This is a genomic window from Pseudomonas putida (assembly GCF_028682635.1).
Lineage (GTDB): Bacteria > Pseudomonadota > Gammaproteobacteria > Pseudomonadales > Pseudomonadaceae > Aquipseudomonas > Aquipseudomonas putida_AE.
Map to the genome: position 1 here is coordinate 169,962 of NZ_JANHLK010000006.1, position 113,049 is coordinate 283,010.

The window sequence follows — 113,049 nt, forward strand, 5'->3', positions numbered from 1 at the left end:
GGATTACAACAGCCGGGTGCGCTCGCCGCCACCACCGCCGCAACTGCCGGCCAATGACCTGCCCATCCAGCCTCGACCGGACACGGTACAACAGACTCAGCCGCCGCGGCGTGGTTACTATCAGGACGAGCCGCGGCGCAACGATACCAACCAGCACTGGAATGGCTACATAGGCGCACCGTCCAATGACAGTAACCATTGGCAGGGTCGCCCCAGTGGCCACGGCAATGGATGGGGCCCCGGCCCGCAATATCGTCCGGGGCACGTGATCGACCGCTTCCCCGACCGCGACTACCGAGTGCCCTATGGGGGCCGGGATTACTACTACTCCGGCGGCTACTGGTATCGCCCGCAAGGTCCGCGTTATGTGGTGGTGCAGCCGCCGCGCGGGATTCGCATCCAGTATCTGCCCGATTACGCCCGTGAAGTCTGGATCGGTGGATCGTTGCTGTTCCTGGCGGCGGGGTCCTATTACGCCTATCAGGAAAGCACTCAGGATTACGTGGTGGTCGAGCCGCCCGGCCAACCGTTGGCGAGTGGCAATGGCTACGATGTGGAGGCCTATCCGGCCAGCGGCCAGTCACCGGAGCAGGTCAACCAGGATGGCTACGATTGCTACCGCTGGGCGGTCGAGCAGAGTGGTTTTGACCCGCGGGTCGATACTTATCAACCGGACCCGACGGTGGTGCAGACCTACCGCCAGGCCCAGGGCGGATGCCTGAGCAGTCGCGGTTATGGGGTTCAGTAGCAGCTACAAGCTACAAGCTACAAGCTACAAGCTTCAAGCAACAAGCTACAAGTCAGCGCTAAGCCTTCATCTTGTAGCTTCAAGCTTGGAGCTTGAAACTGCCTTTATCGGATCCGCGTGCACCAGCACTTCGGCCCGCGGGTAGGCGGCATGAATTGCATCGGCGGCCTGATCGCTGATGCCGTGGGCAACTGACAGGGTCAGCTCCCCCGGCAACTCCAGGTGCAACTGCACAAACCATTGGTTGCCGGAAATCCTTGTCCGCAAATCATGGGCACCCAACACCCCCGGCACGCTGCAGGCCAGTTCCAGCATGTGCTGGCTGACATCCGGCGGCAGCTCTTCGTCCATCAACACGGCAAAACTTTCCCTGGCAATCGTGATCGCGCTCCAGAGGATGTACGCGGCAATCCCCAGGCCGAACCAGGGGTCGACCCGATGCCAGCCAAACCCGGCGAGCACCAGCGCCACCAGGATGCTGCCATTGAGCAGCATGTCCGAACGGTAATGCAGGGAGTCGGCGCGCACGGCGTTGGAACCGGTGGCCTTGACTACTCGATGCTGCAACATCAGCAGCGCCAGGGTCAGGCCCAGCGAAAACACGATCACGCCGATGCTGATCCACGGTGCACCCACCGGTTCCGGATGCTTGAGCCGGTCCACTGCCTGTAGCGCAATCAACACCGCACTGCCGCCAATGAACAGCGCCTGGGCCATGCCTGCCAGCGACTCGGCCTTGCCATGTCCGTAACGATGGTCGTCATCGGCCGGGCGCAAGGCGTAGTGCACCGCCAGCAAGTTGAGCAGCGAGGTTACGCCGTCGAGTGCCGAGTCGGTCAACCCGGCGAGCATGCTCACCGACCCGCTCAGCCACCAGGCGATGGCTTTGGCGACGATCAGCGTGCAGGCCACCGCCACCGAGGCGCGGGTCGCCAGCCGCAGCAGGCGGGCATGTTCGTCGCTGGAGATCATGGGTGCGGATGTTCCTTGTCGTGCCCCGATTACGCGGCGGGTTGCAGGCCGAACATGGCCAGTTGCTGGGCGCTGCCCTTGGACTGGATCAGGCGTGGATCGTCCAGCGGCAAGCTGCGGCCCAGTTCACGCTGCAGAATAGACTGCAACTTGAGGTTATCGACCTTGCCGTCCGCGCCAATGGCGTCCTTGAGTTTTTCCGGATCGACCTGGGCCGTCTTGCCCGGTTCGAAGTAGATCGCACCCGTGGCGAAGTCCACGGCAAACGCGATCAGGCCGGGGATGATGTAGAACAGCAGGCCCACGGCATCGAGCACGGCAATGGCCGGGTCGATCTTGCCATCGATCTGGCCACGACGATCCGGATAGAAGATCGAACCGCAGGCAGTCAGTTGGGTCAGCAGGGTCGCGACCAGAACGCCGCCGATCAGGCGAAAGGGAACACGCATATGAAATCTCCTGGGTAATCTCAAAACGAAGCGTCGTCGATATGAATTAGGACCGCAACGAACACTGGGCAGTTCGCCGTTATACTCGCGCCTCTGTTTGGGAGCCAGCATGATTTCTTTGCCGATTGATGAAGTTTTACCTGCCCTGCGTGAAGCCCTGGCGACACGCCACGAAGCCGTGCTCGAAGCACCGCCCGGCGCCGGTAAGACCACCCGTGTGCCCCTGGCCTTGCTCAACGAGCCTTGGCTGGCCGGGCAGACCGTCCTGATGCTTGAACCGCGCCGTCTGGCCGCGCGGGCAGCGGCGGAGCGCCTGGCCAGTGAACTGGGCGAGAAGGTCGGCGAAACCGTGGGTTATCGCATTCGGCTCGACAGCAAGGTCGGCCCCAACACCCGTATCGAAGTGGTCACCGAAGGCATTCTCACCCGGCGTCTGCAGGACGATCCGGCGCTGGAGGGCGTGGGCCTGTTGATCTTCGACGAGTTCCACGAGCGCAGCCTCGACGCCGATCTGGCGCTGGCCCTGAGCCTCAATGGCCGAGAACTGTTCCGCGACGATCAGCCGCTCAAAATCCTCTTGATGTCGGCCACCCTGGAAGGCGAGCGGCTGGCCGGTTTGCTGGACGACGCGCCGATCCTGCGCAGCGAAGGCCGCATGTACCCGGTGGCGATGCGCTGGGGCCGGCCGTTCCAGGCCGGTGAATTCATTGAACCACGGCTGGTGCAGACCATCCTCGAAGCCTTGAACGATGAAAGCGGCAGCGTGCTGGTGTTCCTGCCGGGGCAGGCCGAGATCCGTCGCGTGCATCAACAACTGGCCGATGCGCTGGGCGATAGTCCTCAGGTCTTGCTCTGCCCGTTGCACGGCGAACTGGACCTCGCCGCGCAACGGGCGGCGATCGATCCGGCGCCGCCGGGCCAACGCAAAGTGGTGCTGGCCACCAACATCGCCGAGACCAGCCTGACCATCGACGGCGTGCGCGTGGTGATCGATGCAGGGTTGGCGCGGGTGCCGCGTTTCGACCCCGGCAGCGGCATGACCCGCCTCGACACCCAGCGCATTTCCAAGGCCAGCGCGACCCAGCGTGCGGGCCGGGCAGGGCGACTGGAACCGGGGGTGTGCTATCGCTTGTGGTCCCAGGATCAGCACGAACAATTGGCGGCTTATGGCAGTGCGGAAATACTCTCGGCGGATCTCGCCGGGCTGGCGCTGCAGCTGGCGCGTTGGGGCGTGACGCCGGGGCAGCTTGTTTGGCTTGATGTGCCGCCGACCGCCGCTTATGCACAGGCTCAGGACTTGCTGGTTCGTCTGGGCGCGTTGGATGGCGAAGCGCTGACCCGTCACGGTCAGGCCATGGCCGAACTGCCGGCGCACCCGCGCATCGCGCACTTGTTATTGCGAGGACAGGCGCTCGGCCTGGCCGACATGGCGTGCGATGTCGCGGCATTGCTTGGCGAGCGCGACATCTTGCGTGGCGCTGGCGCCGATTTGCACAGCCGCTTGGCCTTGCTGTCCGGCGAGCAGCGCGCCTCCCGGGGTACCCAGGGTGGCGTACAACGCGCCCGGCAACTGGCGCGGCAGTATCGCGGTTATCTGCGCGGCAAGGCATCGGAGCCGGTCAGCGACCTCGACCATCCGCGCTGGCTCGGGGCGTTACTGGCCTTGGCCTATCCCGACCGCGTCGCCCAGCAACGCCGTGCCGGCGGTGCCGAGTATCGCCTGGCCAACGGTCGTGCGGCGCTGTTTGCCGAAGCCGACAGCCTGATGAAGCAGCCGTGGCTGGTAATCGCCGACCTCGGCAGCCGCCAGGGCCAACGTGAAGAGCGGATCTATCTGGCGGCGGATTTCGATCCGGCGTTGTTCGACTCGGTACTGGCCGAACAGGTGCGTTGCGTCGATCAACTGGACTGGGATGAGCGCGAAGGCGTGCTGCGGGCCGAGCGCCAACGCAAGGTCGGTGAGCTCATTCTCAGCCGCGAACCGCTCACCGGCCTCGATGAAAGCGCCCGCAGCCAGGCATTGGTGAATCTGGTGCGGCGCAAAGGCCTGGAGCTGTTGCCGTGGACCCCGGAGTTGCGCCAGTGGCAGGCTCGAGTGGCGTTGTTGCGCCAGCTTGACCTGGGCGGCAAGGGCGAAAGCGATTGGCCGGATGTCAGCGACGCTGCGCTGCTGAACAACCTTGAGCACTGGCTGATGCCGTATCTGGGCAAAGTCTCGCGGCTCAGTCATTTCGCCAATCTCGACCTCTCGAGCATCGTTCACAACCTGTTGCCATGGCCAATGCCGCAACGGCTGGACGAGCTGGCGCCCCACCACTTGAGCGTACCATCGGGTTCATCGATTCGTCTGGACTACAGCGAACAGCCGCCGATCCTGGCGGTGCGCTTGCAGGAATTGTTCGGCCTGGCCGAAACCCCGCGCATCGCCGGTGGCCGGCAAGTGGTCAAGCTGCATTTGCTGTCCCCGGCGCGGCGGCCGGTGCAGGTGACCCAGGACCTCGCGAACTTCTGGCGCAGCACCTACGCCGAGGTGAAAAAAGACTTGAAGGGACGCTACCCGAAACATTACTGGCCGGACGACCCGCTGGTGGCCGAAGCCACGGCACGGATCAAGCCGCGCAAGCAATGACGCGGCACGCTACGGCGCGGCGGGCAGCAGGAACCGCGCAATCACCGGCAGGTGATCGGAGATGCGCAGGGTGTCGTCCTGCCGGACCATCGCCTCGACCCGTTTGATCCGCGGGCTGTAGAACAGATAGTCGACGGTCCGGTCCGGGCCGTTCAACCCGGCATCGTTCGGGTAATGGGTCAGCCAGCGCGCGCGGTCGATCCCGCCGGACTCGTTATTGGTGGGGATCATCGGGTACTTGTCCCACAACAGATGCAGGGCGCTGTCGGCGGAGTAGGGGGTGCGCTGTTCGTTGGGCAGGCGCTGGTATTGCCCCAGCGGCAGCAGGTTGAAGTCGCCACCGATCAGCCAGGGCGTGCCGCGGCTTTCGAACTTGTCGAGGACCTTGGCCACGGCCGCGACCTGTGCCTGCAGCGTCTCGTCAGGTTGGCTCGCACGGTCCAGATGGGTGTTGAGGACCGCGAGCTGGCCACCGTCGCTCAAGGGCAGGTACGTCACCAGCAAGGCGTTTTTCGGTTGGAACTGGCGGCTGATCGGATTGGCCGAAGTGATCGGCAATTGCAGGCGCTCGGCGTGCTCGATCTGATAGCGGCTCAGGGTCGCCAACTGCCGGCCGACGCTACCGAAAATATGCGGGTTGGGCACGAAGTCAGCCTTCCAGTCGAAGGCCTGGGCACTGCATGGGTAAAGGTCGGCGAGCCGCTCCTGCAACAGTTTGAGCTGGTTCTGGTAGTCGCTGGCCTTGGCGCCGTCATCGAGTTCCTGCAGCAGCACGACGTCCGGTTGCTCGTCACGAATCACGCGCGCCACTTCATCGAGGCTGAAGGCCATGTCTTCCGGCGTGGGGGAATCGTCGGTGCCGGCGGCCAGGTCATTCCAGAACACGTAACGCTTGCCCGCCAGGTACTGGACGTTCCAGGTCATGACCTTCAGTGCCTGACCCGGTGCCAGGGTTGGTGCGAGGGTGGGCGCCTGGGTGCAGCTGACTGGCGCTGTTTCCCGGGCCTCGGGGCGCCAGGTCAGGCTGTAGACCGCCACGCCGGTCAAGCCGATGACGATCAACAATCCCAGCAAGGTGTAGCGCAGCAGTCGGGTCATGGCTCGGCTTATCGCGTTACGGAAGTTGACCCCGAGCATACCCGACTGACGGGCGGTCGCCCACGGTCAACGTGGCCCATCGATTTTTTCCGGCACCTCGCTGATCAGCATGAACAGGCGGAACAGCACCACGCTGGTGAACAGCTGCAGGAAGCTGTGGGCGCTGTCGATCAGCAGCGAGATCACCGGGTTCTGCGGCTCGGGGTACGCTGCCAATGTGGCGCCCTTGAGCAGCCACAAGGGCCCCATCACACACAGGATGCACACCAGGATGCGCATGAAATGGCCGCGGGTCAGGCGCAGGCTTTCCTTCATGGCCTGCAAGGGCGCCAGACCGCGCAGCACCAGCAGGTACTCGCCGAAGGCCAGGGTCACCATCAGCCAGATGCCCGGCAGGAAGTACAGCGACAGGCCGAGCAGGATCAGCAGGGTGTTCAGGGCGGTCAGCAGGGCGAAACGCGGCCACAGATAAGCGGACCTCGACAGCAGCTCGCGATTGCTTGGCGATTCGCCACGGCTGCGGGCGTCGAGGAACAGGATCAGGGCGGCGGTGTACAGCGGATAGACCAGCAAGCCGACGATCACACTGATGCCCGGAAAACTGTCCGGCTCGGTGGAGCGGTCGACCACTTGTTGCAACAGGGCCTCGATGATCACCAACGGCAGGCACAGCTGCACGATCTGGCGCAGATTGCGTTTGAAGAAATACAAGGAGTCACGCAGTACATCGAACGGATTCATCAGTTGGTATCGCTGGTTGAAAGCAGTGGCCCACTTTAACCGATGAAACGCGGGAGGGCGCAAACGTAAACGTTCGGTAAAGGTCATTGAAACAACTTGTTTCAGCCTCCATTAAGGTCGGGCACCTTATCCTTTGAGGGTAAAGGCAACGATTTTCCCGGCAATCTACGAGGTCGCCATGAACAGCGAAGAACAAACCCTGATCGATGGACTGTTTTCCCGGCTGCTACAGGCCGAGGCGGACTCAGCCCCGCGCGACGCCCAGGCCGAGGCGCGGATCAAGGAACACCTGGTGCGCCAACCGGCGGCAGGTTATTTCATGACCCAGGCGATCCTGGTGCAAGAGGCGGCGATCAAGAGCCTCGACGGACAGAACAAACAACTGACGGCGCAAATCCAGCAATTGCAGGCCGAACTGCAACAGGCCAAGGCGCAAACATCCGCTCCGGCGCCGAGCAGCGGTGGCTTTTTGTCGAGCATCTTTGGTGGCGGCAGCCGTGATCCGCAGCCTGCGCCTGCGCAACCGGCGGCAACCAGTGGCGGCGGCTGGCGTGAGCCGGCGCGTCCGTCGTTCAACGCACAGCCGCCGCAGAACTTCGGTGCTGCTCCACAGCAGGGCTATGCACCCCAGCAACAGGCCCCAGCAGCGGCGGGCAGCGGCTTTCTCGGCGGTGCGCTGAAAACAGCGGCTGGTGTGGCGGGTGGCGTGATGCTGGCACAAGGTATCAGCAGCCTGTTCCACCACAACCAGCCAGCGCAGGAAGTCGTCGAAGTCATCAAGGAAGAACCGGCCCAGGTCAACGACCAGGGCAACACTGGCTGGGGCGATGACCAGCGCATGGCCGGCAATGATACCTACGGCAACGACCAGGGCGGTTTTGCCGACGCCGACTACAGCGATGACAGCTCATCGTTCTTCGGCGGTGACGACGACTCCTTCGTCTGATTCGCCATTCGTCCGGGGCGCTGCGGCGCTCCGGGCCGATTATTCGCGAAACTCACCTCTTGGCTGGCATACTGGGCGACTTTTCGGGCCTGGTGCCTGATCCTGCCTGCGCGTTAATGAGGTGTCCGGTGAAAAAAATCGCAGTGTTCGCCGATGTCCAGAACCTCTACTACACCGTGCGCCAGGCTTATGGTTGCCACTTCAACTATGCCGCGTTGTGGGCTGACATCAGCAAGCAGGGCGAGATCGTCGAGGCCTACGCCTACGCGATCGATCGTGGCGACAGCAAGCAGCAGCAGTTCCAGCAGATCCTGCGCAACCTCGGTTTCACCGTGAAGCTCAAGCCCTATATCCAGCGCAGCGACGGCTCGGCCAAGGGCGACTGGGACGTGGGCATCACCCTCGACATCATGGACGCGGCCGACCATGTCGATGAAGTGGTGCTGGCCTCTGGCGACGGTGATTTCGACATGCTGCTGGAGCGCATCATCAGCAAACACGGGGTGCAAGCGGTGGCCTACGGGGTGCCGGGCCTCACGGCCAACTCGCTGATCCGCGCCGCCAGCCGCTATGTGCCGATCGAAGGCGCGTTGCTGCTCAAGAATTGATTTTTACGGAGTTGAAACAGGTTTGGAACGCATAGCAGTCATCGACTTTGAAACCACCGGGATCTCTCCGAGCAGCAGCTGCCGGGCCACGGAAATTGCCGTGGTGATCCTCGAGCAAGGGCGCATCGTCGAGCGTTACCAGAGCCTGATGAACGCCGGCGTGCGCGTCCCGGGCTTCATCGAACAACTGACCGGTATCAGCAACGCCATGTTGCGCACTGCGCCTCCGGCGGAGCAGGTGATGAACGAGGTCAACGAGTTTGTCGGCACCACGCCACTGCTGGCGCACAACGCGGCATTCGACCAGAAGTTCTGGGACTTCGAGCTGGGGCGAATCAAACGCACGCGCTTGCAGAACTTTGCCTGCTCGCTCCTGCTGGCGCGTCGCCTGATGCCTGCGGCACCGAACCACAAACTCGGCACCCTCACCACCTTCGCCAACCTGCCCCACACCGGCAAGGCTCACCGGGCCATGGCCGATGCCGAGATGGCGGCCAACCTGCTGACGCACCTGGCCGGGGAGTTGCGGCAAAAGCACGGGTTGAGTGAGCTGTCCCATGATCTGCTGTGCAAGTTGCAGAAAGTGCCGGCAGCGAAAGTGGGTGAGCATCTCAAGCGCTATCGCTGATCCCGAGTCCTGCAAGTAACCCTTGTGGGAGCCAGCCTGCTGGCGATTACGGGGTGTCATTCAACCTCTTGGTTGGCTGATCCACCGCAATCGCCAGCAGGCTGGCTCCCACATTGAAATGGGTTGATGTCAGCCTTGTTTACCGTTGCCCTCGATATGCCCCAACGGCACACGCTTTTCGATGGCACTCGACAGCACAATCGACGTCTTGCTGAAACCAAACGTGGCAATCCGGTTGATCAACTCCTCCAGCTCCGGCATCGAACCCACCGCCGCCTGCATGATCACGCACGGATCGCCGGTCACCCGGTGGCATTCAGTCAGCTGCGGGATCTTGATCAGGTCGTCGTAGGCCTTCTGGTTGCCATGCTGGTTCAGGCGCAATTCGATCACGCACTGGATCGGCAGCCCGAGCTTGGCCATGTCGACTTTCGCCTGGTAACCGGTGATCACGCCGCTGGATTCGAGCTTGGCCACGCGTTCGGCCACGGCCGGGGCGGAGAGGTTGACCTTGCGCGCCAGGTCGGCATATGACGCGCGACCATTTTCCAGCAGGGCGCTGAGCAGCATGCGGTCATATTTGTCCACGGTCGAACTCCTGAAAATAACGGACTTTCGAAAACACGGTTTATAGCGCTGAACTCCGTGTTTTGAAAAGTGTACTGATGCTTTAAACAGGTTTTGTAACTTATTTTCCTGTGTAGGCCTTTCTAAAATAGCTGTTCACTTGTCCTGCCTGTGAGCTGCCCCCCATGCCTGGTCTACGTCGTTTTCCCTTGCCGTTAATCGCTGCCTTTTTCGCGTTGTACGTGATTTGGGGCTCGACCTACCTGGTGATCCGCATCGGTGTGGAGTACTGGCCGCCGTTGCTGTTGGCGGGGATTCGCTTCGTGATCGCCGGGACGCTGATGTATGCCTTCCTGCGCTGGCGCGGAGCGCCGGCCCCGACCTGGGCGCAATGGAAAGCCGCCGGGATCATCGGTGTGTTGCTGCTGGCTTGCGGTAACGGCGGTGTTAGCCTGGCTGAACACACGGGCGTGGCGTCCGGTGTCGCCGCGCTGGCCGTGGCGACGGTGCCGCTGTTCACCTTGCTCTGTGGATATTTCTGGGGCGCGCGTAATACCCGTCTCGAATGGGCCGGGATTGCGCTCGGCATGATCGGCATTGCCATGCTCAACCTGGGCTCCAACCTGCAATCGAGTCCGCTGGGTGCGGCGTTGCTGATCTTTGCCGCGGCCACCTGGGCGTTCGGCTCGGTGTGGAGCAAACACTTGCCGTTGCCTCAAGGCGCCATGGCCAGCGCCGTGGAAATGCTGGTGGGCGGCGTGGTGTTGCTGATCGGTAGTGCCGTGAGCGGTGAACGCCTGGAGCAGATGCCGCCCATCGAGGGCTGGGCGGCGCTGGCGTACCTGACCGTGTTCGGTTCGATCATTGCCTTCAATGCCTACATGTATCTGCTCAAGCATGTGCGTCCGGCGGCGGCCACCAGTTATGCCTACGTCAACCCGGCGGTGGCCGTGTTGCTGGGGATCGTGTTTGTCGGCGAAACCATCGGCATCGAGGAAGCGCTGGCCATGTTGGTGATCATCAGTGCCGTGGTGCTGATTGGCCTGCCGCAATGGCGCCGCACACCGGAACGGCCAGTGGTCAAGGCAGTGCCGACAGAATCCCGTGTGAATTAGGGTAAACTGCGCGGCATTGCACACTCCTTCTGCACAATCGCGCTGAATTTTCCTACGGTACTCCCATGACTTTCGCCACCCTTGGCCTGATCGAACCCTTGCTGCGCTCCCTTGAGACGCTCGGCTACCAGACTCCGACGCCGGTTCAGGCGCAAGCCATACCGGCGGTGCTGGCCGGTCGCGACCTGATGGCCGCCGCCCAGACCGGCACCGGCAAGACCGCCGGTTTCGCCTTGCCGCTTCTGCAGTTGCTGGCGATGGAAGGGCCGAAAGTCGCCGCCAACTCGGTGCGTGCGCTGATTCTGGTGCCGACCCGGGAGCTGGCCGAGCAGGTTCACGAAGCGGTGCGCCAATATGCCGAGAACCTGCCGCTGCGCACCTACGCGGTGTATGGCGGCGTCAGCATCAACCCGCAAATGATGAAGCTGCGTAGCGGTGTCGACCTGCTGGTGGCGACCCCGGGCCGTCTGCTCGACCTGTTCCGCCAGAACGCACTGAAGTTCAATCAGCTGCAAACCCTGGTGCTGGACGAAGCCGATCGCATGCTCGACCTGGGTTTCTCCGAGGAACTGGCGAATATCTACAAGGCGTTGCCGAAGAAGCGCCAGACCCTGCTGTTCTCCGCCACCTTCTCCGACGACATCCGCCTGCTGGCCGGGCAAATGCTCAATGATCCGCTGAGCATCGAAGTCAGCCCGCGCAACGTCGCCGCCAATACGGTCAAGCAGTGGATCGTGACGGTGGACAAGAAGCGCAAGCCGGAGCTGTTCGTGCACCTGATGCGCAAGGGCAAGTGGAAGCAGGTACTGGTGTTCGCCAAGACCCGCAACGGCGTGGACGCGCTGGTGGAAAAACTCCAGGGCCTGGGCATCAACGCCGACGGCATTCACGGTGACAAACCCCAGGCGACCCGTCAGCGCGCGCTGGACCGCTTCAAGCTCAGCGAAGTGCAGATCCTCGTTGCCACCGACGTCGCGGCCCGAGGCCTGGATATTGAAGACTTGCCACTGGTGGTCAACTTCGACTTGCCGATCGTGGCCGAGGATTACATCCACCGCATCGGTCGTACCGGGCGCGCGGGGGCGACCGGCGAGGCGATTTCCCTGGTGTGCGCCGATGAAGTGAATCTGCTGTCGGCCATCGAGATGTTGACCCGCCAGACGCTCAAGCGTCAGAACGAGCCGGACTTCGAGCCTGAGCATCGCGTGCCGGACACCGATGCCAGTGGCCAGGTGGTCAAGAAGCCGAAGAAACCGAAGAAGCCCAAGGCTTCGGGTGGTGGCGGCAAGCGCAATCTGGGCAAGTGGGTGGACAGCGGAGAGGTTGCGCCGGCGGAGCCTTCGATAAAACCTGTGCGCAAAGTTCCGGTGTTCAATACTGGGCCGCGTAAGCGCAAACCTTGATTAGCGGCGGCGTCTGTTAGGCCGTCATCGCCAGCAGGCTGGCTCCCACAGTGGACCTGTGTCGTACACAAATATTGTGTTCACAGAAGATCAATGTGGGAGCTAGCCTGCTGGCGATGGCGGCGCCGCGGTCTTCAGCCCTTGCGCCGCAACCACTCCACCATCCCCAACCCCGCTGCACGCCCACTGGCGAAACACGCGGTCAGCAGATAGCCACCCGTTGGCGCTTCCCAATCGAGCATTTCCCCAGCGCAAAACACCCCAGGCATTTGCTTGAGCATCAACCGCTCATCCATCGCCTCGAACAACACACCGCCGGCACTGCTGATGGCCTCATCCAGCGGTCGGGTTTTCACCAGTGTCATCGGCAACGCCTTGATCGCCTTGGCCAGCAATGCCATGTCGATAAAGGTGTCGGCAGATGTCAGCTCTCGCAACAGTGCCGCTTTCACCCCATCGATACCCAACTGGCTATGCAGATGCTTGGCCATCGAGCGTGATCCCCGTGGCTTGCTCAAGGCAGCCTGGACTTTATCCACAGGTCGTCCGGGCAGAAGATCGAGATGAACGGTCGCCGAACCGTACTGGTTGATGGCTTCACGGATCGGTGCCGACAAGGCGTAGATCAAGCTGCCTTCAATCCCCGTGGCGGTAATCACACATTCACCGAGCCGCGGCACGTCGTCGTTGAGGCCGATGGCGATGTTTTTCAGCGGTGCGCCGGCGAATTTGCTGATCATCAAATCGCTCCAGGCCTGCACCTCGAAACCGCAATTACTCGGTTGCAGCGGCGCGAGTCCTACACCCTTTTGCTCCAGTGGCAGCATCCACGCGCCGTCCGAACCCAGGCGTGACCAACTGCCGCCGCCGAGGGCCAGCAACGTTGCATCAGGCGTTAAGGTTTTTTCACCTTCGGGGCTCGACACTTTCAGGCTGCCATCGGCATTCCAGCCGAGCCATCGATGGCGGGTGTGGATAACCACGCCACTGTCGCGCAGGCGCTTGAGCCAGGCGCGCAGCAGGGGCGCGGCCTTCATGTCGGTGGGAAAGACCCGCCCGGAACTGCCGACAAAGGTGTCGATGCCCAGGCCATGTATCCACTGGCATAACGCATCGGCACCGAAGGCGCGCAACAGCGGAGCAATCTGCGGTGCCCGTTCGGCGTAACGCGAAAGGAACGCCGGGTAGGCCTCGGAGTGGGTGATGTTCATGCCGCCAACGCCGGCCAGGAGGAATTTTCGCCCCACTGAAGGCATGCCGTCGTACAGGTCGACCTTGATCCCGGCCTGGCTCAAGACTTCAGCCGCCATCAGGCCGGCGGGGCCGCCGCCGATGATGGCAACAGATGAAGGGGAGGAGGCGGAGTGCTGGGTCATGGCGTGCGCTGCGGTTCTGCGGAAGAGGGCGTGCATTCTATCAGCCCCATCCCCTGTAGGAGCGAGCTTGCTCGCGATGGACGTTAACGATGACGCGCTCATCCTGAATTTATGCGGTGCCCTTGAGTCCATCGCGAGCAAGCTCGCTCCTACAGGGTTCAGAGGTCTATTCAGTGGCTGGTTAAAAAATAATCACTTCTCTGTAGCCTGCAGGTGACATGGGCTGCAGTCCCTTTCACTCAGGTTATCCACAGGCAGTTCCACAGGCATTGTGGGTAAAGCATCCACAACTCAGTGACAGCCTGATGACTGCCAGACCCGTTGGGCGCTGTGATGGAGGATGCCGTGACGGCGGGCGAGGGCCCGGCGGTCCTTGCTGTAGCCGCCGCCAATCACGCCGACAACGGGAATGTCCCGACCCAGGCAATGGCGCATGACGGCTTCATCGCGGGCGGCGACGCCTTCGTCTGTCAGCTTCAGGTAACCGAGCGCGTCGTCCTTGTGCACATCGACACCCGCGTCGTACAGCACCAGGTCCGGCTGATAGAGGGGCAAGAGGTAGTTGAGCGCATCGTCCACCACCTTCAGGTAATCGGCATCGCCCATGCCGTTGGGGAGCGGGATGTCCCAGTCACTTTCGGCTTTGCGTGCAGGAAAGTTCTTCTCGCAGTGCAGGGAAACGGTCACGGCTTCCGGCGTGTTGTGCAGGATACGTGCAGTCCCGTCGCCCTGATGCACATCGCAGTCGAAGATCAGCACCCTGTTCACCCGACCACTCTCCAGCAGGAAATGGCTGATCACCGCCAGGTCGTTGAAGATGCAGAAACCGGCGGGGAAATCGTAATGCGCATGGTGCGTGCCGCCCGCCAGGTGGCAGGCAAGGCCATGCTCCAGCGCCTGCTCCGCCGCCAGCAGCGAACCGCCGACTGCCCGCACCGTGCGCCGGGCCAGGGCTTCGCTCCAGGGCAGGCCGAGGCGGCGCTGGTCCTCGCGGGACAAATCGCCACTCATGTAGCGCTCGATATACGAAGGGTCATGGGCGAGGGCGAGAATCTGCGGCGGGCACAACTGTGGGCGCAGCAGGTCGGCGTCGCGAGTCAGGCCGCTGTCCACCAGGTGATCGCGCAGCAGACGAAACTTGTCCATGGGGAAGCGGTGATCCGCCGGGAACTCGGGACTGTAGTCTTCGTGGTAGATCAGCGGCAGCGGCATGATGATTTCGTTTCGGAATGAGTGAAGGATCCTACCAGCGTTGTAGACTGGCAGCATGGAATTGGGGGAGGGGGACGATGGAGCCGATACTGGAACTGGCGAGCGCGCGATTGCTGTTGCGGCAGTGGCATGATGGCGACTTGGCGGAATTTGCCGCGATGTGCGCCAATCCACAGGTCATGCGTTATTTTCCGACGCCCTTGAGCCGATCTGAAAGTGCATCGATGATTGACAGGGTTCGCGAGCACTTTGTCGAGCATGGCTTTGGCCTCTGGGCGCTGGAGCGCAAGGACACCGGACAGTTCATCGGTTTTACCGGTCTGGGCGTGGTCGGTTTCGACGCGCCTTTCACTCCCGCCATTGAAATCGGCTGGCGCCTGGCGCGCGAGCACTGGGGCCTGGGGTATGCCAACGAAGCGGCATGGACCGCTCTGCGCTGCGGCTTTGATCGCCTGGTGTTGAACGAGGTCGTGTCCTTTACCGCGGTCAGCAACCTGCCGTCGCAGAAAGTCATGCAGGCGATCGGCATGCATCACGATCCGGCCGATGACTTCGATCATCCCAGGCTGGCCCTCGATCATCCCCTGCGTCGCCACGTGCTGTACCGCATCAGCCGTGAACAATGGCTGCAAACCTTGCATGGATAACCTGCCACGGACGTTTACAATGGCCCCCATGTTGGCACCGGCCAGAAATTGAATCGACCGACGCAGCCAGGACTGCGCGGCATTGCGTTGTGTGAGGAGAGTCTGAATGAGCCAAGTGTTGGATGATCTGGTCGACCTGCTGAGCCTGGAACCGATCGAAGAAAACCTGTTCCGTGGCCGCAGCCAGGACCTGGGCTTTCGTCAGCTGTTCGGCGGCCAGGTGCTCGGCCAGTCGCTGTCGGCGGCCAGTCAGACCGTTGAGGAGGCGCGTCATGTGCATTCGATGCATGGCTATTTCCTGCGTCCGGGCGATGCCAAGTTGCCGGTGGTGTATTCCGTTGACCGGGTGCGCGACGGTGGCAGTTTCAGCACGCGGCGGGTGACGGCGATCCAGAAGGGCCAGCCGATCTTCACCTGCAGCGCCTCGTTCCAGTACGACGAAGCAGGTTTCCAGCACCAGAGCGAAATGCCGCAAGTGGTCGGACCGGAAAACCTGCCATCGGAACTGGAACTGACCCAGCAGCGCGCTCACCTGATTCCCGAGCACATGCGTGAAAAATTGCTGTGCCCGAAACCGATCGAATTCCGGCCCGTCACCGAGGAAGATCCCTACAACCCGAAAGCCAGCGATCCGGTCAAATACGTCTGGTTTCGCGCCGACGGCGCCATGGCCGACGCCCCGGCCTTGCACAAGTATCTGCTGGCCTACGCTTCGGACTTCGGTCTGCTGACCACCTCGATGCTGCCCCACGGCAAATCGGTCTGGCACAAGGACATGCAGGTTGCCAGCCTCGATCACGCGTTGTGGTTCCACGCCGACCTGCGCGCCGATGACTGGTTGCTGTATGCGATGGACAGCCCGTGGGCCGGCAATTCCCGCGGCTTCACCCGTGGCAGCGTGTTCAACCGCGCCGGGCAACTGGTGGCTTCGGTCACTCAGGAAGGCCTGATTCGCCATCGCAAGGATTGGGCATGAGCCTGGCCGAGGTGCGCCATTGGGTGTTCGACATGGACGGCACCCTGACGGTGGCGGTGCATGATTTCGCGGCGATTCGCGTAGCGTTGGCGATCCCGCCTGAAGACGACATCCTCACGCATCTGGCGGCACTGCCCGCCGAAGAAGCCAGTGCCAAACACGCCTGGCTGCTCGAGCACGAACGCGATCTGGCGCTGGGCTCGAAACCGGCACCGGGGGCGGTGGAGCTGGTGCGTGAATTGGCTGGCCGCGGGTATCGCCTGGGGATCCTCACGCGCAATGCTCGCGAACTCGCGCATGTCACGCTGGAGGCTATCGGCCTGGCTGACTGCTTCGCCGTGGAGGATGTGCTGGGCCGCGATGAAGCGCCACCCAAGCCCCATCCTGGTGGATTGCTGAAGCTGGCCGAAGCCTGGAAGGTGTCGGCCAGCGAGATGGTGATGGTCGGTGATTACCGGTTTGACCTTGATTGCGGTCGCGCGGCAGGAGCGCGGACGGTGTTGGTCAACCTGCCGGATAATCCGTGGCCTGAGCTGACCGATTGGCATGCGGCGGATTGTGTCGCCTTGCGGCAGATGCTCTTGGCTTGATTTGTTGAGAGCAAAAGATCGCAGCCTGCGGCAGCCCTACAGGGGAATTTCGGTTACGGGAACAACGCCTGTTGTCCTTGCGGTGATGTAAACATTCCGTCCCCGTTATGCCCGACCCCGGGCACTTCAATCAGTTGCTGCTGCAACCCCTGGGGTTGCAGGCGCTTCAGATAATTGAAGTAGTAGCGCCCGCGGGCCAATCGATTCGGACCCTGGGCCTTTGCCTCACAGCTTTTGTCCAAGGCTGGATGATTGGGATCGACGTCCTGCTGCCCCAGCAGATAAACGATGTTGCGCTTGAGGTACTTTTCCTGCAGCAGGGCGGCAGTTTGTCCTTCTGCGTAGGCAGGCATATCCGTCAGCCCGTACTTCCAGCGGTTGAATTGCGGACAGCCTGCATGATTGAAGGCCACTGGCCGACGCTCATCGAAATAGGTGTAGGAAGAGGGGTTGGCGACGACATAGCGCAGCTGCACACCGGCGGCTTCCAGGGCCGACTTGTCGTGACCCAGCAGGGCGTAGCGCTGAACCACCTGAGCGCCTCCCGAGTGACCGGCAATGACGATGTGCTTCAAATCCGGAAACTGCTGACGATCACCCAGGCGAGCGATGATTTCGTCCAGCGCGTCGTAGGAACTCAGGCGAAAGGGTGCGGTGGATTCACCGCCAGCCATCCACTCATTGCCCTGCCAGCGCAGGACGGTGTCCGCCACTGGATGCTGCGCAACGTCGGTTTCATTGAGAAACTGCGGGGCGATCACCAGGGTCGTAGCGCTTTGCCCGGCCAGTTCGGCCGCGCGCGTACCACTCTGCAGATACGTTTGCGCATTGCGCAAGCGACCATGGACGATGATCAATACCCGCTCGATTTTTGCCGGGGCACGGCTGATGCCCACCGCGATTTCACCGGATTTCAACAGCAGGCGCCCGGGGCTGAGTTCCTTGACCGCGTGCTCGGCGGCCTGGGACGTTGCGCATGTGAACAGTACGACTAACCACCACTTCTTCATCTACAGATTTTTCGCCGCAAAGGTATCGCACTGGCCAACCTGGCCCTGGGCGAATCCGGTTTTGAACCAGCGCACCCGTTGCGCTGACGTACCATGGGTAAACGAGTCCGGCACCACGCGGCCCTGACCCTGTTGCTGCAAGCGATCGTCGCCAATGGCGTTCGCCGCGTTCAATGCTTCTTCAATGTCGCCCGGCTCCAGCCAGTTCAGGCGCTTCTGCGCGTTGTTGGCCCAGACCCCGGCCAGGCAGTCCGCTTGCAGCTCCTGGCGCACCAGCAAGCCGCCATCGCCTTCCATCTGCCGGCCTTGCTGGCGGGCGACCTGCATCTTCGCCGAAACGCCGAGCAAGGTTTGAACATGGTGTCCGACTTCGTGAGCGATCACGTAGGCCTGGGCGAAATCGCCCGCGGCCGCAAAGCGTTGGGACATCTCCTGGAAGAAGCCCATGTCCAGATAGACCTTCTGGTCTGCGGGGCAATAGAAGGGGCCGGTCGCCGAGGTTGCCAGCCCGCAGGCCGAATTGACCCGGTTGCTGAACAGCACCAGGGTCGGATCCTTGTACTGCCGGTCCGCCTGCTGGAAAATCTGCCGCCAGGTGTCCTCGGTATCACCGAGGATCGAGCGGACGAACTCGGCCCCTTCGTCATTGGCCGGTGGCGCCTTGCGCGTCTGTGACGTGGTCGGCGCCGATTGTTCACTCATCTGCCCGGTCAATTGTCCGAGGATCTGCAGCGGGTCCTGGCCGGTGATCCAGCCGATGCCGACGATCAGCAGGATCGCCGTCAGGCTCAGGCCCTTGCCGCCACCAAAACGCATCCCGCCGCCACCGCCGCCGACATCATCGCCACGGGCATCGACCACGTTGTCGCTGCGTCGGCCTTTTTTCCATAGCATGTGGGAATCCTCTGATGTTGCGGGTAAAGAACCGTGGGATGAGTGTTGCTGCAGAGTAGGAGCGGCGCCAGTCCGGTCGTCAGACAGCCGGGAGCGGCAGCGGTTCTATCAGGCGGCGACATTAGGGGCTTCATTGACGGGCGGGTATCACAGGACATCGGCAGTGAAGGTGTCACAGGTCTCTGGCAGGCCCGAGGCAAATCCTGTCTTGAACCAGTTCACGCGCTGGCGGGAAGTACCGTGGCTGAATGTCTCCGGTCGAACCTTGGCATTTCGCGAAGCTTGCAGTTGGTCGTCACCGAACATTGCCGCGGCATGCAGGGCGGCTTCGATATCACCCGGCTCCATCCAGTCCAGGCGCTGTTGCGCATGGTGCGCCCAGACTCCGGCCAGGCAATCGGCCTGCAACTCCGCACGGACCTCCAGTCCGCCATCGCCGCTGACCGGTTGTTGTTCGAGCAAGGCTTTTTCGAAAGGTTCGGACAGTCCCAGTTCAAGCTGCACGTGATGCCCGATTTCGTGCGCGATGATATAAGCCCGCGCGAAGTCACCGACCACTGCAAACTGCTGCTCCAGTTTGTTGAAAAAGCCGAGGTCGAGATACACCTGTTGATTGCTCGGGCAATAGAACGGGCCACTGCTGGAGCTGGCGAAACCACAGCCGGAGACCACGCCGTTTTCGAACAGCGTCAAGGTGGGTAGCGGGTAGTCTCGGCCCATTTGCGCAAACAGTTGTTGCCAGGTGTCTTCGGTATCGCCCAGCACCGACTGGACAAACATCAGCTGCAGATCTTCTTCAGGCTCGACCGATGGTTGAGGGAGGGGGTGGTTCAGGGTGTACGAGGGCGCGGGCGCAATGACGTCCGCTGGCGTGTCCAGTGTCGAATAGAGTCCTGCGCCGGCCAGGGCGACGGCGGCCAGTCCGGCAGCCAGTGTTGTCCCTGTAAGTGTGCGGGCATCCTTGCCCTGGCGAGTGTCGTTCACGTTTTTGCTGCGTCTTGCCTTGTTCCATAGCATGTTGGCGGTCTCTCATAGATGGGTGGGGCGTGTAGCGCCGGGTCTATGAATAACCGCACTGGCCAAGGCGTGTGGGTGAAATGTGTAAGGTTTGGTAAGCCACAGTCATTGCGACGGGTGTCGCACATCAAAAGTGGCCTTTTCGCGGTTATCGATCGAACGCGTCCCACACGGGCGCAAAGTCCGGACTGACTTGCCTCTCACGCTTGGACAAGCCGGCAATCAGCGCACGATCCTGATCATCCAGATTGACTGCGAACGCTTCCAGGTTGGCTATTTGGTTGGCCTTGCTGCTGGCCTTGGGGATGGCGGCCACGTTCGGTTGATCCAGCAGCCACTTGAGTGCGACCTGGGTCGGCAGTACTCCGTGTCTGGCAGCAATTTGCTGGATAGCCGGAACATCCGAGACCTTGTTGCGTGCCAGCGGCGAATAAGCTGTCAGTGCCAGGTCATTTTGACGGGCGTAGTCCAGCAGTGCGTTTTGTCCGAGCAGCACGTGGTATTCCACCTGAATGGCTGACAGCGGTGCGCCCAGTTCCTCGACCACTTTGCGCAGCAGGGGCAGCGGGAAATTCGCCACGCCGATGTTGCGCGCCAACCCCTGTTCCTTGAAGGACACCAGGGTTTCGATCGTGCGCGGCAAGTCCCAATCGGTGCCGGGCCAGTGGATCATGAAGAGGTCAATGTAATCGCTGTGCAGAGCCTTGAGGCTGCGGTCCATGGAATGGCGCATGGCATCGGGTTGCAGCTGGTCCCACCAGACTTTGCTGGTGACGTGGATCTGTTCACGGGGTGTGGGGCTATTCAACAGTGCCTGACCGACAGCGTCCTCATTGTTGTAGGCCGCAGCGGTATCGACGTGGCGATAACCCAGTGCCAGGGCCTGTTCCACGGCCCGGGTGCATTCTTCACCGAGCATTGGCCAGGTGCCGAGGCCGAGCTTGGGCATGTTCAAGCCCTGTGCGTTAACGATGTGTTGCATGGTCGATCTCCTTTTCATAAGCGCTGATGCCGGCGATATGGCGTGCGGCGATGTAGCCGAATGTCAGCGCCGGCCCCAGGTTGATGCCGCCGGCAGGGTAGTGGCCGCCCATGATGCTGGCCATGTCGGCTCCCGCCGCATACAGGCCGCTGATGGCCTGCCCCGAGTCGTCGAGGACCTGGGCGTGTTGATTGACCTTGAGTCCGGCAAAGGTGCCGAAACAGCCCGGTTCGACTTTCACGGCATAGAACGGACCTTGTTCGATGGGTGCGACGCAGGGGTTGGGCTGTTGGCGCGCATCCCCCTGTTTGCGGTTGTAGGGCGTTGATCCGCGGCCGAACTGTGGGTCCTGGCCGTTTTGGGCGTGCCGGTTGTAGTCCGACACGGTGGTGCACAAGCCGATCGGGTCGATGCCGCAGGCTTGGGCCAATTCTTCCAGGGTGTTGCCGGTTTTCAGATAACCGCTGCGGATAAAGGACGATAGCGGTACCGGAAACGGCCGGGAAATACCCAGGCCATAACGTCGCTGGAAGCCATGGCTGCAGATCAGCCAGGACGCCACTTCTTCGCCGGGCGGGGCGCTGGCGACCATGGCCGTCACATAGTCGTAGTAGCCGTTGGCTTCGTTGACGAAGCGCTGGCCATTGCTCAGCACGCCGATGATCCCCGGCTTGCCGCGTTCGATGATGTGCGGGAAGTGGCCGCTGCTGCCATCGCGATAGGGCACGCGTGACACCGGTGCCCAGGCCACAGGCGATGCCTGGTTGGTGTCGACCCGGGCGCCGACGCTCTCGCCCAGTCGCAGGCCATCGCCGGACACGCCGAGGGGCGGCAGTGCCAGGTGTTCGTGTCCGGTCGGTGTGCGGGGGAACAAGGCCTTACGCCGTTCGATGTCATTGGCGAAACCGCCGGCCGCGAGCACCACCGCCCTGCGTGCCTTGATGCGGATCGAACCTTTGCCGGTGCGAACGACCGCGCCCTTTACCTGATTGTTCTCGTGCAGCAACTCGGTAACCGGTGCCGACTCCCACAGCAACACGCCAAGATCATCGGCGGATTTCGCCAGGCGCGCCACCAGCGCCACGCCGTTGACCAGCTGCATCGCCCGGCCATGCACGGCGAGGTCGAACAGATGGCGAGTGAAACGCCGGGTAACGTGCCAGGCCGCCGACAACGAGCGGGTCAGGTTGAGAAACGCGGTGAGGTCGGCGCCCGCCATGATCGGCATGCCCATGAAGGCTGTTTCGCGCATGGTTTTGCGCAGACGCTTGAGCAGCTTGCCGACGTTGCGCGCGTCATAGGGCGCGGCGATCACCGAACGCCCACCGGTGCCGGCCCCCGGCGTGTCGCCATGAATGTCGGCGATCGCATTGCCGTCGGCAAATTGCAACGAAGTGTGTTGTTCGAAGAACGCCACCATGCGCGGAGCGGCCTCGAGGAAGGCATCGATCATTGCCGGGTCATACCGGTCGCCCAGTTCGTGTTTCAAGTAAGTGCGTGGCAGTTCAACTTCCTCGACGATACCGGCTCGTCGGGCCAGGGGGTTGCACGGTACCCAGGCCCAGCCGCCGGACCAGGCGGTGGCACCGCCCAATACCGGGTCTTTTTCCACCACTATCACCTTCAGGCCATGCCATGCCGCCGTCACGGCCGTTGCCAGTCCGGCCGCACCGGAGCCGACGATCAGCACATCGCAATCGATGTCGGGAAGGGGTTGGGCAGGCATTGATTGAACTCCGCTGTTTATTATTGTGGAATCTGGTTCCAGAAAATATATGAGGGCCGCAGAGAGCCGGCAAGTCGATGCTGAGTAAAGCGGGCGGTTATCGGACAGTCAGTTCCAGATTTCGCATTCCTCAGGTTGTCTTCTAGAATCGAGCAAATTTTGCGTGGATACCCCCATGGCCGGCAGTCAGATCGAACGTGTTTTCAGTGTGCTTGAAAGCCTCACCAGCGACCCTCGCGGCCTGCCGATGCAGGTGCTGGCAGAGCAATTGGACATCCCCAAGAGTGCCACCCACCGCTTGCTGGTTGAGCTGATCCGGCTCGGCTATGTGCGCCAGAATCCGGAGAACTTGCGTTATCACCTGTCGACCCGGCTGGTGGCGATGGGCTTCCGTTATCTGTCGAGCAGCGGTGCGGATATCGTGCAGCCGGTGCTCGACCGGTTGGCTCAGGAAACCGGCGAACTGGTGCGCCTGGGGGTCATCGAAGGCGAGCGCCAGACCTGGATTGCCAAGTCGCAGGGGGCTCGTTCCGGTCTGCGTTACGACCCGGACATGGGGCGGGATGCGCCGCTGTTCTACACCGCCTCCGGTCATGCCTGGCTGGCTTGCATGAGCGATGCCGAAGCCTTGTCGCTGGTGGAGCGCCAGGCGGCGGATCGGCCATTGGAGCTGGGCCCGAATGCCCCCAGGTCCAACATTGAATTGCTTGAACGGTTGCGCCTGGCACGGGAGCAGGGCTACGCCTGTGTCGAGGAAAGTTCGGCGGTGGGTACCTCGGCGATTGCCGCGGTGGTGCGACATCCCGGTGATGGACGGGTGATCGGCGTGCTCAGCATCGCCGGGCCGAGTGCGCGGCTGCCGGGGGCGCGGCTGCATGAACTGGCGCCGTTGTTGTTGGCGTTTACCGATGAGTTGTCGGCGGCGAGTCTGGCGTCAGAGCTATTTCCCTGAGGCCTGTACAATCCCTGTGGGAGCGGGCTTGCTCGCGAATGCGGTGTGTCATGCAACGGAAATGTTGATTGATACACCCTCTTCGCGAGCAAGCCCGCTCCCACATTTGGCTGGCGTTGAGCTTGCCAAAGCTGTGCGCTGTTCGAACACTTTCAATGCGTGCTTGTGTAAGAATCTGGAACCAGGTTCTAAATTGTTGATTCCAACAATAACACAAGAGGACCGCACCTTGAGTTCACCATTGCGTATAGCCCTGATCGGCACTGGCAACATGGGCCAGCAGCATTACCAGCAGTTGAAAACCCTGACTGAAGCGACCTTGTGCGCCGTGGCCGACCCTGGCCCGCAAGCGCCGGGCCTCGCGAGAGAATGGGGAGTAGGGTATTTCGCCGATCATCGTCAGATGCTGGAGCAGGCAAAGCCGGAGGCGGTCATTATCGCCAACCCGAATACGCTGCACGTCAGCACCGCGCTCGATTGCCTGGCTGCCGGGTTACCAGTGTTGCTGGAAAAGCCGGTGGGTGTGCACCTGGATGAGGCCCGGGAGTTGGTGGCTGCCTCGAAGTCGAGCGGCGTTCCCGTGCTGGTCGGCCATCATCGACGCCACAACCCGTTGATCGTCCGCGCCCATGAACTTGTCCACAGCGGCGCGTTGGGCCGGTTGAGCACCGTCACCGCACTCTGGCAATTGCGCAAACCCGACAGTTATTTCGAAACGGCCTGGCGCCGCGAGCCCGGTGCGGGCATGTTGTTGACCAACTTGATCCACGACCTCGATCTGCTCCGGCATCTGTGCGGCGAAGTGCGCCAGGTGCAGGCCATCACCAGCAACGCCGTGCGCGGGTTTGCCAACGAGGATTGCGCGGCCGTGCTGCTGCAATTCGACAACGGTGCGCTGGGCAGCCTGACCGGGTCCGATGCGGTGGCAGCGCCCTGGAGTTGGGAGTTGGGCTCCGGAGAGAACCCGGTGTATCCACGCCAGGCCGACCAGCCGTGCTATTTGCTGGCGGGAACCGCCGGGGCGCTCAGTATCCCGCAGCTCAAGCACTGGCACTACACGCAAGCCGACGGTGGCTGGCATCAACCCCTGGCGTCGACGAACGAGCCTTTCAGTGTCGAACCCGCGCTGCGCTTGCAGTTGCAGCACTTCGTGCGCGTGGCGCGTGGGCAGGTCGAGCCGCTGGTCAGCGCCGCTGACGCAGCCCGCACCCTGGCGCTGGTCGAGGCGATTCGCCAGGCCGCTGAAACCGGGCGCGCCTGCGCACCGGCCCTGATCGAGGATTGAGCATGAGTGAACGAATCTTTTCCCTGGCCAGTCTTACCGTGCTGGAGTTGTCACCACCGGACATGGTCGAGGTCGCGGCGCGGGCCGGTTACAGCCATGTTGGCTTGCGCCTGGTGCCGGCGACGCCGCAGGAACACCATTTCGCGCTGGTGGCGGATGGCGATCTGCGGCGCCAGACCCTGGCGCGTCTGCGTGACACCGGCATTCGTGTCCTGGATGTGGAAATCCTGCGGCTGAAACCGGACACCCTGGTGGCCGATTTCGAGCAAGTGCTGGCGGTGGGCGCCGAATTCGGTGCCACTGAATTGCTGGTGGCCGGCAACGATCCTGACGAGCAGCGAATGACCGAGAATTTCGCCAGGCTGTGTGATCTGGCGGCGCCTTACGGGCTGCACCCGCACCTGGAGTTCATGCCCTGGACCGACGCGCGCGATCTGCAGCAAGCCGTGCGCATCGTCGAAAGGGCGGGGCGTGAAAATGCGGCGGTGCTGGTCGACGCCTTTCACTTCGATCGCTCCGGGTCGCGGCTGGAAGATCTGGCCAGGGTTGCCCCCTCGCGGTTACGGTATGCGCAGTTGTGCGACGTGGCGGGGCCCAGGCCGGCCGACATGGCAGAGATCTTGCGGCAGGCGCGTAATGAACGGCGTTTTCCCGGCGATGGCGATTGTGATCTGCCGGGGCTGTTGCGGTGTTTGCCGGCTAACATTCCATTGAGCCTGGAGATTCCCACCGTGCAACTGCTGGAGCAGGGCGTGAGCGGGCTGGATCGGGCGCAGATGGCATTGAGCAAAACCCGTGAATTGCTGGCGCGGCTGACATAGGTCCCGCGACGCTTTTGATTTGAACAAGGAACCCCAATGACCGTCAGCACCCCGCTTTCCGGCGTCAATCAGCCCTTCAAAGGGATCCTGCTGATCGTTGTCGCAACCTTCCTGTTTTCCAGCCATGACGCCCTGTCGAAGTACCTTTCCGGGTTCTATCCGATTGTCATGGTGGTCTGGGCGCGTTATGTGGTGCACACCTTGCTGATGGCCGGGATATTCCTGCCGCAATCCGGGCTGCGCGTGCTGCGTACCAAGCGGCCGTTGCTGCAACTGATTCGGGCCTTGTGCCTGCTGGGCACCAGCCTGTTTTTCACCACGGGATTGATGTACATCCCGCTGGCCGAGGCAACGTCGGTGAACTTCCTGGCACCGGTGCTGGTGACCGCGCTGTCGGTGCCGTTGCTGGGGGAGAAGGTCACCCGTGGCCAATGGCTGGCGGTGATCTGCGGGTTTATAGGGGTGCTGATCATCGTGCACCCCGGTGGTGATCTGTTCACCCCGGCGGTGTTGTTGCCGTTGTGCTCGGCGTTGTTTTTCTGCTTCTACCAATTGCTGACCCGCAAGCTCAGTGAGATCGACAGCCCGACCACCAGCAACTTCTTTGCCGGGCTGTGCAACACCCTGGTCATGAGTGCGCTGGTGCCGTTCTTCTGGCAGGTACCGACCTTGCTGCACGGCGCGATGATGCTGGCGCTGGGTGCCTGCGGGATGACGGCGCACCTGTTCCTGACCCAGGCCTTCCGGCATGCGGCGCCAGCCTTGCTGGCGCCTTTCAGCTACTGTCAGATCGTGTTTGCCGGCCTGCTGGGCTGGCTGCTGTTTTCCCACACGCCGACCCTGACCACCGTCGTCGGGATCGCCGTGATCTGCTGCAGTGGCCTGGCGGCGGCCTGGCAGCAAAGCCGTCGCTGATCGCTCCTGAACAACAGGCAAAAAAAAGCGCAGGCCCGAAACCGGGCCTGCGCCGAGGGAACATCAGCCTTCTACTTTCGGAATCTTGCGCGGGGCCATGAAGTACATCCAGATCAGCGCGATGAAGTACATCGCCGGGATCAGGGTGAACAGCACGGTGTAGTTGTTGTTGGTGACAGTCAGGATGTGGCCGACCAGCTGGGTCATGAACATCCCGCCAATCGCCGCACACATGCCGCCGAAACCGAACACCGTGCTCATCATGTGCTTGGGCGTGTAGTCCATCACCAGGCTCCAGATGTTCGCGGTCCAGGCCTGGTGCGCACCGATGGCCAGGGAAATGGCGGCCACTGCGACCCACAGGTTGCTGGAGCCGGCCGCCATGATCACGCCGATGATGCAGCAGGCGAACAGGAACATGGACATCAGGCGCGCCTTGATCGGATTGACGCCGCGGCCGATCAGGAACGAGGAGAGGATCCCGCCACCGACACTGCCGAAGTCGGCGGTGAGGTAGATGATGATCAGCGGGATGCCCATCTGGGTCACGTTGATGCCCAGGTTGTATTGCTGGTTGAGAAACGGTGGCAGCCAGTACAGGTAGAACCAGAACACCGGCGCTGTGATCGAGTAGGCAAGGGCGAAGGCCCAGGTGCCGCGCATGCGCAGGATTTTCGAGAAGGGTACGCGGACTTGTTCCGGTTCCACTTCGTTCTGGATGTAGTCCAGTTCCGACTGTTTGACGCGAGGGTGATCTTCCGGGTTGAAGTACTTCAGGCCCCAGAATACCAGCCAGATCCCGCCCAGTGCCGACATGCACAGGAACGCCGCCTGCCAGCCCCACACGTGGAGAATCAGTGGCAGCAACATCGGTGTGAACATGGCGCCGACGTTGGTCCCGGCGTTGAAAATACCGGTGGCCACCGCGCGCTCGCCGGCCGGGAACCACAGGCGCGTAGTCTTCACGCAGGCCGGGTAGTTGGCGGCTTCGGTCAGGCCGAGGATGAAGCGGCAGACCATGAAGCCGACCGCCGAAGTGGCCAGGCCGTGGGCGCCGGTCGCCAGGCTCCAGAGCAGCACGGCGCAGAAGAACACGCGCTTGACGCCGACCCGGTCGATCAGGCGGCCTTGCAGCACGAATCCGATGGCGTAGCCGACCTGGAACCAGAAGTTGATGTTGGCGTAGTCCATCGCCGTCCAGCTCATTTCCTTGGCCAGGATTGGCTGCATGACGCCCAGGGCGGCGCGGTCGATGTAGTTCAGGGTGGTGGCGAAAAACACCAGCGCCAGCATGCCCCAACGGGTTTTGCCGACAGCCATGGCGCCGCGGATCTTGTCGCCGATGCCGCCAGTGGCAGCGCTCATGGCCGGAGCCATGCGTGAGCTATGTGTAGGATTCATCTGTGCCATCCGTTCAATGACTGACAAGCGAAGCTCGTCGGGACTTCAAGGGCGCGTGATCAATCGAGGGCGACGGGCGCGGTTGGACTGATCGGCTGTGTTCGTCGGCTGACGAGTTATTCAGCGAGCGGCACGTGGGTGCCAGCGGTGCGCGGGGTTCGGATGGACGCCAGGCAAGGCGTAATGACGGTGGTGTAATCGAGCAAGGCGTTTAATGAGCGCATGAGCGTATACCCGTTTTTTGAAATTTTTATGTGGTGTTCAGGGTCTTGTTAACTGGAACCGATGATTCATGACCGGACCCAATGTGGTGTTGATGTTGCGCAGTGGACGAAAAATCGTCAATTCGCTAACGGCCATTTTGTTCGATAATCGCACGAAAAACTAACTGGATAGTACACTTTGAATTGCCGTGGGGGATCGCCAGGCCAATAATTCATTCAAAGCTAAACGCAATCCCTGTAGGAGCCCGGCTTGCCGGCGATGGCGTCCGTGAGACCGCCATTCCCGGCAGCGGGGCCGCTGCAACAAGCGTGCGATACCCCTAACAAGATTGCCTCCATCACCGGGAGTCGAAATATGCAGCGTTCCATTGCCACCGTGTCCTTGAGCGGTACCCTGCCGGAAAAACTCGAAGCCATTGCCGCCGCCGGTTTCGACGGCGTGGAGATCTTCGAGAATGACCTTCTCTACTACGACGGCAGCCCGCGAGAAATTAAACAGATGTGCGCCGATCTCGGGATCGCCATCACGCTGTTTCAACCATTTCGGGATTTTGAAGGCTGCCGCCGTGACCGTCTGTCGCGCAACCTTGAGCGGGCCGAGCGCAAGTTCGACCTGATGCAGGAGCTGGGCACCGACCTGGTGCTGGTGTGCAGCAACGCCTCGGCCGACTCCATCGGTGATGAACAGATCCTGGTCGACGACTTGCGCCTGCTGGCCGAACGCGCCGGCGCGCGAGGCCTGCGTATCGGTTACGAAGCGCTCGCCTGGGGACGCCACGTCAATACCTGGCAACAGGTGTGGAACATCGTCCGTCAGGCCGATCATCCGAGCCTCGGCGTATTGCTCGACAGCTTCCATACGCTGTCGCTCAAGGGCGACCCGAGCGCCATCGCCGAGATTCCCGGTGACAAGATTTTCTTCGTGCAAATGGCCGATGCCCCGATCCTGGCCATGGACGTGCTGGAGTGGAGCCGGCATTTCCGCTGCTTCCCGGGCCAGGGCGAATTCGATTTGCCGGGTTTCCTCGCGCCGATCATCAAGAGTGGCTATACCGGGCCACTGTCGCTGGAGATCTTCAACGACGGTTTCCGCGCCGCGCCGCCTCGAGCCAACGCTGCCGACGGTTTGCGCTCGTTGCTGTACCTGGAAGAGAAAACCCGCGAGCGCCTGGCCCAGGAAGCCAAACCAACGGCCAACCCCGAGATTCTGTTCGAGACGCCGAAGGCCAGCGAATACAACGGCATCGAGTTTCTCGAGTTCGCCGTGGACGAAAGCCTCGGCGCCAAGCTCTCCCATTGGCTGGAGCGGCTGGGTTTCGTCAAGGCCGGGGAGCATCGCTCCAAGAGCGTCAGCCTGCTGCGCCAGGGCGATATCAACCTGATCCTCAACTCCGAACCGTACTCGTTCGCCCACAGTTTCTTCGAGGCCCATGGTCCATCGTTGTGCGCCACCGCCGTGCGAGTCAAGGACAGTGCCAGCGCGCTGGCCAGGGCCGTGGCCTACAAAGGCCAGCCGTATCGCGGATTGGTCGGTCCCAATGAATTGGAACTGGCCGCCGTGCGCGCGCCGGATGGCAGCCTGATCTACCTCGTCGATCAAGACGCCGATGTCTATGGTACCGACTTCAACCTGCAACCGGCCGTAGTGACCGGCGGTGGCCTCAAGCGCATCGACCACATGGCCATGGCGCTGCCCGCCGACAGCCTCGACAGTTGGGTGCTGTTCTACAAGAGCCTGCTGGACTTCGAGGCCGATGACGAAGTGGTGCTGCCAGATCCTTATGGTCTGGTGAAGAGCCGCGCGCTGCGCAGCCGTGACAGTTCGATTCGCCTGCCACTGAATATCTCCGAAAACCGCAACACCGCCATCTCACACGCGTTGTCGAGTTATCGCGGCTCCGGCGTGCACCACATCGCGTTTGATTGCGATGACATCTTTGCCGAAGTCAGTCGCGCCAAGGCGGCGGGCGTGCCGCTGCTGGATATTCCGCTCAACTACTACGATGACCTGGCGGCGCGCTTCGATTTTGACGACGAGTTTCTCAGCGAACTGGCCTATTACAACGTGCTGTACGACCGTGATGCCCAGGGCGGTGAGCTGTTCCACGTGTACACCGAACCGTTCGAAGGGCGGTTCTTCTTCGAGATCATTCAGCGCAAGAACGGTTATGCCGGTTACGGCGCGGCCAACGTGGCGGTGCGCCTGGCAGCCATGGCCAAATCCCGCAGCGGTGCGGTGCGTCAGACAAAGTTGTAGGAAAATCGTAACCACACCGACAAACCGCTGCCGCACGGCTTCCTTCACTGTGCGGCGCGGCTCATAATCGCCAGCCTGTGCAGTGATGGCCGTGAGCCCGCAATGACAATGACTTCAGAACTCTCCGCAGCACCCGATCAACCGGTTGCCGAACCGCGCAAGAGTCGCAAGAACAATCCGGAAAAAACCCGCGAGAACATCCTGCAGGAGGCGATTGTCGAGTTCGTTCAGCAAGGGCTTTCCGGGGCTCGAGTCGATGCCATCGCCGAGCGCATCCACACGTCCAAGCGCATGATCTATTACTACTTCGGCAGTAAGGAACAGCTCTACGTCGAGGTGCTGGAGAAGCTCTACGGCGATATCCGCAATACCGAAAACCGGCTGCACCTGGCGGAACTGCCGCCCGTCGAGGCGATTCGGCGGCTGGTGGAGTTCACCTTCGATCACCATGACCGCAACGTCGATTTCGTGCGCATCGTCAGCATCGAGAACATTCACAACGCCGAATACGTGAAACGCTCCGATGCAATCAAGGCCATGAACAACACCATCCTTGATTCACTGGGCGAGATCCTGCGTCGCGGTGCCGAGCAAGGGCTGTTCCGCACAGGGCTTGATCCGTTGGATGTGCATTTGCTGATCAGTTCGTTCTGCTTCTATCGCGTGTCGAACCGCCACACTTTCGGCGAGATCTTTCAGATCGACTTGCCGGACGAGAGCATCAAGCAGCGTCATCGGGAGATGATTTGCGAGTCGGTCCTGCGATATCTGCAGGCCTGAAAAAATCGCAGCCTTGTAGGAGCTGCCGAAGGCTGCGATCTTTTGATCTTTAACCATTCATGCTCTGAAAATGCGCCAGCATCCGCTGCGCATCCGGCACCACGCCGCTGAACAATTCGAATGCCTTTACCGCCTGGAACACCGCCATGTTACCGCCATCCAGCGTTCGGCAGCCCAGGGCGCGGGCATTACGCAGCAGTTCGGTTTCCAGCGGGAAATAGACAATCTCCGCCACCCACAACTCAGCCCGAAGCAACTCGACCGGCACCGGCATGCCTGGCAGTTTTTTCATGCCCATGGGCGTGGTGTTGACCAGGCCATCAGCCTCGGCCAGGGTCAATGCCAGGTCATGACCGGCCACCGCGCGGTTACTGCCGAAATGCTGATTGAGGTTGTCCGCCAGGCTCTGTGCGCGGCTGATTTCCACATCGAAAATGCTCAGTTGTTGTACGCCTTCGCTCAACAACGCGTGGGCCACTGCCGCACCAGCGCCGCCGGCGCCCATTTGTACGACGCGCTCAACGGCAACGCCTTGCAAGCCACGCCGAAAACCTTCGGCAAACCCCAGGCAATCGGTGTTATGGCCGATGCGTTTGCCGTCTTTCAACACCACGGTGTTCACCGCGCCAATGCCACGGGCTTCTGGCGACAGTTCGTCGAGCAGCGGGATGATCGCCTGCTTGCACGGAAAGGTGATGTTCAGGCCGGTGAAGTTCATGCGTTCGGCAGCCAGCAGCAGCTCGGGCAGGGCGTTGCTGTCGAGTTGCAGTTGATCGAGATCGATCAGGCGATACAGATAACGCAAATCCTGGGCATCGCCTTCATGCTCGTGCAGGGCAGGGGTGCGGGAAGCCTGGATGCCGGCGCCGATCAGGCCTGCCAGTACGGTTTGATTCTTGCTCATCACGCTCACCCCTTCAGACGTTGGCTGAAATGCTCCAGTGCCAGGCGATAGCCATGGCTGCCAAAACCGGCCATTACCGCCGTAGCAATGCCCGAGACGAAGGAGTGGTGCCGAAATTGCTCACGGGCATGCACGTTGGACAGGTGCACTTCGATCACCGGCAGTTCGCTGGCGACCAGCGCATCGCGGATCGCCACCGAAGTGTGCGTCCAGGCGGCCGGGTTGATCACTATCCCGGCACAACGGCCGCGGGCGGCATGAATCCAGTCGAGCAGTTCGCCTTCGTGGTTGGTCTGGCGAAACTCCACCGCCAGGTCGAACTCTTCGGCGGCTCGGCCACACATGGCGGAAATATCAGCCAGGGTTTCGTGGCCGTAAGTCGCCGGTTCACGGGTACCAAGCAGGTTCAGATTCGGGCCGTTGAGCACCAGAATGATAGGGGACATCAAGGTTTCTCCACTTATTATTTTTGGCGTTGGCCAAGGTCTCGGCCTGTGGAGATAAAATGTACCAGATGGTTAATTTGGTCAATTGGACCGCCTGTATACGGTCCTTTTGTGTGCGGTGATCGGACGGTTTCGTTTCAGCGTGGCAACTGCTCCACCAGAAAGTCGATGAACGCGCGCAACCGCAGGGGCATATGACGACTTTGCGGGTAGAGCAGGGTAAACGGCCGCGAACGCCCCCCATAAGGTTTGAGCACTTCCACCAGCGAGCCATTGGCCAGTTCCTTCTCGACGATAAATCGATAGGTCTGGAACAACCCCGCACCATGTTTCGCCAGGGTCACGCCACCCAATACATCGTCGGAACAACTGAAGTTGCCCTCGGCAAGAATTTCGCGCTGTATGCCACCGTCATTGAACAACCAGGCAATGCGCCGGCCGCTGCTGGGCAGTTCGTATTGAATGCACTCGTGCTGTTGCAGGTCGTCGAGGGTTTGCGGCGTGCCGGCCCGCTTGAGGTATTCGGGGCTGGCAATCATCACCAGCGCGGCATCTTCAAGCTGCCGGGCGATCAGGCCGGAGTCCGGAATAGCGCGCACACGGATCGCCATGTCATAACCTTCGCCGACGAAATCGATGTTGCGATTACTGATGTGCGACTCGACCTTCACCGCCGGAAAGCGCGCGCGAAAGGCCGGCAGCAACGGCAGGATGCGGTGGTGGGCATAAGTGGTCGGGATGCTGATGCGCAAGGTTCCTGAAGGTACCTGTTGCTGGCCCATGACCTCGCGCTGGGCTTCGACCAGTTGCGCCAATGCCTGGCGGCATTCTTCGTAGTAGCGCCGACCGCTGTCGGTCAGCTTGACGCTGCGGGTGGTGCGTGCAAACAACCGCACGCCAAGGCGTTCTTCCATACGCGACACCGAACGGCTCACCGCGGCCGGTGTGACGCCCGCCACCAGTGCGGCGGCAGTGAAGCTGCCTGCTTCGGCAGCCAGGCAAAAAAGCTCGATGCTGCCCAGTTGAAGATCGTCGAATTGTCGCTGCATGATTGATTGCACCGGGGATCAAATGAACGCATTAAATCAGTATTTCAGGGAGATGCAGGACCTTCAAAAGACAGCCGTCCCAGCGACGGCTTTTTTTGTGGGGTGCGTGAAAGCAATGCTTACGATTTTGCCGGGGCCTCCATCGGCCCAGGGCGCCGCTGAACGCTAGTCTCAGAGGCGTATTGACGATTGAGTGTTCGAGGCGCCGGTCGTCAGTTTTCCCCAGGAATGTCGAATCTTTCGACTCATTAACCTAACGGATGGGTTAGCATGAAGATATGCAGCTACAAAGGGCTCTCGGTGGTGATCATGTTGCGTGATGAACATTGTCCTCCTCACGCACATGTGGAGGCAGGCGCGTGGAGTGCGCGATTCAGATTCAGCTTTTGGCACAACGGTGTCGAACATCTGGGATGTGGTTCCACTCTCGCGCAGGCCACCGATTGCGGTACTTGAGGGGTTGCGCCAATCGCTCAAGCTGCCTGCCCATTTGCTGCGTGCTCGTCGCATCTGGTGGCGAAAACTGCAAACGGCCTGCCTTGATAATCAATTGTGGGATTGGCAAACCGGAGAGGTCGTTGTGGTGAAGAGGATTGTCAGTACCACCAACATGATTGGTTCGGCTTTGTATGAGCCGCAAACGAACAGGACGCGGTTATCCCTGATAGGTGCACAGGAATGTGTGGAGATCGAGTTATGAAAACGGTAAAAGCCAAGGTCCAGGTAGATCGGCCGGTGACAGAGGCCCGCCTTGATCGAGCGATTGAACGAGGCAAGTCTCGCCAAAGCAGCGGGCTGCAGGCGACGTCGGTCACCTTTCAGGCTCCGTGTCTGGCGGTCAGCTTCGAAGATGGCAGCGGGGTGTTGCTGCCAGTTGGAAACTACCCTGAGTTCGATGGATTCGAGATCGAGGATTTTGCTGGTTTCGAGGTGGGTTTTACCGGCACCGCGCTCTGCCACGAAGGCAAGGACCTGCAGATCTCTATCGCCGGAATGATCTCGGCCAGCGAGCCATTGATGGCGATGGCGGCTTCGGTGATTGCTTCGCGCAACGGTCGGCAGAGCAGCGCCGCCAAGGCCGAGGCGGCGAGGGCCAATGGCAGGAAAGGTGGACGTCCACGCAAAGTCGACGTCGTGGTTTGAACGCCCACAAAAAAGCCGTCGAGATGACGGCTGATTTGTTTGTGGCCACAGCAATCACCGCCGGGTCAACAACACCCCGGATTCCATGTGATGCGTCCATGGGAACTGGTCGAACATCGCGCATCGGGTGATGCGGTGGGTGTCGTGCAACTGGGCGATGTTGTCCGCCAGGGTTTGCGGGTTGCAGGAAATGTAGAGGATGTTGTCGAAGCGTCGGGTCAACTCGCAGGTGTCCGGATCCATGCCGGCGCGAGGCGGGTCGACGAAGACGCTGCCGAACTCGTAGCTTTTCAGGTCGATGCCCTGCAGGCGGCGGAACGGGCGCACTTCGTTCAAGGCTTCGGTCAGCTCTTCGGCGGACAAACGCACCAGCGTGACGTTATCCACAGCGTTTTCGCTGAGGTTACTCAACGCCGCGTTGACCGAGGTCTTGCTGATTTCGGTGGCCAGCACCTTGCGCACTCGGGTCGCGAGCGGCAGGGTGAAGTTGCCGTTGCCGCAGTACAACTCCAGCAAATCGTCAGGGCGATCGCCGAGGGCGTCGTACGCCCAGTTGAGCATCTTCTGGTTCACGGTGCCGTTGGGCTGGGTGAACGCGCCTTCCGGTTGGCGGTAGCTGAAGGTGCGGCCGCCGACCTCCAGCTGCTCGACCACGTAATCGTGACCGATGACTTCGCGCTTGCCCTTGGAGCGGCCGATGATGCTGACGTTCAGGTCCGCCGCCAGTTTGCTCGCGGCTGCATGCCAATGCTCGTCCAGCGGGCGGTGATAACACAGGGTGATCATCGCATCGCCGGCCAGGGTCGTCAGAAACTCCACCTGGAACAGCTTGTGACTCAAAGGCGCACTGGCTTGCCAGGCGGCCTTGAGCTGCGGCATCAATTGATTGATGCGCTGGCTGGCGATCGGGAACTCTTCGATCAGGATCGGCGTGCGTTTGTCTTCCTGGGAAAACATTGCGTAGTGGCGCTCGCCGGCTTCGCGCCACAGGCGGAATTCGGCACGCAGGCGGAAGTTCTGCAGCGGCGAGTCGAAGACCACAGGCTCGGGCGCGTCGAATGGGGCCAGCAGGTCACGCAGGCGTGTGACCTTTTCTTCGAGCTGGACGGTGTAGGCCTGGGAATCAAAAGTCATGCGTTGAACCAACCGAGCTTGATCACGAACAGAATCGACAGGATCACCAGCGCCGGGTTCAGCTCACGGCCACGACCGGACATCAGTTTGATGGCGGTCCAGGCAATGAAACCGAAGGCGATGCCATTGGCGATGGAATAAGTGAATGGCATGGCCAGCGCGGTAATGACGACCGGCGCGGCGACGGTGATGTCGTCCCAGTCTATTTCGGCCAGGCCGGATGTCATCAGCACGGCGACGAACAGCAGCGCTGGGGCCGTGGCGAACGCGGGAACGCTGGCGGCCAGTGGCGAAAAGAACAGCGCCAGCAGGAACAGCATCGCCACGACGACAGCGGTCAGGCCGGTGCGGCCGCCCGCACTCACGCCTGCAGCGGATTCGATGTAGCTGGTCGTGGTCGAGGTGCCCAGCAGGGAACCGGCCATTGCGGCGGTACTGTCGGCGATCAGTGCGCGGCCCATTTTCGGCATGTGGCCGTCCTTGCCCATCAGCCCGGCGCGCTTGGCGACGCCGATCAGGGTGCCGGAGTTGTCGAACAGGTCGACGAACAGGAAGGCGAAGATCACGCTGACCAGACCGATGTCCAGTGCGCCCTTGATGTCCAATTGCAGGAAGGTCGGGGCCAGCGACGGCGGCATCGACATGACGCCGCCGAACGGGGTGAAGCCCATGACGATGGAAGCGATGGTCACCACCAGGATACCGATCAGCACTGCACCCCGCACGGCGAGGGCTTCGAGGGCGACGATCAGGGCAAAACCGAGGGTGGCGAGGATGGGTGCCGGTTGCTTGAGGTCACCGAGGCCGACCATGGTCGCCGGGTTGCTCACCACGATACCGGCGTTGTGCAGGGCGATCAGCGCCAGGAACAGGCCGATACCGGCCGCAATCGCCGAACGCAGCGGCAGCGGAATACTGTTGATGATCCATTCCCGGATACGGAAGATCGACAACAGGAAGAAGCACACCGCCGAGATGAACACCGCCCCCAGCGCCACTTGCCAGGTATGGCCCATGTGCAGGACCACGGTGTAGGTGAAGAAGGCGTTCAGGCCCATGCCCGGCGCGAGCGCGATCGGGTAGTTGGCGATCAGGCCCATGACTGTGGAGCCGATGGCGGCTGCCAGACAGGTGGCGACGAACACCGCACCCTTGTCCATGCCGGTCTCGCCGAGGATGCTCGGGTTGACGAACAGAATGTAGGCCATGGCCAAGAAAGTCGTGACGCCCGCCAGAATCTCGGTCCGCACGTTGGTGTTGTGTGCCTTGAGTTGAAACAGCCTTTCCAGCATGTCTGCTCCCCGTGGCGCGCCCGGCGCCGTGAATGTATCGACCTCAACAGCAAAGCACAGACCGCTGAACGCGCCTGGGAAAATACTGTGGGCCGGAAAAAGCCGCGCATCATACCAGCAGCGTGGGGTTATGGCTGCTTATGGCGGTGATCGTCGTCGATGTTTTGTGTTCAGTCCAAACCCGCCATACTGCGCGCTGGTTTTTTTGGGTGGCAATTGGATGAAAAAGCGTCTGACGATCATGTCCGCTGTCTTGATGCTGCTGGCGCTGGCGGCACAATCCGCCTCGGCGGCATCGGCACCGCCGTTGACCCAGGTAAAGGTGCTCAAGGTTGAATCGCCGGGCTGTGGTTTCGAGACGATTGACGAAGGGCAGACACAGACCCGCTGCAACCACGCGGGGCCCAACATCAGGATCTATGTGCTGGAAGTGGGCTACGGTCGCAGCCAGCCCCATGCCGCGCTCGATGGCTTCGAAGTGGACGGCACCCGCACGCCGGTTTGCGCTTATGACAACGGCAACCTGACCGACTGCTCGCAAAGGACCAGGATCGTCGGCAACCTTTACATTTTCAATCTGGCAGGTAAGCAGGAAGGTACGTTCATCTTCAGCAATACCTCGATCAACGCGCCGGGCAACACGCTGTCGACCCAGCTTTACATCAAGTAACGACGGCGGCCCGAACAGGCGTCAGGAAAGCTGACTACGCTTTAAGAATTCTCCTGTGGATTGTTCCCATGACCTTTCGAGCCTTGATTACCCTCGCCGAGGGCGCCGATGACCTGCAGACCGTGACCTTGATCGATGTATTGCGCCGCGCAAAAGTCGAGGTAGTGGTTGCCAGCATCGAGGGACGGCGCATGCTCACCTGTGCCCGAGGTACGCGCTTGACCTGCGATGCGATGCTGGTGGATCTGCTGGCCCAGCCGTTCGACCTGATCGTCCTGCCTGGCGGTGCCACAGGGACGCAACATCTGAGCGCCCATCAGCCCCTGCAGCAACTGATCAAGGACCAGGCCGCGGCAGGTCGCCTGTTCGCTGGCATTGCCGAAGCCCCCGCAACAGCCCTGCAATCCTTCGGCGTGCTGCGCCAGCGGCGCATGACCTGCCTGCCCTCGGCCAGCCATCAACTGTCGGGCTGCAACTTCGTCGATCAACCGGTGGTGGTCGACGGCAATTGCATCACCGCCCAAGGCTCGGGTGGCGCTTTGGAGTTTGCCCTGATCCTGGTGGAACAGTTGTGTGGCAAAGCCACGCGGGTGGCAGTGGCGGGAGAGTTGATGATTTAGACGGCGTCATGCGTGAGCGGCGATGGGTTTGATGGGCGGTTGCTCACGCTGCTCTGCTTGCCATAGGTCATAGTCGGTCTGGACCCCTAGCCACATGCGAGCCTTGCCGATTCCAGCGCGCTCCAGGCGTACGGCCAGATCCGGACTGACTGGTGCATGTCCATGCAGTACCCGCGACAGGTGAGGACGCGCAAACCCAAGATGCCGGGCAAGTTCCGCGACGCTGATGCCCAACTCGGGCAATACATCCATCAATAGTGTTTCACCAGGGTGCGGCGGGTTGTGCGTGGGCATGTTCTGCCTCCCGTGGGGAATGTGTAAGGCGATACCTTACACTCTATGCGTTAATTACGTATTGCACCTGGTCGGCAAAATTGTGATGGCAACAGCCTCAGGCCTTTACCTCTTCCACCGGCACATGCATCCGGTCGCGGTTGGCCAGGGTCGGGAAGAGCTTGATCCAGGTTCCTGTCACCACCAGCGTGCCGATACCGCCCATGACGACTGCCGGCACGGTGCCGAACCAGTGGGCGGTCAGGCCGGATTCGAATTCGCCCAATTGGTTCGAAGCGCCAATGAACAGCCCGTTCACGGCGCTCACCCGGCCGCGCATTTCGTCCGGGGTTTCCAGTTGCACGAACGAGGCGCGGATCACCATGCTGATCATGTCGGCCGCGCCGAGGACCACCAGCACGGCCAGCGAGAACCAGAACGAAGTCGACAAGCCAAAGGCGATCGTCGCGACGCCGAACACCCCCACAGCGGTGAACATCACCCGTCCGACATTGCGTTCCACGGCAAACCGCGCCAGGAACAGCGACATCAGCAGCGCGCCCACCGCCGGTGCCGAACGCAGCAGGCCCAGGCCCCACGGGCCCGTCAACAGAATGTCCTTGGCGAACACCGGCAGCAATGCCGTCGCACCCCCCAGCAGGACAGCGAACAGGTCAAGGGAGATTGCCCCGAGAATGTCCGGGCGACTGCGGATGAAACGGATGCCCGCCAGGAGTGAATCCAGAGTGGCCTTGCCCTTGTTCAGAGGTGTTTGTCGGGCGGGCAGGTTGAGCATCAGTGCGCAGGCGATGATGTACAGGATCACCGTCGGGCCATACACCCAGACGCTGCCGAAGGCGTAGAGCAAGCCACCGAGTGCCGGGGCGACGATGGTCGCCGATTGCTGGGCCGACTGCGCGGCGGCCACGGCCCGGGGAAACAGTGCGCTGGGCACGATGCTCGGCAGCAAGGCTTGGGTGGTCGGCATTTCGAAGGAGCGCGCGGCGCCGAGCAGGAATGCAAGGATGAAGATCATTTCCCGAGTGACATGGTCGGTCGCGCTGCCGATGGCCAGCGACAGGGCGATCAGGGCTTGCAGCGACTGGCAGATGGCCGCGACCTTGCGCCGGTCGTAGCGATCGGCAACGTGCCCGGTGTGCAGCATGAACAGCACGCGCGGCGCGAACTCCACGAGGCCGACCAGGCCCAGGTCGAGCACGTTGCCGGTCAGTTGGTAGAGGTTCCAGCCAATGGCCACGGTGAGCATCTGAAAACCGCTGGCGGTGAAAACCCGGGCCAGCCAGAAGGCGATGAAAGGACGATGGTGACGTAACAGCAAGGGCTCTTGGCTGGGCATTTGAAGGCAAGTCTGGGGAGGGAAAGGTCGAGATTATCACCAACCTGTAACAGGAAGTTGCGGCGCGGGAAAATTTCGTTAGCCAAGCATCGATTCCGCTGACTTCTGGTCCACTGCCTTCCATTGATTCATTTCAACCTGTGACTGAAGCCGTGAGGCAACTTGTCACGCGGCAAAAGACCACGCGGGTCATCCCCGTAAATGGGACTACTCTTTCATCGTTGATTGATCCAGATCAAAACCGACAAAAGGAATTGATCCGGCGGCCATGAGGCCAGACTCCCTGCGTTGTGATGCGTACAAAAAAAGAACAAACAGAGATTCGCCACACTCCATATCCGTGGGGGCCGTGGGTGCAGGCTTCGAGCCCGCAGCCGTACTACCTGACAGAGGAAGACTTATGTTCGGTTTAGAGGCACTTGATCTCGCCCGAATTCAGTTCGCGTTCACTATCTCGTTCCACATCCTGTTTCCAGCCATCACCATCGGCCTGGCGAGTTACCTGGCGGTGCTCGAAGGCTTGTGGCTGAAAACCAATAACGACACCTACCGGGACCTCTACCATTTCTGGTCGAAGATCTTTGCCGTCAATTTCGGTATGGGTGTGGTCTCCGGACTGGTCATGGCCTATCAGTTCGGCACCAACTGGAGCCGCTTCTCGGACTTCGCCGGCGCGGTGACCGGTCCGTTGCTGACCTATGAAGTGCTCACGGCATTCTTCCTCGAAGCCGGTTTCCTCGGTGTCATGCTGTTCGGCTGGAACAAGGTCGGACGCGGCCTGCACTTCTTCTCCACGGTCATGGTCGCCATTGGCACGCTGATCTCGACCTTCTGGATTCTCGCCTCCAACAGCTGGATGCAAACGCCCCAGGGGTTTGAAATCATCAACGGCCAGGTGATTCCCACCGACTGGCTGGCGGTGATCTTCAACCCGTCCTTTCCGTACCGCTTGATGCACATGGCGACGGCGGCGTTTGTCGCCACGGCGTTCTTCGTGGGTTCCTCGGCGGCCTGGCATCTGCTGCGCGGCAAGGACAATCCGGCGATCCGCACCATGTTGTCGATGGCGATGTGGATGGCCTTGATCGTCGCACCGATCCAGGCGGTCATCGGCGACTTCCATGGCCTCAATACGCTGGAGCATCAACCGGCCAAGATCGCCGCGATCGAGGGCCACTGGGAAAACAAGGGCGACGAGGCGACTCCGTTGATCCTGTTCGGCTGGCCGGACATGAAGGAAGAAAAGACCAAATTCGCCGTCGAGATTCCGTACCTGGGCAGCCTGATCCTGACCCACTCGCTGGATAAACAGGTACCGGCGCTCAAGGAATTTCCACCCGAGGATCGGCCGAATTCGACCATTGTGTTCTGGTCGTTCCGGATCATGGTCGGCCTTGGCTTGCTGATGATCTTCACCGGTCTGTGGAGCCTGTGGCTGCGCAAGCGCGACAAGCTGTACACCTCGCGGCCTTTCCTCTACCTGGCGTTGTGGATGGGGCCGTCCGGGTTGATTGCGATCCTCGCCGGGTGGTTCACCACTGAAATCGGTCGCCAGCCGTGGGTGGTCTACGGCCTGATGCGCACGGCGGATGCGTCCTCCAACCATAGTTTCATGCAGATGAGCATCACCTTGATCCTGTTCGTGGTGGTGTATTTCGCGCTGTTCGGTGCAGGTCTCGGCTACATGATGCGCCTGGTGCGCAAAGGGCCGAAGATCGACGAAGGCAAGGAAACCAACGAAGGCGGTCCCGGCCAGAAACGTACGCCGGCGCGTCCGTTGTCCGCAGCGGACGATGAACACGCCGATCACGACCACACCGTGACCAAGGAGATTTGAATCATGGGTATTGATCTTCCGCTGATCTGGGCCGTGATCATCATCTTCGGCATCATGATGTACGTGGTCATGGACGGATTCGACCTCGGTATCGGCATTCTCTTTCCGTTCATTCCCGGCAAGAGCGACCGCGATGTGATGATGAACACCGTCGCCCCGGTCTGGGACGGCAACGAAACCTGGCTGGTGCTGGGCGGTGCGGCGTTGTTCGGGGCTTTCCCGCTAGCCTATTCGGTGGTGCTCTCGGCCTTGTATCTACCGCTGATCTTCATGCTGATCGGGCTGATCTTCCGCGGCGTGGCGTTCGAATTCCGCTTCAAGGCCAAGGACGACAAGCGCCATTTGTGGGACAAGGCATTCATCGGCGGTTCGATCGCCGCAACGTTCTTCCAGGGCGTAGCGCTGGGGGCGTTCATCGATGGCCTGCCGGTGGTCGATCGGCAGTTTGCCGGCGGCTCGCTGGATTGGCTGACCCCCTTCACCCTGTTCTGCGGCGCCGCGCTGGTGGTGGCCTATGCTTTACTCGGTTGCACCTGGCTGATCATGAAGACCGAAGGCAAGTTGCAGGAACAGATGCACGATCTGGCGCGCCCCTTGGCGTTCGTCTTGCTGGCGGTGATAGGTGTCGTCAGCATCTGGACTCCTCTGGCCCACGCCGAGATTGCAGCGCGCTGGTTCACCTTGCCGAACCTGTTCTGGTTCCTGCCGGTGCCGATCCTGGTGCTAGTGACCCTCTACGGATTGATCCGCGCGGTGGCGCGCAATGCACACTACACGCCATTCCTGTTGACGCTGGTATTGATCTTCCTCGGTTATAGCGGGCTGGGAATCAGCCTGTGGCCGAACATCGTGCCGCCGTCGATCTCGATCTGGGACGCCGCCGCACCGCCGCAAAGCCAAGGCTTCATGCTGGTGGGCACGCTGTTCATCATCCCGTTCATCCTGGGGTATACCTTCTGGAGCTACTACGTGTTCCGCGGCAAGGTCACTCACGAGGATGGTTATCACTAGGCCCCTGCTCGCGATGGCGTCAGCACAGGCGCCATCCGAGCTTTATTGGAGAAATGTGCCATGCCCGGCAAACATTCCCTGCGCGACATTGAGCAAGCCGAAAAAAAACCGCTGTGGCAGCGGCTCGGCTGGTTGGCCTTGATCTGGGCGGGCAGCGTCGGCGCGCTGTTCATTGTGGCCAGCCTGATGCGCATGTTCATGAACGCCGCAGGCCTGACGACTCACTGAAAGCCCTATGGCATAAAAAACCCTCCAGCTGGAGAGTTTTTTTGCGTGTTACTTGCGGGCCTTGAGGATCACGAATTTCGGGGTGGCCGCCACTTGCTCGACCCCGCGGAACAAACGCGCCAGCTTGCTGTGATAGCCCAGATGGCGGTTGCCGACGATGTACAGCGCTCCGCCCACCACCAGCGCCTCACGGGCTTGCTGGAACATCCGCCAGGCGAGGAAGTCACCCACCACCTGTTGTTGGTGAAACGGTGGATTGCACAGCACCACATCCAGCGACTGGGGCTCCTGCCCGGCCAGGCCATCGCCCGCCCGCACGATCACCTCCCGCTCACCCAGCGTGGCGCGCCAGTTTTCGGCGGCCGATTGCACCGCCATGAAGGATTCATCGACCAGCGTGTAGCGGGCTTCGGGGTTTTGCAGGGCACTGGCGATGGCCAGCACGCCGTTACCGCAACCGAGATCGGCGACCCTTGCGCTGCCGAGGTTCTTCGGCAGGTGCGGCAAGAAGGCTCGTGTGCCGATGTCCAGGCCTTCACGGCAGAACACGTTGGCGTGATTGAGCAGTTCGATCGCCGGATCATCCAGTCGATAACGGCTCGGGTAGGGGGACTCGACGGCGGCTTTGGCTTGAGCCGTGGCGATCAACAGCCGGGCTTTTTTTACCGCCAACGAGGCCTGCACCGGGCCAATATAGCGCTCCAGCAGATCGCCGGCCGCACGCGGCAGATGCTTGACCATTGCTCCGGCAATCACCTGGGCGCCGGGCGACAGTTGGCCTTGCAGGCGGATCAGTTGTTCTTCCAGTAATGCCAGTGTCTTCGGCACCCGGATCAGCACCCGGTCGAACGGTCCCATAAAGGGTTCACTGGCCGGTACGTGGGGCACGGCGTCAAACGCCTGGCCGTTACGGGCCAGATTCTTTTCCAGCCCCTGCAAGGCCAGGAACGAATCGCCGCTGCTGGTCACATTGACCCTGCCTGCCAGGCTGACGGCCAATGCGCCAAAACTGTCGTTCAGCACCAGTACCCGCGAATTCGCCGCGGGCTGCTGCTCGGCCAGGTGATTGAGCAGGTACTCGTCTGCGGCGTCAAAGGCTTGCAGCGGTTCGTTCTGCTGTTCGGGCTGGCGGATCAGGTCGAGCTGGGCGAACGGGGTTTCGAGCAAGGGCATCGGGCAGGGGGCTCTGATAGATAAACGAGGATGTTCCGCGGCCCTGAGGCGTTTGTTGCGGGCGGGACCGTCCGAGTGAACTGCGGCATGCTTTTTTACACGTCAACACTCAAGAGGGATGCAAATGGTACGATTTTTTCTTTTGGATTACCCGCAGGTTTTGTGATCAGCGCAGCGCGCCGCTGCCGAAATAGCCCGCCTTGACTGCGGCAATGACGGCCGAAATCTTGTTATTGACCCCCAGTTTCTCAATCGCACTCTGCACATGGAAATTGACGGTGCGTGCACTGAGATTGAGAATCCTGGCACTCTCGTAGGCCGTCTTGCCATCGGCTGCGAGTTTCAGCACGTCGATTTCCCGAAGCGACAAATTCGTCGCAGCCGATTTTGCCGAATGCGTTGGAAGCGATTGTGCGACCAGTGCATGCAGACGCTGTCCTATGAAGACGGAAAAGCCGAAATTCTCGTACAGCTCAAACGCACTGATGGGACAATGGCTCCGGGCCAGGCTCAGGATGCTGAACAGGCCGCTTTCGTCGTCATGCAACGATTGCGACCAGCCGTGTTGAAATCCTTGAATTCCAAGCGCTTCCCACATCGATGGGACTTTGCAGAAGAGCTCTTCACTCCATAGAACGGGCAACATGGTTTGATTGCAATGAGCCACTACTGGGTCAATTTTACCAAGTTTTTTCTGTTCATACTCGGTGTTCCAGCTTGCAGGATAATTGTTGAGTCTGAGTGTGTTTATTTGCTCCGATCTGGTTTTGTAAGTGACTGAAAATTCAAAAAATTTATATCCGATATTTTTCGCGAAACGCAGCGCTACCTGGTAGGCGGTATCGATCTCCTTTGCGCCGGCTATCTGGCTGAGTTGTAACTCCTTCCACCTTTCCATCTTTGAGCTCCCGTTTTCATTGGCTCGGGTGTGTATGGATCCAATGTGCAGTACGCACGGATTGTAGGATGTTTCATACAAGGCGGTGAGAATTTTTTGTTTTGTTTTAATTTTCAAATCAGGTTTATGGTTCTAATGTGATCTAGTTCGAAAGATGTCAGTGTTAATGTAATTGCGCAGGTTTTCTTATTGTTTAACCAAGTGGTTAAATGTATTTGGGAATAGTCACTCATCAGAAGATGTTTCGCTAAAAACACTACAAATCGCCGGTGTTTATGGGGCCCGCAATGCGAGACACTGCGGTCATGTGTTGAAGGGAGCACCCCATGACCGCCAGTGAAGAGAAATTTACCCGCCAGACCTTGCTCGATGTCCAGCCGTTGACGTCGAACCTGTTCACCCTGCGCACCACGAGGGATGCAGGTTTTCGCTTTCGCGCGGGGCAATTCGCCCGGCTGGGCGTGGTCAAGGCGGACGGCAGTACGGTATGGCGCGCCTATTCCATGGTGTCTTCACCCTACGACGAGTTTCTCGAGTTCTTTTCCATCGTCGTACCCGGCGGCGAATTCACCAGCGAGCTCAGCCGGCTGGGCGTGGGCGATACGCTGCTGGTCGATCGGCAGTCCTATGGTTACCTGACACTCGACCGCTTCGTCGACGGCCGTGATTTGTGGCTGTTATCCACCGGTACAGGTCTGGCACCGTTTCTATCGATCCTGCAGGATTTCGAGGTCTGGGAAAAATTCGAGCGCATCATCCTGGTGTATAGCGTCCGGGAGTCCAGGGAATTGGCTTATCAGGCGCTGATCGCCGGCTTGGCGCAGCGCGACTATTTGCAGGAGTTTGCCCACAAGTTGCAGCTCATCAACACCGTGACTCGCGAGCGGCACCCCGGCGCCCTCAACGGGCGGATCACCACCTTGATTGAAAACGGCGAGCTGGAGCGGGCGGCTGGCGTGGCGCTGACGCCTGAGCATTCACGGGTGATGTTGTGCGGAAACCCGCAGATGATCGATGACACGCGCAAATTGCTCAAGCAGCGCGACATGCACTTGAGCCTCAGCCGGCGACCCGGTCAGGTGGCGGTCGAGAACTTCTGGTAAAAAAAAACGGCGCCTTGATGGCGCCGTTTGTTTCAAGGTCGGTTGTTCTGGGCCTTGAGCAAGTCGCGAATCTCACCGAGCAACTCTTCTTCCTTGGTCGGAACCGGCGGCAGGGTGGGCGCGACGGCTTCTTCACGCTTGAGGCGGTTGATGGCCTTGACGCCCATGAAGATTGCGAAGGCGACGATGACGAAGTCGATCAGGGTCTGGATGAATTTACCGTACGCCAGCACCACCGCCGGGGCATCGCCCTGGGCGGCCTTGAGCGTAATGGCCAGGTCACTGAAGTCCACCCCGCCGATCAGTAGACCGATAGGGGGCATGATCACATCGCCGACAAACGACGTCACGATCTTGCCGAAAGCAGCGCCGATGATGATACCGACGGCCATGTCGATCACATTGCCTTTGACGGCGAAGGCCTTGAACTCGCTTATCACGCCCATAGGACATTTCCTTGTTACAGATGAGGTTGGTGAACGCAGTGTAAATCAGCAGATCGCATCCTGCTCGAAACGACTGCGTGTGAGGTCTGCCTGCAATCGACTGATTCTGCGGTAAAAAGTTTACAAATTGCGCTTCTCCATGCGCCGGGATCTCCTTGCATCTGCTTCCAGCCGCTGGGCAATCGATGATGGGCTTGAAAGAAATCGCTATGGATTGCACGAGTGATTTGAATGTTCCGACGCTCACCGGTAAAGGGGTGATAAGTCTTCCAGCAGGTTGCACTGGTTATTAGGTCAGGGTGTCAATCTACAATCGGATTTAGTGGGAGGTAAGACTCAGGCGTCATATGTTTGTATGACTATTAAAGGTGGTGTTATACATGTAGGGAGTTGATAGTTAATATTTGTACAGGTTTTTTTCTGTCGCTGTTAGGGTGGCCAGGTATTTTGGTGAATTTGTGTATAAGTAAATAACTTATATGTTATGAATTTGTAATTGAGGTCTTTCGAACAAGATTGCTATTCACCAGCCGTATTCAATTAAGGTTGTCTGGCATCAATCGCGACGTACCAGGACAGCTGACCTGAGCTATCATCGCGGTTTTTGCCGGGAGTTCCGATGGCCAAGGCCAAGCGCATGTACGGCTGCACCGAGTGTGGCTCAACCTTTCCCAAGTGGGCCGGACAATGTGGCGAGTGCGGCGCCTGGAACACGCTCACCGAAACCATGGTGGAAAGTGGCGGGGCAGCAGCGCCCAGCGGTCGCACCGGCTGGGCCGGCCAGCAGGCGCAAATCAAGACCCTTGCTGAAGTCAGTGTCGAGGAAGTCCCGCGTTTCTCCACGGCTTCCGGTGAGCTCGACCGGGTGCTCGGTGGCGGCCTGGTAGACGGCTCGGTAGTGCTGATCGGCGGCGATCCCGGCATCGGCAAATCCACCATTCTGCTGCAAACCTTGTGCAATCTGGCCAAGAGCATGCCGGCGTTGTATGTCACGGGCGAAGAGTCGCAGCAGCAGGTGGCCATGCGCGCCCGACGCCTGGGGCTGCCTCAGGATCAGCTGCGGGTCATGACCGAAACCTGCATTGAAACCATCATTGCCACCGCCCGGCTGGAAAAGCCCCGGGTCATGGTGATCGACTCGATCCAGACGATTTTCACCGAACAGCTGCAATCGGCGCCGGGTGGCGTGTCCCAGGTTCGCGAAAGCGCGGCGCTGTTGGTGCGCTATGCCAAGCAGAGTGGCACCGCGATTTTCCTTGTGGGGCACGTGACCAAGGAAGGCGCCCTGGCGGGGCCGCGGGTGCTGGAACACATGGTCGACACCGTGCTGTATTTTGAAGGTGAATCCGACGGGCGCCTGCGCCTGTTGCGGGCGGTAAAAAATCGTTTCGGCGCGGTCAACGAACTGGGCGTGTTCGGCATGACCGACAAAGGCCTGAAAGAAGTCTCCAATCCTTCGGCTATTTTTCTGACCCGTGCCCAGGAAGAAGTCCCAGGCAGTGTGGTCATGGCGACATGGGAAGGCACACGGCCGATGCTGGTGGAAGTCCAGGCGCTGGTCGATGACAGTCACCTGGCCAATCCGCGCCGGGTGACCCTGGGCCTGGACCAGAACCGCCTGGCGATGTTGTTGGCGGTCTTGCACCGGCACGGCGGCATTCCCACCCACGACCAGGATGTGTTTCTCAACGTGGTCGGTGGGGTGAAAGTACTGGAAACGGCATCTGACCTGGCCTTGATGGCAGCCGTCATGTCGAGTTTGCGTAATCGGCCGCTGCCCCATGACCTGCTGGTGTTCGGTGAGGTCGGCCTGTCCGGTGAAGTGCGCCCGGTGCCTAGCGGTCAGGAGCGCCTGAAGGAAGCGGCCAAGCACGGCTTCAAGCGGGCGATCGTGCCCAAGGGCAATGCACCGAAAGAAGCGCCGCCGGGGTTACAGATCATCGCGGTCACCCGACTGGAGCAGGCGCTCGACGCCCTCTTCGAATAACACCAATCCCCTGTAGCAGCGAGCTTGCTCGCGATGGACGTCAACGATGACGCGAGCTGTCTGAGTGAGCGCGTGATCCGGACGTTTTTCGCGAACAAGCTCGCTCCTGCAGGGGGGGGCGATTCAGATTTCGATGAGGGCACCCAGTTCCCGCTCAAGCTCCTGCGGATCCCCCAGATTGAATTCAATCAATCGCCGCAGGCGCTCAATGGACTCCAGGCTGATATGCCTGCACTCGAAGCCGAGCTGCCCGTGGTCTTGATGGGTCAACTGCACATCCATCTCGATATCGACGTCTTCGCTCAGATGGATGTCGACAAAAAAATCTTGCTGCGGATCGCCCAGCCAGGGTTCCGGCCGCTCGATCAGCAAGCCCTTGAGCGACAGGTCGATCAGTTTCACCGGCCAGATGAACGGCCCCTGGCCCAGCTCGGTTCTGGCATCGAACGCAATACGTTTGAAACGGCGACGTTCGGCAGGGAGCTCGCTCATGGCACGATCCTCGGAAATGTACGCTGACTATAGACCGGCATCGCGAAAAGCTGCCAGCGCCGCCAGGTGTCTAGACCAATGTTGGGGTATGGCCTTTGCTGTCAGGCGAGCTAAACTCGATGTTGCTGTCTTTCTTGTCCACTCTGGCTGGAATAATAAAATGAAAAATAATAATAGCCCGCTACGCCACTTACCCTGGCTGCTGCTGGCAATCGTTGGGGCGTGCGCCCTGGGCGTCGTGGCACTTCGCCGAGGTGAAGCGATCAACGCTTTGTGGATCGTGGTCGCTGCCGTGGCCATCTATCTCGTTGCGTATCGTTACTACAGTCTGTTCATCGCTAATAATGTCATGCAACTCGATGCTCGACGGGCTACCCCCGCCGTGCTCAACAATGACGGTCTGGATTATGTCCCGACCAACAAGCATATCCTCTTCGGTCACCACTTCGCGGCCATCGCTGGCGCGGGGCCGCTGGTCGGTCCGGTCCTGGCGGCGCAGATGGGCTATCTGCCCGGTACTTTGTGGCTGATTGCCGGCGTGGTGCTGGCCGGTGCCGTGCAGGACTTCATGGTCCTGTTCATGTCCACCCGCCGCAACGGCCGTTCGCTGGGCGACATGGTCCGGGAAGAAATGGGCCGCATCCCCGGCACCATCGCGCTGTTCGGCTGCTTCCTGATCATGATCATCATCCTCGCGGTGCTGGCGCTGATCGTGGTCAAGGCCCTGGCCGAAAGCCCGTGGGGGATCTTCACGGTGATGGCGACCATCCCGATCGCGATGTTCATGGGCATCTACATGCGCTACATCCGCCCGGGCCGCATCGGTGAGATTTCCGTGATCGGCGTATTGCTGCTGCTGGGGTCGATCTGGCTGGGTGGGCAGATTGCTGCGGATCCGGTCTGGGCCAAGGCCTTCACCTTCAATGGCGTTCAGATTACGTGGATGCTGGTCGGTTACGGTTTCGTGGCAGCTTCGTTACCGGTCTGGCTGATCCTGGCACCGCGTGACTACCTGTCGACGTTCCTGAAAATCGGCACCATCGTGGCCTTGGCGATCGGCATCCTGATCACCATGCCCGAGCTGAAAATGCCGGCGCTGACCCAATTTGTCGATGGCACTGGCCCGGTGTGGAAGGGCGGTCTGTTCCCGTTCCTGTTCATCACCATCGCCTGTGGCGCGGTCTCGGGTTTCCATGCGCTGATCTCCTCCGGCACCACGCCGAAACTGCTGGATAACGAGGTTAACTCCCGTTACATCGGTTATGGCGCCATGCTGATGGAGTCCTTCGTGGCCATCATGGCCATGGTCGCCGCATCGGTGATCGAGCCAGGCGTGTACTTCGCCATGAACAGCCCCGCCGCAGTTGTGGGCGGTGACGTGATGGCTGTGGCGCAAACCGTCAGCAGCTGGGGTTTTGCAATCACCCCTGAGGCGCTGCAGGCAGTAGCGCACGACATCGGCGAAACCACCATCCTGGCCCGTGCCGGCGGTGCACCGACCCTGGCGGTCGGCATCGCGCAGATCCTGCACAGTGTGCTGCCGGGTGAAAACACCATGGCGTTCTGGTACCACTTCGCGATCCTGTTCGAAGCGCTGTTCATCCTGACCGCGGTGGACGCCGGCACCCGTGCCGGGCGTTTCATGCTGCAGGACCTGCTCGGCTCCTTCGTGCCCGCGCTCAAACGCACCGAGTCCTGGACTGCCAACCTGATTGCCACCGCTGGCTGTGTGGCGATGTGGGGCTGGTTGCTGTATCAGGGCGTGATCGATCCGCTGGGTGGCATCAATACCCTGTGGCCGCTGTTCGGCATCTCCAACCAGATGCTCGCCGGTATCGCGCTGATGCTCGGCACCGTCGTGCTGATCAAGATGAAGCGTCAGCGGTATGTCTGGGTCACCATGCTGCCTGCCGTGTGGTTGCTGATCTGCACCACCACCGCCGGCTTCATCAAGCTGTTCGACGCCAACCCGGCGATCGGCTTCCTGGCCCTGGCGAAAAAATACAGCGATGCCTTGGCCAATGGCCAGATCCTCGCTCCAGCCAAGGACATCACTCAGATGCAGCACGTGATCTTCAACGCCTACACCAACGCCACGCTGACCGCGCTGTTCCTGTTCGTGGTATTCAGCATCCTGTTCTACGCACTCAAGGTCGGTATTTCTGCCTGGGGTACGAAAGAGCGCACGGACAAGGAAGCGCCGTTCCAGGCGCTGCCGGATGCGTAACCAGAGGATTGCAGCATGTTCAATGACCTGAGTCGCCTCGGTAAATACCTCGGTCAGGCCGCGCGCCTGATGGTCGGCATGCCCGACTACGACAATTACGTCGAGCATATGCAAACAAAGCACCCGGACAAACCGGTGATGAGCTACGAGATGTTCTTTCGGGAACGCCAGGAAGCTCGTTACGGTGGCAAGGGTGGGCCGAAGTGTTGTTGATACAACACGCCTAGGCGACACACCACTGTAGGAGCCCGGCTTGCCGGCGAAAGCGATCTTCCGGACGCCTTCGCCGGCAAGCCGGGCTCCTACAGTTTTATCAGCGCATGGGAGATTTTCGTTTTGCTCACTCCAATCCCGGTCACGATCCTCAGCGGCTTCCTCGGCGCCGGCAAAACCACGCTGTTGCGCCACCTGCTCAAAGCCGAGCATGGCCTGAAAATCGCCGTGATCGAAAATGAATTCAGCGACGCCGGCATCGACACCCAACTGTTGGGTGACGAGCCGGTTCAAGTCATGACGCTGTCCAACGGCTGCGTCTGTTGCACGATCCACACCGACCTGACCAAGGCCCTGTATCTGCTGCTCGAACGTCTCGACAGTGGCGAAATCGCCTTCGACCGCCTGGTGATCGAGTGCACCGGCCTCGCCGACCCGGCTCCGGTGGCGCAAACCTTCTTCATCGACGAGGAGCTGCGCGAGCGCTACATCCTCGACGGCATCATCACCTTGGTAGACGCGGCACACGCCGAGCAGCATCTGACCCAGACCATCGCCCAGGCGCAAATCGGTTTCGCCGACCGGCTGCTGGTGAGCAAGCGTGATCTGGTGGACGAACCTGCGTTCACTGCGTTGAGCGAGCGTCTGACCCGTATCAATCGCCGTGCACCGATCCGCGTGGTCGACCACGGCAAGATCGACCTGGCCGAACTGCTCGACGTGCGTGGTTTCAATCTCAATGCCGACCTTGGTGGTGGCGTGAGTTTGCGCCCGGTCAGTCAGGCGCCGTCCGTCGACCGTATTTCCAGCCTGGTGCTGCGCACCGACAAGCCGCTGGATATCGACAAGCTCAGCGAGTTCATGAACGAACTGCTGGAAGACCACGGCAAGCAACTGCTGCGCTACAAGGGCGTTTTGAACATCCTCGGCGAACCGCGTCGGATGGTGTTTCAGGGGGTTCTTAAGTTGTACGGATTCGACTGGGACACCGAGTGGGCCGACGATGAAGCGCGCGAAAGCGTGATCGTGTTCATTGCCGATGATTTGCCGGAAGAAAAGATTCGCCAGGGGTTCGCTCGAGTGGCGGCGAACTAACCGGCAATACGCTTGCGGTTGGAGAGCGGTTGAGCGTTCAGCAATACCGCCTCCAGATGATCCAGATGCCGGTTCAGTAATGTCGCTGCCATCGCGGCATCCCTACGCGTAAGCGCGTCCACTATTTTCTCGTGCACCTGCCAGGCGCAGTAGTCCTCCCCGCACACCTCAAGCTGCGCAATCGCCAGCGAACTCGGTGGCACCAGGCTGCCGAGAAAATGCGCCAACGGTGCATTGCCCGCCATTTCTGCCAACTGTAGGTGAAACTCTCCTGCCAGACGTATTGCCCGGCCACGCTCAGTGCATTGGCGCTCGCGATCGACCAACGCGCTCAGGCGCTTCAAGGCTTGCGTGCAGGGCCGCTGGCAGGCCAGCTTCACCAGCATGAGCTCGGTCAGTCGCCGCGCATGCAGCGTTTGCCGAACTTGATCGACATTGAGCGCCGCTACACGGGGGCGATGATTGACCCGCAGAATAATGATCTGCTGATGGGACAGTCGCATCAGCACATCACGCATGTCACTGCGCCTTGCACCGAACATTTGCGCCAGGCTTTCTTCGGTAAAGCGACTGGCCTCATGGATGCGCTGTTCAAGAATGGCGTCGAGGACCCGCGAGTACAGATCATCCGCCGCCGGTGGAAAGGGCAGGGTCGTAAGCGTTTGCGGTGAAACGAAGCTGTTCATGGCCAATCTCCAGTTCGAAGAGGGTTCAACTGCCAAGGTTGTCGTCCGGGATGTTCAGTTCAATGCCCATGCGCTGGCCCTCGCGAAGGATGTGCCGACGCATCTCGGCACTGGCCTGGGCGCTGTTCTTGCTGCGGATCGCCCGCACCACCGCTTCGTTTTCTTCGAGGCGTTCGGCCAGATGCTCCGGGGAATTGCGCAGCACTTCGGCGCTTTGTTTGAGCGCATTGCTGGTCTGCTGGACAACGCTCTGGAAGATCGGGTTCGAGGTCAGGGTGAAGAGTTCTTCGTGGAACGCAATGTAGGCGCTCACCCCGGCTTCGCTGTCGTTGGCCTCCAGGGCTTCGCGCATGTCCATCAGGGTCAGGCGCAGTTGCCCGACTTCCTTGCTGCTGATCGACTGCGCCACCAGACCGACGATGAACGGCTCAAGGGTGTAGCGCAGTTGCAGTACGTCTTCCAGGCTTGCGGCGGCCACGGCACTGTCGTGCTGTTGGCTGTCGGCAAGATTGGCCTCCAGGACCACCACCCCTTTACCCGGCATGGACCGCACCAGACCGAGGGTTTCGAGCACGATGACGGCTTCTCGCAGGCTGGGGCGGCTGATACCCAGTTGTTCGGCCAACTCGCGTTGCCCTGGCAGCATGTCACCGGAACGCCACTGACCGCGGGCCAGCGCGGCCCGAAGTTTTTCTACGACTGAATTTACAACGGTCGACGAGGTAATCACTGTTCGCTCCATGAGCTCAAAAACGGTTTGGCCATGCCTGCCCGGGAGCAGGCACGGCGTTCATTCAAAATTCCTGCTGATGGGCCGCAGCCACCGGTTTTCTCGGCTGGAAGGTATAACCCACCTGGCCGGAAAGCACTTTGTTCGCCCGCTCCACATCGATGTCTTTTTCCCAGCGAGCGATCGCCACGGTGGCCACGCAGTTGCCGATCAGGTTGGTCAGGGCCCGGCCGATCCCCATGAACCAGTCCACGGCCAACACCAGCACCAGGCCCACCACGGGAATCGCCGGGATTGCCGTCAGCGTGGCCGCCAGAATCACCAGGGCCGAACCCGGGATGCCGTGTGCGCCTTTGGAGGTGATCAAGGACACCAATAGAATCGTCAGCAAGTCGGTCATGGCCAGCGGCGTGCCGGTGGCATTGGCGATGAACACGATGGCCAGGGTCAGGTAGATCGAGAAACCGTCGAGGTTGAACGAATATCCGGTGGGAATCACCAACCCGACCGTCGAGCTGCCGATACCCAGATGCTCAAGCTTGCGCATGATTTGTGGCAGCACAGCGTCTGACGAGGCGGTGCCCATGACGATCAGCAGTTCTTCGCGCAGGTACTTGAGCAACGGCCACATCTTCAGGCCGGAAAGGCGCATGACCAGGCCGAGAATCAGCGCCACGAAGGCCACGCAGGTCAGGTAAAACAGGCCGACCAGACTGCCCAGATGCTGCAGCGAGTCCAGGCCGTATTTGCTGGTGGTGAAGGCGATCGCGCCGAATACGCCGATCGGTGCCAGTCGCACGATCATGCCCATGATGCGGAAGATCACATGGCTGAGTTCGTTGATCAGTCGCGAAATGCCCGACGCCGCTTCTCCCACCAGATTCAGGGCGCTGCCAAACAACACCGAAAACAGCAGGACTTGCAGGATGTTGTTATCGGCAAATGCACCGATCACCGAGGTCGGAATCAGGTCCATCAGGAACTGTGTGGTGGTATGCATGTGCTGGCCGCGCTGGGCGATATCGCCCATGTCAGCCGCAGAAAGCTGTTCCAGATGAATGTTCGCGCCACTGCCGATACCGGTGCTGAAGGCGAACACCAGGCCGATCACCAGGGCAATGGTGGTCAAGACTTCGAAATAGATCACGGATTTCAGGCCGATACGCCCGACCTTCTTCAGGTCGCCGGCACCGCTGATGCCGCTGACCACGACGCAGAACACGATCAGGCCGATGAGCATCTTGATCAGCTTGATGAAACCGTCCCCGAGGGGTTTGAGCTGAGCGGAGTATTCGGGAAGGGTCAGCCCGCAGACGATGCCGAGCACCAGTCCGAGAACCACTTGGAGGAAGATTGAACGCGAGCACCATCTGAGCATGGGAGGAATCCTGGTCGGTGTCCTGGCTGCCGAGTTTGAGGGCTTTCGGCTTCAGGACTTAATTATTGTGGTCTTACCGGTATGTCCAGTGCAGGCGCAGTCTAGGCGTGGACTTCGGGTGATCGCAAGGGAAAATGTTGAAATTGGCATGACCGGTCTTACCAGTTGAATGGCAAGGCCCGGTCTTGAGCGGTTTGGGTCTGTGAAAAAAATCGAATCGGGTTCAAGGGGGAAGTCGAGGCGCTTTCGGATCAGTTTTAGACTTCGTCCGGATTGTCGACATAAGAGGCATTGCGCTCGATGATGTTCAGGTGAAAGACCAGGTTGCTCCCGCCTCCGCCTGCATTGACATGATGACCATCGTGGGAATACATATATTTCGTACCGGCAAGCGGGACCCCATGAGTGGTCTGGATCGTTAAGGACAATTTATTGGAAGAGATGTCATCCAATGTAATCACGTTGCCGTTTTTGTCGAGAAGGTTGAAATTGGCAGCGTCTTTATTTTCTGTTGCAATAATGGTTTTGTATTTGTTCATGCCGAGGATGCTTCCGTAATAGGCGCCTGGCGTGCGTATGTAAATATGGTAGTGGTTTGCGGTGCACCTGAAATAAAATCTTAAAGTGTTGTGGGGATTTTTGCTGTCCGCGAAAAGATAGTTGGAAATATCTAGTGTGCCTTCGTACTTATAATGCTTAGGGGGTTGCATGGTGACTTTTTTGTTATGGGTCAGTCGAGGGAAGTGCAGGTGACCGAAATTGGTGGACAGTTCGGCAATGAAGGATTTTTGACGATCGGTGCTCATTTTATCTTCCTTGATAAAGTTTCAACTGTTGGTTGGAGTTACTTAGATTTCATCTGGGGTGCTTAGGTAAGTCGCATTTCTTTCAAGAATTTTCAATCTGCAAAGCAGGGGTGTCTGTCCCTTGTTGGCGATGTATGTGTACTTTGAGCCGTATAGATTTTGGCGGTGGAGGAGCCCGGATCCACTGACTTGGATGTAGGTCTCCAGGCTGTCTTCCCTGATGTCGTCCAGTGTCATAGCCCTGTTGTGACGATTGATCAAGTTGAATGTCGTGGAACCGGCAATGGGGAATGCGCCGACAAACCCGGATGTATCGACACTGATGCACTTTCCGAAATACGGGCCTGGCGTCCGGATATAGAGTCTGTAGCCATAATTTGTATATCTGAAATAGAGTAATAGGCCGGGTATGGCATCTGCCGAAATTTCAGGGTGCAGCCCAAGCCGGTGGGAGTCGTCTCTGCGTTGTGGTGGGCCGGTAAAAAAGCCACCACTGGCAAATACACTACTGGCGATGGCTGGCTCGCCATGAAGCAAGTCGAGAAAGTGCAGCGGTATGTTGTCTGTGCCTAGTGTGGCAATAAATGATTTTTGCCGGTCTGTAGTCATTGTCTTGTCTCGCTATTCGTTTGGTTGTAGCGCTTGTTTGAGTGGGTTTGTGCTCAAGCTGAAAGTGCTTTCCTTGGAATATAGCGATTCTAATAAAAGTGGCGTGATTTAAATTAAGGCAGGGTTTTTCCAGGGTTTTATTAAATGGCTGGTTGCCGTTTTGTTAGTTTGTCTGGAATGTCGACGTCGCGGGTTATAAAAGAATTTACGCATAAAAAACCCGACCACAGAGGGTCGGGTTTTTGTCTGGCTCGGTAAAGCGCTGTAATTAAGCGCCGTACACCGGCAGCTTCTTGCAGATCGCCTTGACCTTCTCACGAACGGCATCGATCACCGCTTCGTTGTTCAGGTCCGCCAGGATGTCGCAGATCCAGCCGGCCAGTTCCTTGCACTCTGCTTCCTTGAAGCCGCGAGTGGTCACAGCCGGGGTGCCGAAGCGCAGGCCGGAGGTGACGAACGGGGAGCGTGGGTCGTTTGGCACGGAGTTCTTGTTCACGGTGATGAACGCTTTGCCCAGGGCGGCGTCGGCGTCTTTACCGGAGATTTCCTGCTTGATCAGCGACAGCAGGAACAGGTGGTTTTCAGTGCCACCGGAAACCACGTCGAAACCGCGCTCGATGAACACGCCGGCCATGGCCTTGGCGTTTTTCACCACTTGTTGCTGGTAAGCCTTGAACTCAGGCTGCAGCGCTTCCTTGAAGCAGATCGCTTTAGCGGCGATCACGTGCTCCAGCGGGCCGCCCTGGGCGCCTGGGAATACGGCGGAATTCAGCTTCTTCTCGATGTCGGCGTTGGCGCGAGCCAGGATCAGGCCACCACGTGGACCGCGCAGGGTCTTGTGGGTGGTGGTGGTCACCACGTCAGCGAATGGAACCGGGTTCGGGTAGACGCCAGCGGCGACCAGACCGGCCACGTGGGCCATGTCGACGAACAGGTAGGCACCCACCTTGTCGGCGATTTCACGGAAGCGCGGGAAGTCGAGGATCTGCGAGTAGGCAGAGAAACCGGCCACGATCATTTTTGGCTTGTGTTCAACAGCCAGGCGCTCGACTTCGTCGTAGTCGATCAGGCCGTTGGCATCGATGCCGTACTGGATGGCGTTGTACAGCTTGCCGGAGGACGAAACGCTGGCACCGTGGGTCAGGTGACCGCCGTGGGCCAGGCTCATGCCCAGGATGGTGTCGCCAGCCGACAGCAGGGCCAGGTAAACAGCGCTGTTGGCTTGGGAACCGGCGTGTGGCTGAACGTTGGCGTAATCGGCGCCGAACAGTTCTTTTGCACGGTCGATGGCCAACTGCTCTACGACGTCGACGTACTCGCAACCACCGTAGTAGCGCTTGCCCGGGTAGCCTTCGGCGTACTTGTTGGTCAGTACCGAGCCTTGAGCTTCCATCACCGCGGGGCTGGTGTAGTTTTCCGAAGCGATCAGCTCAATGTGCTCTTCCTGGCGCTGAGCTTCTTGCTCCATGGCGGCAAAGAGATCGGCGTCGTACTTGGCAATAGTCAAATCACGGCTGAACATGGCGGTCCTCAAGGATCGGGGGCGGAAAAGGGGGGCATTCTAACCCAATGGGTTTTGGAAGGCATATGAAACGACATCATGTCGCAGACAAGTGGGCTTCATGACGGGATCAGTGGTGATCGTGCCGGCCCAATCGCCAGCAGGCTGGCTCCCACAGAAGTCGCGACAGCCTGCAAATTCCCTGGCCGACCTAAATTCTTGTGGGAGCCAGCCTGCTGGCGATGGCATCCCCACAAAATTTCAGTCGAACATGAAGAGGGCATCATTGCTGAACTGCACTTCAAAGGTATTGGCTGGCATCGGCCGCCCGAACAGGTACCCCTGGACCTCGTCGCAACCGTGTTCCCTGAGGAAATCAAGCTGCTCCTGGGTTTCCACACCCTCGGCGATCACCGCCAGGTTGAGGCTGTGGGCCATGGCGATGATCGCCCGGGCGATCTGCGCATCCTGTTCGCCCGACGGCAGGCCGTCGACGAAGGTGCGGTCGATTTTCAGGACGTCGATCGGGAACTGCTTGAGGTAGTTGAGCGATGAATAGCCCGTGCCGAAGTCGTCGACCGCGATGCTCAGGCCAAGGTTTTTCAAGCCGGCGAGAATCTGCATGGCTTCGCTGACTTCGCGCATCAGGATACTTTCGGTCAGCTCCAGCTCCAGGCATGCCGGCGGCAGTCCGGTGTCCTTCAGGATGTTGGCGATCCGTGTGCCGAGCTGGCCGTCGGAGAACTGCCGGGCGGAGATGTTCACCGACACCTTCGGCACGCGCACCTTGGCCTGATGCCAGGTCTTGAGCTGACGGCAGGCCTCGCTGATCACCCAATCGCCGACATCCACCACCAGGCCGAGCTCTTCGAGCACCGGGATGAAGTCCCCCGGCGGCACCAGGCCGCGGCGCGGATGACGCCAGCGCAGCAAGGCTTCGGTACCGGTCAGGCGTTTGCCATCGCCGCTGAATTGCGGTTGGTAATACAACACGAATTCGTTCTGTTCCAAGGCGTGTCGCAGGTCGCTTTCCAGTTCCAGGCGCTCCAGGGCGCTGGCGTTCATGTCCGCCTGATAGAACTGGAAGTTGTTCTTGCCGCGTTCCTTGGCGTGGTACATCGCGGTGTCGGCGTTTTTCATCAGTTGGCTGAGTTCATTGCCGTCCTGCGGGCTCAGGGCGATGCCGATACTGGCCGTGACGAAGAACTCGCGGCCTTCGAGCACGAAGGGTTTGACCAGGCTGGCGAGAATCTGCTCTGCCACGTGAATCGCCCGGTTCAGGGCGATTTCACGGTTGGCCCGTGGTTGCAGGAGCAAGGTGAATTCATCGCCGCCCATGCGCGCTACGGTGTCGTCGTCGTCGACGCAACCGAGCAGGCGCGTGGCCATTTCCTTGAGCATGCGATCACCGGCGGCGTGGCCCAGGGAATCGTTGATCGGCTTGAAGCGGTCCAGGTCGAGGAACATCAACACCACCCAGGACTTCTGCCGCTCGGCGGCTTGCAGCGCGGTGTGCAGGCGATCCTGGAACAGCGTGCGGTTGGGCAGGTGGGTCAGGGCGTCGTAATAGGCCAGGCGGTGAATCCGTTGTTCACTGGCCTTGCGTTCGCTGATGTCGCTGAAAAAACACACGTAACTGGCCAGGTCGCCTTCATCGTCCAGTACCGCGGTTATGCCGACCCAGGCCGGATAATGCTCGCCATTGCGGCGCCTGAGCCACACTTCGCCTTCCCAGGTGCTGTGCTGGTTCAGTTGCTTGAGCACGTAGCGCAAATGGGCTTCCTGCTGCTCGTCGACGGTGAGCATGTTCGGCAACTGGTCGAGTACCTGTTCCACGGCATACCCGCTGACACGGCTGAAGGCTTCGTTGGCCTGGACGATATAGCCGGCCGGGTCGGTGATCAGGATCGCCGAGGTCGAGTGCTCGAATACCGTGGCGGCCATTCGCAGGTCTTTCTCGGCCCGGCGTTGCTGGCTGATGTCGCGACCGACCCCCAGCACGCCCTCGAAGGCACCGTGTTCGTCCCAGACCAATACCAGCCGCAGTTCGATGGGAATCTTGCGCCCGTCGGCGCGCAGGCAGTCGAACAGAAACAGTTGGGTTTGCACCTGGCTGCGCAACAGGGCCAGTTGTTCGGGTTTATCCAGCGCTTTGCTGACGCGATCCATCAAGTGGTAGATGCCGCTCAGCTGTTGCGGATTGGCAATGGTCGATTGCCAGCCATTCTGGAAAATCCACTCCGCTTCATAGCCCAGCACTGCCTGCACCGACGGGCTGACATAGTTGAGCGCCATGCGGTTGTCGGTGGAGAAAATCACGTCGCTGATGCTTTCAGCGAGCATCCTGTAGCGCTGCTCGCTGTCGCGCAGCGACTCACTGGCTTCAATCTGCTCGGTAACGTCCTTGGCCACGCCGATGATGCGGGTGACCTGGTCATGCTTGTCCCGTGCCAGTGCCTGCTCGCGAATGTCGAAGCGCCGCCATTCGCCGTCACGGTGGCGAAAGCGCAACTGGCACTGCATCAATTGGCTGTAACCGCCTTGCCGCTGGCTCTGGCGCGAGCGGTGGTAGTAGTCGGCATCGTCGGGGTGCAGGAGGATTTCCCAGAAGTACTCGCCCATCTGCTGCAGTTCAGTGCGGTTGTAGCCCAGCGTCTGGCCCAGATGGTGGTTGCTGAAGATCATTCGCTGGCTGATCACGTCTTGCACGTAAAGGTGATCGGGCACGGTCCGCACGACGTCGGACCAGAAGCCTTCGCGCTCCTGCAGCGACAGCTCGATGAGCTTGCGGCTGGTGATATCGGTGATGCTCAGGATCACGGCCTTGAAGTCGTCCGGGTTTTGCGGCAGGCGCAACACCAGCCACAGGTGCTGGTCACGACCCCCGGCGTCCTGCAGCTTGATTTCCAGTTCAAGCTGCTGCTGTTGCTTGTGCACCGCTTCGAGGACCTGATTGCCGATGGCGCTGCCCGCCACGGGGTTGCCATCGATCAGCAGGTTCCACACTTGCTCACAGGTGTTGACGTTCAGCAGTTGCAGGGCGACCTGATTGACCTCGGTGATGCGCAGTTCCTGCAACAATTGCCGGCGCAGGTTTGGTGTCCCCAGCCAGGTTTGCAGTTGCTCGTCGCGCAGCAACTGAGCCTTGTCGAACAGGCTGCGCAGGCCCGACATGTCGAGGACGCACAGGGCCACGCCAGTGCCTTCGAAAATCTCCTGGTAGCGTCGGCGACCTTCGTGCAGTTGGCGCTGGCGACGGCGCATGTTCAGCAGGACGATGAACGGCAACATGGAAAAGGCCAGGCCCAGCAGGCATTTGCCGATGAAGGCCGGCAGCAGTTCCTCGAGTACTCGCTGACGATCGAACAGGCCTCGTAGTTGCCAGTCGCTGCCGCTCAGTGGGACGGTCAGTACGCTGTTGGCCACATCGTCCTGGGTCAGGGTGCCCGGGTTGACCTGCGGCAACGCCTGGTCGCGGCTGATGATCTGGTGATTGAAGCGGTTTTCCACCAACCACAGCGGAGCCGCCGCCGTTTCATTGAGCTTGGTCAGGGAGGCGAAAAACGTCGGTTTGAAGCGCAAGGCCCAATAGCCGCGGTTGCTGCCGCTAGATTGATGCAACAGCAAATGCACTCGCGAGCCGTCGATGGCGTTGCTGTAATAGTGGGGTTGTGCGCGACTGCGGCGCACCAGTTCCGCCAGATAGTCGGCATCTTCGCGGGTGCCAACCGTGTCACTGAGGATTCTTCCCGAGGGACTGAGCAGTGCGAGGCTCAGCAGGTCGGGCAGGGATTTTTGCAGTTTGCGCTGCAAGTCCAGTAGCTCGTCGGCACTTTGCGGCTGCTCGACAATCGGTAGCAGGTTGAGGGCGATCTGCGCGTTGAGCGCCATGTTCAGGCTGACTTGCGTGGCCAGGTCGGCGGTGTAGTCGATGGTGGCCTGGCGCTTGCTCTTCTGGGTTTCGCGCAGCTGATCCAGCAATTGCCAGAACAGCAATGCGAGCAGCAGCAACACCAACATCGCCAAAGCGCCCTTGAGTGTGCCGCGCATGGGCGAGCCGGGTGCAACAGTCGGTGCACGGGTGATCAGGGACGGAGGGACACTGGACAAACTGTAATCCTGCGGTTTGGCTGGACTGGCGCGACGTGCACTATAAGCCGGACGCCCGAAGGGCGGCTAGCATGCCTTGAGTTGTGGCAAAGTGCCAGTCCCGCTCGGCTGGACTGCCATCTGTCATTAAGGTAGCTTTGCCGGTTACGCGGGAGCGTTCCAGCTCCTAGAATCAGACTTTTTTCAGCGCATACGCATTGGCCTCGTCAAGCGTACAGCGCGCATGGTCTGGCCAGGCCTCGCCTGCACCCTAATCATTTCATCAGTCACTGACCCAAGGTTCTCCATGGCTCAATACGTATTCACCATGCATCGGCTGGGCAAAGTTGTTCCACCGAAGCGGGAAATCCTGAAAAACATCTCCTTGTCGTTCTTCCCGGGCGCCAAGATCGGCGTGCTCGGCCTCAACGGTTCGGGTAAGTCCACCCTGTTGAAAATCATGGCAGGCGTCGACACCGAGTTCGACGGCGAAGCCCGTCCGATGCCGGACCTGAACATCGGCTACCTGCCGCAAGAGCCGCAACTGGACCCGACCAAGACCGTGCGTGAAGTGGTCGAGGAAGCGGTCAGCGTGATCAAGGATGCCCAGGCACGCCTGGACGAGGTTTACGCGGCCTACGCCGATCCGGATGCCGACTTCGACAAGCTGGCAGCCGAACAGGCCAAGCTCGAAGCCATCCTGCAGGCCAGCGACGGCCACAACCTGGAGCGTCAGCTGGAAGTCGCCGCCGATGCGCTGCGCCTGCCGGCCTGGGATGCCAAGGTTGAAGTCCTCTCCGGTGGTGAAAAACGTCGCGTGGCCCTGTGCCGCCTGCTGCTGTCCGCCCCGGACATGCTGCTGCTCGACGAACCGACCAACCACCTGGACGCCGATTCGGTTGCGTGGCTGGAGCACTTCCTGCACGACTTCCCGGGCACCGTGGTCGCGATCACGCACGACCGTTACTTCCTGGACAACGTCGCTGGCTGGATTCTGGAACTTGACCGCGGCGCGGGCATTCCTTACGAGGGCAACTATTCGGGTTGGCTGGAAGCCAAGTCCGATCGTCTGGCTGCCGAATCCAAGCAGCAGTCGGCTCACGAAAAAGCCATGAAGGAAGAACTGGAGTGGGTGCGCAAAGGCGCCAAGGCCCGCCAGTCGAAATCCAAGGCACGTCTGCAACGCTTCGAAGAAATGCAATCGCAGGAATTCCAGAAGCGCAGCGAAACCAACGAGATCTACATTCCGGCCGGTCCACGCCTGGGCGACAAGGTCATCGAGTTCAAGAACGTCACCAAGGGCTATGGCGATCGCGTGTTGATCGACAACCTGTCGTTCTCCATGCCGAAAGGCGCCATCGTTGGCGTGATCGGCGGTAACGGTGCCGGTAAATCGACCCTGTTCCGCATGCTGATGGGCAAGGAAACTCCGGATTCGGGCAGCATCGAAGTCGGCGAAACCGTGCAGCTGGCCTGCGTCGACCAGAGCCGCGAAGACCTGGACGGCAGCAAGACCGTGTTCCAGCAGATCTCCGACGGTTCCGACCAGATCCGCATCGGCAACTACGAGATCCCGTCGCGCACTTACGTGGGCCGCTTCAACTTCAAGGGCGGTGACCAACAGAAGTTCGTCAAGGACCTGTCCGGTGGTGAGCGTGGTCGCTTGCACCTGGCCCTGACCCTGAAAGAGGGCGGCAACGTCCTGCTGCTCGACGAACCGTCCAACGACCTCGACGTTGAAACCCTGCGTTCCCTGGAAGAAGCCCTGCTGGACTTCCCGGGCGCCGCCATTGTGATCTCCCACGATCGGTGGTTCCTTGACCGCGTCGCGACTCACATCCTGGCGTACGAAGACGACTCGCAAGCGGTGTTCTTCGAAGGTAACTACACCGAATACGAAGCCGATCGCAAAAAGCGTCTTGGCGAAGCCGCTGCCCAGCCGCACCGGGTACGCCACAAGAAACTGGCCTGATTCGGGTTGGTGGCATGAAAAAGCGGAGCCTTCGGGCTCCGTTTTTTTTAGCGTGTTTATTCACTGGCACCGAGTCTCGTTCTTCGCGAGCAAGCCCGCTCCCACCTCTTGAAATGCGTTCCCCTGTGGGAGCGGGCTTGCTCGCGAAGGCGGGCTAACTGATGGTGCAAAACTGGATTTTGAAATCCCTGTTTGGGTGCAAAAACACCGCGGAAACAGGGTTAATTTATATCCTGTGCACCATTTAATTTCATAAAAGCGACATTCTGCGCTGTTCCTGTGCGCGATTGGTTTGTTAAAGTCCGGCTCAAATCTTCCAACGACAATAAATTTGCCGAGACTTTTCCATGATCGAATCCGTCGACTCCTTCCTTGCCCGCCTGAAAAAACGCGACCCGGACCAGCCTGAATTCCATCAGGCCGTCGAAGAGGTGCTGCGTAGCCTGTGGCCCTTTCTTGAAGCCAATCCACACTATCTGACCTCCGGCATTCTTGAGCGTATCTGCGAGCCTGAGCGGGCCGTCGTGTTCCGCGTGTCCTGGGTCGACGATCACGGCAAGGTGCAGGTCAATCGCGGTTTCCGTATCCAGATGAACAGCGCCATTGGTCCGTACAAGGGCGGTCTGCGTTTCCATCCGTCGGTGAACCTGGGTGTCCTGAAGTTCCTCGCCTTCGAGCAGACCTTCAAGAACTCGCTGACGTCGCTGCCGATGGGCGGCGGCAAGGGTGGTTCGGATTTCGACCCCAAAGGCAAGAGCGATGCCGAAGTCATGCGCTTCTGCCAGGCCTTCATGAGCGAGCTGTACCGCCACATCGGTGCCGATGTCGACGTGCCGGCCGGTGACATCGGTGTCGGTGCCCGTGAAATCGGCTTCCTGTTCGGTCAGTACAAGCGCTTGAGCAACCAGTTCACCAGCGTGTTGACCGGCAAGGGCCCGAGCTACGGCGGCAGCCTGATCCGCCCTGAGGCCACCGGCTTCGGTTGCGTGTACTTCGCCGAGGAAATGCTCAAGCGTCGCGGTGAAACCGTCGAAGGCAAACGCGTGGCCATCTCGGGTTCCGGCAACGTTGCGCAATATGCTGCGCGCAAGGTCATGGACCTGGGCGGCAAAGTGATTTCGCTGTCCGACTCCGAAGGCACGCTGTACTGCGAAAGCGGGCTGACCGAGGCGCAATGGCAGGCGGTGCTGGAACTGAAAAACGTCCAGCGCGGACGCATCAGCGAACTGGCCGGTCGTTTTGGCCTGGAGTTCCTGGCTGGCCAGCATCCATGGGGGCTGAGCTGCGACATCGCGCTGCCGTGCGCCACGCAGAACGAACTGGATGCCGATGCGGCACGGGCGTTGCTGCGCAATGGCTGCATCTGTGTGGCGGAAGGCGCGAACATGCCGACCACCCTCGAAGCCGTCGACCTGTTCATCGAGGCAGGCATCCTGTTCGCGCCGGGCAAGGCGTCGAATGCCGGTGGGGTGGCCGTCAGCGGCCTGGAGATGTCGCAGAACGCCATGCGCCTGCTCTGGACTGGTGGTGAGGTGGACAGCAAGCTGCACGCGATCATGCAGTCGATCCACCACGCCTGCGTGCATTACGGGGAAGAAAACGGTCAGGTCAACTACGTCAAGGGCGCGAACATCGCCGGTTTCGTCAAGGTTGCCGACGCCATGCTCGCCCAGGGTGTGGTTTAAGCCGGTTCGATGCGGATGATCTCGATCAGTTGATCGCCGGCTGGGCGTTGCCATAGCACCTCGTCACCGAGTTGCGCTCCGAGCAGCGCCCGGCCCAGCGGAGACCCCCAGTTGATCAGGCCGGCTGGCGCGTTAGCCTGATCTTCCCCCACCAGTTGCACGGTCAGCTCCGTGTCCTGTTCGTCGGCGAAGGTTACTCGACTGCCAATCTGTACTTTTTTCGTTGAGCTCGGGGGCGGTACAAGCTGAGCACTTTGCAGGCGCTGGCTGAAATACCTCAAGTCGCGCTGAAGGTCTGCCTTTCGCTGCTTGTTGGCCAAGTCTCCTTGTGCGCTCAGTTCTCCCAACAGGTTCTGCAACTCGGCGACCTTCGCCTGCAATTGGGCGAGACCAGTGGGCGTAACGTAATTGGGCTGCGCGCTGACCTGCCGTTCAACTGGCTGATCAGCTTGTGCAGCAGCATTATCTTCATTGACGAAGGCACGACTCATGGTTTTCTCCCGTTATAGGGGTTAGGCCATGGTTGCAGGCATTTGGTTGCGTCAGTAGTGATACCACTTCACCTCAAGCATCACTTCATTCTCGGGCGTGGCCAGGTGGCTGAATTCGCGCTGGGCACTCAGGCGCAGACCGAGGTTGCGCGACAATTCCCACTGCTGGTTCAGGCTCAGGCTACGGCGCACTTCACCGTTGGTGAAGAAATCGCCTTTCGCCTCCAGGCTCAGATTCCCCAGCGGGTTTTTCCACAGCAGACCCGTGTTGAAACCCGCCGCCGGAGAGATGAATTCGGCGAAATCATTGTTGTGCTCCACGCGCACGGTGCCCAGGGCAAAACCGAGGGTGTCGTCGGCCAGTTGCCAGGTTCCACCGCCTCCACCATTGACGTGGCTGACCAGGGTTTCATCATCATGCTTGCCCGGCACCCGCTCCAGGCCACCGGTGACCTGCCACGACAGCGGTTGCAGCAACTCGTTGCGCGGGGTCAGGGAGCGAATCGTCGCCAGGTCCAGTTGCTGCACTTGCCAGTCATTGCCTTCGTACTGGCGCAGTTTCAATTGCAGGATTTCGATCTGAGCGCCGAGGGGGAAGCTTTCGGCGTTGTCGTTGAGGTCGTGATAGGCCATGCGCAGGCCGTACTCGCCAAAGGCACGATCACCGCGGGTGCCGAGGCCGGCCTGCCAGGTGCGGGATTCGTGGCCATCTTCCGGAAGCCCGGGTTGCGGGATATCGAGCTCTGGTGCGGGGTTCTGGTTGATCGCCCGCAGCAGTTCGAAACTGCGCTGTGCCCGTTGCGGGTCGCGCTCCTGACCATTGGCGCGGTAGCGCTCCAGTCGATAGGCCGCATCGATGATCAACGCTTGGCGCGCGCGGGGTTGTGCCTTGAATTCGGGTGTTTGCAGTTGCTTCTGGTCAGCACTGACTTTCAGCACCCACTGCTGTTCTTCGTCGGTCAGTGTCTCGGCGCGACTCAGCAGTTCGCGCTCGCGGGAAGGGCGGTACTGGATGGACTCCACCAGCCCGGCTTCTTTTACGGCCTTGACGGTGTCTGTGGGAATGGCGGTCAGCGGGAATTGCCCGGTCAGGCGCAGGCTCGGGCGCGCCACTTGCAGCAGTTCCAGCAGGCGATAGGAGCAGTTTTCGTCGAAGAAGAAATAATCGAACTGAATCTGTTTCAGCTCCCAGACGTGCTCGACCATCCGCGCCGTTTCCTGCTGGGTCAGGTTCAGCCGGTACTCCCACAAGTCGCGGTTTTCGAGGCTGCGGTATTCCGAGAGTTTTTCCTGGTAAGGCACTAGTGCAAACAGTCCCGGATAGCCACCCATCAAGCCTTTCCATGCGTACAGGATGCTGTTGTCCGACCCCTCGATGTAGGCGCCGAAGTTGATCGCGTAACTGAGCAGCGAGGTCTTGTCGCTTTGTACATCGGCCTGATCGATGCGCAGCAGCGTGTGGCCGAACATCGATGACGGGCTGTTCAGGTAGGCTGCCGGAAAGATCATCACCGCGCTGTGGGGCGAGACGTCCTTGAACCATTGCTTGAATTCGGGGCAGTCCGGTGCCGGAAGATCGGTCAGGTTGAGCTGCGCTTTCAGCCAGCGGGTACGGGCCGGATAGACGCATTGCGCATGCTGTTCACCCGCACTGGCAGGGGCGTACAGCGCTTGCACGGTGGCTGCCAGTTCATGGTCCGAATGTTCATTGCCATCGGCGGCGAGAAAGAATTTTTTGTCGCTGACATAGCTGCGCCAGCCACCAAGCTTGGCGGTTTCGTAGTGACCGAGGGAGATCCAGAAAGGATCGTTGGCCAGCTGCTGCAAACGTTGGGGATCGATATGAGGCGCGGCGGACAGCGGGGCGCAGACACAGAGCGCCAGCCAGGCAAGGCGTTTGAGCATAAGTGGCAACTTGAACAGGAAAAAATAAAGACCCAGCACAATGGATGCAATTCAACTGTAGGAGCTGGCTTGCCAGCGATGGTCGTTAACGATGACGCGTGTTGACTGGATGAACACAGCGCCTATGAGGCCATCGCTGGCTAGCCAGCTCCTACAGTTGCATGACATTACCCAAAGAGGGGCAGGTCCAAAAAATAAAACCCCGCTTCTCGAAAGAAGCGGGGCGGGTCGAGCTTATGCCTGAGTGGCGTACTTGGCCAGACGAGGATCGCTCTTCAGAACGGCCAGGGTGTTGGTATGCACATCTTCCGCGGTCACGTCAGCCTTGCTGAAGATCTGCTGGAAGTGCTCGTGAGTGACAGCGGCGAAGTGCGCACGGTCTTCCGGCGCCACGCCCAGTACCACGGCGTAGGTGGTCAGCGCTTCGCCCTGACCTTTAGCCATGTCTTCGGACAGCTCGTTCATCATGCCATTCATGGCAAACCAGGATTTGCCGCCATAGGTCAGCGACGCGTTGGTCGAGCAACCGTTGGTACCAGAAGTCATACCGAAAGTTGCGTTGCCGGAAGTGCCGTTGGTGGTGGATGCCAGGAAGTGAGCCGGGGTGCCACGCTGACCTTCGAACAGCATGTTGCCCCAACCGCAATCCGGACCGCCTGGCGCCTGCGCCATGGCGTTGATGGATACAGCGGTGAAGAGAGTACCGAGAAGAATCCGTTTCATAGCTTTTTTCTCTTTGTGTGCATACCAATGGACAAGGGTGCTGGCGCCTACCTGACACCAGTTGGGCCGGTTATTAGTCCAGCCGCGCAGTTTGGAGTTTAGGCACGATCCCGGGGTTCCGTGATTTTTTGCTAAAACTTCACTGCAATCGCGGATTTGCCCCCGGCCCGCCTGGGGCTGGTGGCTTGTCTATGCTTTGCCATGAGGCGCGCCTTGCAAGTGAGGTATGGGCAGCGCCAGAATGCCGCTATCTGCCCCGCCTGATTGTTAAGGAAGCCCGATGCCTGATCCTGTTGCTGCCAGCTTGCGTCTAGCGCCCGAAGCGCTGACCCGTCCGTTTTCCGCTGAACAGTTCAGCTTCTCTACCACCAATGATCTGGAGCCCTTTCGCGGTGTGCTTGGCCAGGAACGCGCGGTCGAAGCCTTGCAGTTCGGTGTGGCCATGCCACGCCCCGGTTACAACGTATTCGTCATGGGCGAGCCTGGCACCGGTCGCTTCTCGTTCGTCAAACGCTACCTGAAGGCCGAAGGCAAGCGCCTGCAGACCCCGGCGGACTGGGTCTACGTCAATAATTTCGATGAACCGCGCGAACCGCGCGCCCTGGAGTTGCCGTCGGGCACCGCCGGTGCCTTCATCGGTGATATCAACGGCTTGATCGACAACCTGCTGGCGACCTTTCCGGCGGTGTTCGAGCACCCGTCCTACCAGCAGAAAAAAAGCGCCATCGACCGCGCCTTCAACCAGCGCTACGACAAGGCGCTGGACGTGATCGAGCGGCTGGCGCTGGAAAAAGAGGTCGCGCTGTACCGCGACAGCAGCAACATCGCCTTCACGCCGATGCTCGAGGGCAAGGCGCTGGACGAGGCGGAGTTCGCCCAATTGCCGGAAGCCGAGCGCGAACGCTTTCATGAGGATATTTCCAATCTCGAAGAGCGCCTGAACGAGGAGCTCGCCAGCCTGCCGCAATGGAAGCGCGAATCGAGCAATCAACTGCGCCATCTCAACGAAGAGACCATTACCCTGGCTCTGCAGCCATTGCTGTCGCCGTTGTCGGAGAAATACGCCGAGAACGCCGCGGTGTGCGGTTACCTGCAAGCGATGCAGGTGTATCTGCTCAAGACCGTGGTCGAGCAACTGGTCGACGACAGCAAGACCGATGCGGTCGCCCGCAAGCTGCTGGAGGAGCAATACGCGCCGAGCCTGGTGGTCGGGCATTCGGCCAGTGGTGGCGCGCCCGTGGTGTTCGAGCCGCATCCGACCTACGAAAACCTGTTCGGCCGCATCGAGTACAGCACCGACCAGGGCGCGCTCTACACCACCTATCGGCAACTGCGACCGGGTGCGTTGCACCGGGCCAATGGCGGCTTCCTGATCCTGGAAGCGGATAAGATGCTCAGCGAACCGTTCGTGTGGGATGCGCTGAAGCGCGCCCTGCAATCGCGCAAACTGAAAATGGAATCGCCACTGGGCGAGATGGGCCGTTTCGCCACCGTCACCCTGACGCCGCAGCACATTCCATTGCAGGTCAAGGTCGTCATCATCGGCGCCCGCCAGCTCTACTACACGTTGCAAGACCTCGATCCGGACTTCCAGGAAATGTTTCGCGTCCTGGTGGATTTCGATGAAGACATTCCGATGGTCGACGAGAGCCTGGAGCAGTTCGCCCAGTTGCTCAAGACCCGAACTTCCGAGGAAGGCATGGCGCCGTTGACCGCCGATGCAGTGGCGCGCCTGGCAACCTACAGCGCTCGGCTGGCGGAGCATCAGGGACGCTTGTCGGCGCGCATCGGCGATCTGTTCCAGCTGGTCAGCGAGGCAGACTTCATACGTCACCTGGCCGGCGATGAGATGACCGACGCCGGGCACATCGAGCGCGCGCTCAAGGCCAAGGCCACCCGCACGGGACGTGTGTCGGCGCGGATTCTAGATGACATGCTGGCGGGGATCATCCTGATCGACACCGCGGGCGCGGCGGTCGGCAAGTGCAACGGCCTGACAGTGCTGGAAGTCGGTGACTCGGCCTTCGGTGTACCGGCGCGGATTTCCGCCACGGTGTACCCGGGTGGTAGCGGCATCGTCGACATCGAGCGTGAGGTCAACCTCGGTCAACCGATTCACTCCAAAGGGGTGATGATCCTCACCGGTTACCTGGGCAGTCGTTACGCCCAGGAGTTTCCGCTGGCGATCTCCGCGAGCATCGCGCTGGAGCAGTCCTACGGTTACGTCGACGGTGACAGTGCGTCCCTGGGCGAGGCGTGCACCCTGATCTCGGCCTTGTCGAAAACCCCGCTCAAGCAGTGCTTTGCGATTACCGGCTCGATCAACCAGTTCGGTGAAGTGCAGGCCGTGGGCGGCGTCAACGAGAAGATCGAAGGCTTCTTCCGTCTCTGCGAAGCCCGCGGGCTGACGGGCGAGCAAGGCGCGATCATACCCCACGCCAACGTCGCCACCTTGATGCTCGATGAGAAAGTGCTGGCGGCGGTGCGCGCCGGTCAGTTCCATGTCTATGCCGTGCGCCAGGCTGACGAGGCGCTGAGCCTGCTGGTGGGCGAGCCGGCGGGCGAGCCCGATGAGAATGGCGAGTTCCCTGAAGGCAGCGTCAACGCACGGGTGGTGGAGCGCTTGCGGGTGATCGCGGAGATGATCAGCGAGGAAGATCTGAAAGAGGCTGAAAAGGAAATGGCGGTCGAGGCGCTGGTGGAGGCCAAGCCGGCCTGACCCTGAGACTCCCCGATCCACCTGTAGGAGCAAGCTTGCTCGCGATAGCGATCTTTCAGACAACAACGATGTTGACTGTCACTCCGCCATCGCGAGCAAGCTTGCTCCTACAGTTCAATCGGGTGAAACCTGAAAAAGTGCCATCACTCTGGCGCCAATATTCACACTATGACCATTCGGCGCCTTCTGGTCTTACTTGACGTGCTAGTCAGACTTTTCCTCTATTCTCTGCTCAAGGATATCGACAGTATCACTGGATCGAGACAGCCTTCCCGTGGAGGCTGAATACCGGATCTACCGAGGGTCGCCGCCATGTCGCGCAACCTCTGTCTCACCCGTCAATGCCTGGGTCTTGTGACCCGTATCGAATGCGCCATCAAGCCGCTGGCTGGCGATACGGGCATGTGGACCTTGCTCTTCGCCGCCGGAATGGCTGGCGAACAACCTTCAGCCATCAAGGCCCAAGGCCCGTTCCATGGCCCTTTTGTAGCCGAGTCCATCCTCGATACCATTGTTGAAAGCCTGACCCTGCATGGCTATGAACTGGCCGATGACCCGCAGATCTGGTGCCTGCATCTGCAAGCCCAGCTGCGGGAAATCAACGGTGGCCGTTGTCGTAACGTGGGTGGCTTCGAGTTCCGGCCCGAGCACTGATAGCGCTATTGGGGCTGGCTGGACATGTCAGCCTTGTCGAGCTTGACCTCGAAACCGTACTGCACGGTAGCGAGGTCAGTTCGTTGATAGGTTTCCAGGCGCGTGGGTTGCCCGTAGAAGTAATGCACGGCGAATAACGCAGGGCCTTCTGTGCTCGCGTCATGGCTGACTGCAAGAATTTCCTTCAAGTAATTACCGCTGTCATCCTTGGCAAAAAACCGCCAGTCCTGTTCGGGAAACACTTTCGCATCCACCACCAGTGCATTGCCCTTGAGTTCAAGGCCCTTGGGCAATTGACGGGCATCGTAGGCCTGCTTGTCGACGGTGGCCAGGAACAGCGGGATGGAACCGACCACAAAGGCCGGCGTTTGTGGGAACAGGTTCAGGTCGTAGGTGATGGTGCCGCGCAGGGGGTCGACCTCATAGGCCTCGGGTGGCAATTCGATTGGCTCATCGCGGTTGCCGCTGCTGTCTTCGGTGAAGAAACTGACCGGGCTTTCGCCAGGGTTGAACGAGGTGCCGAGCAGTTCATCATTGAAGCTGCGCAGGTGAGTGAACTCCACGCGTGCAGCGCTGGGGTCCTCGACCGATTGATTGATCCTGACGCCTGCTTTCAGCTGTTCCTCTGTCAAGGTCGCGCCCTTGAGCCAGGTCGCGGCGTTGTCGTCGTAGACCACCACCGGCAAGTTCAGCGGCTGGACGGTTTTCGCCGTGGTATGGGGATCGAAGCGGCGTACCGGCAGGTTCAAGTCCTTGCGGGTCACGGTCACGCTGGAGAAATCCAGCAGGCTGACCTCAAGGGTTTCGATGGGGCCATTGAAATACACCTTGGAGTAGTGGCGTTTCTGTTGTTTCTCGAAGGCTCGCTGTTCTTCATTGAGCTGGTTTTCCAGTGACTCGCTCCAGAGCTTCTGTTGTTGCATCTTCGCCAGTTGCTTCTGGTAGAAGGCGATTTGCGCAGCAGTTTCATTGATGGATCCTGAGCGCGACAGAAACTGCCCTGTGGTATCCCTGGCCTGGACGATCAACGGGTTCAATGGTGTTTCAGCGATCTCGGGGGCGAGCGGCGCGCTGTTGCTGAACTCGATTTCGGCGTGGTTATCCGTAAGGCTCAGCAGGGTGACGCTCAGGTTGTCGTTGGTGCGGGTCTGGCCGACGTCCTTTTTCGTCAGGTCGAAGCTGTAGAGCCGGCGGGGTGCAATGACCTCCACTTTGCCTTGCAGGCTCACCGGTTGTGGCTGGTTTTTGATATCGACGTCCAGGCCTTCAATGAACGGATAGGTCACGGTCAGGTCGTCAGGGTTGGTCAGGTTGGAGCTCGATGGGCTCAGTTGAATGCCGGGGTCGGTTTCCGACCATTCCGGCTGGAAGGCGATGACCCGTTTGTTGCTCAGGGTGACCGACTGCCATTGCAGGCCATGGGGAAACAGGAATGCCGCCGGGATGCTGAAGTTGAAGGGAAACACCGGTTGCAGGTCAGTCAGGTAGTCGGAGCTGGAGTCCTTGTGCAGGACGAACAGGCCGTTGATGTAGGTGTCGACCAGGGCCTGGGGCGTCGGGTAGTGCTTGAGCACGGCGAGGGCGTCTTCGCCGTATTCGGTTTCCACGGGTTTGCTGTCGAGCTTGAGTTGTGCGCGCTCGAGCAACAACAGCGAGCCACCCAGCTCAGATATCTCATCCTTGAGTTTCGGGTCCTCGATGGCGTCCAGGGACTTTTCGAACTGAGCCGTTTTTTCCTCGAGGCTGACCTGGCGCTTCTCGTCGCTGGGCGAGCAGGCGCTGAGCAGCAGAGCCAGGCAAATTCCGGCACTCGTAAAAGGCAATCGCCCATCCATTTCCAGTCTTCCTGTCCGATGTCATTTTGCTGTCAATGGGTTGGACACTAGCAGAAAAAATTGACACACACGCGCAGGTTGCGGATTTCCCAATGGTTTCTGGCGGCTTCTGGGTATGGACAGGTGGCTGTTATACTCGCGTCCATTTTCAGACCTACTGTGAGATTCAATGGAACGCTTTATCGAAAATGCAATGTATGCCTCGCGCTGGCTGTTGGCGCCGATCTATTTCGGTCTGTCCCTGGGGCTGTTGGCACTGGCGCTGAAATTCTTCCAGGAAGTCTTCCATGTCATCCCCAACGTCTTTTCGATGGCCGAATCGGACCTGATTCTGGTGCTGCTGTCGCTCATCGACATGGCGCTGGTAGGCGGTTTGCTGGTGATGGTGATGATTTCCGGTTATGAGAACTTCGTTTCTCAACTGGACATCGACGACAGCAAGGAAAAGCTCAACTGGTTGGGCACCATGGACTCCTCGTCGCTGAAAATGAAGGTGGCCGCCTCGATCGTGGCGATCTCGTCCATCCACCTGCTGCGCATCTTCATGGACGCCAAGAACGTCGACCCCGAGCATTTGCAGTGGTATGTCATCATCCACATGACCTTTGTGGTGTCGGCATTTGCCATGGGTTACCTGGATAAAGTGACCAAGCACTAAACAACGGCTGTCCTGTTCCTCACGCGCCGCCCGTCTGTTGCAAAACAGACGGGCGGCGTCGTTTTCGGCTTGTGCTTTGAGGCGCCGAGGCATATCCCTGTAAAGGTGTTAACTCGCCACTGCGTGAGGTGCGTTCATGAACCTGCAAGAGCTGAATGCCTATGCCGTCGCCGGGAAGGTCGATGAGCTGAACCTGATTTCGATGGAAGGGGGTATCTACCTGCTGGAGGCGCGGATGCACGGTGCGGCGTATCCGTTGAGCGATACCCACGGCCATATGCTGAGCCTGCGCTCTGTGGAACATGCCCGGGATGTGCTTCGCTCCTTTCCCAAGTTGCACTTCAACCTGGTGCACACGGTGGTACATGACGAAATGTGCGGGTTGGTCGCCGATATCGAGGAAAACCTGAAGGTACCGATCGCCTGACGCCTCTCATCAATGCCATGGCAACTGTGCTAGTCTGCTCGCCCTTTTATGTAGGGCTTTTCGGAAGGTTCTGTAGGAATTAGTACCTTTTCGGAAGGCCCCAGAGCGGAGCAGTGTCATGTCCGAAGTAAATCTGTCCACCGACGAAACCCGCGTGAGCTACGGCATTGGCCGTCAGCTGGGCGACCAGCTGCGCGACAACCCGCCGCCGGGCGTTAGCCTGGACGCGATCCTGGCAGGCCTGACCGACGCGTTTGCCGGTCAGCCAAGCCGTGTTGGCCAGGAAGAAATGTCCGCGAGCTTCAAGGTGATTCGCGAAATCATGCAGGCCGAAGCTGCAGCCAAGGCTGAAGCGGCCGCTGGCGAAGGCCTGGCCTTCCTGGCTGAAAATGCCAAGCGTGATGGCATCACCACCCTGGCTTCCGGCCTGCAGTTCGAAGTGCTGACAGCCGGTGAAGGCGCCAAGCCATCCCGTGAAGACACCGTGCGTACCCACTACCACGGCACCCTGATCGACGGCACCGTGTTCGACAGCTCATACGAGCGCGGCCAGCCTGCGGAATTCCCGGTTGGCGGCGTGATCGCTGGCTGGACCGAAGCACTGCAACTGATGAATGCCGGCAGCAAATGGCGCCTGTACGTGCCGAGCGAACTGGCTTACGGCGCTCAAGGCGTTGGCAGCATTCCGCCGCACAGCGTACTGGTATTCGACGTCGAGCTGCTGGACGTTCTGTAATACCTGGCCCGATATGACCTCGGGTTAATGTGGGAGCGGGCTTGCTCGCGAAGGCGTTGGTTCAGTCAACAAACACGTTGCCTGACACACCGCTATCGCTGGCAAGCCAGCTCCTACAGGTTTAGCGGTTTTCATATTTCGATCTTGTGATGCAGTTCATTGGTCGGGCGCAACGCCCGGGCATAGCAGAACAGGAACAGGTTGCGCACCACTTCCTTGAGCACCACCGGCTCGCTGGAACTCAAGCCGTTGACGTCCAGGTCGCCCTGATCCTGCAATTCGCTCAAGGCTTCTTCTTCCAGCACGGCACAGACTTCCCCGGTTTCCCGATGCAGGATCCTGAGGTAGGGGTGTGGGCGGTCCAGCCAGGCATCGATCAAATAAGTCATGTCTTCTCATCTCCGTTGATTGGGTTCAATGAGAATAATTCTTATTCAATAAATAGCAAGGGCCTATTGGCGCTTTGGGCTTTTTTCAGGGTAAAGATTGCGTAAGGTCAAAACGGCTGGCGTTTGGCTATTGCGAGGATTCATTGGGCGAGGCGGGTAGGGCGAAGCACCACCCCACGACAAGGCGCGGGATGGCGTACAGCTGAATCAGACTTTTCGGACGAACTCGGATTTGAGCTTCATCGGACCGATGCCGTCGATCTTGCAGTCGATGTCGTGATCGCCATCGCACAGGCGGATGTTCTTGACCTTGGTGCCGACCTTGACCACCAGCGACGTGCCCTTGACCTTGAGGTCCTTGATCACGGTGATGGTGTCGCCGTCCTGCAGGACATTGCCGACCGAATCCTTTTTCACGGCGTCATCGGACACAGCTTCCGCTTCACCGCTGGCGGACCATTCGTGGGCGCACTCGGGGCAGATCAGCTGGGCGCCGTCTTCGTAGGTGTATTCGGAATTGCATTTCGGGCAGGGTGGCAACGTGCTCACTAAGGCTCCTTTGGATTCAGGATCGCTAAAAAGCGCACATTGTATAGGGTTTTAGAGCGGGAAGGTGGGACTGTAGGAGCCGGCTTGCTGGCGATGCATACAACCAGGTGTGTCAGGGGCACCGAGGTGATGCGATCGCCAGCAAGCCGGCTCCTACAGGGGTCAGTGTGTGCGGGCTACTGCGAACTCGCTCAACTCGACCAATGCATCGCGATACTCGCTGGCTGGCAGCGCATCGAGGCATTTGATCGCACGGGCCACGTAATCACGGGCCAGTTGCGCGGTGTACTCCAGCGAGCCGGAGGCTTCCACGGCTGCGCGGATGTTTTCGAGGTCTTCGATGCCGCCTTTCTGGATCGCCTTGCGCACCAGTGCAGCCTGCTCCGGGGTACCTTCGCGCATGGTGTAGATCAGCGGCAGGGTCGGCTTGCCTTCGGCCAGGTCGTCACCGACGTTCTTGCCCAGGGTCTCGGCATCGCCTTTGTAGTCCAGCAGGTCGTCGACCAGCTGGAAGGCCACGCCCAGGTGGTCGCCGAAGGTGCGCAGCGCTTCGCACTGTTCGGGCGTCGCACCGGCCAGGGCGGCCGCACTGTGGGTCGAGGCTTCGAAGAGCATCGCGGTCTTGCCGCGGATGACTTCCATGTAGGTTTCTTCGGTGGTGCTGGCATCACGCACCTTCGACAGCTGCAACACTTCGCCTTCGGCGATGATGCGCGTGGCTTGCGAAAGGATCTTCATCACTGGCATGGAGCCCAGCTCGACCATCATTTCGAAGGAGCGCGAATACAGGAAGTCGCCCACCAGCACGCTCGGCGCATTGCCCCACATGGCATTGGCGGTCGAGCGGCCACGGCGCATGCCGGACATGTCGACCACGTCGTCATGCAGCAGGGTGGCGGTGTGCAGGAATTCGATGGTGGCGGCCAGCAGGCGCAGGTCGTCGCCTTCGCGGCCGAGGGCCTTGCCACACAGCAGCACCAATAATGGACGCAGGCGTTTACCGCCAGCCGAGGTAATGTAATCGCCGATTTTCGATACCAGCGGCACTCGGGAAGTCAGCTGCTTCTTGATGATGCCGTCGACGGCGCTAAAATCGTCCGCCACCGCGCGGTAGAAAGCTTGGGGTTGCATCAGCGACAGTTGCTCCAGAAGGGTTGCGCGGCATGCTAGGACCCACGCCTGCAGGTGTCAAGGCGCGATGGACGGCCTATTGCAAGGCGCTCGTGCCTTGCGTACAATCGCGCACCCTGAACTTCCTGGGCAGCACCTGCCTTACGCAATTGCAAGCGGGCCTCCAGCCCCATGCAGCCATGCCAGCCAATACCTCTTCTTATAAAGAGCTGGGTGAGCAGGATTATCGGAGAAATACCATGTCTTATGCAGTAATCGTTACTGGCGGCAAGCAGTACAAAGTCGCCCCAGGTGAATACCTGAAGATCGAAAAACTGGAAATCGCTACCGGCGAATCCGTTACCTTTGATCGCGTTCTGTTGGTTGCCAACGGTGACGACGTGAATATCGGCGCTCCAGTTGTTGCTGGCGCTACCGTTGTGGCTGAAGTGATCTCCCAAGGTCGTCACGATAAAGTCCGCATCATCAAGTTCCGTCGCCGTAAGCACCACATGAAGCGTATGGGCCACCGCCAGTGGTACACCGAGATCAAAATCACCGGTATTCAGGCTTAATTACAGCCTAATTCCTCACTAGGAGAATTGAACTCATGGCACACAAAAAAGCTGGTGGTAGTACCCGTAACGGTCGCGACTCAGAAGCCAAACGCCTTGGCGTGAAGATGTATGGCGGCCAGGCTATCAAAGCAGGCAACATCATCGTGCGTCAGCGCGGCACCCAATTCCACGCTGGCTACGGCGTTGGCATGGGTAAAGATCACACTCTCTTCGCTAAAGTCGAAGGCGTGATCAAGTTCGAAGTAAAAGGCGCCTTCGGTCGTCGTTACGTGAGCGTAGTCGCGGCTTAATTGCGCGATCGCTGGAAAAGCCCTGTCTCGCGACGGGGCTTTTTCGTTTGTGGGGTGAGTCTCTTGCAAAGCTGTTTGTATGGGCTGTTGGCGTACGATGTAGGTATCGTGGTTTGGGGTCGCTGCGCTCATTTTTGCAAGAGTCTTATGTCTTGATTGTTTTTCGGCTCGTCCGTATGGCGAGAGGCGTTTGTTATGAAGTTTGTTGATGAAGTATCGATTCGCGTAAAGGCTGGTGACGGCGGCAATGGCGCCATGAGTTTCCGTCGGGAAAAATTTATCGAGAACGGTGGCCCGAACGGCGGTGATGGCGGTGATGGCGGTTCCATCTACATGATGGCCGACGAAAACCTCAACACCCTGGTGGACTACCGTTACACCCGGCACTTCGATGCCGAGCGTGGCTCCAACGGCGGCAGCACCGACTGCACCGGCAAGAAGGGTGAAGACCTGATCCTGCGCGTTCCGGTCGGCACCACGGTGATCGACTCCGCGACTCAGGAAGTCATCGGTGACCTGACCAAGGCCGGTCAGAAACTGATGGTAGTGCAGGGCGGCTGGCACGGGCTGGGCAACACCCGTTTCAAATCCAGTACCAACCGTGCGCCGCGCCAGACCACGCCGGGCAAGCCGGGTGAGCAGCGCGACCTGAAACTGGAAATGAAAGTACTGGCGGACGTAGGTTTGCTGGGTTTGCCGAACGCCGGTAAAAGTACCTTTATCCGTTCGGTCTCGGCCGCCAAGCCGAAAGTTGCCGACTACCCGTTCACCACGCTGGTGCCGAACCTGGGTGTGGTCAGTGTCGATCGCTGGAAGAGCTTCGTCATTGCCGATATTCCGGGTTTGATCGAAGGTGCTTCCGAGGGTGCCGGCCTGGGTATTCGCTTCCTCAAGCACTTGGCGCGTACGCGTCTGCTACTGCACCTCGTGGACATGGCGCCGCTGGATGATGCCAGCGCGCCGGATGCCGCTGAAGTGATCGTCAACGAGCTGATCAAGTTCAGCCCGTCGCTGGCGGAGCGTGATCGCTGGCTGGTCCTGAACAAGTGCGACCAGATCCTCGAAGAAGAGCACGATGCTCGCGTCAAGGAAATCGTTGATCGCCTGGAGTGGACGGGTCCGGTCTATGTGATCTCGGCCATCTCCAAGCTCGGTACCGAGCGTCTGTGCCACGACATCATGCGTTACATGGAAGATCGTGCCGATCGCCTGGCCAACGACCCGGCCTACAAGGAAGAGCTGGCGGATCTCGATCAGCGCATCGAAGACGAGGCTCGCGCGCAGCTGCAGGCGCTGGATGACAAGCGTGCCCTGCGTCGCAGCGGCGTGAAGTCGGTCCACGACATCGGTGACGATGATTGGGACGAAGAAGATGTGGATGACGAAGACGGTCCGGAAATCATTTACGTGCGTGACTGATTCGTTGCGATAAACTTAAGCGCCGCTCAATCGAGCGGCGTTTTAGTATCTGTAAATCGATCGTTGGTCACGAATAACGTCATGGGCAGTGCCAGGTCGCGCTGCCCTCAAGCTAAGGTTGAAGATGATGCGGAGCAAGGTGACAGGTGCGCAGCGTTGGGTCGTGAAGATCGGCAGCGCTTTGCTGACGGCGGACGGCAAGGGCCTGGATCGCGCGGCAATGGGTGTCTGGGTTGAACAGATGGTGGCCTTGCATGAGGCGGGTGTCGAGCTGGTGCTGGTGTCCTCCGGGGCGGTGGCGGCCGGCATGAGCCGTCTGGGCTGGACCTCTCGACCCAGTGCGATGCACGAGCTCCAGGCCGCTGCAGCAATCGGCCAGATGGGCTTGGTGCAGGCCTGGGAGTCGAGCTTTGCCGAGCATGGCCGGCACACTGCGCAGATTCTCCTGACCCACGATGACCTGTCCGACCGCAAGCGCTACCTGAACGCGCGCAGTACCTTGCGCGCGCTGGTTGAGCTCAAAGTCATCCCGGTGATCAACGAGAACGACACCGTGGTCACCGATGAAATCCGTTTCGGCGACAACGATACCCTGGCGGCGCTGGTGGCCAACCTGGTCGAGGCTGACCTGCTGGTGATCCTGACGGATCGCGATGGCATGTTCGACGCCGATCCGCGTAACAACCCTGATGCCCAACTGATCTACGAGGCGCGCGCCGATGATCCGGCGCTCGACGCGGTGGCGGGCGGTACCGGCGGTGCGCTGGGGCGCGGCGGCATGCAGACCAAGTTGCGGGCGGCACGCCTGGCGGCGCGGTCCGGTGCCCATACGATCATCGTCGGTGGTCGTCTTGAGCGCGTGCTGGATCGCCTCAAGGCGGGCGAGCGCATCGGCACCTTGCTCTCGCCTGAGCGCGGCATGCTGGCGGCGCGCAAGCAATGGCTGGCCGGGCATCTGCAAACCCGTGGCACCCTCGTGCTGGATGCGGGTGCGGTGACGGCGTTGTCCCAGGGCAACAAGAGCCTGCTGCCGGTTGGAGTCAAGTTGGTCCAGGGCAGCTTCCGTCGCGGCGAAATGGTGGTGTGCGTCGCGCCCGACGGTCGTGAAATTGCCCGTGGGCTGGCCAACTACAGTGCGCTGGAGGCACAAAAAATCATCGGTCAGTCGTCTGAGGCGATTGTCGGTCTCCTGGGTTATATGGCGGAACCGGAACTGGTTCATCGCGATAACCTGATTCTGGTCTGAAGGAATACCTGATGCGCGTGGCAAAAGGATTGTTGGGATTGCTGCTGGCGATGCCGCTGTTGGCGTCGGCCGAGGAAATTGGCCAGGTGTCGACGGTGTTCAAGTTCGTCGGCCCGAACGATCGCATCGTGGTCGAGGCCTTTGATGATCCCAAGGTCGAGGGTGTGACGTGCTACCTGTCGCGGGCCAAGACCGGCGGCGTGAAGGGTGGGCTGGGATTGGCCGAGGACCGCGCCGAGGCGTCCATCGCCTGTCGCCAGGTCGGGCCCATCAGCTTCAAGGGTGAGCTCAAGGACGGTGACGAGGTGTTCAAGGAGCGCACGTCCCTGGTCTTCAAGACCATGCAGGTGGTGCGGTTTCTCGACAAGAAGCGCAATACGCTGGTGTACCTGGTGTACAGCGATCGGTTGATCGAGGGTAGCCCGCAGAATGCGGTGACGGCGATTCCGATCTTGCCGTGGGCCAGCGCTCAATAATCAGACGCAAATCCAAATGTGGGAGCGGGCTTGCTCGCGAAGGCGCAGTGTCAGTCAATATTGATGTCGACTGACACTGCGCCTTCGCGAGCAAGCCCGCTCCCACAGTTTTTTTGCGCGCCCATCAAATCGCGGGCAATAAAAAACCGACCCTGAGGTCGGTTTTTTAATGAACGAGTCGCTTAGGCAGCAGCGGCAACGTTCAGGGCCTTTACGTGGCCATTCAGGCGGCTCTTATGACGAGCAGCCTTGTTCTTGTGGATGATGCCTTTATCGGCCATACGGTCGATAACTGGCACAGCCAGAACGTAAGCAGCTTGAGCTTTTTCAGCGTCTTTTGCGTCGATGGCCTTAACTACATTCTTGATGTAGGTACGAACCATGGAACGCAGGCTGGCGTTGTGGCTGCGACGCTTCTCAGCCTGTTTTGCACGTTTTTTGGCGGAAGGTGAGTTGGCCACCGTCGAGCTCCTCGAAAGACTTTTTAGGAAATAGCAAACAAAATAGGCCGCGAATCATGCCGATGAGTTGAGGTCTTGTCAAGGGCGGTTGAGACGTTCCGCTAAGTGGTAGGTACTACACCTCTGGATATTTCTTTCCAGCGTGCGACCTGTAAACTCGCGAGCTTTGGCTCTGTGCTGTTGCGGCGCGGAGTATCGCATAAGTAGGCGCGTAGTTCGCCTGCTGTTTATCGACAGGCACAAACTCTTTCAATGAATCTGCTCAAATCGTTGGCCGCCGTCAGCTCTATCACGATGCTTTCCCGGGTTTTGGGGTTTGTCCGTGACACCCTCATCGCGCGTGCATTCGGTGCAGGAATGGCGACCGACGCCTTCTTCATCGCCTTTAAGCTGCCCAATCTGTTGCGGCGGATTTTTGCCGAAGGGGCGTTTTCCCAGGCATTCGTACCGATTCTTGCCGAATACAAGAGTCAGAAGGGCGATGAGGCGACTCGAACCTTCATTGCCTATGTCTCAGGCCTGCTGACGCTGGTACTGGCGCTCGTCACGGCGTTGGGCATGCTTGCCGCCCCGTGGGTGATCTGGGTGACTGCGCCGGGATTCGTCGATACGCCGGAGAAGTTCGAGCTGACCACGAGTCTGCTGAGAGTGACCTTTCCTTACATCCTGCTGATTTCCCTGTCTTCATTGGCCGGCGCGATCCTCAATACCTGGAACCGTTTTTCGGTGCCGGCCTTTGTGCCGACCCTGCTTAACGTCAGCATGATCATCTTTGCGCTGTTCCTGACGCCGTACTTCGATCCCCCGGTGATGGCGCTGGGCTGGGCCGTACTGGCGGGCGGCCTGGCGCAGTTGCTCTACCAGCTGCCGCACCTGAAAAAGATCGGCATGCTGGTCCTGCCACGCCTGAGTCTGCGCGACAGCGGCGTCTGGCGGGTGATGAAGCAGATGTTGCCGGCGATTCTCGGGGTGTCTGTCAGTCAGATTTCGCTGATCATCAACACCATCTTTGCCTCGTTCCTGGTGGCCGGCTCGGTGTCCTGGATGTACTACGCCGACCGCCTGATGGAGTTGCCGTCCGGTGTGTTGGGCGTGGCGTTGGGCACGATTTTGCTGCCGACCCTGGCCAAGACCTACGCCAGCAAGGATCGCCAGGAATACTCGCGAATCCTCGATTGGGGCCTGCGCCTGTGTTTCGTGCTGGTACTGCCTTGCGCCCTGGCGTTGGGAATCCTGGCCGAGCCGCTGACGGTTTCACTGTTCCAGTACGGTCAATTCGATGCCCATGACGCGGCCATGACCCAGCGCGCACTGATCGCCTATTCGGTCGGGTTGCTCGGGATTATCGTGATCAAAGTGCTGGCGCCGGGCTTTTATGCGCAACAAAACATTCGCACGCCGGTAAAAATCGCGATTTTCACCCTGGTGGTCACGCAGTTGTTCAACCTGCTGTTGATCGGCCCGTTGGCACACGCGGGTCTCGCGCTCGCCATCAGTGCCGGTGCCTGCCTCAATGCCGGGCTGCTGTTCTATCAACTGCGCAAGCAGCAGATGTACCAACCGCAACCGGGCTGGGCGAAGTTTGGCGCCAAGCTGGTGGTCGCGGTCACGGTGATGTCCGCGGTATTGCTGGCTGGCATGCACTTCATGCCCGCTTGGGGCGATGGCCAGATGCTTGAGCGTTTCCTGCGCCTGGGCGCTTTGGTGATTGCCGGTGTGGTGGCGTATTTCGGCATGTTAGTGTTGATGGGCTTTCGGTTGCGCGACTTCAACCGCAAGACGCTTGGCTGAGGCCAGGGTCTTGATAAACACGGGCGAGCCGGCGTTTTTGTCGGCTCGATTACTTTGGGATACGGTGTTGCCTGTCGTCGGCCGCCGGGTGTGGTTATAATCGACCACTTTATGAGCAAGAAGCGCGTTATGCAGCTGGTTCGAGGCCTCCACAATCTGCGCCCCCAGCATCGGGGCTGTGTCGCCACTATTGGCAACTTTGACGGTGTACACCGTGGCCACCAGGCTATCCTGGCGCGGCTGCGCGAGCGTGCGCTGGAGTTGGGCGTGCCCAGCTGCGTGGTGATTTTCGAGCCGCAGCCACGGGAATTCTTTGCCCCGGACACGGCGCCGGCCCGTCTGGCCCGGTTGCGTGACAAGCTGCAGCTGCTGGCCGCCGAAGGGGTCGACCGGGTCCTGTGCCTGGCCTTCAACCAGCGCCTGAGCAAACTCAGCGCCAGTGAATTCGTCGATACCATCCTGGTTGATGGGCTGGGCGTGCAGCACCTTGAAGTCGGCGACGACTTCCGTTTCGGCTGTGACCGGGTAGGGGATTTCGATTTCCTGCAACAGGCCGGCGTCATGCAGGGCTTTACCGTGGAAGCGGCGCAGACCGTCGAGCTCGATGGCATTCGCGTCAGCAGCACCCAGGTGCGTAACGCCCTGGCCGCCGCTGACTTTGCCCTCGCCGAGCGGTTGCTGGGGCGCCCGTACCGGATCGCCGGTCGCGTGCTGCACGGCCAGAAGCTGGCGCGGCAGTTGGGTACACCCACCGCCAACATTCAACTCAAGCGTCGTCGCGTGCCGCTGACCGGGGTTTACCTGGTTAACGTCGACATCGACGGCAAGACCTGGCCAGGTGTCGCCAACATCGGCGTTCGCCCCACGGTCCAGGGAGATGGCAAAGCCCACCTCGAAGTCCATCTTTTAGATTTTGCCGGCGATCTGTATGACCGGCGTTTGACGGTGGTTTTCCACCACAAGCTGCGTGAAGAGCAGCGTTTCGCCTCTCTGGAGGCGCTTAAGACGGCGATCAATGCGGATGTCGCCGCCGCCCGTGCCCTGTCGCACCTAGCGCCAATCGCTAATGAAGAGCCTTAAATGACCGACTATAAAGCCACGCTAAACCTTCCGGACACCGCCTTCCCAATGAAGGCCGGCCTGCCTCAGCGCGAACCGCAGATTCTGCAGCGCTGGGACAGCATTGGCCTGTACGGAAAGTTGCGCGAGATTGGCAAGGATCGTCCGAAGTTCGTCCTGCACGACGGTCCTCCGTACGCCAACGGCACGATTCACATCGGTCACGCACTGAACAAGATTCTCAAGGACATGATCATCCGTTCGAAGACCCTGTCGGGCTTCGACGCGCCTTATGTTCCGGGCTGGGACTGCCATGGCCTGCCGATCGAGCACAAGGTCGAAGTGACCCACGGCAAGAACCTGGGCGCGGACAAGACCCGCGAACTGTGCCGTGCCTACGCCACCGAGCAGATCGAAGGGCAGAAGTCCGAATTCATCCGTCTGGGCGTGCTGGGCGACTTCGCCAACCCGTACAAGACCATGGACTTCAAGAACGAAGCCGGTGAAATCCGTGCCCTGGCCGAAATCGTCAAGGGCGGGTTCGTGTTCAAGGGCCTGAAGCCGGTGAACTGGTGCTTCGACTGCGGTTCGGCCCTGGCCGAAGCGGAAGTCGAGTACGAGAACAAGAAGTCCTCGACCATCGACGTGGCTTTCCCGATTGCCGATGAAGCCAAGCTGGCTGCCGCCTTCGGTCTGCCATCGTTGGCCAAGCCTGCTTCGATCGTGATCTGGACCACCACCCCGTGGACCATCCCGGCCAACCAGGCGCTTAACGTCCACCCGGAATTCAACTACGCCCTGGTCGACATCGGCGACAAGCTGCTGGTGCTGGCTGAAGAGCTGGTCGAATCGTGCCTGACCCGTTACGGCGTTGAAGGCACCGTGCTGGCCACCGCAGCAGGTTCCGCACTGGAACTGATCAACTTCCGTCACCCGTTCTACGACCGTCTGTCGCCGGTGTACCTGGCTGACTACGTGGAACTGGGCGCCGGCACCGGCGTGGTTCACTCCGCCCCGGCCTACGGCGTGGACGACTTCGTGACCTGCAAGAAGTACGGCATGGTCAACGATGACATCCTCAATCCGGTACAAAGCAACGGCGTGTACGTGCCGTCGCTGGAATTCTTCGGCGGCCAGTTCATCTGGAAGGCCAACCCGGCCATCGTCGACAAGCTGACCGAAGTCGGTGCGCTGATGCACACCACCGTCATCGAACACAGCTACATGCACTGCTGGCGCCACAAGACCCCGCTGATCTACCGCGCCACCGCGCAGTGGTTCATCGGCATGGACAAGCAGCCGACCACGGGCGACACCCTGCGTGTGCGCTCGCTCAAAGCCATCGAAGACACCAAGTTCGTTCCGGCCTGGGGCCAGGCGCGCCTGCACTCGATGATCGCCAACCGTCCGGACTGGTGCATCTCCCGCCAGCGCAACTGGGGCGTGCCGATCCCGTTCTTCCTGAACAAGGAAAGCGGCGAGCTGCACCCACGCACCGTTGAACTGATGGAAGAAGTTGCCAAGCGCGTCGAAGTCGAAGGCATCGAAGCCTGGTTCAAGCTGGACGCGGCCGAACTGCTGGGCGCTGAAGCGCCACAGTACGACAAGATCAGCGACACTTTGGACGTCTGGTTCGATTCGGGCACCACGCATTGGCACGTCCTGCGCGGTTCGCACCCGATGGGCCACGAAAGCGGTCCACGTGCCGACCTGTACCTGGAAGGTTCCGACCAGCACCGCGGCTGGTTCCACTCGTCGCTGCTGACCGGTTGCGCCATCGACAACCACGCGCCGTACCGCGAGCTGCTGACCCACGGTTTCACCGTCGACGAGTCCGGCCGCAAGATGTCCAAGTCGTTGGGCAACGTCATTGCACCGCAGAAGGTCAACGACACCCTGGGCGCCGACATCATGCGCCTGTGGGTTGCTTCGACCGACTACTCGGGCGAAATGGCAGTGTCCGAGCAGATTCTGCAACGCAGTGCGGACGCCTACCGGCGTATCCGTAACACCGCGCGTTTCCTGCTCTCGAACCTGACCGGCTTCAACCCGGCCACCGACCTGCTGCCGGCCGAAGAAATGCTCGCGCTGGACCGTTGGGCCGTGGACCGCACCTTGCTGCTGCAACGCGAGCTGCAAGAACACTACGGCGAATACCGCTTCTGGAACGTCTACTCGAAGATCCACAACTTCTGCGTGCAGGAGCTGGGCGGTTTCTACCTCGACATCATCAAGGACCGCCAGTACACCACCGGCGCCGACAGCAAGGCCCGTCGTTCGTGCCAGACCGCACTGTTCCACATCTCTGAAGCGCTGGTGCGCTGGATCGCGCCGATCCTGGCGTTCACCGCCGACGAGCTGTGGCAGTACCTGCCGGGCGAGCGCAACGAGTCCGTGATGCTCAACACCTGGTACGAAGGCCTGACCGAGCTGCCGGAAGGCTTCGAGCTGGGTCGCGCCTACTGGGACCGCATCATGGAAGTGAAGGTAGCGGTCAACAAGGAAATGGAAATCCAGCGCGCGGCCAAGGCCGTCGGTGGCAACCTGCAAGCCGAAGTGACGCTGTTCGCCGAAGACGCGCTGAGCGCCGACCTGGCCAAGCTGAGCAACGAACTGCGCTTTGTGCTGATCACCTCCACCGCCAGCGTTGCGCCGTTTGTTAAGGCGCCAGAAGACGCGGTAGTCACCGAAGTCAGCGGCCTGAAGCTGAAAATCGTCAAGTCGGCCTTCGCCAAGTGCGCCCGTTGCTGGCACTGCCGTGAAGACGTCGGTGTGAATCCGGAGCACCCGGAAATCTGCGGTCGTTGCGTCGACAACATCAGCGGCGCGGGCGAGGTTCGTCACTATGCCTAATGCAGCCGGGCCTAACGCCGTTGGTCGCTTCGGGCGACTGAGCTGGCTCTGGTTGAGCTTGCTGGTTCTGGTCATCGACCAGGCCAGCAAATTCTACTTCGAGGGCAAGCTCGAGATGTTCCAGCAGATCGTGGTGATCCCCGATCTGTTCAGCTGGACCCTGGCCTACAACACCGGCGCGGCCTTCAGCTTCCTGGCCGACAGCTCCGGCTGGCAACGCTGGCTGTTTGCCCTGATCGCCATAGTGGTCAGTGCGGTGCTGGTGGTGTGGCTCAAGCGTCTGGGGCGCAACGAGACCTGGCTGGCCGTTGCGCTGGCGCTGGTGCTCGGTGGCGCGCTGGGCAACCTGTATGACCGCATTGCCCTGGGCCATGTGATCGATTTCATCCTGGTGCATTGGCAGAACCGCTGGCATTTCCCGGCGTTCAACTTTGCCGACAGTGCAATCACTGTGGGCGCTGTCATGCTGGCACTGGATATGTTCAAAAGTAAAAAGACCGGAGAAGCCGTTCATGACTGAACAGGTATTGGCTGAGCAACGCATCGGCCAGAACACGGAAGTCACCTTGCATTTCGCATTGCGCCTGGAGAACGGCGACACGGTGGACAGCACCTTCGACAAGGCCCCGGCGACCTTCAAGGTCGGTGATGGCAACCTGCTCCCAGGTTTCGAAGCGGCGCTGTTCGGTTTCAAGGCGGGCGACAAGCGTACCCTGAGCATCGAGCCGGAAAACGCCTTCGGCCAGCCTAACCCGCAAAACGTGCAGATCATCCCGCGTTCGCAGTTCCAGGACATGGAGCTGTCGCCCGGTTTGCTGGTGATCTTCAACGATGCGGCCAATACTGAATTGCCGGGTGTGGTGAAAGAGTTCGATGACGCGCAAGTGACCATCGACTTCAACCATCCGCTGGCAGGCAAGACGCTGACCTTTGACGTGGAAATCATCACCGTCAAAGCGCTGTAACTGCTTTCTGTAGGAGCGAGCTTGCTCGCGATGAACTCATTGGCACCGCGTCAACATAGAATGTGCGCGGTGTACCTGAGTTTTTCGCGAGCAAGCTCGCTCCTACAGTGGTTTTTCATTGTTTTCGCGCGTAAGACACGAGGCACAGCATGCAAATCAAACTCGCCAACCCCCGTGGCTTCTGCGCCGGTGTGGATCGGGCGATCGAAATCGTCAACCGCGCCCTGGAAGTCTTCGGGCCGCCGATCTATGTGCGCCACGAAGTGGTCCACAACAAATTCGTCGTCGAAGACCTGCGTAACCGCGGGGCAATCTTCGTCGAGGAACTGGATCAGGTGCCGGACGACGTGATCGTGATCTTCAGTGCCCACGGCGTGTCCCAGGCCGTGCGTACCGAAGCCGCCGGCCGTGGCTTGAAAGTGTTCGACGCCACCTGTCCGCTGGTGACCAAGGTGCACATCGAAGTCGCCCGTTACAGCCGCGACGGTCGTGAATGCATCCTCATTGGCCACGCCGGTCACCCGGAAGTCGAAGGCACCATGGGCCAGTACGATGGCAGCAACGGTGGTGCGATCTATCTGGTCGAAGACGAAAAGGATGTCGCCGAACTGCAGGTGCACAACCCGGAAAAACTGGCGTTCGTCACCCAGACGACCTTGTCCATGGACGATACCAGTCGCGTCATTGACGCATTGCGTACGCGTTTCCCGGCCATTGGCGGCCCGCGCAAGGACGACATCTGCTACGCCACGCAAAACCGCCAGGACGCGGTCAAGCAACTGGCCGACGAATGCGATGTGGTGCTGGTGGTCGGCAGTCCGAACAGCTCCAACTCCAATCGCCTGCGTGAACTGGCAGAACGCATGTCTACCCCGGCCTACCTGATCGATGGTGCCGAAGACCTGGAAAAAAGCTGGTTCGACGGTGTCGAGCGCATCGGCATCACCGCCGGCGCTTCCGCTCCGGAAGTCCTGGTGCGGGGCGTGATCCACCAATTGCAGGCCTGGGGCGCAACCGGTGCCGATGAATTGGCCGGTCGTGAAGAGAACATCACGTTCTCCATGCCCAAGGAGCTGCGGGTCCGTTCGCTGCTCTGAGCCTTCACCCCGGGCATAACGCCTGCGCGGCCTGCTCGTTGCGCAGGCTGATGCGACCGTTCGAGGCCAGTACCACCTGGTGCTGGCTCTGCGCTTCGCGTGCCGCGCACACGTGCAATGTCCCCGCTTGAAATCCCCCGGCTACCGGCCCACCCAGTGGACCGAAGCGTATGGCTGTCTTGATATACCGATTACCCATGATCGCCACGCCCATGCCGCTGCGGCGCTCGACCAGCAGCGGATTGTCGGGGTCCTCATGGCCCTTGCCGCTGACATCCAGAATGATCCGCCAGCCCTGGCTCCAGTCGTCGTCGATGCCGTGAATGACCACGACCTGGCCACGGGCTATCGCTTCGCTTCTTGCACTGCGCAAACCGCTGACGAGTGACTTGGCTGCCTCCTCGCGATGGTTCGATTCTGTAAGCCCTGCAAAGGCCGGACTGACCAGGAGCAGAACAATCCCGGCAATCGCGAGTCCCATAAGCAATTCGATCAGACTGAAACCTTGCTCACGCATGAAATCTCCCTCCCTGGAACATGTTGCCTCGCGCGATCCCTGCGCCAGTAGAAGCAGGTATAGCCGACGGCAACGAAGGGCAACGGTGGATCATCGTTCAAAAGGTTTCACGCTGATCGAGTTGCTGGTGGCGTTGGCGATCTTCCTGGTCCTGATCACCCTGGCGGTCCCGGCGTTCATCCGTTCGACACAAGGCACCAGGGCCGACACCGAGATGGGGGATCTGCGACGTGCCCTGAACTACGCCCGACTGGAAGCCATCGACCGAGGCGTGCCCATTCGGCTGCGACCCACGGCGGGAGGGAGCGGGTGGAGCGGGGAATTGTCGGTCTATGACAGCACGGGCACCCCGGCCAATGTGTTGCGGGTTGTTCCACCGATGAGCAGCGGGGCGACTCTGGCGCTACCCTCGGATGTCACGGCGATCGATTTCAATAATCTGGGCGGGCTGTCATCACCCTCCATGCCACTGGTGATCAGCTATGTGCTCGGAACACAAAGCAGGACGCTGAATGTGTGTTTGAACGGACGAATTCTATTGGGTGGAAGTTGCGGATGAGGCCATGGAGCAAGCGTGCCCAGGAGGGCATGACGCTGATCGAAGTGCTGGTGGCGTTGCTGATCCTGGGCGTGGGGCTGTTGGGCGCGGCCGCCTTTCAATTGAATGCCTTGAAGTACACCGACAGTGCGCGCATGACCAGTCAGGCCAGCTTCATCGCCTACGACATGATGGACCGCATTCGCGCCAATGCAGCCGCCGACTACACCGTTACACCGCCAACCTCGGGCAATCCGAACGACGCCCGGGACCAGGACCTCTACGATTTCACCCGTAACATTGCCGGTTTTGGTGGCGAAACGGCGACCGGCAGCATCTCCCTGAGCCAGCGGGTGTACACCATCACCATCACCTGGGACGACTCGCGGGCCGCCAACGCTGCCGACTCACGGCGCAGTTTCGTCCTCACCAGCCGCGCGACTGTCGACCCGGTGGCGAGGCCATGAGCCGCTTCAGTCGCGGCTTCGGCCTGGTCGAGTTGCTGATCGCCCTGGCCTTGAGCCTGGTCGTGGTGCTGGGCGTGGTGCAGGTATTCATCGCCGCGAAAAACACTTACATCAGCCAGAACGCCGCGGCGGCCATGCAGGAGGACGCGCGTTTCGTGCTGAGCAAAATGATCCAGGAAATCCGCATGGTCGGCATGTTCGGCTGCCTGGGGTCTATCACCGATGCCAGCAAAGCGCGTGACTTCAATGCCAGCCATCTAAAGCCGATCAGTTGGGACAACGCCGGTCGCAAGTTGACCCTGGTCACGGCGGACATCGGCAGCAATGGCGGGACGCCGGCCTGGACGGTGGTATCCGATTGTCGCACCAGCGCGACGGCGTATTCCGACTCGCAAGCACCTGCTACGGGGCAACTGGCATTTCCCATCCGCCGATTGATCTACAGCTTGAAGAACGGTGAGCTGAAGATGGGCGTCGGCAGGGATAAGCCGCTCGAGCAAGTACTGGTGGATAACGTCAGTGCCTTCGACGTCAGCTTCGGCCTGGCCAGCTCGGCTTCCGATCTGGCAGTGTCCAGTTACAGCAGCAACCCGTCGGACCCGGCACGCATCCGCAGCGTACGCCTGAGCCTGACCCTCACCGACCCGAACAATCGGGTGGGCGACCAGACCTTCAACGTGGTTGCCGCCTTGCGCAACCGCTTGCCATGAGGCGCGGGCCGATGAGCGTTGCCCCTGGTGCCCAGCGCGGCATGGCGCTGCTGGTCAGCCTGGTGTTCCTGTTGCTGCTGACGCTGATCGGTATTTCATCGATGCAAAACGCCACCCTGCAGGAAAAAATGGCCGGCAGCCTGGGCTTGCGCAATCAGTCGTTCCAGCTGGCCGAAGCGGTATTGCGCGTGGGTGAAAGCGCGGTGCAGCTCGATAGTTACTCGTTGCCCGTGTGCAGCGGCACTGCCCGGTGCGCCCCGCCTGCCGAGTCGGCGAGCCTCACCGCGGCCGGGTTCAATTCCACCTCGGGGGTGACCTGGATCGCGTCCGGCAACGGCTTCTATGGCGTGCAGAACATCGGCACCACCAAGGCGGCGGTGAACGTGCCGAGTAACACCTCGGCAACCTTGTACCGGATCACCGCCGTGGGCATTGCGGGCAGTTCACGCAGTGTGGTGGAGAGCATTTATGCGAAATATTGAAAGTCGCTCACAGCGCTGGCGGTGGTTGAGTGGGGCCATGTGTGCCTTGTTGCTGGCCGCTCCGGCCTATGCCTTCACGCCTGCGGATTCGCCCTTGTTGTGCAGCAAGGCCGGCTCCGGCGGCAGTGGTGTCGCCAGCGGCACCCGCTATTTCCAGACCAGCTACGACCCCAGGGACTGGCGTGGCACGATCAAGGCCTATGGCTTCACCGCCAGTGGCACGGTCGATACCTCTTCGGTGCTGTGGTCCACCGATACGGCCATCGTGCCGGGCGCCACGGGACCGGCCTATCAATCGTGGAACAGCCAGACCCACAGCGCCGTGACATTGGCCTTTGCCAATTTGTCTGCGGCTCAGCAAGGCGTGCTCAGCCAGGGCTTGCCTGGCGGTATTACGGGCAGCGATCTGCTGGAATGGAGCAAGGGCGCGAACAAGGCCGGCCTGAAAGTGCGCAGTGTATTGCTCGGCGATATCGTCAACTCGCCGCTGGTCCTGGCGGCGCCTTCGGATAAAACCGCAGCTGATTTGTCGGGGGATACCTCCTACAGCACCTATCTGGCGACCAAGGCGGCCAACATGAATGCCAGCCTGGTGGTCAACGCCAACGACGGTTTTGTCAGCGTCATCAACACCGCCAACGGTGCCCGGCGCTACGCCTACATGCCCGCCAGTGTGCTGCCGTCCTTGCATTACATCGCCGATCCCACCTACATCAACGGCGTTGGCCACAGGTTTCTGGTGGATGGGCAGGTGGGCGTGTTTGATGCCCAGTTGAACAGCGCCTGGAAGACCCTCGCCCTGGGCGGAACGGGCGCGGGCGGGCGAACCTTCTATGCGCTGCAACTGTTCGACGCATCGGCGGGGAATGTGACCAAGGCCCTGTGGGAAATCAGCGCGCCGGACACTGCCAATGCGGCGAACGCTTTTAATGACCTGGGTTATGCCTACGCCCGTCCGGAGGTGGCACGCTTGGCGGATGGGCGCTGGGCGGCGTTCATTGCCAATGGCTATGGCAGTTACTCCGGGGTGGCGGCGTTGTACGTGGTGGATATTCGCGACGGCAGCCTGATCAGGAAAATCGTGATCGACAGCAGCGAGACCACTAACGGCTTGTCTTCGGTGAAACTCAGGGTGAACTCGCAGAATGTGGTACAGGCTGCCTATGGCGGAGACCTCAAGGGGCGGCTCTGGAAGTTCGACCTCAGTGGCGCCACCCCGAACGCCTGGGGCCTCGCATTTGCCGGCAAGCCTTTGTTCACCACCGCCGGTGGTGCTACCCAGCCCATCACCGCGCAGCCATTACTGGCGGACAGCGCCCAGGGTGGAACAATGGTGTTTTTCGGCACCGGCAAATTCAACGAGACAGCGGACAGGACCAACAAAGACCTGCAGGCGTTCTACGCGGTGTGGGACGCGCAGGGCGGCTCGGGGCAGATCACTACCTCCAGCCTGCAGGCCCAGGCAGTGACCGGGGTGTCGGCGCAGTCCATCACCACCAGCCAGTACGAGGTCACCTACCCGACGCAAAAGGGCTGGTATTTGCCGCTGGTGTATAACAGCGCGCTGACCGGTGAGCGGGTGATCAACCAGGCCAGCCTGGTGCTCGGTCGGATCGTCTTTACCACGGCCAGCGTGGATACCACCGACCCTTGCGCCAGCTTTGGCAGCGGCAAACTGATCGAACTCGATGCGTTCAGCGGTAAGATGCTCAATTACGCGGTGCTCGACACCAACGGCGACGCCGTGGTCGACAGCACCGACACGCTGTCCAGCGGCGTGGTCTTTACCGGCGGGATGCCGACCCTGAACGCCATCGTCAATGGCGGGGCTCGCAAGATCGTGAACGATTCCAGTGGCGGTATCTCCACGCTGGTGGAAAAATCCGGTGGCGGCAGCCGTCGCATCATGTGGCGACAAATACAGTAAGTGAGAATTGAGGCATGCGCAGTTCCAACCGCGGTTTTACCCTGATCGAAATCATGATCGTGATTGCGATCATCGGGATCGTCATCACCATTGGCTATCCGAGCCTCACCGAGTACGTGAACAAGGGGCGTCGCACCGAAGTCGCCGGCCTGCTCTCGGAACAGGCGCAGATCCTCGAGCGCTACTATTCGAAGAATAACGTCTACACCAATGCCACCGATCTTAGCGCCGGCAACGATTACTACAGCATCACACCGACCCTGACGGACCAGACGTTCCTGCTGACGGCAACCCGCAAGAGCGATGCCGCCATGGCCGCTGACAAGTGTGGTGACTTCACGCTCACCAACACCGGTGTCAGAAGCATGGTCAATGCGGCGGACGGCCTGACCACCAAGGATTGCTGGGGTCGCTGAGTTCCTTTTCGGGCGCCCTTTGCGCCTCTGTCTATTGAACGGTTGGATCAGAACATGACCAGGCAACAGCAAGTGGTGATCGTCGGTGGTGGGGTAATCGGGCTGCTGACGGCATTCAATCTCGCGTCCCAGGTGCAGAGTGTGGTGCTGCTGGACCGCTCGAATGTCGGCCAGGAATCGTCCTGGGCCGGCGGTGGCATCGTTTCGCCGCTCTATCCATGGCGCTACAGTCCTGCGGTGACCGCGCTGGCGCATTGGTCCCAGGATTTTTATCCACAGCTGGGCGAGCGCTTGTTTGCGGCCACCGGCATTGATCCCGAGGTCCATACCACAGGCCTGTACTGGCTGGACCTGGACGATGAGGCCGAGGCGCTGGCCTGGGCCGCGCGCGAGGGCCGGCCGCTGCGGGCTGTGGATATCTCGGCGGCCCACGATGCGGTGCCGGTGCTGGGCGGTGGTTTTTCCCGGGCGATCTACATGGCCGACGTGGCCAACGTGCGCAATCCACGGCTGGTGAAGTCGCTCAAGGCGGCCTTGCAGGCGCTGCCGAACGTGACGATCCATGAGCAGTGCGAAGTCAGCGGGTTTATTCGGCAAGACGAAAAAATAGTCGGTGTGCAGACCTCCACCGGCGCGATCCATGGCGACCAAGTGGTCCTCACCGCTGGTGCCTGGAGCGGCGATCTGCTCAAGAGCCTGGGCCTTGAATTGCCGGTCGAACCGGTGAAAGGGCAGATGATCCTCTACAAGTGCGCGGCGGACTTCCTGCCAAGCATGGTGCTGGCCAAGGGGCGCTATGCGATTCCGCGCCGCGATGGGCACATCCTGATTGGCAGTACCCTGGAGCATGAAGGCTACGACAAGACGCCGACCGAATCGGCACTCGAAAGCCTCAAGGCCTCGGCTATCGAGTTGATCCCGGCGTTGGCCGGCGCCGAGGTGGTGGGGCATTGGGCCGGGTTGCGGCCAGGCTCGCCGGAGGGCATTCCCTATATTGGCCAGGTGCCGGGTTTCGAGGGGCTTTGGCTCAATTGCGGGCATTACCGCAACGGGTTGGTGTTGGCGCCGGCGTCGTGTCAGTTGTTTGCCGATGTGATGTTGGGCAGGGCACCGATCATCGATCCGGCACCTTATGCGCCAACCGGGCGGATCTGAAACAAGATCAAAAGATCGCAGCCTGCGGCAGCTCCTACAGGAGAAATGCGTACCCCTCCTGTAGGAGCTGCCGCAGGCTGCGATCTTTTGAGGCCGTCAATCCAAACCGAGTTTCTTGAGCCTGTAGCGCATCGATCTGAATGACAGATTCAACCGCTGAGCCGCCGCCGTGCGGTTCCAGCGGGTCTCTTCCAGCGCCTGCAAAAGCAACTGGCGCTCAACGTTTTCCAGGTAGGCCTCCAGGTTATTGATCTGCGTGAGGTCCGGCACACCCGCTTCGGCGGCACAGTTGCCTTCGGCCAGGCGCAGGTCGCTGGGCTCGATCTGCTGGTTGTCGCATAACGTGTGAGCCCGTTCGAGCATGTTCTCAAGTTCGCGCACATTGCCCGGGAAACGGTAGCTTTTCAGGACCTCGAGGGCATTGGGGTGGAGTGTTGCCGCGGGCTGCCCGGTGTCTGCAGCCAGGCGCTTGAGCACATGGCTGGCCAGGGGCTCGATGTCGTCACGGCGTTCGCGCAACGGCGGAACCCGCAGCTCGATCACGTTCAGGCGGTAGTACAGGTCCTGGCGAAAACGTTCGGCAGCGACTTCGGCGCCAAGGTCTTTGTGGGTGGCGCAAAGGATGCGCACATCGACCACCACTTCCTGTTGCCCACCGACGCTGCGTACTGCTTTCTCCTGGATGGCCCGCAACAGTTTGACCTGCATCGGCAAAGGCAGGTCTGCCACTTCGTCGAGAAACAGGGTGCCGCCGTGGGCCGCCTGGAACAGTCCCGGTTTATCTTCGATGGCGCCGCTGAAGCTGCCTTTTCGATGGCCGAAAAACTCGCTCTCCATCAGCTCGGTCGGAATCGCACCGCAATTGACCGGGACAAAGGGTTGGCTGGCCCGTGGTCCTCGCTCATGAATCAGGCGGGCGACCCGTTCCTTGCCGCTGCCGGACTCGCCACTGATGTACACCGGTGCCTGGCTACGGGCCAGTTTGTCGATCTGTTTGCGCAGATCGCGCATGGGCGGTGAGTCACCCAGCAAACGACGATCGATGGCGGAGCCAGGGGCGGGCAGCAGCAAGGCACTGGTCACCAGTTCCCGAAGGCGGGTCAGGTCCACCGGTTTGGTCAGGAAATCGAACGCACCGGCCTTCAGCGCATTGATCGCCGTGTCGAGGCTGCCATAGGCCGTGATCATGGCCACCGGGACTTGCGGGTAGCGTTGCTGGATGTGTTGCACCAGCTCCAGGCCGCTGCCGTCGGGCAAGCGCATGTCGGTCAGGCACAGGTCGAACGCCTCGCGCTGGAGCAGGATCAAGGCCTCGCCAGCGTTGCGTGCGCTGTAGGTATCGAGCTTCATCCGGCCCAGGGTGATTTCCAGGAGTTCGCGGATGTCCGGCTCGTCGTCGACGATCAGGACTTTTTGCCGTGGGCTCTTGTTCAACCTTGTTTGCGTCCGTGGGAAAAGGTGATGCGAAAGCAGCCGCCCTGGCGTGATTTGAAGTCCAGGCGGGCCTGGTTGCTTTCGCACAGCTCACGGGACAGATAAAGGCCCAGGCCAGTGCCCTGGTGGCTGGTGGTGAAGAAAGGCTCGAACAATTGCGCTTGATGGTCCGGGGCCACCCCGGGTCCGTCGTCGAGGATTTCGAGGATCGGCAGCTGACTCTCGGGGTCGATGTACAACTCAAGCCAGACCTGCGCCTGATCGTGGTTCAGGGCGCTATGGCGCCATGCATTGCGGATCAGGTTGTCGAGAATCTGCTCCAGCTGGTTCGGGTCCATCAAGGTACTGAAGTCACCGCAAGCCATGCGTAGATGGATCTTCTGGCGCTCGTTCGCCTGCTCGCGGGTTTGTGTCACGAACTGCTCCAGCCACGGCTTCAGGTCGAGTCGTTGCGCCACGGTTTGCTGGCGACGGGACAGTTGCAGGACGTTTTCGATTACCCGATTCATTCGCTGAGAGTGGTCTTGAATAATCTGCGTCAGACGTCGATCCGCGGCATTCAGTTCCTCCGATTCGCGCAATAGCTGCGCGGCGTGACTGATGGCGCCTAACGGATTGCGGATTTCATGGGCGACACCGGCGGTCAGGCGGCCGAGGGCGGCGAGTTTCAGTTGTTGAGCCTGCTGGGTGACCTGAGCGAGGTCTTCGAGAAAGACCAGGATCTGCTGATGCGGGCCAGGAGCCAGAGCAATGAAGCTCGGCTGCAGTTCAAGGCCGCTGCCGGGGATTTTCAGGCTATGCGGGCGCATCGTCGGGTTGTTGATCCACAGTTGCAGACGTTCGACCAGGGCGGGGGCCTGTTCGTCGATCCGCCGGCCTTCGAGGCGCTCGCAGCCCAGCAGGGCCAACGCACTGTGATTGGCCAGTTGCACGCGCCATTGGTCGTCAAACACCAGAATGCCAGTACGCATGCGTTGCAGGATCAGGGCATTGAGGGCTTCCAGGCCGATGACTTCGCTGGTTTTCTGTTCTGCCAGGGTTTCGCTGACTTCCAGCCGTCGGACCAGGCCTTGCACCAGCAGTGCCGCGGCAAAACACAGGGCGCCGAGCGTGCCGATCTGCAAGTAATCGTTGGGGCTGGCGGGATGGCTGAGATTCAGCAGGAAACTCGAACCCAGGATGCCAAGTGCGCTGATGGCGGCGATCAGCAAGCCGATGCGTCCTCGCAACAAGGTATTGCTGATGGCCACCGAGACGATCAACAAGTTGCCGATGGCGCTGGCCACACCGCCACCGGCGTAGAACAACACGCAAAGCAGCAGGACATCGACCAGCGCCAGGCTGAGCAGTTGTGTCGGACGGCGGGTGTTTGCGAAGAAGACCACCAGCAGGATGTTCAGCACCAGGTACAACCCGCTGGCGTAGCGCAGCAGGTCGTCATTGGCGGACGTCAGCAACCGGTAGTCCAGGTTGCTGGAAATCAGCAGCACCAGGGTGATGCCGATGCTCAGGCGGTAGAGGTGATAGAGGCGCAGCAGTCGCTGGGCCTGTTTGTCGCCGGGACTGGTCGTCTCAGCGATCACTGGAGCCTGGGCCTTGCTCAAGGTGAGCCTGGCTGCAATACCACTGTTGTTGAAGGCTCAGCGCACGGTCGCGGGGCAGGTGCACGCCGCAATGGGCGCAGCGGACCATGGGCGCCGCTTCCAGCTCGGCGGAGGACTTGGGTGCAGAGACCTGGCGCTTGTACTTGCGCCAGAACCAGACAGCGGCGGCAATCACTGCGATCCAGAATAGTAAACGAAGCATGGTGAGCTGCTTTATGACGGATGAGCCGCCAGTTTAGCCAAGGACATGACAGGCGCACAGCGTATTCGCGCGGCATAAAAACGGCGCAATAAAAAAGGGAGACTCGAGCGTCTCCCTTTCTGTACCACCGTCGTATCAGTCGAATACGCCGAAGGTCATGTAGCTGAACCACGAGCGGTCTTCGTTGTTGCCCTCGGCCTCGTGATCCTCTTCCTCGATCACATCGCCGTTGCCGTCTTTAGGCTTGAGCTCGCTCGGAATCGCGTCCTTGGCATCCTGGAACTGCTTCTGCACGTCCTGGTTGGCGCGGGTTTCTCCCGGCGGCAGCGGCGGACGGGATTCGATCAGGCCCAGGGTGGCCTTGCTCAGCCACGAACGGTTGTCGGCTTCGGCGACCGATGGCACGAACTGACCGTCCACCAGGCTTGGGTGGTTCGGGTAGTTGAGCTTCAGGGTTTCGAGGCTGGTGGCAGCCAGTTCATCCAGGTGCAGGCGCTGGTAGGCCTCGGTCATCACCGCCAGGCCGTCGCCGACCGCAGGGGTTTCCTGGAAGTTTTCCACCACGTAGCGACCGCGGTTCGCGGCGGCGACGTAGGCCTGACGGGTCAGGTAATAGTCGGCCACGTGGATTTCGTAGGCGGCCAGCAGGTTGCGCAGGTAGATCATGCGCTGCTTGGCGTCCGGCGCATAACGGCTGTTGGGGAAACGGCTGGTCAGCTGCGCGAACTCGTTGTAGGAGTCGCGAGCGGCACCCGGGTCACGCTTGGTCATGTCCAGCGGCAGGAAACGCGAGAGCAGGCCAACGTCCTGGTCAAAAGACGTCAGGCCCTTGAGGTAGTAAGCGTAATCGACGTTCGGGTGCTGTGGGTGCAGGCGAATGAAGCGCTCGGCAGCGGCCTTGGCGGCTTCCGGTTCGGCGTTCTTGTAGTTGGCGTAGATCAGCTCCAACTGGGCCTGATCGGCATAACGGCCGAACGGATAGCGCGATTCCAGAGCCTTCAGCTTGGCAGTGGCGCTGGTGTAGCTATTATTGTCCAGATCGGCTTGAGCCTGTTGGTACAACTCGACTTCGCTCAGGTTTTCGTCTACGACTTCCTTCGAAGAGCAAGCAGCGGTCAATGCGAGGATGGCGATCAGCAGCAGGTGTTTCACTTGCATGGCGGCTTGCGTCCCTATGACGGCCGCTGTCTTGGGCGAGGCCGTCCTGTTATGATGAGCGCCCCGTTGAATAGCCTCGGGGCAAAAGACGCCGTATTTAACCACAAGCGCGCAGCCGAAACCAAAGGCTGTGCCGACGCCTAGTCCGAGCATGTCCGATAAAATTGAACTTAGCGCAGAGGTGCCGTCCGAATTGGGCGGCCAACGCCTCGATCAAGTCGCCGCACAATTATTCGCTGAGCACTCGCGCTCGCGCCTTTCCGCCTGGATCAAAGACGGCCGCCTGACTGTGGATGGGGCGGTTGTCCGCCCGCGAGACATCGTTCACGGTGGCGCCATTCTTGAACTCACTGCCGAGCAGGAAGCTCAGGGCGAATGGGTCGCTCAAGACATCGCCCTGGACATCGTCTATGAAGACGACGACATCCTGGTGATCAACAAGCCTGCGGGCCTGGTGGTTCACCCGGCTGCTGGCCACGCTGATGGCACCTTGCTCAACGCCTTGCTGCACCACGTGCCGGACATCATCAATGTGCCTCGCGCCGGTATCGTGCATCGCCTGGACAAGGACACCACCGGTCTGATGGTGGTGGCCAAGACCATTCAGGCGCAGACGCAGCTGGTTACACAGTTGCAGAGCCGCAGCGTCAGCCGGATCTACGAGTGCATCGTGATCGGCGTGGTGACGGCTGGCGGCAAGATCAATGCGCCGATCGGTCGTCATGGCCAGCAACGCCAGCGCATGGCCGTGATGGAAGGTGGCAAGCAGGCCGTCAGCCATTACCGCGTGCTTGAGCGTTTCCGTTCCCACACCCACGTGCGGGTGAAGCTGGAAACCGGTCGTACACACCAGATTCGCGTGCACATGGCGCACATAAACTTCCCGTTGGTCGGAGACCCTGCCTACGGCGGTCGTTTCCGCATTCCGCCGGCCGCCAACCCGACCATGGTCGAGTCGCTGAAGAATTTCCCGCGTCAGGCGCTGCATGCGCGGTTCCTCGAGCTGGATCACCCAACCACCGGTGAGCGCATGAGCTGGGAATCGCCGTTGCCGGAAGATTTCGTCTGGTTGCTGACCCTGCTCAAGCAAGACCGCGAGGCGTTTGTCGGATGAGTGACTGGCTGATTCCTGACTGGCCCGCGCCGGCCGGGGTCAAAGCCTGTGTCACCACCCGTGCGGGCGGCGTCAGCCTGGCGCCGTTCGACAGCCTCAATCTTGGTGATCACGTCGACGACAGCCCCGAAGCTGTCGCCGAAAATCGCCGGCGTCTGACTGATTGTTTTTCGATTCAACCGGCCTGGCTGCAGCAGGTCCACGGCGTTGTCGTGGCGCATGCCGATCCGAGCCGGGTGGACACTGCCGATGCCAGTTGGACCTCAACGCCGGGCATTGCCTGTGCGGCGATGACTGCGGACTGCCTGCCTGCGTTGTTTTGCGACCGTGCCGGTACGCGTGTCGCGGCGGCCCATGCCGGTTGGCGCGGGTTGGCGGCGGGGGTGCTGGAAGCGACCCTCGACAGACTGGACGTGCCACCTGCCGAGGTTTTGGTCTGGCTTGGCCCGGCCATTGGTCCGAAAGCCTTCGAAGTCGGCCCGGAAGTGCGGGCAACCTTCGTCGAGCAACTGCCCGAAGCTGCTCAAGCTTTTGCGCCGAGTCAAAACCCCGGCAAGTTCATGGCCGACATCTATACGCTGGCGCGCTTGCGCCTGGCAGCCCGTGGTGTAACCGCTGTCTACGGCGGCGGGTTCTGCACCGTCACCGATCCACGCTTCTTTTCCTATCGCCGTGCGCCTCGCACTGGTCGGTTTGCCTCCCTTATCTGGCTCGAACGCTAGACTTGTCTGACCTGCATCAACGTCTCGACGCTTGAAACTCCCAGAATCGACCGCATCTATTGTGGTATCTGGCAGGTTTCTTCATTCAGGATGTTTTATAGGTCCGGCCTGCTCAAAAGGAAGGTGACCCATGCGTATAGACCGTTTAACCAGCAAATTGCAGTTAGCGTTGTCCGATGCCCAATCCCTGGCCGTCGGTCTCGATCATCCGGCCATTGAGCCGGCGCACTTGATGCAAGCCCTGCTCGAGCAACAGGGCGGCTCGATCAAGCCCCTGCTGATGCAGGTGGGCTTCGACGTCAACAGCCTGCGTAAAGAGCTGACCAAAGAGCTCGACCAGCTCCCGAAAATTCAGAATCCGACCGGCGACGTGAACATGTCGCAGGATCTGGCGCGCCTGCTCAACCAGGCCGATCGCCTGGCCCAGCAAAAGGGCGACCAGTTCATTTCCAGCGAACTGGTGCTGCTCGCCGCCATGGACGAGAACAGCAAGATCGGCAAGCTGTTGCTCGGCCAGGGCGTGAGCAAGAAAGCCCTGGAAAACGCGATCAACAACCTGCGTGGCGGTGAGGCAGTCAATGACGCTAACCACGAGGAAGCGCGCCAGGCCCTGGACAAATACACCGTCGACCTGACCAAGCGTGCCGAGGAGGGCAAGCTCGATCCGGTAATCGGCCGTGACGATGAAATTCGTCGCACTATCCAGGTGCTGCAACGCCGCACCAAGAACAACCCGGTGCTGATCGGTGAACCTGGCGTCGGTAAGACCGCCATCGCCGAAGGCCTGGCCCAGCGCATCATCAATGGCGAAGTGCCGGACGGCCTCAAGGGCAAGCGCCTGCTGTCTCTGGACATGGGGGCATTGATTGCCGGTGCCAAGTATCGCGGTGAGTTCGAAGAACGCCTGAAATCCCTGCTCAACGAGCTGTCGAAGCAGGAAGGGCAGATCATCCTGTTCATCGACGAACTGCACACCATGGTCGGCGCCGGTAAAGGCGAGGGCTCGATGGATGCGGGCAACATGCTCAAGCCAGCCCTGGCGCGTGGCGAACTGCACTGCGTCGGTGCCACCACGCTCAACGAGTACCGTCAATACATAGAGAAGGACGCCGCCCTTGAGCGACGCTTCCAGAAAGTGCTGGTGGACGAGCCGAGCGAAGAAGACACCATCGCCATCCTGCGCGGCCTGAAAGAACGCTATGAGGTCCACCACAAGGTGGCGATCACCGACGGCGCGATCATTGCGGCGGCCAAGCTCAGCCATCGCTATATCACTGACCGGCAGTTGCCGGACAAGGCCATCGACCTGATCGACGAGGCCGCCAGCCGCATCCGCATGGAGATCGACTCCAAGCCGGAGGTGCTGGACCGCCTGGAACGACGTTTGATCCAGCTGAAGGTGGAATCCCAGGCGCTGAAGAAAGAAAGCGACGACGCAGCGAAGAAACGCCTGGAAAAACTCCAGGAAGAAATCGCCCGCCTCGAGCGTGAGTACTCGGACCTGGAAGAAATCTGGAACTCGGAAAAAGCCGAGGTTCAGGGTTCTGCGCAAATCCAGCAGAAGATCGAACAGTCCCGTCAGGAACTGGAAGCCGCTCGCCGCAAAGGCGACCTGAACCGCATGGCCGAGTTGCAGTACGGGGTGATCCCGGACCTGGAGCGCAGCCTGCAAATGGTCGACCAGCATGGAAAACCTGAAAACCAGTTGCTGCGCAGCAAGGTGACTGAAGAAGAGATCGCCGAAGTCGTGTCGAAGTGGACCGGTATTCCCGTGTCGAAAATGCTCGAAGGCGAGCGCGAAAAACTGATGAAGATGGAAAGCCTGTTGCACCAGCGTGTGATCGGCCAGGACGAAGCGGTGGTGGCCGTGTCCAACGCGGTGCGGCGTTCCCGCGCCGGGTTGTCCGACCCGAATCGCCCGAGCGGCTCGTTCATGTTCCTCGGCCCGACCGGTGTCGGTAAAACCGAGCTGTGCAAGGCGCTGGCTGAATTTCTCTTTGATACCGAAGAGGCGATGGTGCGGATCGACATGTCCGAGTTCATGGAGAAACATTCCGTGGCTCGCCTGATCGGTGCGCCACCAGGCTACGTCGGTTACGAGGAGGGCGGTTACCTGACCGAGGCGGTGCGTCGCAAGCCATACTCGGTGATCCTCATGGACGAAGTCGAGAAGGCGCACCCGGATGTGTTCAACATCCTGTTGCAGGTGCTGGAAGACGGTCGCTTGACCGACAGCCATGGCCGCACGGTGGACTTCAAGAACACCGTGATTGTCATGACCTCCAACCTGGGTTCGGTGCAGATCCAGGAACTGGTGGGTGATCGTGAGGCGCAGCGCGCGGCGGTGATGGATGCGATTTCCAGCCACTTCCGGCCGGAGTTCATCAACCGGGTCGACGAAGTGGTGATCTTCGAGCCTTTGGCGCGGGATCAGATTGCTGGCATCACCGAGATCCAGTTGGGTCGCCTGCGCAGTCGCCTGACCGAGCGGGAGCTGAAGCTTGAACTGAGCCCCGAGGCCATGGATAAGCTGATCGCGGTCGGCTACGACCCGGTGTACGGCGCACGGCCGCTCAAGAGGGCTATACAGCGCTGGATCGAGAACCCGCTGGCGCAGTTGATCCTTTCCGGTCGATTCATGCCGGGTGACACCGCTCAGGGCGTGGTGGAAAACGACGAAATCGTCTTCGTCTGATCCGTAACCGCAGCAAAATCGAAAAGGCCTCGCACAACGAGGCCTTTTTTTCATTCAGGCTGTTGAACTCTAAGGAAAAGGCTTGTAAAGTGCGCCCCGCAGTAAGTCACCCGCCAGGGTTTCTGCTTCAGGCAGGAATCTAAAATAAGTTGCAAATCATTAACTTGAATGCAAATTAGGGGGTTGACAGAGGTGCTGAAGATTGTAGAATAGCGCGCCTCAGACACACGAACGCAGCGATGCGAACGGGTCGAAGAGAACGCAGTAAAGCTACAAAGTTGTAAATTGAAATGTGTAGTTCCGTGATAGCTCAGTCGGTAGAGCAAATGACTGTTAATCATTGGGTCCCAGGTTCGAGTCCTGGTCACGGAGCCAATTTCAAGCCGGGGTATAGCGCAGTCCGGTAGCGCGCCTGCTTTGGGAGCAGGATGTCAGGAGTTCGAATCCCCTTACCCCGACCATTTTTGGGTCGTTAGCTCAGTTGGTAGAGCAGTTGGCTTTTAACCAATTGGTCGTAGGTTCGAATCCCACACGACCCACCATTTTTGAAACCAGTTAGCGCTGGAATCGAATCTTAAGATCAGAGGCCAAAAGCGCTGATCGAAGAAGGCGACTTTAGTTAGGTCGCCTTTTTTTTACCGGGGTATAGCGCAGTCCGGTAGCGCGCCTGCTTTGGGAGCAGGATGTCAGGAGTTCGAATCCCCTTACCCCGACCATATTAAAAATCCTCGTGTCGAAAGATACGGGGATTTTTTTTGCCTGCGAAAATTTCCAGAACACTGCAAAACCAATGTGGGAGCCAGCCTGCTGGCGATGGCGCCATGTCAGTCAACATCGATGGTGACTGATTCGACGCTATCGCCAGCAGGCTGGCTCCCACAGTTTTAAATCAGTGCAGCTTCAGCCGCGGCTCTTTGGTTAGGTCGCCTTTTTTTTACCGGGGTATAGCGCAGTCCGGTAGCGCGCCTGCTTTGGGAGCAGGATGTCAGGAGTTCGAATCCCCTTACCCCGACCATATTAAAAATCCTCGTGTCGAAAGATACGGGGATTTTTTTTGCCTGCGAAAATTTCCAGAACACTGCAAAACCAATGTGGGAGCCAGCCTGCTGGCGATGGCGCCATGTCAGTCAACATCGATGGTGACTGATTCGACGCTATCGCCAGCAGGCTGGCTCCCACAGTTTTAAATCAGTGCAGCTTCAGCCGCGGCTCTTTGGTTAGGTCGCCTTTTTTTTACCGGGGTATAGCGCAGTCCGGTAGCGCGCCTGCTTTGGGAGCAGGATGTCAGGAGTTCGAATCCCCTTACCCCGACCATATTAAAAATCCTCGTGTCGAAAGATACGGGGATTTTTTTTTGCCTGCGAAAATTTCCAGAACACTGCAAAAACAAATGTGGGAGCGAGCAAGCCCGCTCCCACAGGTTTTAAATCAGTGCAGCTTCAGGCGCGGCTCGGTCCCGCGACCAATCTTGCTGCCCAGCATCAGCATCGCCGTGCGAAACGGCCCATACAGCGCCATCTGGTGCATGCGATACAACGACACGTAGAACATCCGCGCCAGCCAGCCTTCCAGCATCACGCTACCGGTCAGGTTACCCATCAAGTTACCCACAGCCGAAAAACGCGACAGCGAGATCAGCGACCCGTAGTCGGTGTACTTGTACTCCGGCAGCGCCTTGCCTTCGATGCGCAACTTCAGCGATTTGGCCAGCAACGACGCCTGCTGATGCGCAGCCTGGGCGCGCGGCGGCACATTGCGATCGGAACCCGGTTGCGGGCAGGCCGCGCAGTCACCGAAGGCGAAGATGTTCTCGTCGCGGGTGGTTTGCAGGGTCGGCAGCACTTGCAGCTGATTGATGCGGTTGGTTTCCAGGCCATCGATGTCCTTGAGGAACCCCGGTGCACGGATCCCGGCGGCCCAGACTTTCAGGCTGGCGTTGATCACTTTGCCATCCGCGGTAATCAGGCTGTCGGCGGTCACTTCACTGACGGCCGCATTGGTCATGACGTTGACCCCGAGCTTTTCCAGGGTTTTATGCACAGGCCCGCCGATCCGCTCCGGCAGGGCCGGCAGCACTCGGGGGCCGGCTTCGATCAGGGTGATGTGCATGTTTTCCGGTTTGATCCGGTCCAGGCCGTAGGCCGCCAGTTCATGGGCGGCGTTGTGCAGCTCGGCGGCCAGTTCGACCCCGGTGGCACCGGCACCGACGATGGCGACGCTGATCTGCTCGACCCTGTCGGTCTGCCCTGCGTGTGCACGCAGGTAGTGGTTGAGCAACTGCTGATGGAAGCGCTCGGCCTGTTTGCGGGTATCCAGGAACAGGCAGTGTTGCGCCGCGCCCAGGGTGCCGAAATCGTTGGTGGTACTGCCGACGGAGATCACCAGCGAGTCGTAATGCACTTCCCGGGCCGGCACCAGTTCCAGACCGGCTTCATCATAAGTGGCGGCCAGCTGGATTTTTTTATTGGCGCGATCAAGCCCGCTCATGCGCCCCAGCTGGAACTCGAAGTGGTTCCACTTGGCCTGGGCAACATAGTTGAGTTCGTCTTCGGAAGAGTTCAGTGACCCGGCCGCGACTTCGTGCAGCAGCGGTTTCCAGATATGGGTCAGGTTCGCGTCGACCAGCATCACACTGGCCGTGCCGCGTTTGCCCAGAGTCTTACCCAGACGGGTAGCCAACTCCAGACCGCCGGCGCCGCCGCCGACAATGACAATACGATGGGACATGGGGATAACTCACAAGGCTAAAGGAAATCGGTGTGGTTACCCAAGCGAGCGCGAAGCAGCTCATAGCGTCAGGTAACTGATAAGTCGGCTCAGCAGGCCCAGACCAATGGTCACTGCCAATACCAGCACCAGGAGCATCCACGGCCGGAAAGGCCGGCGCTCGACTCGGTGTTGGGACAACTGCAGGTACTCTTCGACATGCTTTTGGTCGTCGGGGTTCAGGCGGCTGGTCATAAAGGCCTCGTCAGGTAGACGTTGCTGAAGGTGTAGAAGCTACAGGCTGATTTAACGAACGTTGAACGGAGCATAGCCGCTGTCCGGAATGGGCTCGACGCTCACCCTGTCGTCCAGGCGAATGATGCCACTTTGTAACACCCGGGCGGTGATTCCGCCATGTCCGCGCACCGCCTGAAACGTCCCGGGGCCCAGGTTGGCTTGCAGGCGTGCGCAGGGCTGGCACCATCCGGTGGTTTCGAAAATCGCCTGGCCGATGCGGAAGCGCCGGCCCTTGAGGCTGAACAGATTGATCCCACTGATAACGAGATTGCGCCGCAAATCTTCAGGCTTGACCGGCTGATCGTCCGGGCGGCCCATCAGCGAACTGATCACCGCCAGGTGTTCCCACTGGATCAGCGTCACTTGCCGTGCATTGCGGATGCCGGGTCGGGCGCGATCGCCTGTCAGGCCCGCCTCCAGTCGAGCCTCCACGGCATCCAGTTCGATCATCGGCGCGTGACGTTCCGGGCGCACGCCTATCCAGCGTACGCGGCCGGTTTGCGGGACTTCGGCAATCAGTTCCTGCAATGGGCTCACAGGCTGATTCCAACGTCGAACACAATGCTGCGTCCCAGGTTGCTGCGCAGGAAATCCGGCGCATCGGGATGGGCGAACAGCACGCGGGCGAAGGTCGGGCCCACCAGCGACAGCGAGCGCCAGCCCTGGCGCAGGTATTCGGTGGGCGGCGGGAAATGACTGTTGAGGTCCAGTACTTCGCGCTTGAGGCTGGCGAAGGCGATGATGTCCAGCTCGCCAAGGTCCATGCCGCGTTCTTTGTAGTTGTGCGCTTTTTTGCGCAAGGTCGGCGCCAGGCGCAGCAAGAACTCGTTGGCAGGTATGCGCCGGGGCTTGGCCTCGCGCCGTACCAGCTGGCTCAGGGAGAACGCGCTGCGCCGCCGCTGCAGTTCATCGCGCCATTCATCATTGAGGCGCCGGCCCTCGTCGAGCACGAAGAACACCTCGAAACTGGCGTCGCGGAACAATACATCCGGCGGCTCCCCGGCCGGGGCGAATTCGTCGGCACGGTAGGGAATGTTCAGGCCCTGCAGCAGGCGTTGGCAGACCCAACGCTCGCGCTCCCATTTGCGGGCATTGGACAGGAACGCGTTGGCTTGCTCGGCCGCAATGGTCAGCAGGCGTAAGTAATCTGAATCATCCATACGCCCAAGCTTAGCGCTCAAATGTGATTGTAAAGAAGACAGTTTATCGGAGAGGAGCAAATCCTCTCGCTCCCAAGCCCGGTCCAGGGCGCTGCACAAAACGGATAGTGGTCTGCGCAATGCGGATATTGACCCGCGCCTGGTGACTCTACCCTCGGCTGTACGGACGTGAGCCGTGCTGCCGCCGCCCTTAAAAAAACAAAAACATGAGATGAACGCCATGCGCAAGATCGACGTACATGAGGTTATCGACAACGCTCGATTCAACCGCTTCCACTGGATGGTGCTGTTCTGGTGTGCCCTGATCATCATTTTCGATGGTTACGACCTGGTGATCTACGGCGTGGTCTTGCCGATGCTGATGAAAGAGTGGGGGCTCAGTCCTCTGCAAGCCGGTGCACTGGGCAGTTATGCATTGTTCGGCATGATGTTCGGCGCGCTGTTCTTCGGCCCGCTGTCGGACAGGATCGGGCGCAAGAAAGCCATCACCCTCTGCGTGATCCTCTTCAGTGGTTTCACCGTGCTCAACGGGTTCGCCCGCAACCCCGCCGAGTTTGGGATTTGTCGTTTCATTGCTGGGCTGGGCATTGGTGGCGTGATGCCCAATGTCGTGGCGTTGATGAACGAATACGCGCCGAAAAAGATCCGCAGCACCCTGGTGGCGATCATGTTCAGTGGCTACTCGGTGGGCGGCATGCTGTCGGCCGGGCTGGGCATCGTGCTGATCCCGAGTTTCGGCTGGCAGTCGGTGTTCTACGTGGCGGTCCTGCCGTTGCTGCTGTTGCCGCTGATCATGTACTTCCTGCCCGAGTCGGTGGGTTTCATGCTGCGCCAGGGGCGCACTGCAGAAGCCCGCAACATTCTCCAGCGCATCGACCCGGCTTACGTCGCACAGACCGATGATCAGTTGCACATGAGTGAAGTGAAGGGCACGGGCACCCCGGTGTTGCAGTTGTTCCGCGAAGGCCGTGCACTGCGTACGCTGATGTTGTGGCTGGCGTTTTTCTGCTGCCTGCTGATGGTCTACGCCTTGAGTTCGTGGCTGCCTAAACTGATGGCCAACGCCGGTTACAGCCTGGGCTCGAGCCTGTCGTTCCTGCTGGTGCTGAACTTCGGGGCGATCTTCGGTGCGGTCGGCGGCGGAGTACTGGGTGACAAGCTCAATCTGCCGCGGGTGCTGTCGGTGTTCTTCGCCATGGCGGCGGTGTCGATCACCCTGTTGGGCTTCAACAGCCCGATGCCGGTGTTGTACCTGCTGATCGCCATCGCTGGCGCCACCACCATCGGCTCGCAGATTCTGCTGTACGCCTGCGCCGCGCAGTTCTACTCCATGACCATTCGTTCCACTGGCCTGGGCTGGGCGTCGGGTATCGGCCGCAACGGTGCCATCGTCGGTCCCCTGCTGGGTGGCGCCTTGCTCGGCATCAGCCTGCCGCTGCAACTGAACTTCATGGCATTTGCCTTGCCGGGTGCCGTGGCGGCCCTCGCCATGACCGTGTTCGCGATCAGCAACCGGCGCAGCGCCATGGCTGTCAGCCCAACGCTGTCGCCGACGGGCGCTTGAGTCATGAAGGCGTTTATCCAGGACTTCTCCCTGTCAGCCGCTGTCGCCGGCTTTATCGCCACGGTGATTTCCTATGCCGGGCCCTTGGTGATCATCTTTCAGGCGGCGCAATCGGCCCATCTGCCGCGGGAACTGTTGTCGTCCTGGATCTGGGCGATCTCCATCGGCAGCGCCGTGCTGGGCATCGGTTTGAGCCTGCGCTATCGCGTTCCGGTCATCATCGCCTGGTCGGCGCCTGGTTCGGCGTTGTTGGTGGCGTTGTTGCCTGAAATTTCCATGGCAGAAGCGGTGGGGGCTTATCTGGTCAGCAGCCTGATCATCTTTGTGGTCGGGGTCTCGGGGGCTTTCGACCGGATCATCAGCAAACTGCCCGCCGCGATTGCGGCGGCGATGCTGGCCGGGATCCTGTTCAGCTTCGGCACCGGGCTGTTCGTATCGATGCAGCACAAGCCGTTGTTGGTGCTGGCGATGTTCGCGGCCTATCTGATCGGCAAGCGGGTGATGCCACGTTACGCGGTGATGCTGGTGTTGCTGACGGGCTGTTCGATTGCCGCGTTCAGCGGTGATCTGCATCGCGAGGCATTGGTCATCGGGTTGGCTACGCCGGTGTGGATCACGCCCCAGTTCAGCCTGGGCGCGACGCTGAACATCGCCTTGCCACTGGTGATGGTGGCGCTGACCGGCCAGTTCGTGCCGGGCATGGCCGTGCTGCGTGCCAGTGGTTTCCAAACGCCTGCGAGCCCGATCATCGCCAGCAGCGCATTGGGCACCGCGCTGCTGGCCCCCTTTGGTTGCCATGGACTGAACCTGGCCGCGATCACGGCGGCTATCTGCACCGGTCGAGAGGCTCACGAGGATCCGCGCAAGCGCTACGTGGCCGGCGTTGTCGGGGGCTTGTGCTACCTGGTGCTGGGCATCTTCGGCGCCACGTTGGTTTCGCTGTTTTCTGCGTTCCCCAAAGAGCTGATTGCGGCGTTGGCGGGGCTGGCGCTGTTTGCTGCCATTGCCGGGGCGCTGACGGGGGCGATGGCCGTGCCGAGCGACCGCGAAGCCGCGCTGGTGACCTTTTTGATCACCGCTTCAGGCATGTCGCTGTTCAGCTTGTCCGCCGCGTTCTGGGGTCTGATTTTCGGCATGGTCACCCATGTGCTGTTAAGCGCCCGTCGTCCCGATCTCCTTCGTAAATCCACTGCAACTGAGGCTGTTCAATCAGTCGATCAATAACAATAAGAGAAAAACGATGAAGCAGAATCTCCAAGCAACGGGTACGGCGTTGTCCCTGGCTGTCGTCTCGGGTTTTTCCACAGGCGTTATGGCCGCCGAGAGCGGGTTTATCGAAGACACCACCGCAACGTTGCAGGCACGCAATTACTACTTCAGCCGCGACTACTCCGACATCGTCGGCGCCAACCAGCAATCGAAGGCCGAGGAGTGGGCCCAGGGCTTCATCCTCAACGTGAAGTCCGGTTACACCCAGGGCACCGTCGGCTTTGGTGTGGATGTCATCGGCTTGCTGGGTCTCAAGCTCGACAGCAGCCCGGACCGGGTGAATACCGGCTTGCTGCCGGTGCAGGACGACGGTCGCGCAGCGGACAATTACAGCCGTCTGGAAGGCGCGTTGAAGATGCGTTACTCGAAAACCGAGCTGAAAGTCGGTGAGCTGCAACCCAATCTACCGGTACTGGTGTTCAGTGATATTCGCCTGCTGCCGCCGAGTTACCAGGGTG

At 60.3% G+C, this 113,049-nt stretch carries 105 protein-coding genes, 6 tRNA genes and 2 pseudogenes (2 of these 113 running past the window's edge); 65 read left to right on the forward strand and 48 right to left on the reverse strand.

Features of this window, described 5'->3' with window-relative positions; genetic code table 11:
- A protein-coding gene (locus NPS56_RS10040) for a DUF6515 family protein (RefSeq protein ID WP_274074476.1) crosses the window boundary here: on the forward strand, positions 1-748 show its 3' portion. The gene continues 188 nt to the left of window position 1, outside the view; the window shows 748 of its 936 coding nt (coding positions 189-936); the start codon falls outside the window, past its left edge; the stop codon is at positions 746-748.
- A 66-nt stretch (positions 749-814) separates the two neighbouring features.
- Here NPS56_RS10040 and NPS56_RS10045 read toward each other — a convergent pair whose 3' ends face one another.
- Complete coding sequence (locus NPS56_RS10045) at positions 815-1,720, reverse strand: cation diffusion facilitator family transporter (protein WP_274074477.1); 906 nt, start codon at positions 1,718-1,720, stop codon at positions 815-817.
- 29 nt (positions 1,721-1,749) lie between these two features.
- Entirely contained in the window at positions 1,750-2,169 is a 420-nt protein-coding gene (locus NPS56_RS10050) for a polyribonucleotide nucleotidyltransferase (RefSeq protein ID WP_274074478.1), read from the reverse strand.
- Between the two features lie 109 nt (positions 2,170-2,278).
- Here NPS56_RS10050 and hrpB point away from each other — a divergent pair, with 109 nt between their 5' ends.
- Complete coding sequence (gene hrpB, locus NPS56_RS10055) at positions 2,279-4,798, forward strand: ATP-dependent helicase HrpB (protein ID WP_274074479.1); 2,520 nt, start codon at positions 2,279-2,281, stop codon at positions 4,796-4,798.
- Positions 4,799-4,807: 9 nt separating this feature from the next.
- On the opposite strand, the gene NPS56_RS10060 is transcribed toward hrpB, so the two are convergent.
- Both NPS56_RS10060 and NPS56_RS10065 read right to left on the reverse strand, forming a co-directional pair.
- Positions 4,808-5,896, reverse strand: a complete 1,089-nt coding sequence (locus NPS56_RS10060; RefSeq protein ID WP_274074480.1) for an endonuclease/exonuclease/phosphatase family protein — start codon at positions 5,894-5,896, stop codon at positions 4,808-4,810.
- Between the two features lie 66 nt (positions 5,897-5,962).
- Positions 5,963-6,637 (reverse strand): YciC family protein, encoded by a 675-nt coding sequence (locus NPS56_RS10065; protein WP_274074481.1) that lies wholly within the window; start codon positions 6,635-6,637, stop codon positions 5,963-5,965.
- 178 nt (positions 6,638-6,815) lie between these two features.
- Here NPS56_RS10065 and NPS56_RS10070 point away from each other — a divergent pair, with 178 nt between their 5' ends.
- The 3 genes from NPS56_RS10070 to NPS56_RS10080 all read left to right on the forward strand — a co-directional run bounded on the left by NPS56_RS10070 (position 6,816) and on the right by NPS56_RS10080 (position 8,819).
- Positions 6,816-7,583, forward strand: coding sequence for a DUF2076 domain-containing protein (locus tag NPS56_RS10070; protein WP_274074482.1), 768 nt, complete (start codon positions 6,816-6,818; stop codon positions 7,581-7,583).
- A gap of 116 nt (positions 7,584-7,699) precedes the next feature.
- On the forward strand, positions 7,700-8,191 hold the full coding sequence (locus NPS56_RS10075) for an NYN domain-containing protein (RefSeq protein ID WP_178134372.1): 492 nt from the start codon (positions 7,700-7,702) through the stop codon (positions 8,189-8,191).
- Between the two features lie 22 nt (positions 8,192-8,213).
- Positions 8,214-8,819 carry a 3'-5' exonuclease gene (locus NPS56_RS10080; protein ID WP_274074483.1) on the forward strand — a complete coding sequence of 202 codons (606 nt, stop codon included), beginning with the start codon at positions 8,214-8,216 and terminating at the stop codon, positions 8,817-8,819.
- A gap of 129 nt (positions 8,820-8,948) precedes the next feature.
- Here the strand turns inward: NPS56_RS10080 and NPS56_RS10085 are convergent, their stop codons facing one another.
- On the reverse strand, positions 8,949-9,407 hold the full coding sequence (locus NPS56_RS10085) for an Lrp/AsnC family transcriptional regulator (RefSeq protein ID WP_274074484.1): 459 nt from the start codon (positions 9,405-9,407) through the stop codon (positions 8,949-8,951).
- A gap of 164 nt (positions 9,408-9,571) precedes the next feature.
- Here NPS56_RS10085 and yedA point away from each other — a divergent pair, with 164 nt between their 5' ends.
- Both yedA and NPS56_RS10095 read left to right on the forward strand, forming a co-directional pair.
- On the forward strand, positions 9,572-10,501 hold the full coding sequence (gene yedA / locus NPS56_RS10090) for a drug/metabolite exporter YedA (protein WP_274074485.1): 930 nt from the start codon (positions 9,572-9,574) through the stop codon (positions 10,499-10,501).
- 65 nt (positions 10,502-10,566) lie between these two features.
- Positions 10,567-11,904 carry a DEAD/DEAH box helicase gene (locus NPS56_RS10095; protein ID WP_274074486.1) on the forward strand — a complete coding sequence of 446 codons (1,338 nt, stop codon included), beginning with the start codon at positions 10,567-10,569 and terminating at the stop codon, positions 11,902-11,904.
- A gap of 134 nt (positions 11,905-12,038) precedes the next feature.
- Here the strand turns inward: NPS56_RS10095 and NPS56_RS10100 are convergent, their stop codons facing one another.
- The gene (locus tag NPS56_RS10100) at positions 12,039-13,280 is read right to left on the reverse strand and encodes a TIGR03862 family flavoprotein (protein ID WP_274074487.1); all 1,242 of its coding nucleotides are present in this window, start codon (positions 13,278-13,280) and stop codon (positions 12,039-12,041) included.
- A 291-nt stretch (positions 13,281-13,571) separates the two neighbouring features.
- Entirely contained in the window at positions 13,572-14,492 is a 921-nt protein-coding gene (locus NPS56_RS10105; protein WP_274074488.1) for a histone deacetylase family protein, read from the reverse strand.
- Between the two features lie 77 nt (positions 14,493-14,569).
- Here NPS56_RS10105 and NPS56_RS10110 point away from each other — a divergent pair, with 77 nt between their 5' ends.
- The 3 genes from NPS56_RS10110 (at position 14,570) to NPS56_RS10120 (ending at position 16,705) form a co-directional block, all read left to right on the forward strand.
- Positions 14,570-15,139: a GNAT family N-acetyltransferase gene (locus tag NPS56_RS10110; protein ID WP_274074489.1), complete on the forward strand. Its 570-nt coding sequence runs from the start codon at positions 14,570-14,572 to the stop codon at positions 15,137-15,139.
- Positions 15,140-15,245: 106 nt separating this feature from the next.
- A complete protein-coding gene (gene tesB, locus NPS56_RS10115) occupies positions 15,246-16,115 on the forward strand; it encodes an acyl-CoA thioesterase II (RefSeq protein ID WP_274074490.1) in 870 nt (289 codons plus the stop codon).
- A complete protein-coding gene (locus NPS56_RS10120; protein WP_274074491.1) occupies positions 16,112-16,705 on the forward strand; it encodes an HAD family hydrolase in 594 nt (197 codons plus the stop codon). Before tesB ends, NPS56_RS10120 begins: the two co-directional genes overlap by 4 nt.
- Positions 16,706-16,758: 53 nt before the next feature.
- Here the strand turns inward: NPS56_RS10120 and NPS56_RS10125 are convergent, their stop codons facing one another.
- From NPS56_RS10125 to NPS56_RS10145, 5 genes are all read right to left on the reverse strand, one after another.
- The gene (locus NPS56_RS10125; protein WP_274074492.1) at positions 16,759-17,715 is read right to left on the reverse strand and encodes an alpha/beta fold hydrolase; all 957 of its coding nucleotides are present in this window, start codon (positions 17,713-17,715) and stop codon (positions 16,759-16,761) included.
- Positions 17,716-18,609 carry a KPN_02809 family neutral zinc metallopeptidase gene (ypfJ, locus tag NPS56_RS10130; RefSeq protein ID WP_274074493.1) on the reverse strand — a complete coding sequence of 298 codons (894 nt, stop codon included), beginning with the start codon at positions 18,607-18,609 and terminating at the stop codon, positions 17,716-17,718.
- Positions 18,610-18,756: 147 nt separating this feature from the next.
- Positions 18,757-19,626 carry a KPN_02809 family neutral zinc metallopeptidase gene (gene ypfJ, locus NPS56_RS10135; protein WP_274074494.1) on the reverse strand — a complete coding sequence of 290 codons (870 nt, stop codon included), beginning with the start codon at positions 19,624-19,626 and terminating at the stop codon, positions 18,757-18,759.
- A gap of 148 nt (positions 19,627-19,774) precedes the next feature.
- The gene (locus NPS56_RS10140; RefSeq protein WP_274074495.1) at positions 19,775-20,608 is read right to left on the reverse strand and encodes an aldo/keto reductase; all 834 of its coding nucleotides are present in this window, start codon (positions 20,606-20,608) and stop codon (positions 19,775-19,777) included.
- Complete coding sequence (locus tag NPS56_RS10145; RefSeq protein WP_274074496.1) at positions 20,592-22,334, reverse strand: FAD-dependent oxidoreductase; 1,743 nt, start codon at positions 22,332-22,334, stop codon at positions 20,592-20,594. Before NPS56_RS10145 ends, NPS56_RS10140 begins: the two co-directional genes overlap by 17 nt.
- 175 nt (positions 22,335-22,509) lie before the next feature.
- Between NPS56_RS10145 and NPS56_RS10150 the strand changes: the two genes are divergently transcribed.
- The 4 genes from NPS56_RS10150 to NPS56_RS10165 all read left to right on the forward strand — a co-directional run bounded on the left by NPS56_RS10150 (position 22,510) and on the right by NPS56_RS10165 (position 26,307).
- Complete coding sequence (locus NPS56_RS10150; protein ID WP_274074497.1) at positions 22,510-23,286, forward strand: IclR family transcriptional regulator; 777 nt, start codon at positions 22,510-22,512, stop codon at positions 23,284-23,286.
- A 229-nt stretch (positions 23,287-23,515) separates the two neighbouring features.
- On the forward strand, positions 23,516-24,571 hold the full coding sequence (locus NPS56_RS10155) for a Gfo/Idh/MocA family protein (protein WP_274074498.1): 1,056 nt from the start codon (positions 23,516-23,518) through the stop codon (positions 24,569-24,571).
- A gap of 2 nt (positions 24,572-24,573) precedes the next feature.
- Entirely contained in the window at positions 24,574-25,392 is an 819-nt protein-coding gene (locus tag NPS56_RS10160) for a sugar phosphate isomerase/epimerase family protein (protein ID WP_274074499.1), read from the forward strand.
- Between the two features lie 36 nt (positions 25,393-25,428).
- Positions 25,429-26,307: a DMT family transporter gene (locus NPS56_RS10165; RefSeq protein WP_046815761.1), complete on the forward strand. Its 879-nt coding sequence runs from the start codon at positions 25,429-25,431 to the stop codon at positions 26,305-26,307.
- A 63-nt stretch (positions 26,308-26,370) separates the two neighbouring features.
- Here the strand turns inward: NPS56_RS10165 and NPS56_RS10170 are convergent, their stop codons facing one another.
- Positions 26,371-27,708, reverse strand: coding sequence for an MFS transporter (locus NPS56_RS10170; protein WP_406591190.1), 1,338 nt, complete (start codon positions 27,706-27,708; stop codon positions 26,371-26,373).
- A gap of 579 nt (positions 27,709-28,287) precedes the next feature.
- On the opposite strand from NPS56_RS10170, the gene quiC reads away from it, so the two are divergent.
- Positions 28,288-30,189, forward strand: coding sequence for a 3-dehydroshikimate dehydratase QuiC (gene quiC / locus NPS56_RS10175; protein WP_274074500.1), 1,902 nt, complete (start codon positions 28,288-28,290; stop codon positions 30,187-30,189).
- A gap of 102 nt (positions 30,190-30,291) precedes the next feature.
- Positions 30,292-30,969 (forward strand): TetR/AcrR family transcriptional regulator, encoded by a 678-nt coding sequence (locus NPS56_RS10180; RefSeq protein ID WP_274074501.1) that lies wholly within the window; start codon positions 30,292-30,294, stop codon positions 30,967-30,969.
- 49 nt (positions 30,970-31,018) lie between these two features.
- Here the strand turns inward: NPS56_RS10180 and NPS56_RS10185 are convergent, their stop codons facing one another.
- The 3 genes from NPS56_RS10185 to NPS56_RS10195 all read right to left on the reverse strand — a co-directional run bounded on the left by NPS56_RS10185 (position 31,019) and on the right by NPS56_RS10195 (position 33,368).
- Positions 31,019-31,873 (reverse strand): shikimate dehydrogenase, encoded by an 855-nt coding sequence (locus NPS56_RS10185; RefSeq protein WP_274074502.1) that lies wholly within the window; start codon positions 31,871-31,873, stop codon positions 31,019-31,021.
- A 5-nt stretch (positions 31,874-31,878) separates the two neighbouring features.
- A complete protein-coding gene (gene aroQ, locus NPS56_RS10190; RefSeq protein WP_274074503.1) occupies positions 31,879-32,319 on the reverse strand; it encodes a type II 3-dehydroquinate dehydratase in 441 nt (146 codons plus the stop codon).
- A gap of 137 nt (positions 32,320-32,456) precedes the next feature.
- Positions 32,457-33,368 (reverse strand): LysR family transcriptional regulator, encoded by a 912-nt coding sequence (locus NPS56_RS10195; protein WP_274074504.1) that lies wholly within the window; start codon positions 33,366-33,368, stop codon positions 32,457-32,459.
- A gap of 270 nt (positions 33,369-33,638) precedes the next feature.
- On the opposite strand from NPS56_RS10195, the pseudogene NPS56_RS10200 reads away from it, so the two are divergent.
- Positions 33,639-34,068, forward strand: a pseudogene (locus NPS56_RS10200) (DUF4160 domain-containing protein).
- Positions 34,065-34,511 carry a DUF2442 domain-containing protein gene (locus NPS56_RS10205; RefSeq protein ID WP_274074505.1) on the forward strand — a complete coding sequence of 149 codons (447 nt, stop codon included), beginning with the start codon at positions 34,065-34,067 and terminating at the stop codon, positions 34,509-34,511. Before NPS56_RS10200 ends, NPS56_RS10205 begins: the two are co-directional and overlap by 4 nt.
- A gap of 54 nt (positions 34,512-34,565) precedes the next feature.
- On the opposite strand, the gene trmA is transcribed toward NPS56_RS10205, so the two are convergent.
- Complete coding sequence (gene trmA, locus NPS56_RS10210) at positions 34,566-35,645, reverse strand: tRNA (uridine(54)-C5)-methyltransferase TrmA (protein ID WP_274074506.1); 1,080 nt, start codon at positions 35,643-35,645, stop codon at positions 34,566-34,568.
- On the reverse strand, positions 35,642-36,937 hold the full coding sequence (locus NPS56_RS10215) for an NCS2 family permease (protein ID WP_274074507.1): 1,296 nt from the start codon (positions 36,935-36,937) through the stop codon (positions 35,642-35,644). Before NPS56_RS10215 ends, trmA begins: the two co-directional genes overlap by 4 nt.
- A gap of 220 nt (positions 36,938-37,157) precedes the next feature.
- On the opposite strand from NPS56_RS10215, the gene NPS56_RS10220 reads away from it, so the two are divergent.
- Together NPS56_RS10220 and NPS56_RS10225 are read left to right on the forward strand one after the other, a co-directional pair.
- A complete protein-coding gene (locus NPS56_RS10220; protein WP_274074605.1) occupies positions 37,158-37,607 on the forward strand; it encodes a DUF4879 domain-containing protein in 450 nt (149 codons plus the stop codon).
- A 68-nt stretch (positions 37,608-37,675) separates the two neighbouring features.
- Positions 37,676-38,227 (forward strand): DJ-1 family glyoxalase III, encoded by a 552-nt coding sequence (locus tag NPS56_RS10225; RefSeq protein ID WP_274074508.1) that lies wholly within the window; start codon positions 37,676-37,678, stop codon positions 38,225-38,227.
- A 6-nt stretch (positions 38,228-38,233) separates the two neighbouring features.
- Here NPS56_RS10225 and NPS56_RS10230 read toward each other — a convergent pair whose 3' ends face one another.
- Both NPS56_RS10230 and NPS56_RS10235 read right to left on the reverse strand, forming a co-directional pair.
- Positions 38,234-38,521, reverse strand: a complete 288-nt coding sequence (locus NPS56_RS10230; protein ID WP_274074509.1) for a HigA family addiction module antitoxin — start codon at positions 38,519-38,521, stop codon at positions 38,234-38,236.
- Positions 38,522-38,618: 97 nt separating this feature from the next.
- Positions 38,619-39,857: an MFS transporter gene (locus NPS56_RS10235; protein ID WP_274074510.1), complete on the reverse strand. Its 1,239-nt coding sequence runs from the start codon at positions 39,855-39,857 to the stop codon at positions 38,619-38,621.
- A gap of 400 nt (positions 39,858-40,257) precedes the next feature.
- On the opposite strand from NPS56_RS10235, the gene NPS56_RS10240 reads away from it, so the two are divergent.
- The 3 genes from NPS56_RS10240 to NPS56_RS10250 are packed head-to-tail and all read left to right on the forward strand — an operon-like array spanning position 40,258 to position 42,933.
- On the forward strand, positions 40,258-41,694 hold the full coding sequence (locus NPS56_RS10240) for a cytochrome ubiquinol oxidase subunit I (protein ID WP_274074511.1): 1,437 nt from the start codon (positions 40,258-40,260) through the stop codon (positions 41,692-41,694).
- 3 nt (positions 41,695-41,697) lie between these two features.
- Complete coding sequence (cydB, locus tag NPS56_RS10245) at positions 41,698-42,705, forward strand: cytochrome d ubiquinol oxidase subunit II (protein WP_274074512.1); 1,008 nt, start codon at positions 41,698-41,700, stop codon at positions 42,703-42,705.
- A gap of 60 nt (positions 42,706-42,765) precedes the next feature.
- On the forward strand, positions 42,766-42,933 hold the full coding sequence (locus NPS56_RS10250) for a DUF2474 domain-containing protein (RefSeq protein WP_274074513.1): 168 nt from the start codon (positions 42,766-42,768) through the stop codon (positions 42,931-42,933).
- Between the two features lie 48 nt (positions 42,934-42,981).
- Here the strand turns inward: NPS56_RS10250 and NPS56_RS10255 are convergent, their stop codons facing one another.
- On the reverse strand, positions 42,982-44,106 hold the full coding sequence (locus NPS56_RS10255) for a methyltransferase (protein ID WP_274074514.1): 1,125 nt from the start codon (positions 44,104-44,106) through the stop codon (positions 42,982-42,984).
- A gap of 166 nt (positions 44,107-44,272) precedes the next feature.
- A complete protein-coding gene (locus NPS56_RS10260; protein WP_274074515.1) occupies positions 44,273-45,004 on the reverse strand; it encodes a LuxR family transcriptional regulator in 732 nt (243 codons plus the stop codon).
- A gap of 326 nt (positions 45,005-45,330) precedes the next feature.
- On the opposite strand from NPS56_RS10260, the gene NPS56_RS10265 reads away from it, so the two are divergent.
- Complete coding sequence (locus NPS56_RS10265) at positions 45,331-46,107, forward strand: ferredoxin--NADP reductase (RefSeq protein WP_274074516.1); 777 nt, start codon at positions 45,331-45,333, stop codon at positions 46,105-46,107.
- Between the two features lie 32 nt (positions 46,108-46,139).
- Here the strand turns inward: NPS56_RS10265 and mscL are convergent, their stop codons facing one another.
- Positions 46,140-46,553 carry a large-conductance mechanosensitive channel protein MscL gene (gene mscL / locus NPS56_RS10270; RefSeq protein WP_274074517.1) on the reverse strand — a complete coding sequence of 138 codons (414 nt, stop codon included), beginning with the start codon at positions 46,551-46,553 and terminating at the stop codon, positions 46,140-46,142.
- Between the two features lie 619 nt (positions 46,554-47,172).
- Here mscL and radA point away from each other — a divergent pair.
- Positions 47,173-48,540: a DNA repair protein RadA gene (gene radA, locus NPS56_RS10275; protein ID WP_274074518.1), complete on the forward strand. Its 1,368-nt coding sequence runs from the start codon at positions 47,173-47,175 to the stop codon at positions 48,538-48,540.
- A 123-nt stretch (positions 48,541-48,663) separates the two neighbouring features.
- Here the strand turns inward: radA and NPS56_RS10280 are convergent, their stop codons facing one another.
- On the reverse strand, positions 48,664-49,032 hold the full coding sequence (locus NPS56_RS10280; protein ID WP_274074519.1) for a PilZ domain-containing protein: 369 nt from the start codon (positions 49,030-49,032) through the stop codon (positions 48,664-48,666).
- Between the two features lie 160 nt (positions 49,033-49,192).
- Between NPS56_RS10280 and NPS56_RS10285 the strand changes: the two genes are divergently transcribed.
- The 3 genes from NPS56_RS10285 (at position 49,193) to yjiA (ending at position 52,567) form a co-directional block, all read left to right on the forward strand.
- Positions 49,193-51,259 (forward strand): carbon starvation CstA family protein, encoded by a 2,067-nt coding sequence (locus NPS56_RS10285; RefSeq protein WP_274074520.1) that lies wholly within the window; start codon positions 49,193-49,195, stop codon positions 51,257-51,259.
- Between the two features lie 15 nt (positions 51,260-51,274).
- Entirely contained in the window at positions 51,275-51,472 is a 198-nt protein-coding gene (locus tag NPS56_RS10290) for a YbdD/YjiX family protein (protein ID WP_007895266.1), read from the forward strand.
- A gap of 123 nt (positions 51,473-51,595) precedes the next feature.
- Positions 51,596-52,567: a GTPase gene (gene yjiA, locus NPS56_RS10295; RefSeq protein WP_274074521.1), complete on the forward strand. Its 972-nt coding sequence runs from the start codon at positions 51,596-51,598 to the stop codon at positions 52,565-52,567.
- On the opposite strand, the gene NPS56_RS10300 is transcribed toward yjiA, so the two are convergent.
- The 7 genes from NPS56_RS10300 to NPS56_RS10330 form a co-directional block, all read right to left on the reverse strand.
- A complete protein-coding gene (locus tag NPS56_RS10300; RefSeq protein ID WP_274074522.1) occupies positions 52,564-53,253 on the reverse strand; it encodes a GntR family transcriptional regulator in 690 nt (229 codons plus the stop codon). The genes yjiA and NPS56_RS10300 overlap by 4 nt on opposite strands.
- Positions 53,254-53,278: 25 nt before the next feature.
- A complete protein-coding gene (locus NPS56_RS10305) occupies positions 53,279-53,983 on the reverse strand; it encodes a FadR/GntR family transcriptional regulator (RefSeq protein WP_274074523.1) in 705 nt (234 codons plus the stop codon).
- Between the two features lie 64 nt (positions 53,984-54,047).
- On the reverse strand, positions 54,048-55,361 hold the full coding sequence (locus NPS56_RS10310; protein ID WP_274074524.1) for a C4-dicarboxylate transporter DctA: 1,314 nt from the start codon (positions 55,359-55,361) through the stop codon (positions 54,048-54,050).
- Between the two features lie 257 nt (positions 55,362-55,618).
- A complete protein-coding gene (locus tag NPS56_RS10315; RefSeq protein WP_274074525.1) occupies positions 55,619-56,167 on the reverse strand; it encodes a hypothetical protein in 549 nt (182 codons plus the stop codon).
- Positions 56,168-56,209: 42 nt separating this feature from the next.
- Positions 56,210-56,776, reverse strand: coding sequence for a hypothetical protein (locus tag NPS56_RS10320; protein WP_274074526.1), 567 nt, complete (start codon positions 56,774-56,776; stop codon positions 56,210-56,212).
- 268 nt (positions 56,777-57,044) lie between these two features.
- Positions 57,045-58,298, reverse strand: coding sequence for a serine hydroxymethyltransferase (gene glyA / locus NPS56_RS10325; protein ID WP_077185842.1), 1,254 nt, complete (start codon positions 58,296-58,298; stop codon positions 57,045-57,047).
- A gap of 240 nt (positions 58,299-58,538) precedes the next feature.
- Complete coding sequence (locus tag NPS56_RS10330; protein WP_274074606.1) at positions 58,539-62,327, reverse strand: sensor domain-containing protein; 3,789 nt, start codon at positions 62,325-62,327, stop codon at positions 58,539-58,541.
- 346 nt (positions 62,328-62,673) lie between these two features.
- Between NPS56_RS10330 and ettA the strand changes: the two genes are divergently transcribed.
- Both ettA and gdhA read left to right on the forward strand, forming a co-directional pair.
- Positions 62,674-64,338, forward strand: a complete 1,665-nt coding sequence (ettA, locus tag NPS56_RS10335; RefSeq protein ID WP_008058240.1) for an energy-dependent translational throttle protein EttA — start codon at positions 62,674-62,676, stop codon at positions 64,336-64,338.
- A gap of 347 nt (positions 64,339-64,685) precedes the next feature.
- On the forward strand, positions 64,686-66,023 hold the full coding sequence (gene gdhA / locus NPS56_RS10340; protein WP_274074527.1) for an NADP-specific glutamate dehydrogenase: 1,338 nt from the start codon (positions 64,686-64,688) through the stop codon (positions 66,021-66,023).
- Here the strand turns inward: gdhA and NPS56_RS10345 are convergent.
- The 3 genes from NPS56_RS10345 to NPS56_RS10355 all read right to left on the reverse strand — a co-directional run bounded on the left by NPS56_RS10345 (position 66,020) and on the right by NPS56_RS10355 (position 69,142).
- Complete coding sequence (locus NPS56_RS10345) at positions 66,020-66,514, reverse strand: GreA/GreB family elongation factor (protein WP_274074528.1); 495 nt, start codon at positions 66,512-66,514, stop codon at positions 66,020-66,022. The genes gdhA and NPS56_RS10345 overlap by 4 nt on opposite strands.
- Before the next feature lie 51 nt (positions 66,515-66,565).
- Positions 66,566-68,419 carry a DUF4105 domain-containing protein gene (locus tag NPS56_RS10350; protein ID WP_274074529.1) on the reverse strand — a complete coding sequence of 618 codons (1,854 nt, stop codon included), beginning with the start codon at positions 68,417-68,419 and terminating at the stop codon, positions 66,566-66,568.
- Between the two features lie 234 nt (positions 68,420-68,653).
- Positions 68,654-69,142, reverse strand: a complete 489-nt coding sequence (locus tag NPS56_RS10355) for a DUF3015 domain-containing protein (RefSeq protein WP_020798660.1) — start codon at positions 69,140-69,142, stop codon at positions 68,654-68,656.
- 280 nt (positions 69,143-69,422) lie between these two features.
- Here NPS56_RS10355 and NPS56_RS10360 point away from each other — a divergent pair, with 280 nt between their 5' ends.
- Both NPS56_RS10360 and NPS56_RS10365 read left to right on the forward strand, forming a co-directional pair.
- On the forward strand, positions 69,423-71,861 hold the full coding sequence (locus tag NPS56_RS10360) for a Lon protease family protein (RefSeq protein WP_274074530.1): 2,439 nt from the start codon (positions 69,423-69,425) through the stop codon (positions 71,859-71,861).
- A 312-nt stretch (positions 71,862-72,173) separates the two neighbouring features.
- Complete coding sequence (locus NPS56_RS10365; protein WP_046815727.1) at positions 72,174-72,515, forward strand: hypothetical protein; 342 nt, start codon at positions 72,174-72,176, stop codon at positions 72,513-72,515.
- A 5-nt stretch (positions 72,516-72,520) separates the two neighbouring features.
- Here the strand turns inward: NPS56_RS10365 and NPS56_RS10370 are convergent, their stop codons facing one another.
- Positions 72,521-74,350 carry a hypothetical protein gene (locus NPS56_RS10370; protein ID WP_274074531.1) on the reverse strand — a complete coding sequence of 610 codons (1,830 nt, stop codon included), beginning with the start codon at positions 74,348-74,350 and terminating at the stop codon, positions 72,521-72,523.
- Between the two features lie 169 nt (positions 74,351-74,519).
- Here NPS56_RS10370 and NPS56_RS10375 point away from each other — a divergent pair, with 169 nt between their 5' ends.
- The 3 genes from NPS56_RS10375 (at position 74,520) to NPS56_RS10385 (ending at position 76,171) form a co-directional block, all read left to right on the forward strand.
- Complete coding sequence (locus NPS56_RS10375; RefSeq protein WP_007970904.1) at positions 74,520-75,008, forward strand: TIGR00645 family protein; 489 nt, start codon at positions 74,520-74,522, stop codon at positions 75,006-75,008.
- A 136-nt stretch (positions 75,009-75,144) separates the two neighbouring features.
- Positions 75,145-75,435: a DUF6482 family protein gene (locus NPS56_RS10380; RefSeq protein ID WP_274074532.1), complete on the forward strand. Its 291-nt coding sequence runs from the start codon at positions 75,145-75,147 to the stop codon at positions 75,433-75,435.
- A gap of 118 nt (positions 75,436-75,553) precedes the next feature.
- Positions 75,554-76,171, forward strand: coding sequence for an FKBP-type peptidyl-prolyl cis-trans isomerase (locus NPS56_RS10385; protein ID WP_137804297.1), 618 nt, complete (start codon positions 75,554-75,556; stop codon positions 76,169-76,171).
- 131 nt (positions 76,172-76,302) lie between these two features.
- Here the strand turns inward: NPS56_RS10385 and NPS56_RS10390 are convergent, their stop codons facing one another.
- The 3 genes from NPS56_RS10390 to NPS56_RS10400 all read right to left on the reverse strand — a co-directional run bounded on the left by NPS56_RS10390 (position 76,303) and on the right by NPS56_RS10400 (position 78,240).
- Complete coding sequence (locus NPS56_RS10390; RefSeq protein WP_180204545.1) at positions 76,303-76,560, reverse strand: hypothetical protein; 258 nt, start codon at positions 76,558-76,560, stop codon at positions 76,303-76,305.
- Positions 76,561-76,767: 207 nt separating this feature from the next.
- Entirely contained in the window at positions 76,768-77,109 is a 342-nt protein-coding gene (locus tag NPS56_RS10395) for a zinc ribbon domain-containing protein YjdM (protein ID WP_020798653.1), read from the reverse strand.
- A gap of 162 nt (positions 77,110-77,271) precedes the next feature.
- Positions 77,272-78,240 (reverse strand): polyprenyl synthetase family protein, encoded by a 969-nt coding sequence (locus tag NPS56_RS10400; RefSeq protein ID WP_008058287.1) that lies wholly within the window; start codon positions 78,238-78,240, stop codon positions 77,272-77,274.
- Positions 78,241-78,479: 239 nt separating this feature from the next.
- Between NPS56_RS10400 and rplU the strand changes: the two genes are divergently transcribed.
- The 5 genes from rplU (at position 78,480) to NPS56_RS10425 (ending at position 82,228) form a co-directional block, all read left to right on the forward strand.
- Positions 78,480-78,794, forward strand: coding sequence for a 50S ribosomal protein L21 (rplU, locus tag NPS56_RS10405; RefSeq protein ID WP_003176051.1), 315 nt, complete (start codon positions 78,480-78,482; stop codon positions 78,792-78,794).
- 35 nt (positions 78,795-78,829) lie between these two features.
- On the forward strand, positions 78,830-79,087 hold the full coding sequence (gene rpmA, locus NPS56_RS10410) for a 50S ribosomal protein L27 (protein ID WP_003281574.1): 258 nt from the start codon (positions 78,830-78,832) through the stop codon (positions 79,085-79,087).
- A gap of 195 nt (positions 79,088-79,282) precedes the next feature.
- Entirely contained in the window at positions 79,283-80,506 is a 1,224-nt protein-coding gene (gene cgtA / locus NPS56_RS10415; protein WP_274074533.1) for an Obg family GTPase CgtA, read from the forward strand.
- Positions 80,507-80,633: 127 nt separating this feature from the next.
- Complete coding sequence (proB, locus tag NPS56_RS10420; protein ID WP_033047437.1) at positions 80,634-81,752, forward strand: glutamate 5-kinase; 1,119 nt, start codon at positions 80,634-80,636, stop codon at positions 81,750-81,752.
- Positions 81,753-81,763: 11 nt separating this feature from the next.
- Complete coding sequence (locus NPS56_RS10425; RefSeq protein WP_274074534.1) at positions 81,764-82,228, forward strand: CreA family protein; 465 nt, start codon at positions 81,764-81,766, stop codon at positions 82,226-82,228.
- A 182-nt stretch (positions 82,229-82,410) separates the two neighbouring features.
- On the opposite strand, the gene rpsT is transcribed toward NPS56_RS10425, so the two are convergent.
- The gene (gene rpsT, locus NPS56_RS10430; RefSeq protein ID WP_020798646.1) at positions 82,411-82,689 is read right to left on the reverse strand and encodes a 30S ribosomal protein S20; all 279 of its coding nucleotides are present in this window, start codon (positions 82,687-82,689) and stop codon (positions 82,411-82,413) included.
- 252 nt (positions 82,690-82,941) lie between these two features.
- Here rpsT and murJ point away from each other — a divergent pair, with 252 nt between their 5' ends.
- The 6 genes from murJ to ispH all read left to right on the forward strand — a co-directional run bounded on the left by murJ (position 82,942) and on the right by ispH (position 90,454).
- Entirely contained in the window at positions 82,942-84,480 is a 1,539-nt protein-coding gene (gene murJ / locus NPS56_RS10435) for a murein biosynthesis integral membrane protein MurJ (protein ID WP_274074535.1), read from the forward strand.
- A gap of 129 nt (positions 84,481-84,609) precedes the next feature.
- Complete coding sequence (gene ribF / locus NPS56_RS10440; RefSeq protein WP_046815716.1) at positions 84,610-85,560, forward strand: bifunctional riboflavin kinase/FAD synthetase; 951 nt, start codon at positions 84,610-84,612, stop codon at positions 85,558-85,560.
- Positions 85,561-88,392 carry an isoleucine--tRNA ligase gene (gene ileS, locus NPS56_RS10445; protein ID WP_274074536.1) on the forward strand — a complete coding sequence of 944 codons (2,832 nt, stop codon included), beginning with the start codon at positions 85,561-85,563 and terminating at the stop codon, positions 88,390-88,392. It begins immediately after the preceding gene.
- Positions 88,385-88,912, forward strand: a complete 528-nt coding sequence (gene lspA, locus NPS56_RS10450; RefSeq protein WP_274074537.1) for a signal peptidase II — start codon at positions 88,385-88,387, stop codon at positions 88,910-88,912. The genes ileS and lspA overlap by 8 nt, the downstream gene beginning before the upstream one ends.
- A gap of 7 nt (positions 88,913-88,919) precedes the next feature.
- Positions 88,920-89,357, forward strand: coding sequence for an FKBP-type peptidyl-prolyl cis-trans isomerase (gene fkpB, locus NPS56_RS10455; RefSeq protein WP_274074607.1), 438 nt, complete (start codon positions 88,920-88,922; stop codon positions 89,355-89,357).
- Positions 89,358-89,506: 149 nt separating this feature from the next.
- Positions 89,507-90,454 (forward strand): 4-hydroxy-3-methylbut-2-enyl diphosphate reductase, encoded by a 948-nt coding sequence (gene ispH / locus NPS56_RS10460; protein ID WP_274074538.1) that lies wholly within the window; start codon positions 89,507-89,509, stop codon positions 90,452-90,454.
- Positions 90,455-90,458: 4 nt separating this feature from the next.
- Here ispH and NPS56_RS10465 read toward each other — a convergent pair whose 3' ends face one another.
- Positions 90,459-90,971: a GspH/FimT family pseudopilin gene (locus tag NPS56_RS10465; protein ID WP_274074539.1), complete on the reverse strand. Its 513-nt coding sequence runs from the start codon at positions 90,969-90,971 to the stop codon at positions 90,459-90,461.
- An 85-nt stretch (positions 90,972-91,056) separates the two neighbouring features.
- Between NPS56_RS10465 and NPS56_RS10470 the strand changes: the two genes are divergently transcribed.
- The 7 genes and pseudogenes from NPS56_RS10470 to thiO all read left to right on the forward strand — a co-directional run bounded on the left by NPS56_RS10470 (position 91,057) and on the right by thiO (position 96,666).
- On the forward strand, positions 91,057-91,530 hold the full coding sequence (locus NPS56_RS10470; protein WP_274074540.1) for a GspH/FimT family pseudopilin: 474 nt from the start codon (positions 91,057-91,059) through the stop codon (positions 91,528-91,530).
- Positions 91,527-91,976 carry a type IV pilus modification protein PilV gene (gene pilV / locus NPS56_RS10475; RefSeq protein ID WP_274074541.1) on the forward strand — a complete coding sequence of 150 codons (450 nt, stop codon included), beginning with the start codon at positions 91,527-91,529 and terminating at the stop codon, positions 91,974-91,976. The genes NPS56_RS10470 and pilV overlap by 4 nt, the downstream gene beginning before the upstream one ends.
- Positions 91,973-92,686 (forward strand): PilW family protein, encoded by a 714-nt coding sequence (locus tag NPS56_RS10480; RefSeq protein ID WP_274074542.1) that lies wholly within the window; start codon positions 91,973-91,975, stop codon positions 92,684-92,686. The genes pilV and NPS56_RS10480 overlap by 4 nt, the downstream gene beginning before the upstream one ends.
- An 11-nt stretch (positions 92,687-92,697) precedes the next feature.
- The gene (locus NPS56_RS10485) at positions 92,698-93,168 is read left to right on the forward strand and encodes a pilus assembly PilX family protein (protein ID WP_274074543.1); all 471 of its coding nucleotides are present in this window, start codon (positions 92,698-92,700) and stop codon (positions 93,166-93,168) included.
- Between the two features lie 97 nt (positions 93,169-93,265).
- A pseudogene (locus NPS56_RS10490) lies at positions 93,266-95,095 on the forward strand (pilus assembly protein); the annotation flags it as partial.
- 14 nt (positions 95,096-95,109) lie between these two features.
- Entirely contained in the window at positions 95,110-95,511 is a 402-nt protein-coding gene (locus NPS56_RS10495; protein ID WP_274074545.1) for a type IV pilin protein, read from the forward strand.
- Positions 95,512-95,565: 54 nt separating this feature from the next.
- Complete coding sequence (gene thiO / locus NPS56_RS10500; RefSeq protein ID WP_274074546.1) at positions 95,566-96,666, forward strand: glycine oxidase ThiO; 1,101 nt, start codon at positions 95,566-95,568, stop codon at positions 96,664-96,666.
- A 96-nt stretch (positions 96,667-96,762) separates the two neighbouring features.
- On the opposite strand, the gene NPS56_RS10505 is transcribed toward thiO, so the two are convergent.
- The 4 genes from NPS56_RS10505 to NPS56_RS10520 form a co-directional block, all read right to left on the reverse strand.
- Positions 96,763-98,100, reverse strand: a complete 1,338-nt coding sequence (locus NPS56_RS10505) for a sigma-54-dependent transcriptional regulator (protein ID WP_274074547.1) — start codon at positions 98,098-98,100, stop codon at positions 96,763-96,765.
- Positions 98,097-99,683, reverse strand: a complete 1,587-nt coding sequence (locus NPS56_RS10510; protein ID WP_274074548.1) for a sensor histidine kinase — start codon at positions 99,681-99,683, stop codon at positions 98,097-98,099. The genes NPS56_RS10505 and NPS56_RS10510 overlap by 4 nt, the downstream gene beginning before the upstream one ends.
- Positions 99,673-99,906, reverse strand: a complete 234-nt coding sequence (locus NPS56_RS10515; RefSeq protein WP_274074549.1) for a PP0621 family protein — start codon at positions 99,904-99,906, stop codon at positions 99,673-99,675. The genes NPS56_RS10510 and NPS56_RS10515 overlap by 11 nt, the downstream gene beginning before the upstream one ends.
- Before the next feature lie 135 nt (positions 99,907-100,041).
- On the reverse strand, positions 100,042-101,064 hold the full coding sequence (locus NPS56_RS10520; RefSeq protein WP_274074550.1) for an outer membrane protein assembly factor BamD: 1,023 nt from the start codon (positions 101,062-101,064) through the stop codon (positions 100,042-100,044).
- Positions 101,065-101,215: 151 nt separating this feature from the next.
- On the opposite strand from NPS56_RS10520, the gene rluD reads away from it, so the two are divergent.
- The 9 genes from rluD (at position 101,216) to NPS56_RS10565 (ending at position 106,909) form a co-directional block, all read left to right on the forward strand.
- Positions 101,216-102,178 carry a 23S rRNA pseudouridine(1911/1915/1917) synthase RluD gene (gene rluD / locus NPS56_RS10525; RefSeq protein WP_274074551.1) on the forward strand — a complete coding sequence of 321 codons (963 nt, stop codon included), beginning with the start codon at positions 101,216-101,218 and terminating at the stop codon, positions 102,176-102,178.
- Positions 102,175-102,900: a peptidoglycan editing factor PgeF gene (gene pgeF / locus NPS56_RS10530; protein ID WP_274074552.1), complete on the forward strand. Its 726-nt coding sequence runs from the start codon at positions 102,175-102,177 to the stop codon at positions 102,898-102,900. Before rluD ends, pgeF begins: the two co-directional genes overlap by 4 nt.
- 130 nt (positions 102,901-103,030) lie before the next feature.
- On the forward strand, positions 103,031-105,595 hold the full coding sequence (gene clpB, locus NPS56_RS10535) for an ATP-dependent chaperone ClpB (RefSeq protein WP_274074553.1): 2,565 nt from the start codon (positions 103,031-103,033) through the stop codon (positions 105,593-105,595).
- Positions 105,596-105,894: 299 nt separating this feature from the next.
- Positions 105,895-105,970, forward strand: a tRNA-Asn gene (locus NPS56_RS10540).
- A 9-nt stretch (positions 105,971-105,979) separates the two neighbouring features.
- A tRNA-Pro gene (locus tag NPS56_RS10545) sits at positions 105,980-106,056 on the forward strand.
- A 5-nt stretch (positions 106,057-106,061) separates the two neighbouring features.
- Positions 106,062-106,137: transfer RNA gene (locus tag NPS56_RS10550), tRNA-Lys, on the forward strand.
- A 97-nt stretch (positions 106,138-106,234) separates the two neighbouring features.
- A tRNA-Pro gene (locus NPS56_RS10555) sits at positions 106,235-106,311 on the forward strand.
- A 222-nt stretch (positions 106,312-106,533) separates the two neighbouring features.
- A tRNA-Pro gene (locus NPS56_RS10560) sits at positions 106,534-106,610 on the forward strand.
- A gap of 222 nt (positions 106,611-106,832) precedes the next feature.
- Positions 106,833-106,909, forward strand: a tRNA-Pro gene (locus NPS56_RS10565).
- A gap of 114 nt (positions 106,910-107,023) precedes the next feature.
- Here the strand turns inward: NPS56_RS10565 and NPS56_RS10570 are convergent.
- From NPS56_RS10570 to NPS56_RS10585, 4 genes are read right to left on the reverse strand one after another with little or no spacing between them, the layout of a single operon-like run.
- Positions 107,024-108,322 (reverse strand): NAD(P)/FAD-dependent oxidoreductase, encoded by a 1,299-nt coding sequence (locus NPS56_RS10570; protein WP_274074554.1) that lies wholly within the window; start codon positions 108,320-108,322, stop codon positions 107,024-107,026.
- A gap of 60 nt (positions 108,323-108,382) precedes the next feature.
- Positions 108,383-108,556: a DUF3094 family protein gene (locus NPS56_RS10575; RefSeq protein ID WP_007996394.1), complete on the reverse strand. Its 174-nt coding sequence runs from the start codon at positions 108,554-108,556 to the stop codon at positions 108,383-108,385.
- A 51-nt stretch (positions 108,557-108,607) separates the two neighbouring features.
- Positions 108,608-109,135, reverse strand: a complete 528-nt coding sequence (locus tag NPS56_RS10580) for an MOSC domain-containing protein (RefSeq protein ID WP_274074555.1) — start codon at positions 109,133-109,135, stop codon at positions 108,608-108,610.
- Positions 109,132-109,758, reverse strand: coding sequence for a DUF1780 domain-containing protein (locus NPS56_RS10585; protein WP_007970534.1), 627 nt, complete (start codon positions 109,756-109,758; stop codon positions 109,132-109,134). Before NPS56_RS10585 ends, NPS56_RS10580 begins: the two co-directional genes overlap by 4 nt.
- Before the next feature lie 220 nt (positions 109,759-109,978).
- Here NPS56_RS10585 and NPS56_RS10590 point away from each other — a divergent pair, with 220 nt between their 5' ends.
- The 3 genes in view from NPS56_RS10590 to NPS56_RS10600 are tightly spaced (at most 16 nt apart) and all read left to right on the forward strand, a layout consistent with a single transcriptional unit that may run on beyond the window.
- On the forward strand, positions 109,979-111,322 hold the full coding sequence (locus tag NPS56_RS10590) for an aromatic acid/H+ symport family MFS transporter (RefSeq protein WP_274074556.1): 1,344 nt from the start codon (positions 109,979-109,981) through the stop codon (positions 111,320-111,322).
- A 3-nt stretch (positions 111,323-111,325) separates the two neighbouring features.
- Complete coding sequence (locus NPS56_RS10595; protein WP_274074557.1) at positions 111,326-112,546, forward strand: benzoate/H(+) symporter BenE family transporter; 1,221 nt, start codon at positions 111,326-111,328, stop codon at positions 112,544-112,546.
- 16 nt (positions 112,547-112,562) lie between these two features.
- Positions 112,563-113,049, forward strand: the 5' portion of a protein-coding gene (locus NPS56_RS10600) for an OprD family porin (protein ID WP_274074558.1). Its footprint extends 782 nt past the window's final position; the window shows 487 of its 1,269 coding nt (coding positions 1-487); it begins with the start codon at positions 112,563-112,565; its stop codon lies beyond the right edge, outside the window.

Coding starts and splice junctions, on each gene's coding strand:
- NPS56_RS10160 (WP_274074499.1), top strand. CDS start 24,574: ATGAGTGAACGAATCTTTTCCCTGGCCAGTCTTACCGTGCTGGAGTTG.
- NPS56_RS10205 (WP_274074505.1), top strand. CDS start 34,065: ATGAAAACGGTAAAAGCCAAGGTCCAGGTAGATCGGCCGGTGACAGAG.
- ribF (WP_046815716.1), top strand. CDS start 84,610: ATGCAGCTGGTTCGAGGCCTCCACAATCTGCGCCCCCAGCATCGGGGC.
- NPS56_RS10170 (WP_406591190.1), bottom strand. CDS start 27,708: ATGAATCCTACACATAGCTCACGCATGGCTCCGGCCATGAGCGCTGCC.
- mscL (WP_274074517.1), bottom strand. CDS start 46,553: ATGGGCGTGATAAGCGAGTTCAAGGCCTTCGCCGTCAAAGGCAATGTG.
- NPS56_RS10385 (WP_137804297.1), top strand. CDS start 75,554: ATGTCCGAAGTAAATCTGTCCACCGACGAAACCCGCGTGAGCTACGGC.
- ypfJ (WP_274074493.1), bottom strand. CDS start 18,609: ATGCTATGGAAAAAAGGCCGACGCAGCGACAACGTGGTCGATGCCCGT.
- NPS56_RS10215 (WP_274074507.1), bottom strand. CDS start 36,937: ATGCTGGAAAGGCTGTTTCAACTCAAGGCACACAACACCAACGTGCGG.
- NPS56_RS10345 (WP_274074528.1), bottom strand. CDS start 66,514: ATGAGTCGTGCCTTCGTCAATGAAGATAATGCTGCTGCACAAGCTGAT.
- NPS56_RS10285 (WP_274074520.1), top strand. CDS start 49,193: ATGAAAAATAATAATAGCCCGCTACGCCACTTACCCTGGCTGCTGCTG.
- NPS56_RS10280 (WP_274074519.1), bottom strand. CDS start 49,032: ATGAGCGAGCTCCCTGCCGAACGTCGCCGTTTCAAACGTATTGCGTTC.
- murJ (WP_274074535.1), top strand. CDS start 82,942: ATGAATCTGCTCAAATCGTTGGCCGCCGTCAGCTCTATCACGATGCTT.
- NPS56_RS10240 (WP_274074511.1), top strand. CDS start 40,258: ATGTTCGGTTTAGAGGCACTTGATCTCGCCCGAATTCAGTTCGCGTTC.
- NPS56_RS10590 (WP_274074556.1), top strand. CDS start 109,979: ATGCGCAAGATCGACGTACATGAGGTTATCGACAACGCTCGATTCAAC.
- NPS56_RS10075 (WP_178134372.1), top strand. CDS start 7,700: ATGAGGTGTCCGGTGAAAAAAATCGCAGTGTTCGCCGATGTCCAGAAC.
- ettA (WP_008058240.1), top strand. CDS start 62,674: ATGGCTCAATACGTATTCACCATGCATCGGCTGGGCAAAGTTGTTCCA.
- NPS56_RS10060 (WP_274074480.1), bottom strand. CDS start 5,896: ATGACCCGACTGCTGCGCTACACCTTGCTGGGATTGTTGATCGTCATC.
- NPS56_RS10150 (WP_274074497.1), top strand. CDS start 22,510: ATGGCCGGCAGTCAGATCGAACGTGTTTTCAGTGTGCTTGAAAGCCTC.
- NPS56_RS10225 (WP_274074508.1), top strand. CDS start 37,676: ATGACCTTTCGAGCCTTGATTACCCTCGCCGAGGGCGCCGATGACCTG.
- NPS56_RS10140 (WP_274074495.1), bottom strand. CDS start 20,608: ATGCAACACATCGTTAACGCACAGGGCTTGAACATGCCCAAGCTCGGC.
- NPS56_RS10485 (WP_274074543.1), top strand. CDS start 92,698: ATGAGCGTTGCCCCTGGTGCCCAGCGCGGCATGGCGCTGCTGGTCAGC.
- NPS56_RS10180 (WP_274074501.1), top strand. CDS start 30,292: ATGACAATGACTTCAGAACTCTCCGCAGCACCCGATCAACCGGTTGCC.
- trmA (WP_274074506.1), bottom strand. CDS start 35,645: ATGACTTTTGATTCCCAGGCCTACACCGTCCAGCTCGAAGAAAAGGTC.
- NPS56_RS10110 (WP_274074489.1), top strand. CDS start 14,570: ATGGAGCCGATACTGGAACTGGCGAGCGCGCGATTGCTGTTGCGGCAG.
- NPS56_RS10095 (WP_274074486.1), top strand. CDS start 10,567: ATGACTTTCGCCACCCTTGGCCTGATCGAACCCTTGCTGCGCTCCCTT.
- ileS (WP_274074536.1), top strand. CDS start 85,561: ATGACCGACTATAAAGCCACGCTAAACCTTCCGGACACCGCCTTCCCA.
- NPS56_RS10220 (WP_274074605.1), top strand. CDS start 37,158: ATGAAAAAGCGTCTGACGATCATGTCCGCTGTCTTGATGCTGCTGGCG.
- rluD (WP_274074551.1), top strand. CDS start 101,216: ATGTCCGATAAAATTGAACTTAGCGCAGAGGTGCCGTCCGAATTGGGC.
- pgeF (WP_274074552.1), top strand. CDS start 102,175: ATGAGTGACTGGCTGATTCCTGACTGGCCCGCGCCGGCCGGGGTCAAA.
- NPS56_RS10195 (WP_274074504.1), bottom strand. CDS start 33,368: ATGCAGCGACAATTCGACGATCTTCAACTGGGCAGCATCGAGCTTTTT.
- gdhA (WP_274074527.1), top strand. CDS start 64,686: ATGATCGAATCCGTCGACTCCTTCCTTGCCCGCCTGAAAAAACGCGAC.
- NPS56_RS10495 (WP_274074545.1), top strand. CDS start 95,110: ATGCGCAGTTCCAACCGCGGTTTTACCCTGATCGAAATCATGATCGTG.
- NPS56_RS10250 (WP_274074513.1), top strand. CDS start 42,766: ATGCCCGGCAAACATTCCCTGCGCGACATTGAGCAAGCCGAAAAAAAA.
- radA (WP_274074518.1), top strand. CDS start 47,173: ATGGCCAAGGCCAAGCGCATGTACGGCTGCACCGAGTGTGGCTCAACC.
- NPS56_RS10360 (WP_274074530.1), top strand. CDS start 69,423: ATGCCTGATCCTGTTGCTGCCAGCTTGCGTCTAGCGCCCGAAGCGCTG.
- cydB (WP_274074512.1), top strand. CDS start 41,698: ATGGGTATTGATCTTCCGCTGATCTGGGCCGTGATCATCATCTTCGGC.
- NPS56_RS10370 (WP_274074531.1), bottom strand. CDS start 74,350: ATGGATGGGCGATTGCCTTTTACGAGTGCCGGAATTTGCCTGGCTCTG.
- NPS56_RS10260 (WP_274074515.1), bottom strand. CDS start 45,004: ATGGAAAGGTGGAAGGAGTTACAACTCAGCCAGATAGCCGGCGCAAAG.
- NPS56_RS10145 (WP_274074496.1), bottom strand. CDS start 22,334: ATGCCTGCCCAACCCCTTCCCGACATCGATTGCGATGTGCTGATCGTC.
- proB (WP_033047437.1), top strand. CDS start 80,634: ATGCGGAGCAAGGTGACAGGTGCGCAGCGTTGGGTCGTGAAGATCGGC.
- NPS56_RS10400 (WP_008058287.1), bottom strand. CDS start 78,240: ATGCAACCCCAAGCTTTCTACCGCGCGGTGGCGGACGATTTTAGCGCC.
- NPS56_RS10315 (WP_274074525.1), bottom strand. CDS start 56,167: ATGAGCACCGATCGTCAAAAATCCTTCATTGCCGAACTGTCCACCAAT.
- rplU (WP_003176051.1), top strand. CDS start 78,480: ATGTCTTATGCAGTAATCGTTACTGGCGGCAAGCAGTACAAAGTCGCC.
- NPS56_RS10465 (WP_274074539.1), bottom strand. CDS start 90,971: ATGCGTGAGCAAGGTTTCAGTCTGATCGAATTGCTTATGGGACTCGCG.
- NPS56_RS10375 (WP_007970904.1), top strand. CDS start 74,520: ATGGAACGCTTTATCGAAAATGCAATGTATGCCTCGCGCTGGCTGTTG.
- NPS56_RS10125 (WP_274074492.1), bottom strand. CDS start 17,715: ATGAAGAAGTGGTGGTTAGTCGTACTGTTCACATGCGCAACGTCCCAG.
- NPS56_RS10165 (WP_046815761.1), top strand. CDS start 25,429: ATGACCGTCAGCACCCCGCTTTCCGGCGTCAATCAGCCCTTCAAAGGG.
- NPS56_RS10365 (WP_046815727.1), top strand. CDS start 72,174: ATGTCGCGCAACCTCTGTCTCACCCGTCAATGCCTGGGTCTTGTGACC.
- aroQ (WP_274074503.1), bottom strand. CDS start 32,319: ATGTCCCCTATCATTCTGGTGCTCAACGGCCCGAATCTGAACCTGCTT.
- NPS56_RS10320 (WP_274074526.1), bottom strand. CDS start 56,776: ATGACTACAGACCGGCAAAAATCATTTATTGCCACACTAGGCACAGAC.
- NPS56_RS10255 (WP_274074514.1), bottom strand. CDS start 44,106: ATGCCCTTGCTCGAAACCCCGTTCGCCCAGCTCGACCTGATCCGCCAG.
- NPS56_RS10355 (WP_020798660.1), bottom strand. CDS start 69,142: ATGAAACGGATTCTTCTCGGTACTCTCTTCACCGCTGTATCCATCAAC.
- NPS56_RS10520 (WP_274074550.1), bottom strand. CDS start 101,064: ATGCAAGTGAAACACCTGCTGCTGATCGCCATCCTCGCATTGACCGCT.
- NPS56_RS10425 (WP_274074534.1), top strand. CDS start 81,764: ATGCGCGTGGCAAAAGGATTGTTGGGATTGCTGCTGGCGATGCCGCTG.
- lspA (WP_274074537.1), top strand. CDS start 88,385: ATGCCTAATGCAGCCGGGCCTAACGCCGTTGGTCGCTTCGGGCGACTG.
- NPS56_RS10265 (WP_274074516.1), top strand. CDS start 45,331: ATGACCGCCAGTGAAGAGAAATTTACCCGCCAGACCTTGCTCGATGTC.
- glyA (WP_077185842.1), bottom strand. CDS start 58,298: ATGTTCAGCCGTGATTTGACTATTGCCAAGTACGACGCCGATCTCTTT.
- NPS56_RS10330 (WP_274074606.1), bottom strand. CDS start 62,327: ATGCGCGGCACACTCAAGGGCGCTTTGGCGATGTTGGTGTTGCTGCTG.
- NPS56_RS10480 (WP_274074542.1), top strand. CDS start 91,973: ATGAGCCGCTTCAGTCGCGGCTTCGGCCTGGTCGAGTTGCTGATCGCC.
- NPS56_RS10310 (WP_274074524.1), bottom strand. CDS start 55,361: ATGCTCAGATGGTGCTCGCGTTCAATCTTCCTCCAAGTGGTTCTCGGA.
- cgtA (WP_274074533.1), top strand. CDS start 79,283: ATGAAGTTTGTTGATGAAGTATCGATTCGCGTAAAGGCTGGTGACGGC.
- NPS56_RS10350 (WP_274074529.1), bottom strand. CDS start 68,419: ATGCTCAAACGCCTTGCCTGGCTGGCGCTCTGTGTCTGCGCCCCGCTG.
- ypfJ (WP_274074494.1), bottom strand. CDS start 19,626: ATGCTATGGAACAAGGCAAGACGCAGCAAAAACGTGAACGACACTCGC.
- ispH (WP_274074538.1), top strand. CDS start 89,507: ATGCAAATCAAACTCGCCAACCCCCGTGGCTTCTGCGCCGGTGTGGAT.
- NPS56_RS10290 (WP_007895266.1), top strand. CDS start 51,275: ATGTTCAATGACCTGAGTCGCCTCGGTAAATACCTCGGTCAGGCCGCG.
- NPS56_RS10575 (WP_007996394.1), bottom strand. CDS start 108,556: ATGACCAGCCGCCTGAACCCCGACGACCAAAAGCATGTCGAAGAGTAC.
- hrpB (WP_274074479.1), top strand. CDS start 2,279: ATGATTTCTTTGCCGATTGATGAAGTTTTACCTGCCCTGCGTGAAGCC.
- NPS56_RS10105 (WP_274074488.1), bottom strand. CDS start 14,492: ATGCCGCTGCCGCTGATCTACCACGAAGACTACAGTCCCGAGTTCCCG.
- NPS56_RS10300 (WP_274074522.1), bottom strand. CDS start 53,253: ATGAACAGCTTCGTTTCACCGCAAACGCTTACGACCCTGCCCTTTCCA.
- NPS56_RS10390 (WP_180204545.1), bottom strand. CDS start 76,560: ATGACTTATTTGATCGATGCCTGGCTGGACCGCCCACACCCCTACCTC.
- thiO (WP_274074546.1), top strand. CDS start 95,566: ATGACCAGGCAACAGCAAGTGGTGATCGTCGGTGGTGGGGTAATCGGG.
- NPS56_RS10120 (WP_274074491.1), top strand. CDS start 16,112: ATGAGCCTGGCCGAGGTGCGCCATTGGGTGTTCGACATGGACGGCACC.
- NPS56_RS10185 (WP_274074502.1), bottom strand. CDS start 31,873: ATGAGCAAGAATCAAACCGTACTGGCAGGCCTGATCGGCGCCGGCATC.
- pilV (WP_274074541.1), top strand. CDS start 91,527: ATGAGGCCATGGAGCAAGCGTGCCCAGGAGGGCATGACGCTGATCGAA.
- NPS56_RS10045 (WP_274074477.1), bottom strand. CDS start 1,720: ATGATCTCCAGCGACGAACATGCCCGCCTGCTGCGGCTGGCGACCCGC.
- clpB (WP_274074553.1), top strand. CDS start 103,031: ATGCGTATAGACCGTTTAACCAGCAAATTGCAGTTAGCGTTGTCCGAT.
- NPS56_RS10100 (WP_274074487.1), bottom strand. CDS start 13,280: ATGACCCAGCACTCCGCCTCCTCCCCTTCATCTGTTGCCATCATCGGC.
- NPS56_RS10515 (WP_274074549.1), bottom strand. CDS start 99,906: ATGCTTCGTTTACTATTCTGGATCGCAGTGATTGCCGCCGCTGTCTGG.
- NPS56_RS10230 (WP_274074509.1), bottom strand. CDS start 38,521: ATGCCCACGCACAACCCGCCGCACCCTGGTGAAACACTATTGATGGAT.
- tesB (WP_274074490.1), top strand. CDS start 15,246: ATGAGCCAAGTGTTGGATGATCTGGTCGACCTGCTGAGCCTGGAACCG.
- NPS56_RS10050 (WP_274074478.1), bottom strand. CDS start 2,169: ATGCGTGTTCCCTTTCGCCTGATCGGCGGCGTTCTGGTCGCGACCCTG.
- NPS56_RS10585 (WP_007970534.1), bottom strand. CDS start 109,758: ATGGATGATTCAGATTACTTACGCCTGCTGACCATTGCGGCCGAGCAA.
- NPS56_RS10570 (WP_274074554.1), bottom strand. CDS start 108,322: ATGTCCCATCGTATTGTCATTGTCGGCGGCGGCGCCGGCGGTCTGGAG.
- NPS56_RS10380 (WP_274074532.1), top strand. CDS start 75,145: ATGAACCTGCAAGAGCTGAATGCCTATGCCGTCGCCGGGAAGGTCGAT.
- NPS56_RS10065 (WP_274074481.1), bottom strand. CDS start 6,637: ATGAATCCGTTCGATGTACTGCGTGACTCCTTGTATTTCTTCAAACGC.
- rpmA (WP_003281574.1), top strand. CDS start 78,830: ATGGCACACAAAAAAGCTGGTGGTAGTACCCGTAACGGTCGCGACTCA.
- quiC (WP_274074500.1), top strand. CDS start 28,288: ATGCAGCGTTCCATTGCCACCGTGTCCTTGAGCGGTACCCTGCCGGAA.
- NPS56_RS10070 (WP_274074482.1), top strand. CDS start 6,816: ATGAACAGCGAAGAACAAACCCTGATCGATGGACTGTTTTCCCGGCTG.
- NPS56_RS10595 (WP_274074557.1), top strand. CDS start 111,326: ATGAAGGCGTTTATCCAGGACTTCTCCCTGTCAGCCGCTGTCGCCGGC.
- NPS56_RS10235 (WP_274074510.1), bottom strand. CDS start 39,857: ATGCCCAGCCAAGAGCCCTTGCTGTTACGTCACCATCGTCCTTTCATC.
- yedA (WP_274074485.1), top strand. CDS start 9,572: ATGCCTGGTCTACGTCGTTTTCCCTTGCCGTTAATCGCTGCCTTTTTC.